Annotated in this window: 65 protein-coding genes, 4 pseudogenes and 1 riboswitch; of the genes and pseudogenes, 45 read left to right on the forward strand and 24 right to left on the reverse strand. The window is 44.2% G+C overall.

Annotation, left to right across the window (positions count from 1 at the left end):
* Nucleotides 1–494 precede the first annotated feature (494 nt).
* The 9 genes from CHB62_RS07010 to CHB62_RS14855 all read left to right on the forward strand — a co-directional run bounded on the left by CHB62_RS07010 (nt 495) and on the right by CHB62_RS14855 (nt 15128).
* On the forward strand, nt 495–806 hold the full coding sequence (locus CHB62_RS07010; protein ID WP_089366260.1) for a T9SS type A sorting domain-containing protein: 312 nt from the start codon (nt 495–497) through the stop codon (nt 804–806).
* A 46-nt stretch (nt 807–852) separates the two neighbouring features.
* Nucleotides 853–1401: an RNA polymerase sigma factor gene (locus tag CHB62_RS07015; protein ID WP_089366261.1), complete on the forward strand. Its 549-nt coding sequence runs from the start codon at nt 853–855 to the stop codon at nt 1399–1401.
* 68 nt (nt 1402–1469) lie between these two features.
* Complete coding sequence (locus CHB62_RS07020; RefSeq protein ID WP_089366262.1) at nt 1470–1865, forward strand: hypothetical protein; 396 nt, start codon at nt 1470–1472, stop codon at nt 1863–1865.
* 16 nt (nt 1866–1881) lie between these two features.
* Entirely contained in the window at nt 1882–2316 is a 435-nt protein-coding gene (locus CHB62_RS07025) for a hypothetical protein (RefSeq protein ID WP_089366263.1), read from the forward strand.
* 142 nt (nt 2317–2458) lie between these two features.
* A complete protein-coding gene (locus CHB62_RS07030) occupies nt 2459–3976 on the forward strand; it encodes a glycoside hydrolase family 10-like protein (RefSeq protein ID WP_089366264.1) in 1518 nt (505 codons plus the stop codon).
* Between the two features lie 1638 nt (nt 3977–5614).
* Entirely contained in the window at nt 5615–8038 is a 2424-nt protein-coding gene (locus tag CHB62_RS07040; RefSeq protein ID WP_394341646.1) for a TonB-dependent receptor, read from the forward strand.
* Nucleotides 8039–8047: 9 nt separating this feature from the next.
* Complete coding sequence (locus CHB62_RS07045) at nt 8048–9142, forward strand: DUF4249 domain-containing protein (RefSeq protein WP_089366266.1); 1095 nt, start codon at nt 8048–8050, stop codon at nt 9140–9142.
* Nucleotides 9143–10757: 1615 nt separating this feature from the next.
* Nucleotides 10758–14789 (forward strand): glycoside hydrolase family 2 TIM barrel-domain containing protein, encoded by a 4032-nt coding sequence (locus CHB62_RS07055; RefSeq protein WP_089366267.1) that lies wholly within the window; start codon nt 10758–10760, stop codon nt 14787–14789.
* An 87-nt stretch (nt 14790–14876) separates the two neighbouring features.
* A complete protein-coding gene (locus CHB62_RS14855) occupies nt 14877–15128 on the forward strand; it encodes a hypothetical protein (RefSeq protein ID WP_158296863.1) in 252 nt (83 codons plus the stop codon).
* Nucleotides 15129–15252: 124 nt separating this feature from the next.
* Here CHB62_RS14855 and CHB62_RS07065 read toward each other — a convergent pair whose 3' ends face one another.
* The gene (locus CHB62_RS07065; protein WP_089366269.1) at nt 15253–15705 is read right to left on the reverse strand and encodes a cupin domain-containing protein; all 453 of its coding nucleotides are present in this window, start codon (nt 15703–15705) and stop codon (nt 15253–15255) included.
* A gap of 231 nt (nt 15706–15936) precedes the next feature.
* On the opposite strand from CHB62_RS07065, the gene CHB62_RS07070 reads away from it, so the two are divergent.
* Nucleotides 15937–16305, forward strand: coding sequence for a winged helix-turn-helix transcriptional regulator (locus CHB62_RS07070; RefSeq protein WP_089366320.1), 369 nt, complete (start codon nt 15937–15939; stop codon nt 16303–16305).
* 981 nt (nt 16306–17286) lie between these two features.
* On the opposite strand, the gene CHB62_RS07080 is transcribed toward CHB62_RS07070, so the two are convergent.
* The 4 genes from CHB62_RS07080 to CHB62_RS07095 form a co-directional block, all read right to left on the reverse strand.
* The gene (locus CHB62_RS07080; RefSeq protein WP_089366321.1) at nt 17287–18618 is read right to left on the reverse strand and encodes a DNA recombination protein RmuC; all 1332 of its coding nucleotides are present in this window, start codon (nt 18616–18618) and stop codon (nt 17287–17289) included.
* 204 nt (nt 18619–18822) lie between these two features.
* Nucleotides 18823–21303, reverse strand: a complete 2481-nt coding sequence (locus CHB62_RS07085) for a bifunctional UDP-N-acetylmuramoyl-tripeptide:D-alanyl-D-alanine ligase/alanine racemase (protein WP_089366270.1) — start codon at nt 21301–21303, stop codon at nt 18823–18825.
* An 84-nt stretch (nt 21304–21387) separates the two neighbouring features.
* A complete protein-coding gene (locus CHB62_RS07090; protein WP_089366271.1) occupies nt 21388–21828 on the reverse strand; it encodes a Fur family transcriptional regulator in 441 nt (146 codons plus the stop codon).
* A gap of 2 nt (nt 21829–21830) precedes the next feature.
* On the reverse strand, nt 21831–22643 hold the full coding sequence (locus CHB62_RS07095; RefSeq protein WP_089366272.1) for a GSCFA domain-containing protein: 813 nt from the start codon (nt 22641–22643) through the stop codon (nt 21831–21833).
* A gap of 341 nt (nt 22644–22984) precedes the next feature.
* Between CHB62_RS07095 and CHB62_RS07100 the strand changes: the two genes are divergently transcribed.
* Nucleotides 22985–23419, forward strand: a complete 435-nt coding sequence (locus CHB62_RS07100; RefSeq protein ID WP_009013073.1) for an NUDIX domain-containing protein — start codon at nt 22985–22987, stop codon at nt 23417–23419.
* 127 nt (nt 23420–23546) lie between these two features.
* On the opposite strand, the gene CHB62_RS14860 is transcribed toward CHB62_RS07100, so the two are convergent.
* The 3 genes from CHB62_RS14860 to CHB62_RS07120 all read right to left on the reverse strand — a co-directional run bounded on the left by CHB62_RS14860 (nt 23547) and on the right by CHB62_RS07120 (nt 29894).
* Complete coding sequence (locus CHB62_RS14860; RefSeq protein WP_009013072.1) at nt 23547–23711, reverse strand: hypothetical protein; 165 nt, start codon at nt 23709–23711, stop codon at nt 23547–23549.
* A gap of 304 nt (nt 23712–24015) precedes the next feature.
* Complete coding sequence (locus tag CHB62_RS07105) at nt 24016–26223, reverse strand: sodium-translocating pyrophosphatase (protein WP_089366273.1); 2208 nt, start codon at nt 26221–26223, stop codon at nt 24016–24018.
* A gap of 2933 nt (nt 26224–29156) precedes the next feature.
* Nucleotides 29157–29894, reverse strand: a complete 738-nt coding sequence (locus CHB62_RS07120; RefSeq protein ID WP_089366275.1) for a nitroreductase family protein — start codon at nt 29892–29894, stop codon at nt 29157–29159.
* Between the two features lie 96 nt (nt 29895–29990).
* On the opposite strand from CHB62_RS07120, the gene CHB62_RS07125 reads away from it, so the two are divergent.
* From CHB62_RS07125 to CHB62_RS07170, 9 genes are all read left to right on the forward strand, one after another.
* Complete coding sequence (locus CHB62_RS07125; protein ID WP_089366276.1) at nt 29991–32591, forward strand: adenosylcobalamin-dependent ribonucleoside-diphosphate reductase; 2601 nt, start codon at nt 29991–29993, stop codon at nt 32589–32591.
* Between the two features lie 69 nt (nt 32592–32660).
* The gene (folB, locus tag CHB62_RS07130; protein ID WP_438268812.1) at nt 32661–33035 is read left to right on the forward strand and encodes a dihydroneopterin aldolase; all 375 of its coding nucleotides are present in this window, start codon (nt 32661–32663) and stop codon (nt 33033–33035) included.
* A 52-nt stretch (nt 33036–33087) separates the two neighbouring features.
* Entirely contained in the window at nt 33088–34365 is a 1278-nt protein-coding gene (locus tag CHB62_RS07135; RefSeq protein ID WP_089366278.1) for an N-acetylmuramoyl-L-alanine amidase family protein, read from the forward strand.
* Between the two features lie 12 nt (nt 34366–34377).
* Nucleotides 34378–35358 (forward strand): MlaD family protein, encoded by a 981-nt coding sequence (locus CHB62_RS07140; RefSeq protein ID WP_089366279.1) that lies wholly within the window; start codon nt 34378–34380, stop codon nt 35356–35358.
* Nucleotides 35359–35735: 377 nt separating this feature from the next.
* Entirely contained in the window at nt 35736–37142 is a 1407-nt protein-coding gene (dnaA, locus tag CHB62_RS07145) for a chromosomal replication initiator protein DnaA (protein ID WP_089366280.1), read from the forward strand.
* Nucleotides 37143–38385: 1243 nt separating this feature from the next.
* Nucleotides 38386–38724 (forward strand): hypothetical protein, encoded by a 339-nt coding sequence (locus CHB62_RS07155; RefSeq protein ID WP_089366281.1) that lies wholly within the window; start codon nt 38386–38388, stop codon nt 38722–38724.
* 168 nt (nt 38725–38892) lie between these two features.
* Nucleotides 38893–41352 (forward strand): DUF8426 domain-containing protein, encoded by a 2460-nt coding sequence (locus CHB62_RS07160; protein ID WP_089366282.1) that lies wholly within the window; start codon nt 38893–38895, stop codon nt 41350–41352.
* Nucleotides 41352–42674: a 5-methylcytosine restriction system specificity protein McrC gene (locus tag CHB62_RS07165; RefSeq protein ID WP_089366283.1), complete on the forward strand. Its 1323-nt coding sequence runs from the start codon at nt 41352–41354 to the stop codon at nt 42672–42674. Before CHB62_RS07160 ends, CHB62_RS07165 begins: the two co-directional genes overlap by 1 nt.
* 353 nt (nt 42675–43027) lie before the next feature.
* Nucleotides 43028–43912: a SusF/SusE family carbohydrate-binding protein gene (locus tag CHB62_RS07170; protein ID WP_089366284.1), complete on the forward strand. Its 885-nt coding sequence runs from the start codon at nt 43028–43030 to the stop codon at nt 43910–43912.
* A 109-nt stretch (nt 43913–44021) separates the two neighbouring features.
* Here the strand turns inward: CHB62_RS07170 and CHB62_RS07175 are convergent, their stop codons facing one another.
* From CHB62_RS07175 to CHB62_RS07185, 3 genes are all read right to left on the reverse strand, one after another.
* Nucleotides 44022–44906, reverse strand: coding sequence for a thiamine diphosphokinase (locus tag CHB62_RS07175; protein WP_176414851.1), 885 nt, complete (start codon nt 44904–44906; stop codon nt 44022–44024).
* 413 nt (nt 44907–45319) lie between these two features.
* Entirely contained in the window at nt 45320–45916 is a 597-nt protein-coding gene (gene pnuC / locus CHB62_RS07180; protein ID WP_089366285.1) for a nicotinamide riboside transporter PnuC, read from the reverse strand.
* A gap of 392 nt (nt 45917–46308) precedes the next feature.
* Entirely contained in the window at nt 46309–48693 is a 2385-nt protein-coding gene (locus CHB62_RS07185; protein ID WP_089366323.1) for a TonB-dependent receptor, read from the reverse strand.
* Nucleotides 48694–48718: 25 nt separating this feature from the next.
* Nucleotides 48719–48817: riboswitch (TPP riboswitch) on the reverse strand.
* 1267 nt (nt 48818–50084) lie between these two features.
* On the opposite strand from CHB62_RS07185, the gene CHB62_RS07195 reads away from it, so the two are divergent.
* The 8 genes and pseudogenes from CHB62_RS07195 (at nt 50085) to CHB62_RS07230 (ending at nt 56154) form a co-directional block, all read left to right on the forward strand.
* Nucleotides 50085–50960: a hypothetical protein gene (locus CHB62_RS07195; RefSeq protein ID WP_089366287.1), complete on the forward strand. Its 876-nt coding sequence runs from the start codon at nt 50085–50087 to the stop codon at nt 50958–50960.
* Nucleotides 50957–52216, forward strand: coding sequence for an MBL fold metallo-hydrolase (locus CHB62_RS07200; RefSeq protein WP_089366288.1), 1260 nt, complete (start codon nt 50957–50959; stop codon nt 52214–52216). Before CHB62_RS07195 ends, CHB62_RS07200 begins: the two co-directional genes overlap by 4 nt.
* Nucleotides 52217–52279: 63 nt before the next feature.
* Nucleotides 52280–52369: pseudogene (locus tag CHB62_RS15195) on the forward strand (serine/threonine protein phosphatase); the annotation flags it as partial.
* A 339-nt stretch (nt 52370–52708) separates the two neighbouring features.
* Nucleotides 52709–53494 carry a uracil-DNA glycosylase family protein gene (locus CHB62_RS07205; RefSeq protein ID WP_089366289.1) on the forward strand — a complete coding sequence of 262 codons (786 nt, stop codon included), beginning with the start codon at nt 52709–52711 and terminating at the stop codon, nt 53492–53494.
* Nucleotides 53495–53844: 350 nt separating this feature from the next.
* Nucleotides 53845–54411 carry a metallophosphatase domain-containing protein gene (locus tag CHB62_RS07210; protein WP_089366290.1) on the forward strand — a complete coding sequence of 189 codons (567 nt, stop codon included), beginning with the start codon at nt 53845–53847 and terminating at the stop codon, nt 54409–54411.
* 307 nt (nt 54412–54718) lie between these two features.
* A pseudogene (locus tag CHB62_RS07220) lies at nt 54719–54975 on the forward strand (helix-turn-helix domain-containing protein).
* 12 nt (nt 54976–54987) lie between these two features.
* Nucleotides 54988–55233, forward strand: a pseudogene (locus tag CHB62_RS07225) (helix-turn-helix domain-containing protein).
* 171 nt (nt 55234–55404) lie between these two features.
* Complete coding sequence (locus tag CHB62_RS07230) at nt 55405–56154, forward strand: ThiF family adenylyltransferase (protein WP_089366292.1); 750 nt, start codon at nt 55405–55407, stop codon at nt 56152–56154.
* Nucleotides 56155–56164: 10 nt separating this feature from the next.
* Here the strand turns inward: CHB62_RS07230 and CHB62_RS07235 are convergent, their stop codons facing one another.
* A complete protein-coding gene (locus CHB62_RS07235) occupies nt 56165–56920 on the reverse strand; it encodes a helix-turn-helix domain-containing protein (protein WP_089366293.1) in 756 nt (251 codons plus the stop codon).
* 190 nt (nt 56921–57110) lie between these two features.
* Here CHB62_RS07235 and CHB62_RS07240 point away from each other — a divergent pair, with 190 nt between their 5' ends.
* From CHB62_RS07240 to CHB62_RS07265, 7 genes are all read left to right on the forward strand, one after another.
* A complete protein-coding gene (locus tag CHB62_RS07240; protein ID WP_089366294.1) occupies nt 57111–57740 on the forward strand; it encodes a hypothetical protein in 630 nt (209 codons plus the stop codon).
* 300 nt (nt 57741–58040) lie between these two features.
* Entirely contained in the window at nt 58041–58259 is a 219-nt protein-coding gene (locus CHB62_RS14630) for a hypothetical protein (protein WP_141240409.1), read from the forward strand.
* A complete protein-coding gene (locus CHB62_RS07245; RefSeq protein ID WP_089366295.1) occupies nt 58231–59523 on the forward strand; it encodes a radical SAM/SPASM domain-containing protein in 1293 nt (430 codons plus the stop codon). Before CHB62_RS14630 ends, CHB62_RS07245 begins: the two co-directional genes overlap by 29 nt.
* A complete protein-coding gene (locus CHB62_RS07250; protein ID WP_089366296.1) occupies nt 59520–61832 on the forward strand; it encodes an outer membrane beta-barrel family protein in 2313 nt (770 codons plus the stop codon). The genes CHB62_RS07245 and CHB62_RS07250 overlap by 4 nt, the downstream gene beginning before the upstream one ends.
* A gap of 11 nt (nt 61833–61843) precedes the next feature.
* Nucleotides 61844–64048, forward strand: coding sequence for a peptidase domain-containing ABC transporter (locus CHB62_RS07255; RefSeq protein WP_089366297.1), 2205 nt, complete (start codon nt 61844–61846; stop codon nt 64046–64048).
* 17 nt (nt 64049–64065) lie between these two features.
* Nucleotides 64066–64545 carry an HlyD family secretion protein gene (locus CHB62_RS07260; RefSeq protein WP_089366298.1) on the forward strand — a complete coding sequence of 160 codons (480 nt, stop codon included), beginning with the start codon at nt 64066–64068 and terminating at the stop codon, nt 64543–64545.
* Between the two features lie 281 nt (nt 64546–64826).
* A complete protein-coding gene (locus CHB62_RS07265; protein WP_089366299.1) occupies nt 64827–65246 on the forward strand; it encodes a nucleoside 2-deoxyribosyltransferase in 420 nt (139 codons plus the stop codon).
* Between the two features lie 442 nt (nt 65247–65688).
* Here the strand turns inward: CHB62_RS07265 and CHB62_RS07270 are convergent, their stop codons facing one another.
* The 10 genes and pseudogenes from CHB62_RS07270 to CHB62_RS07315 form a co-directional block, all read right to left on the reverse strand.
* Nucleotides 65689–68244: a TonB-dependent receptor gene (locus tag CHB62_RS07270; protein WP_089366300.1), complete on the reverse strand. Its 2556-nt coding sequence runs from the start codon at nt 68242–68244 to the stop codon at nt 65689–65691.
* A 53-nt stretch (nt 68245–68297) separates the two neighbouring features.
* Complete coding sequence (locus tag CHB62_RS07275) at nt 68298–69137, reverse strand: GLPGLI family protein (protein ID WP_089366301.1); 840 nt, start codon at nt 69135–69137, stop codon at nt 68298–68300.
* A 72-nt stretch (nt 69138–69209) separates the two neighbouring features.
* A complete protein-coding gene (locus CHB62_RS07280) occupies nt 69210–69500 on the reverse strand; it encodes a type II toxin-antitoxin system YafQ family toxin (RefSeq protein WP_089366302.1) in 291 nt (96 codons plus the stop codon).
* Nucleotides 69500–69715: a hypothetical protein gene (locus CHB62_RS07285; protein ID WP_089366303.1), complete on the reverse strand. Its 216-nt coding sequence runs from the start codon at nt 69713–69715 to the stop codon at nt 69500–69502. Before CHB62_RS07285 ends, CHB62_RS07280 begins: the two co-directional genes overlap by 1 nt.
* Before the next feature lie 128 nt (nt 69716–69843).
* Entirely contained in the window at nt 69844–70965 is a 1122-nt protein-coding gene (locus tag CHB62_RS07290; RefSeq protein WP_089366304.1) for a leucine-rich repeat protein, read from the reverse strand.
* A gap of 8 nt (nt 70966–70973) precedes the next feature.
* Nucleotides 70974–71918: a leucine-rich repeat protein gene (locus CHB62_RS07295; RefSeq protein WP_141240410.1), complete on the reverse strand. Its 945-nt coding sequence runs from the start codon at nt 71916–71918 to the stop codon at nt 70974–70976.
* On the reverse strand, nt 71893–72321 hold the full coding sequence (locus CHB62_RS07300; RefSeq protein WP_089366306.1) for a hypothetical protein: 429 nt from the start codon (nt 72319–72321) through the stop codon (nt 71893–71895). The genes CHB62_RS07295 and CHB62_RS07300 overlap by 26 nt, the downstream gene beginning before the upstream one ends.
* Before the next feature lie 2 nt (nt 72322–72323).
* Nucleotides 72324–72785: a penicillin-binding transpeptidase domain-containing protein gene (locus tag CHB62_RS07305; RefSeq protein ID WP_089366307.1), complete on the reverse strand. Its 462-nt coding sequence runs from the start codon at nt 72783–72785 to the stop codon at nt 72324–72326.
* Nucleotides 72786–72872: 87 nt separating this feature from the next.
* Nucleotides 72873–73115, reverse strand: a complete 243-nt coding sequence (locus tag CHB62_RS07310; protein ID WP_089366308.1) for a hypothetical protein — start codon at nt 73113–73115, stop codon at nt 72873–72875.
* Nucleotides 73116–73605: 490 nt separating this feature from the next.
* A pseudogene (locus CHB62_RS07315) lies at nt 73606–73962 on the reverse strand (tyrosine-type recombinase/integrase); the annotation flags it as partial.
* A gap of 62 nt (nt 73963–74024) precedes the next feature.
* Here CHB62_RS07315 and CHB62_RS07320 point away from each other — a divergent pair.
* From CHB62_RS07320 to CHB62_RS07365, 10 genes are all read left to right on the forward strand, one after another.
* Nucleotides 74025–74312 (forward strand): hypothetical protein, encoded by a 288-nt coding sequence (locus CHB62_RS07320; RefSeq protein ID WP_240616296.1) that lies wholly within the window; start codon nt 74025–74027, stop codon nt 74310–74312.
* A gap of 17 nt (nt 74313–74329) precedes the next feature.
* Nucleotides 74330–75067, forward strand: a complete 738-nt coding sequence (locus CHB62_RS07325; protein WP_089366309.1) for a toxin-antitoxin system protein — start codon at nt 74330–74332, stop codon at nt 75065–75067.
* 519 nt (nt 75068–75586) lie between these two features.
* Complete coding sequence (locus CHB62_RS07330; RefSeq protein WP_089366310.1) at nt 75587–75865, forward strand: hypothetical protein; 279 nt, start codon at nt 75587–75589, stop codon at nt 75863–75865.
* Entirely contained in the window at nt 75862–76269 is a 408-nt protein-coding gene (locus tag CHB62_RS07335) for a type II toxin-antitoxin system VapC family toxin (RefSeq protein WP_089366311.1), read from the forward strand. The genes CHB62_RS07330 and CHB62_RS07335 overlap by 4 nt, the downstream gene beginning before the upstream one ends.
* 198 nt (nt 76270–76467) lie before the next feature.
* On the forward strand, nt 76468–77442 hold the full coding sequence (locus CHB62_RS07340; protein WP_089366312.1) for a glycoside hydrolase family 130 protein: 975 nt from the start codon (nt 76468–76470) through the stop codon (nt 77440–77442).
* A gap of 147 nt (nt 77443–77589) precedes the next feature.
* Nucleotides 77590–79848, forward strand: a complete 2259-nt coding sequence (locus CHB62_RS07345; protein ID WP_089366313.1) for a GH92 family glycosyl hydrolase — start codon at nt 77590–77592, stop codon at nt 79846–79848.
* Nucleotides 79849–79905: 57 nt separating this feature from the next.
* On the forward strand, nt 79906–82002 hold the full coding sequence (locus CHB62_RS07350) for a glycoside hydrolase family 20 protein (protein ID WP_089366314.1): 2097 nt from the start codon (nt 79906–79908) through the stop codon (nt 82000–82002).
* A gap of 75 nt (nt 82003–82077) precedes the next feature.
* Nucleotides 82078–84228, forward strand: a complete 2151-nt coding sequence (locus CHB62_RS07355; protein WP_089366315.1) for a GH92 family glycosyl hydrolase — start codon at nt 82078–82080, stop codon at nt 84226–84228.
* 196 nt (nt 84229–84424) lie between these two features.
* Nucleotides 84425–85516, forward strand: coding sequence for a phosphotransferase enzyme family protein (locus CHB62_RS07360; protein ID WP_089366316.1), 1092 nt, complete (start codon nt 84425–84427; stop codon nt 85514–85516).
* Nucleotides 85513–86166, forward strand: coding sequence for a carbohydrate-binding family 9-like protein (locus CHB62_RS07365; RefSeq protein WP_089366317.1), 654 nt, complete (start codon nt 85513–85515; stop codon nt 86164–86166). The genes CHB62_RS07360 and CHB62_RS07365 overlap by 4 nt, the downstream gene beginning before the upstream one ends.
* Before the next feature lie 453 nt (nt 86167–86619).
* Here the strand turns inward: CHB62_RS07365 and CHB62_RS07370 are convergent, their stop codons facing one another.
* Complete coding sequence (locus tag CHB62_RS07370; protein WP_089366318.1) at nt 86620–88359, reverse strand: fimbrillin family protein; 1740 nt, start codon at nt 88357–88359, stop codon at nt 86620–86622.
* A gap of 42 nt (nt 88360–88401) precedes the next feature.
* Nucleotides 88402–88563, reverse strand: a complete 162-nt coding sequence (locus tag CHB62_RS14865; protein ID WP_158296868.1) for a hypothetical protein — start codon at nt 88561–88563, stop codon at nt 88402–88404.
* Nucleotides 88564–89523 lie beyond the last annotated feature (960 nt).

The following is an 89523-nucleotide window of genomic DNA, read 5'->3' on the forward strand; positions in this document are numbered from 1 at the left end:
ATTATGATGTGAAAAATTATAACAGAATAATAAGTTATTAGCCTAATTAGCCCAATTGGACTAAATAGCCTAATTAGGCTAATAGGAATAAATTGTTTGTAGACGACAGATAGACATCACACCTAATTACATTTATCATATAGTTTACCCCCCCCTTATAAAACAATCTTATTAGAGGTAGGCTTACCATGTATGTGGATTAATCTCATTCTATTAACAATCTACACATTTAACGGAAGAACCACAAATAAGGCTATGCTGATAATATCATAAGGATATGCTAAAGATACAATATGCATTATGTTGATAATGCAATAAGGCAATGCTGATAATATAAATAAGGTGTCAAGGAGAACGCAGGAGAGGGTTTAGAAGGGCAAGAGAAGGATTGTGTTTGTTTATTAATAATTATTAAATCTTTCCCCTCTAAGGCAATAAAGCTCATTATCTACTTGAAATTTACTATCTTTGTGGCTGACATAAAAGCATAATCTATGATAAAAAAGATATTTACTCCTTTCCTTTTCACATTACTACTATCTGTTGGCTTCACCTCAACAGTACAGGCGCGCGCAGCGATAGACCTGATTGACTTAGATGTTCAGACAATCTCTATCTCTGTCCTCGGCAACGTCTTGCATGTCGTTGGGGCCGAAGACGAACAGCTATCAGTATATAATGTGACGGGAGTGCGCGTGATGAGCGTGAAAGTTGATGGTGGCGATAAGCATTACACACTCAATTTCCCAAAGGGTTGTTATATTGTTAAGGTGGGCAACGTAGTACGTAAGGTCTCTATCCGATAAATGGCTGATACGTCCACACACGTTCTTATCCGACATCTGAAGCGCAGTGTCCTCCCTTGATGAAGATGACGTGATTCGCTTGTTGGCGAGTCCTGAAGGAAGACGGAAGGTTTTCCCCATGATTGTTGACCAGTACGGTGAGCCGCTGTACTGGAAGATTCGTAGTATTGTACTTACTCATGACGATGCCGATGACGTGTTGCAAAACACGTTCTTAAAGGCTTGGAAGAATCTTCCTACATTCGAAGGACGGTCGAAACTGTCTACTTGGCTCTATCGTATCGCTATCAATGAGGCTCTTGATTTCCTACGTCGTCAGAAGGCTACAACGCTTGCCAGTGCTGATGCCGACCTGTCTATTGCCAATCAGCTCATGGCCGATGACTATTTTGATGGCGATAGGTCGCAGGCTTTGTTACAACAGGCTATAGCCATGCTCCCCGATGTTCAACGTACGGTGTTCACCCTTCGTTACTATGACGAGATGAAGTATTCGGAGATAAGCGAGCTCTTAGGGACGAGCGAGGGGTCGTTAAAGGCATCCTATCATGTTGCTGTACAGAAGGTTACAGACTACCTGAAACGCAATGAGTAATATTCTTTCCTTAATGATTAAACCATTTCCTCTTTCCGTAGTCTAAGTTATATCAAAGAAAAAACTTTATGGAATCAACGAATCACTTACAAACACAATATGGCAATAAACGCCCTTTCACGGTGCCTGACGGCTACTTCTCTGACCTGTCAACACGTGTGATGGAGCAGCTGCCGGCTGTGGAACAGAAGGATACTACACACCCTACGACCGTTCAACACATCGCCTTCCGTTATCTTCGTCCGTTGGCTGCTGCAGCCGTGACGGTGGGTATCGTATTGGTGGGCTTCCTCTCTTATCATGCGTTCGAGGGTCAGCAAGACGAGAGCGCATTGGCTGGACACAATGGGGCAAAGGCATCGACAGCACTATCGGCCACTTCAGAAGACGGATTCGACCAGGCTGCCGACTATTTCATGATTGACGAGTCGGATATGTATGCTTACATGGAAAACAATCAATAGAAAGGAGGATACTGATATGAGACTGAAAAGAATAATCCTTATGCTTTGTCTTATCCTCAATGCCGCCTTTATCTGTGCACAAGGACGCTTCGACCCGAACAAGGTAAGACTTGAGACGCATAAATTCATTACAAAAGAGGCTAATCTAAGTGCACAGGAAGCGTCGCGCTTCTTCCTCATCTATGATGAGATGCGTAGTAAACAACGAGTCTATTTCGACCGACTCCGCACCCTTCATAACACCAAACCGAAGTCGACACGAGAGGCAAGTGACATCATAACAAAGTCGGATATGCTCGAAATACAATTAAAGCATATAGAACAACGTTATCATGTAGAGATGCTAAAGGTGATACCCGCCGACAAACTACTCCAAATATTAGAGGCCGAACGACGCTTCCATCGACAGATGTTCAGGAAGATGGCTGGAGAAGGAAAGGGTAGACGGTAGAACCATTAAATAGGTTATAAGAAACAAGTAGATGTGATTTCAATGCCTTGACGGCCTGTGGTGGTGTGTAAGTAATGTTCCATCAGCTCTTTATGAAGCATTAGCAGACAGCAAGGCTACTCTTTATAAATGCTAAAAAGACATGAGACAGTTTAATTCTCTATTGAGATTATTGATTGCCGCAGTGGTGTTCATCGGGCTTAGCTACGCTACATCCGCACAGGCACAGCCTAAGAAACGAGAGTTCCGTGGTGCGTGGATTCAGTGTGTCAACGGTCAGTTCCAAGGACTCGGCACACAGGAGATGCAGCGTACGTTACGTTATCAGTTAGACGAACTAAAGAAGGATGGGGTCAACGCCATCATCTTTCAGGTGCGTCCGGAGTGTGATGCCCTCTATGCGAGTAAGTATGAACCGTGGAGCAAGTTCCTCTCCGGCCGACAAGGTACACCTCCTTATCCTTACTGGGACCCGTTGCAATGGATGATCGAAGAGTGTCACAAGCGTGGTATGGAGTTGCATGCATGGATCAATCCTTATCGTGCTAAGACGAAGAACACCAACCAGCTTGCTGTCAACCATGTAGCCATAACCCACCCCGACCGTGTCTTCTCTTATGATGGACAGTATATCCTCAATCCGGCCCTACCTGAGAATCGCAATTACATCTGTACGGTGGTGGATGATATCGTGAGCCGTTACGATGTCGACGGACTCCATATTGACGATTACTTCTATCCCTATCCGGCTGCAGGACAGACCATTCCCGACCAACAGAACTTCCAACTTGACAGACGAGGGTTTACGAATATCAATGATTGGAGACGTAATAATGTAGACCTCTTCGTCAAGCAGTTGGGTGAAACTATCCATCGTCGTAAGCCTTGGGTGAAGTTTGGTGTGTCGCCTTTCGGCATCTATCGCAACCAAAAGAGCGACCCACGCATTGGCAGTCGAACCAATGGTTTGCAGAACTATGACGACCTCTACGCCGATGTCCTTAAGTGGGTTAACAACGGATGGATAGACTACTGTGTGCCTCAGCTCTATTGGGAGATTGGTAATAAGGCTGCTGACTATAAGGAACTCATTGGCTGGTGGAACCGTAATGCGGCTAAGCGACCATTATATATAGGTGAGGATGTGCTGCGCACGGTGAAGTTTGCCGACCCACAGAACCCTAACTCTAATCAGCTACCAGCGAAACGTCGATTACATCAGCAGTCGGCTAACGTCAATGGTACTGTCCTTTGGTATGCGAAGTCGGTGGTCGATAACCCCGGTAACTACGGTACGCTCTTGCGCACGAACTACTGGCGCTATCCTGCTCTGCAGCCTTCTATGCCGTTCATCGATGATGATGCTCCGTCAAAACCTAAGCGGGTGAAGGCACGACATGAGGACGATGGCTATTACCTCACATGGAAGGCTCCAAGGGGAGAGGGCTGGAACGATGCTCCTTACCGATATGTTGTCTATTGTTTCCAACCGCATGAACCTATCAACCTCGACGACCCGTCGAAGATTGTCGCTATGCCTTACGAGAATAGACTGCGCCTCAACTATCAAGGTGGACAAACGAAATACGTCTTTGTTGTCACTGCCCTCGACCGTATGAGTAACGAGAGTAGCGGAAAGAAAAAGAAAGTGAAGCTGTAAGGCTTCACTTTTTTTGTGACAGGGTAGGGATAGGGTAAGGAGGATAAGGAGACAGGATAGGGTGGATAAGGGGACATGGTATGAGAAAGACATGGTAACAGATGAACAAGTTCTGGGAGTAACAGAGGGCTGAGATAGAACAGGGTATGAGAAAGACAGGGTAACAGATGAACAGGTTCGATGAGTAACAGAGGGCTGAGACAGGGACATGGTATGTTTGAGACAGGGACAAGGTATATTTGAGACATGGTAACAGAGGAATAGAGAACACAGGGCCATAGAAAGCGCTGGCCCTTCTGTCCCCTGCTGTTCAGGCCTACGAGGCATTGCCTCGTAGCTCTCCCTCCGTCCGTTTGTCGTCCCTTCTCCTTCTTTCAGCAGGCCAGTAGGGGTAACCTCACATACTAACTACCAGTTGGCCCCTCCCCCTTCCCCTCCCCCGAAGGGAAGGGGAGTGATCACCGAGATACCCCTATAGGTTAGAGGCCCCTCCCCCGTCCCCTCCCCCAAAGGGAAGGGGAGTAATCACCGAGATACCCCTATAGAGTGGATGTAAGCATCGTTATGTCCCTTATTAGTATCTACAATAGCTGTAACGCTCTGTGTTCTCTGTATGCCGGAGGCGTTCTGTGGACTCGAGCTGTGCGCCAAAAGGCTCAGTGAACTCTGTGTGCTCTGTGAGAGAAAAACCTATCCACACACACATACAATGTTCTTTTTCTCACAGAACTACACAGAAGAACAGAATACGCAAGGTTCACAGAGACATTAAGTCAACCGATAACACAGAGCGTTACAGCCAACAGAAGCCTCACCCCCAGCCCCTCTCCGAATGGAGAGGGGAGTGATCACCGAGATACCCCTACATATCCTCCAGATGTTTAGCAGCCCATTTCCTATCAGTAGCAGGCCAAAAGGGGTAACCTCACATACCCCTCCCCTCTCCATTCGGAGAGGGGCTGGGGGTGAGGCCTCTGTGTTCTCTGTATGCCGGAGGCGTTCTGTGGACTCGAGCTGTGCGCCAAAAGGCTCAGTGAACTCTGTGTGCTCTGTGAGAGAAAAACCTATCCACACACACATACAATGTTCTTTTTCTCACAGAACTACACAGAAGAACAGAATACGCAAGGTTCACAGAGACATTAAGTCAACCGAAAACACAGAGCGTTACAGCTAATGTTAGTTGAAAGACCTCTGTGTTCTCTGTATGCCGGAGGCGTTCTGTGGGTTCGAAACGTTGGTAGGAAAGTTCTGTTAAATCTGTGAGTTCTGTGAGAGAAAGAACTATCCAAGAACCGTGTTAGCAGCCCAATAGGGGTAACCTCACATATCACTCCCCTCTCCATTCGGAGAGGGGTTGGGGGTGAGGCCAGTAGGGGTTGGGGGTGAGGCCGGCTGAGGCTGGGACTGAGGCCGATTAGGGCTTGGACTGAACCCATCTCCCTTCTGTCCAAAAAAAATACCCAAACATTACCTGAAAAGGGGCTGGAAACGGAAAAAATGTTTATCTTTGTAGCCTAAACAAATTAATATCTTATGAACAAACCATTATTATTGGCTGCCATCTGGCTGTCCCCCTTGATGCTATATGCACATGACACGGCTGGGAGAAGTCATACAAACCCGACGAATAAGACGATGGTCATGACGAATAAGGAGATGGTCGTGACGACAAGCGAACCTACTGATGAGGACAAGGGGCGGCGACGTTTCACACTGAGTGGATATGTTAAGGACCGCAATGGGGAACCGCTTATCAACGCCACTGTCTATGACCTCACCACACGACAGGGTACGATGACGAACGCATACGGCCATTTCTCACTCACACTGACCGAGGGCAACCATGAAATAAGATGTAGTTACGTGGGTTATAAGACGCTGACTGATGCGGTGACGCTCACGGCCAATCGAAACTATGACATCACGCTGCAGAACGATGCAGAGCTTACTGAGGTGGTGGTAACGACCGACTTGAACTCGCCACTACTGAAGACGCAGACAGGTAAGCTCTCTCTCTCACAGAAAGACATCATGACTGAGTACGCACTGATGAGTAGTCCTGACGTTATCAAGACCTTACAGCGTACGAGTGGAGTAGCGGAAGGAATGGAGCTGACCAGCGGTCTCTATGTACATGGCGGTAATAACGATGAAAACCTCTTCTTACTCGACGGTACACCGCTCTATCATACCAATCACACCTTAGGTCTCTTCTCTTCGTTCAACGTAGATGTAGTGAAGAACGTAGACTTCTATAAGAGTGGTTTCCCTGCCCGTTATGGCGGTAGACTATCGAGTGTCACGGATGTGCGCACGGCCGATGGCGACCTCTATCACATACACGGCAGCTACCGTATCGGCCTTTTAGACGGTTCAGTCCACCTTGAAGGACCCCTCAGAAAGGGCAAGACCTCCTATAACATTGGCATACGACGCAGTTGGTTAGACCTCCTCACACGACCTGCCTTTGCGATTATTAATAGTCGGAGAGACAACGAAGACAAGGTTAGTATGGCTTATTTCTTCCATGACATGAACCTGAAACTGACCAACATCTTCAACGAACGCTCGCGAATGTCGCTGAGTGTCTACTCTGGTGAAGACCGTTTAGACGCAAAGGACGAGTGGGGCGACCACCGAGACGACAATGGATACGGTGAATACGACATATATAAGAACTCCTTCCACTGGGGTAACTTCAATGCTGCCTTAGATTGGAACTACCAGTTCTCACCGAAGCTCTTCGCTAATTTCACTGCCTTCTACACTCATAACCGTTCGTCGGTAAGTAGCTCGGACGAGTGGACGGTGAGGCGTTCTGATGGTAAGGACCAGTTGACAACGACCTCGCATGGCTACCGCTCGGCTATCGATGACATCGGCTATCGGGCCGCCTTCGACTTCCGACCCACGCCTCGTCACCACATCCTCTTCGGTCAGGAGTACACCTACCATCGCTTCCAACCACAGACATTCAACCGCTTCGACGGCTATCAAGGCGGTCGAGAAGAGAAGGGTGACACGATAGCCATCCATAGTCATAACAAGAATATCGCCCACCAAGTGACGCTCTATGCCGAGGACGAGATGACGCTCAACGAACGATGGAGCGTCAATGGTGGATTGAACGTAGACCTGTTCAGTATCAGCGGTAAGACCTTCTCAACGCTTAGCCCTCGTCTGTCGATGAAGTTCCAACCCTCCGACCGCCTGTCGTTCAAGGCCAGCTACACCCTTATGAGCCAATTTGTGCATAAGATAGCGAACTCTTTTCTCGACCTCCCAACCGACTATTGGGTGCCTACCACAGCTCGCCTCCATCCTATGCGGGCTTGGCAGTTGGCTGCCGGAGCTTATCTGAAACCGAATGCTCACTGGTTGCTGACCTTAGAGGGCTATTATAAACACTCAAGTCATATCCTTCAGTATGCCAGCTGGGCTGGATTAGAGCCGCCTGCAGCCAACTGGGACTATATGGTAATGGAGGGAGAAGGACGTTCGTATGGCGTTGAGTTGGATGCCGACTACACCATCGCCAACTTTGCCCTGCATGGTTCTTACACCCTCTCATGGGCCGAGAAGAAGTTTGATGACTTCCATAACGATTGGTACTATGATAAGTTTGACAACCGACACCGCCTTACGCTCAGTGGAAGATGGAACATTACGAAGAAGATTTCGGCCTTCGCTGCATGGACGTTCCATACGGGTAACCGCATGACTGTCCCTACTCAGTATATCGGTCTGCCAACGGTTCCGGCACAGACTGGCGGGGGCATCACCTTTACCTCGCCCGATGACAATCTCTTAAACTTTGCTTACGAGCAGCCTAACAACGTTGTCTTGCCGGCTTATCACCGTTTAGACTTAGGCATAGACTTCCGTCATACCACCAAGAAGGGGCACGAGCGCATCTGGAACATTAGTCTCTATAATGCTTATTGTCATCTGAACTCACTCTGGGTGCGTGTGAAAGTCAATAGTGAAAACAAGATTATGATAAAGAATAACGCCTTTATCCCAGTGATACCGTCCTTTAGTTACACCATAAAATTTTAAGTTCTGAACATGAGAAAGATATATCTTTTCCTTCTCCTCGCCTTGTTGATGACAGGGTGTAAGGACGATTTCAGTGTTAGCAACCTCCCCGATGCGAAGCCAAAGATGGTGGTCTATTGTATGCCTTCTACTGCCGATACCACCTATATCACCGTCTTGCGGAGTGTTCCCTTGAAGCAATATAATGCGGCACAACCGAATGTTCTTATCGACAATGCTACCATCAGCTATCAACTCAACGGACAGTCGTTGCCTGTGACGGCCGTGGGACAAGGACGATACTATGTTGTCGGACAGCAGAAGGCGGGTGATAAGGTGCACTTACAGGTAGAGGCGCAGGGCTTGGAGACGGTTGAGTCGACAACTGAGATACCTCAACCAGTCGCCATCAGCAGTACTTCTACACGTATGGTGAGGATGAAGGAAGATCCCTCATCCTACTTGCGAGACTTCCTGCAGGTGCAGGCCACCTTCACCGACCCTGCTCAGTCGCACGACTACTATGCTGTGCGTGTCAAGATAAAACGTCTGATGAGCTGTCGTATCGACTGTTTCCGTAGGGACATTGTGGGCGACTTTAACGAGGTGGCTACCTTCTTCGACTATGATAACTACTTACAGGTGCGACAGAACGAACAGTGGGATTCGGTGGCGGTCAACTACCTCTTGCAGGAGGATGACATACCTATCTATACGGCAAGTGAACCTTTACTCAACCCATTGTCGGACATTGACGATGATTTCGACTTTAGTAGTGACTTCTATCAGGACTTCTATATCTTCGATGACGCTACGATCAACGGCAGAGAATACACGCTCCACCTGAACGTTCAACCCAACACTGCGTTGATGAACCTCTCTGATGAGGCTCTGAAAGAGATGAAGGAACGCTACGGAATAGAGCAGGGTTTCATATTAGAGTTCTATCACCTCACACCCGAATACTACCGTTTCCTACAAGCGTTAAACGATGTCTCTAACAATTCCCTTGCCCAGGCAGGTCTCTCCTCAATCCGTACTACCTACAGCAATGTCCTCAATGGTATGGGTATCTGTGCTGCTTATAACCTCCCGAAGGGTACGTGGGTGAGGTTGAAGAGGTGAGTATAGGCTTGGCTCCAGCTGGCCCCTCGTCTGTCTCCGGCTGGCCCCTCCCCCTTCCCCTCCCCCGCAGGGAGGGGAGTGAAATGTGAGGTTACCCCTACTGGCTTGCTAACACGGTTCTTGGGTATTTTTTTCTCTCACAGAGGGTATTTGTTTCTTTCATGGAGGGTATTTGTTTCTCTCACAGAACTCACAGATTTAACAGAGCGTTTTTGGCGCACATTTCGAACCCACAGAAGGCCTTCGGCATACAGAATTCACAGAACGTTTCAGCTAAAGGTGGCTGTAAGGTTCTGTGAAATCGGTTGACTTAATGTCTCTGTGAAACCTTGTGTATTCTGTTCATCTGTGTAATTCTGTGAGAAAGAGAATACACCCACCCTATGAGATAACACACAAGCAACTCACTGGGGAGTATTATCTCTCACAGAGCACACAGAGTTCACGGAGCTTTTTGGCGCACATTTCGAGCCCACAGAAGGCCTCCGGCATACAGAGTACACAGAGCGTTTCAGCTATTGTAGATACTAATAAGGGACATAACGAAGCTTACATCCACTCTATAGGGGTATCTCGGTGATTACTCCCCTTCCCTTCGGGGGAGGGGACGGGGGAGGGGCCAGCTGGGGAAGGGGGAGGGGCCGATGGCTGTTAGTGTAAAGTTTTTTCGCTAATCATTCCCTCCTCCATTCAAGAAGGGGCTGTGCTTGAAGCAAGAAGAGGCCCTTCTACGTTTAAGAACATGCCTTTCAACGTTCAAGAAGGGCGTCTTCTCGATGCAAGAAGGGCATGTTCTTAAACGCTGTATGTAATAGGCTGATTCCTTGTGGGTTATGAGTTTGGCAGAGGAAGATGATTCGCTATTGTATTGTGGGTGGTTAGTAGAGTGTGATGTAATGTTTTTTGATGACTTTATAAACTCGTTGGAATTTTTGTCTCACAGAGTTCACAGAGCGAACAGAAGCCTTTCTGCTAACGTTTAGAGCCCACAAACGCCTACTAACAGGCGACAGATATCACAGACTTTACTGCTAACGTTAGCTGTAACGCTCTGTGTTATCGGTTGGTCACAAGGACCTTTTTTACGCCACTCCCAACTCCTCTCCGAATGGAAAGGGGCTGGAGAGGATGTTTCTTCTCCCTTTGGGGATGGGTATGGAGGAGAGATTCCCTCTCTTACTTTGGGTTCTCTCTCGTTGTAATTCTCTGCGTTTATCTGTAAAGAAGAGGCCTCCTTATCAACGACACAAAGCCATTTATTTGCAGACAGAGTGCTTTACAGTGTATTATTTACATAATATCCTTTCATTCATGTGGGATATTTGTTTTTTTTTATTAACTTTGCCTTCGATGGAAGAAGGGTAAGGTTTGCGTTCTGAGTCACGACCTTATAGTGTGCTGAACAGTGTCGATGTGACGTGTAAGCAGTGTTGATGTGGCGAGCAAGCAGTGTCGATGAGACGTGTAAGCAGTGTCGATGTGGCGAGTAAGCAGTGTCGATGTGGCGAGCAAGCAGTGTCGATATAGCGTGTAAGCAGTGTCGATATAGCGGGCTAAGGAGTGTCGTTACGATAGGGCGCAAGAGCAATCTGATAAAGTATAACACCTAACTATTATGCATAAACAATTTTTATTCGGTTTATTATTATCGTCATTAATGGCTGCACCTGTGCATGCTGACGACCACCCAACAGGTGGTTATCTCTTCGGACAGGCGGCAGCACCAACTGGTAATGAGTGGCAGGCTCCGGGCGAGTTAGGCTATAACAAGTTGCCAGCACGTGCGTTATTCTCCTCTTTCTCATCGGTCGATGAGGCGAGGAAGGTATTACCAGAGTATGCAAAAGACTATCTCTCGCTTGACGGAGAGTGGCGTTTTCACTTCTCAAAGAACCCTGATGAGCGTCCAAAAGACTTCTTCACAAGGGGTTACGATGATAGTCGGTGGGAACGTCTGCAGGTGCCTGTAAGTTGGAATATGGCGGGTATTCAGAAGGACGGTACGCTGAAGTACGGTGTACCTATCTATGTTAATCAGTGGGTTATATTCAAGTATAACATCGAGCCGGGCGACTGGAAGAAGGGAGTTATGCGTGAACCGCCTAAGAACTACACCACATACGAATACCGAAACGAGGTTGGCTCGTTCAGAAGGAGCTTTGACATCCCTGCTACATGGGATGGTAAGGAGGTCTATCTGAACTTTGATGGAGTCGACTCGTTCTTCTATTTGTGGATTAACGGCCGTTATGTTGGTTTCTCAAAGAACTCACGTAACACGGCACGGTTCGATATCAGCCCTTATATCAACAAGGGTAAGAACGAGATAGCAGTTGAGGTTTATCGCTCATCAGACGGTAGCTTCCTCGAAGCACAGGACATGTTCCGCCTCCCAGGTATCTTCCGTAATGTCAGCGTGACGGCTACTCCGAAGGTACATGTTGCCGACGTGAAGGCTATCCCTGCCTATACTGACGGCAAGGGAACCGTGAACCTCAACACAACACTGCAGAACCTTACAGCGAAGACAGCCAAGGACTTGCATATACGATGGAGTCTTTATAAGAACAGACTCTTTGCGGATGACAACGAGTTGGTGGCTACCTTTGAGGATGCTAAGGCTAAAACGACTTGTAACAGCAAGGGTCAGGCTGCTATCCGACAGACTTTAACGGTCGACAACGTGGCTGCCTGGACCGCAGAAGCGCCTAACGTGTATGTTGTCGTGGGTGAACTGATGCAAGGAAAGAAAGTTCTTGAGACGATAAGTTTCCAAACTGGATTCCGAACAGTGGAGATTAAGGATACACCAGCAAGTCAGGACGAGTTCGGACTGGCTGGAAGATACTATTACATCAATGGTAAGCCCGTCAAACTCAAGGGTGTTAACCGCCATGATACGAACCCATTAACGGGTAAGGTAATCTCTCGTGAGCAGATGGAACATGAGATTATGCTGATGAAACGGGCTAATATCAACCACATCCGTACCTCGCATTATCCTAATGACCCTTATTTCTACTATCTCTGTAATAAGTATGGTATCTACTTAGAGAGCGAGGCCAACATCGAAAGCCACGAATACTTCTATGGGAAGGCATCGTTGTCTCATGTGCCAGAGTTCCAAGCGGCGCATGTTGACCGTGTAATGACTATGGCGCATCAGTTGGTTAACAATCCTTCAATCGTTATCTGGAGCTTAGGCAATGAGGCTGGTCCTGGGCATAACTTCGTTGTTGCCTACGACTCTCTGAAGGCTTACGACGCTTCAAGACCAGTACAATATGAGCGCAACAACGACATTGTCGACATGGGTTCTAACCAGTATCCAAGTATTGCATGGACCCGTGATGCGGTCAAGGGAAGGATGGGCATTAAGTATCCTTTCCATATCTCAGAGTATGCTCACTCGATGGGTAACGCCGTAGGAAACCTCGTTGACTACTGGGAAGCGATGGAGTCTACGAACTTCTTCATGGGTGGTGCCATCTGGGATTGGATTGATCAGAGTATGTATAACTACACGAAAGAGGGCAAGCGATACCATGCCTACGGTGGTGACTTTGGTGATACGCCTAACGACGGACAGTTTGTTATGAACGGTATCATCTTCGGTGACGAGCAGCCTAAACCGCAGTATTATGAGGTGAAGAAGGTCTATCAGTATATTGGTACCACTTGGAAGGATGCTAAGACGGCCACGTTGGATGTGTTTAATAAGAACTACTACACAGATGACCTCAGTGGTTATGCTATGTCTTACGTGTTGACAGCCGACGGAGTAGCTGTTAAGAAGGGCGAACTTGACTTGGGTAGCGTACCCGCAAGGACACATAAAGCAATCACCATCACGGGGCTCAATGAGGGTCTCGACCCTAATAAGGAGTATCTCCTACACATTGTCTATCGTCTTAAAGAGGATATGCCTTGGGCGAAGACGGGCTATGTTCAGGCCGAGGAGCAGCTACCTGTGCAGGTTGCAGCAGCTCGTCCAGCTATCGCAACGGCTGGTAAAGTGAACATGTCGGCCGTGAAAGACAATAAGATAGTGCTCTCTGGTAAGACCTTCACAACCACTTTCGACCTCACGAAGGGTACGATCTATAACCTTCAGTACGATGGTAAGACCATTATCCCAGACGGTTGTGGACCAGAGTTGAACGCCTTCCGTGCATGGGTTAACAATGATAACTGGGCTTACGAAGGATGGTATGCGAACGGATTGAATAATCTTCAACACAAGTGTACGAGCTATACTACCCACGCTAATGCCAACGGCTCTGTCTCTGTTGTGTGCAACGTAGAGTCGCAAGCACCATATAGTTATCGACTTGAGGGCGGTAATGCCAACTGGAAGAAGCTCATCGAAAACAAAGAAAAGCCTTTCGGTAAGGACGACTTCCGCTTTACGACGCAGGTTGTCTACACTATCTTCCCTGATGGAAGTATTGAGAGTGAGAGCGCAATCACCAGCAATAAGCCTAATCTGACACTCGCTAAGCTCGGTTATACGGTACGTCTTCCAAAGGCACTCAGACTGTTGAATTACTATGGACGTGGTACGGTCGATAACTATCCAGACCGTAAGACGGGTCAGATGATTGGTATCTACGAGCAGCAGGACGTGGAGGATGAGTTTGTGGCATTCCCTAAACCACAAGACACGGGTAACCATCAGGACACTCGTTGGCTCTCGCTCGCTGGCAATGGTGGACAGGATGCACTCTATGGGGCCCTCTTCGTGGCCAAAGACAAGATGAGTTTCTCTGCACTTCCATGGTCGGATAACACCATCGCTATGGCTAACCACCCTCATGAACTGCCTCAGAGTGATTACACTTACCTACACCTCGACATGGCTATCACGGGTCTTGGTGGTAACAGCTGTGGGCAGGGTGGACCGTTACAGCGCGACCGTGTGATGGCAACGCCACATACCTTCGGTTATATGATACGTCCAATGAACTCTGTTGAGACCAATGACCTCGTTAGCAATGCGAACGTTAGTCTGAACGGCGCTACGCCACTTACCATCGTGCGTGACGCTGAGGGCAATGTGACGATCAATGCGAATGGAGCGAAGGGCGACATCTTCTATCGTCTCAATGGCAGTAAGAAGGCTGTGAAATACACTGGTCCTGTCGGCCTGCGCGAGGGTGGAACAATCTCAGCATGGACCAAGGAGAACGACTGGCTCGTGGCTTCTCAATCCTTCTCACGCATCGAGAGCATCCCACTATCGGTTGTCTTCGCATCAAGTCAGGAGAGTGGTGAGGGCGACGCAAGCCACCTCACCGATGGCGACCCAAGTACTTATTGGCACACCATGTATTCTGTTACGGTAGCGAACCACCCTCACTGGGTTGATTTCGACTGTGGTGGCGTGAAGACAATCAAGGGTTTCACCTATCTGCCACGCCAGGACAGCAATAATGGTAACATCAAGAAGTATAGCATCCAAGTAAGTAATGACGGCAAGACATGGGGCAAAGCTGTTGCAGAAGGTGAGTTTGAGAACAATAGAAAGGAAAAGACCGTCCTCCTCACCACCCCTGTCAAGGCCCGCTTCGTACGTCTGACAGCCCTCAGCGAGCAGTCTGGTCAGGACTTCGCAACGGGTGCTGAGTTCAAGGTATTGGAGAAGTAAGGTGCTTCCTATTCGTTGTAGGTTATTCCTGTAATTGTTATCTCTACTTTTGATAGGGCTATATAGAATGAAAAAGGAGTGAAAGATATGATGTTATCTTTCACTCCTTTTCGTTTTACCAAAGTCTGTCATGTTGATAAAGATGATGTTTTACGTCATCTGAACGATTGTCCTACAGACTGGGAAACGTTCTTCTCACACCAAGTGATAAGCATTGAGATGAGTGGACAGAGTTCTCTCCCAATGTTTGAGAGGGAGTATCGGTTCCCACTTTCAACGACAATCTTATCTTCCTTCAAGACCGTTAACGAAGCAGACAGAGCGTCTTCTGGGAAGTAACTACTTAACTCCTCGTAGCTTGCCCAGCCTCTCTTACCCAGCGTTTGGATAAGGCAAAGCGTGTCCGCAACGCATATCCGTGAGATAATATTACGTATCGGACACGTTGGAAACAGCGGGTCTATTACCATTTCAGTTCTTCATTCAGTATCACACCATCACCTGCTGGTGAGTCGTCCTTGCCAAAGCTGTTTGCTCTATACTGAATACAAAGCATTAACATCTCGTCATTTCCCGTATTCTTCAACGCACGTTTGCCCTCTGGAGCAACACGAACAATACTGCCTTCTGTCACTGGGAAGACCTCACCATCTACCTGATACTCACCCTGACCACGGAGGATAAAGTAAAGTTCCTCGTGTGTCTTGTGGCTGTGAAGGAAGCCGCTATCCTGCCCAGGAACAAGGGTTTGGAATGAAAGTTCACTCCCTGTTGCCTGTAATGCCTGCCCAACGAATACCTTACCTGGAATTTCGATGTCTCCGAAAGGGAGTACATAATCCTTGATCTCACTGAGTTTACCAACGTTAACTGCTGTGAAGTTCTTGCCGCTCTGAATTGTTTCAACTGTTTTCATAATCCTTTTTTGTTTTATTGTTTTGTTTGTTTTGATGTTGCAAAGGTATTGATCTTTAAGCTATTCTACAAGTAGGCACGTAAATGTTAGTCGGTTACATCGAGGTAAGTAATGCTGAAAATAAGGTGGTTGAAGGGTGGGTGTTTTACATAGTTTAACATCATTAAGATGCGAACCTTAGCTTTTAATAGTTACTTTTGTATACTAATATGTCCAAAAGAGTTTATGAGTATGAATAGAAATGAGGTCAGAGATGCCCTTTACCCAAACTGTCCTGTTCGGAATGTACTGTCGAGAGTAGGAGACAAGTGGTCGATGTTGGTGCTTTTCACGTTGGAAAACAACCGTTGCCAACGCTTTAAGGAGCTGCAACGCAATATACCAGACATCTCTCAAAAGATGTTGACGACAACACTAAAGATGCTGGAGGGCGATGGACTCATCCATCGTGAAGTGTTCCCAGAGGTGCCGCCTCGTGTCGAGTACTCACTTACAGAGAAGGGGAAAAGTCTTCTGCCGCTTATTGACAACCTCCTTTCATGGGCGAGCGAGAACATGGATGATATCATTGAGTCGAGAAGACAGTATCTATTGAAGTAGGGTCATCGTTGGTTTTAATGGTAGATAGTTTTACAGGTAGGGTTTGGTACTGTAAAATTATTTCCTCTCCTCGATTATTGCTAAGGCTTAACAGCGTGCAAGACAAGGCCCTTCAGCGTTTAAGAACATGCCCTTCTTGCCCCATGAACACGCCCTTCTTCACCCTTGAACATGCCCTTCTCCTTTCGTGTCTGTATCTGTTTGATATCATGTTAGTTGCGTCCTTGCCCCTTGCTTATGTCGCTCTCTTCTCGTAAGGGCTTTTGCGTGTATTCGTGTTAAGTATTTTCATAAGCCTAAGAGGCTCGTTGGGAATTTTATTTCTCACAGATTTTCACAGATGAACAGAAGCCTTTCTGCTAACAGGGAGAGCAGGCAGAGAAGAACTGGCCCCTCCCCCTTCCCCTCCCCCAAAGGGAGGGGAGTGATCACCGAGATACCCCTATGGCTAATCATCAACACCTAACAAGCAACAACCAACACCCGATATCAGCTATAACGCTCTGTGATATCTGTATGCCGAAGGCGTTCTGTGAGTTCGAAACAGTGCGCAAAGAGGTTCTGTTAAATCTGTGAGTTCTGTGAGAGAAAAACCTCTACGAAGTATGCAAGCAGGCCCAAAGGGGTAACCTCACATACTACTCCCCTCTCCATTCGGAGAGGGGTTGGGGGTGAGGCCTCTGTGTTCTCTGTATGCCGGAGGCGTTCTGTGGGCTCGAAATGTGCGCCAAAAGGCTCAGTGAACTCTGTGCGCTCTGTGAGAGAAAGAAATACCCACAGTGAGAGAAAGAAATACTCACAGTGAGAGAAAGAAATACTCACAGTGAGAGAAAGAACTCCCCAGACGAGTCTCCAATGTTTTTTCTCTCACAGAGTAACACAGAAATACAGAGAAAATAGTCCTCTGTGCACCTTTGTGAGTTCTGTTTATCTGTGTTGTTCTGTGAGAAAACGAAGATTAATAAATAGTGAGAAAGAAAGTTACAGCCCCTCCGGTATTTGCTTCTTCGGGTTGATACCCAATGTGCGCAAGCCCTCCAAGCGGCGCACGATATTACCCTTGCCCTCGTTAAGCTGGCCCTTTGCTCGATTGAATTCTTGCTGTAGTCGTTCGATGTTTGTACCTATCTTAACGAAAGACTCAGCAAAGTTGACAAACTTATTATACAGTTCATTCGACTCATGGAGTATGTTCTCCACGTTTTCTGTTATACGGAAGTTCTGCCACATGGCGTGTGTAAGCTGCAAGGCCATGAGCAGGTTGCTCGGACTCAGTATGATGATATGTTTCTGGTAAGCATATTGAAGGATTGTAGGATCGGTCTTCAAAGCCGCAGAATAGCCACTCTCGTAAGGAACGAACATCAGTACGTAACCGATACAATGCGGTACAAGACGCTCATAGTCCTTTTTTGCCAACTCATCGACATGTTTCTTGATAGAAGAGACATGTTCTCTCAGGTAGCGTTCACGCTTCGCAGCATCCTCCTCTTTGATGGCCGCCTGGTAAGCTGTTAGTGAAACTTTAGCGTCGATGACGGCACACTCGTTGTGAGGGAAGGCTATCACAGCATCTGGTCGGTAGTTATTACCGTCTCTGTCCCTATAGTTCTTCTGCAAGAAATACTCCGAGTCTTTCGTGAGGCCACAGTCTTCTAAGGTCTTCTCAAGAATCATCTCACCCCAATCGCCCTGCATCTTAGAGTCGCCTTTGAGGGCCTGTGTGAGCGAGGCAGCATCATTGCCGATACGTTCCGTCTGTTCGCGTAGTTCCTTCACAGCCCGCTCTTGGTCCTCACGCATTGCCTTGATGGTCATTTCCTGCTCTGTGTGAAGTCGTTTCATCGCCTCCTCAAAGGTTGTCTTAATCTCCGTCTTGTTCGCAGTATTCTCTTTGCTGTTGTTCGTAACAGTCTGATTAAAAGCCTCTAAACGCTCTTTCAATGGCGAGAGGAGGGCATCCAAGCGTTCTTTGTCGGCCGTATTCATCTTCTCCCGACTCTCATCCAACATCTTTGCGGCCATGTTGCGCACCTCTTCTTGTAGGAGTCTATTCTTCGCTTCAGTCTGTTTTTTCAGTTCGTCACGCAGCTGTTCGCCATGTCTCCGTTCTGCCTCTAATTGTTGTCGAGCCGCTTCTTTTACCGCAGCGATACGTTCGTCGACGCCCTTCCGCTCCGTTTCGAGTTGGTTACGTACCACAGCCAGTTGCTCACTGACCGTGCTCAAGTCTTGTGTTGATTTGTTCTTCATCCACAGCAGCATGATGATTGCGCCGATGAAGATACCGATAAGGAAATAAAAGATAGACATATATAATATAATAATAGGTGGCCCCTCCCCCTTCCCCTCCCCCATAGGGAGGGGCGTAAACAGCGAGTTACCCCCATAAGTGAGACATCTTTAGGTTTTATCCTATCTCATTACTTGTCTAATAAATAGGGGTATCTTGCCTATTACGCCCCTTCCTACGAGGGAGGGGAGGGGGAGGGGCCAGATAATATAGTGTTTCCTTTTTTAGTCTTGGAAATAGACACGCTTCACGCGGGTGCTGATGGTGGTCAGAACCTCGTAAGGGATGGTGTCGAGGGCATCGCTGAGGACGGTCACAGGAAGGTGGTCGCCGAAGATCTCAACAGTGTCGCCTTCTTTACAGTCAATGCCTGTGACATCAATCATCGCTACATCCATGCAGATGTTACCAACGTATTCTGCCTTCTTGCCATTCACTAAACAATAGCAGTGACGATTACCTAAATGGCGGTTCAAACCGTCAGCGTAGCCGATAGGGATGGCCGCAATCACACTATCATGGTCGATAGTTCCCTTGCGAGAATAGCCCACCGTGTCGCCAGCCGGTACGTTACGTAGCTGAAGGATGGTCGTCTTCAAGGTAGATATATTGTTGATTGTCTTATTCGTTCGAGGGTTGATACCATATAAGCCCAAGCCCAATCGACACATATCCATCTGACGTTCAGGGAAATGCTCAATGCCAGAAGAGTTGTCCATGTGGCGTATGATCTTGTGGCTGAAGGCAGCTTGCAGCTTCTTGCTCCCCTCATCGAAGAGCGCAAACTGACGTGCAGAGAACTCGTCGAAGCTATCGGCATCAGAGCCAACAAAGTGAGAGAAGACCGAACGAGGGATGATAGCGTTCTGGTGTTTCAGCCGTTTAATGAGTTCGTCCATATCCTTCTGTGGGTCAAACCCTAATCGGTGCATACCCGTATCGAGCTTGATATGAACAGGGAAGCCCGTGATACCCTCCTTCTGGGCCGCCTTCACCAACGCATCGAGGAGTCGGAAGCTATACACCTCAGGCTCAAGGTCGTAGTCGAAGAGCGTCTTGAAGGACGTCATCTCTGGGTTCATAATCATGATATTACTTGTGATACCATTCTTACGGAGTGTCACACCCTCATCAGCCACAGCCACAGCAAGATAGTCGACACGATGGTCTTGCAAAGTCTTGGCTATCTCTACGGCTCCAGCCCCATAGGCATCCGCCTTTATCATACATACCAACTTGGTTGTAGGTTTGAGGAAAGAGCGATACCAGTTGAGGTTGTCAACCACGGCATTAAGGTTCACCTCCAACACCGTCTCATGTACCTTCTTCACCAAGAGTTCTGTTAGTCGGTCGAAGCCAAACTGTCGTGCACCCTTTAATAGGATTACTTCGTCATGGAGGTTAGCGAAGATGTCGCTATGAATAAAGGCATTGACCGTAGCGAAGAAATGCTTTTCTCTCAAGTGCTTAAAGGCAGAACGCTGTGATAACAGGCCCTCGCCAATACCGATAAACTTCTCAACACCACGCTTCTCACATAGGAATGCCACCTTATTATATAGGTCTTTATCCGTGTCACCACTCTGTAGTATGTCGCTAAGCACCAATGTGCGCTTGCGACCCTTATGGTCGGGACGACGGTTCATAAAGTCGAGTGCTATGTCTAAGGAGTTGAAGTCAGAGTTATAAGAGTCGTTGATAAGCGTACAGCCATGCTGTCCCTCCTTCACCTCGAGGCGCATGGCGACAGGCTCTAATTGTGCCATTCGCTCGCTGAGGGCGGCAGGCGTAATACCAAGATGGAGTGAGACGACAGCGCAGGTGATTGAGTTTTCTATGCTGGCATCGTCGATGAACGGTAGTTTATACTGTCCTTTCGTCTCTCCCTGCCACATGTATGAGACCGTAGTCGCTATGTCCTTCTTCTCAATAGACGTCACAAAGAAAGCAGCCTGCTGCTGTTTTACAGACCAGTCCAGCTTCTTTCCCTTATAATCGTAGGGTGCTAAGCAACGTGTAATTATCTCTTCATCAGCAGGATAGACAATCGCCTCCGTGTCATGGAAGAGTTTTATCTTCTCGTTACACTTATCTTCAATAGAAGAGAAATTCTCTTGGTGGGCCGTACCAAGGGAGGTGAACACGCCAATCGTAGGCTGAATAATATCGCGCAAAGCCATCATTTCGCCCGGTTGACTTATTCCCGCCTCGAAGACACCGACCTGTGTATTCTCGTTCAAGAGCAATACAGAGAGTGGAACACCTATCTGAGAATTATAACTACGAGGTGAGCGTGTGACAATCATCTGCGGAGAGAGCAACTGATAAAGCCACTCTTTCACCATCGTCTTACCGTTAGAACCTGTGATGCCGACTATCGGTATCAAGTATTCATCACGATGACGTTCAGCCAGTCGTTGCAAGGCTTCCAACGAGCCAACGACCTTTAAGAAGTTAGAAGCAGGATAGCGTGTAGCCCAATCATCTGGTACTACTTCCACAACAAAGTTCCTCACGCCCCTTGCATAGAGTTCTGGGATATAGTTATGTCCATCGTTGCGCTCAGACTTGAGGGCAAAGAAGAGTGTTTCCTCAGGGAAACAAAGAGAACGGCTGTCGGTAAGTACAAAGCTGATGTTTGCGTCCTGGTCACCATAACGGCGTGCGCCGATGAGCGTCGTTACTTTCTCAATAGTATAATTCATTACTATTTATATTTTTTTATATCTCTTGCAAAGGTAATGAAAAGTCTTAATACAGGCCTATTCTATCGTCTGTTTTTTGTCATTTCACTTAAGATAATATCTGTGCGAACACTTAGGACAGAGTCCTTTCACCATGTAGTTGACGGATGACTGTTCGAATCCTGCAGGCAGTTCGACCTGTGGAATGGGGGTGTCACTAAGGCAGTAGGTGTGTTGGCAGCGTTCGCAATAGAAGTGTACGTGCATGTCGTCGTCGGTCTTCTCGTCCTGACTCTGGCAGAGCTCGAAGCGTACTACATCATTGCCGTCCTCCATCTGATGAACAAGATGGTGCTGCTTAAACAGTAGTAAGGTTCGGAAGATATTTGACTTATCGATTGTCTGAATCTTAGCCTCCAGTTCCTTCATTGATGCAGGATAGCTCATTGTGGATAAGGTACGTGCGATGAGTATGCGATTAGCGGTCAATCTGATGCCATGTTCCTTTAGTAGCAGTTCAGCCTGCTTGTCATTTAATTCTTCCATAATTATTCTTTCAGTTCCAAGTTGGGGTATTTTTGTTTCAGTAATCGTGCTGCTTCTTTTGTCTTCTTTAGGAAGTCTTGATAGGTTGCGGCCTCTGGATGGAATGGACGATGGGCTAAGGCTTCTTTGATGGGACGCCATTCTTTGAGAAACTGCTTGGCTGTGGCGGAGAAACAAGTTGCCACCAGCTGTTCCCATATATAAGCCACTGCCTGCTCGTTGGGGTGGAGCATGTCTGCTTTATAGAACCGATAGTCGCGCAACTCATCGTTCACTATCTCGTAGGCAGGGAAGTAATAGACCTCTCCACTGGCTTCCTTCGTCAGCTTATCGGCAGCAAGCAGCAACACTGCCTTTGATAGTTGGCTCTCGTGATAACCATATTTGGCATAGCGGATAGGGCTGACGGTGACGATAACCCTAAGTCTCGGGTTACTTGTTCGCAATAGGCTGATGGCCTCACGCAGCGCATCAGCACACTCGTCAATCGTTAGCTCGCGCTCTTCAAACTCTCGTTGAGGGCGTTTCTGGCAGTTGTCTACAATCTCGCCTGTGGCTCGCTCCACATAGACATGATTGGTCCCTAAGGTGAAGACGGCTGTGTCAAACGGCGTACCTGCCATCTTCCTTGCCGTATGTAGCACAGACACAGGGTTATACATCACGCCAAACGGGTTCACCACAGCACGGAATTTCTCTTCTTCAAAACGCTTACCAATATTATCGGCAAAGCATGATCCGACGAAAAGGATGCGTTCGCAAGGCTCCAATTCGAATGTCGGACGGGGGATGTTGACTATGGTCCTAAATTCCATAGACGCAAAGTTAACGAAAATAAATAGAGAATGTTTATCCTTAAAGATTATTTTGAATACTTTTATTTGTCTAAATATTTCCCTTTTGTAAATAATCTCTTGGATGTGTTATCATTTCATATATTATTTGTATATTTGCCTTACTATTAGGCTTGAATATCTTAGTTCATATATCGTTGTGGCTTATTTAGCCTTTACAGGTGTCGCTTTACAAATCGTGTAGTTGTCAGTTATATTGAAGCTATCGTAACAAGTGATAACACATAGACGGATTTATATGATGGATAACCTAACAGACTTATATAGAGAAAAAGGCGTTTTATAAACAAAAGAGGACTGAAATGTACACATACAAATATCCACACCCAGCAGTGACGGCCGACTGCTTGGTGTTTGCACACACTGAAAACGGCTTGGAGTTGTTGCTTATTCAGCGTAGAAACGAGCCTTGTAAAGGGAAATGGGCTTTCCCTGGTGGCTTTATGAATATAGACGAGACGACCGCTGACGCTGCTCGTCGTGAGTTGAAAGAAGAGACGGGTCTGATTGTTGAGGACCTTCACCGTGTGGGAGTCTATGATGCTGTCGACCGCGACCCACGTGAGCGAGTTATCACGGTGGCCTATTACACGATACTTGATAAGCCTGCGGAGGTCAGCGGCTTGGATGATGCTGCACAAGCAAAGTGGTTCCCCTTGACCGAACTACCCGACTTAGCGTTCGACCATAAAGATATTCTTCTGGCAGCAAAGCAGCTGATGGGCCTGACTGAATAGGGGCTCATCAAACCTTTCATGGACTTTAACGCTTGTCAGAATACTATCGATAAGCGTGATAGTGATACCATAATCGCATGGTTATGAGCCGTTTAGTGACGGTTCATAACTCCTTCTTTCTTATTCGTTAAGCCTCTTTATCCTTCTTAGGATGCCTAATTAGGTAGAGCGTACCGAACGAACTCATTATGATTAAAGCAATGAGTGGGATGGAAAGTCTGCCCTCTGTTCCTAATAACAGTAATACGAGGCCAAGGATATAAATAGACAGAAGGAATATAACTCTTCTCATGATGACTCGTTTTTAGGTTCTTTATCAATGTTGCGTACAAATATAAGGAAAGGAGACGATGCTCGCAAATATTTCAAGGAAAAGTTTTTAAGTTCTTATCATATTCTCTTTTAGGAGCTTACCAAGCCCCTTAACGGTCTGAGAACTTTGTCGGCAGTATGCTGAAAACAAAGATGTTGATCGTAGAAAAATAACATCACAACGAATTATGTTCATGAAAAGAAATATTTCTTGTCGTGAAGAAAAATATTTCTTTTCATGAAAAAAAATCTTTCCACTCGTGAAAATAAATCCGAGCAGACCGTTAGAGGCAAGCGACAGTGAGGCCCGCCATGACGATGCTGACCATGCTCATGAGTTTAATAAGGATGTTGAGCGATGGCCCAGAAGTGTCTTTGAAGGGGTCGCCAACGGTGTCTCCGACCACAGTAGCCTTATGAGCATCAGAGCCTTTACCACCGAAATTACCCTCTTCGACATACTTCTTTGCATTATCCCATGCACCACCAGCATTCGACATGAATACAGCAAGGGTGAAGCCAGCGGCCAAACCGCCTACCAACAAGCCCAATACGCCTGCCACTCCGAGCAGAAGACCCACGATGACAGGGATGATGATGGCCAAGAGCGATGGGATAATCATCTCGTGTTGAGCACTTTGTGTACTGATTTCCACACATCGACCGTAGTCTGGTGTACCTGTTCCTTCTAATATACCCTTAATCTCACGGAACTGACGACGCACCTCTGCCACCATCTTACCAGCAGCTCTACCTACTGCGCCCATCGTCAGTCCGCAGAAGAGGAAGGCCGCCATCGCACCGATGAAAGCACCGACAAGCACCTTCGGGTTCATCAGGTTTACTTGGAAGAAGTTCATGAAGTCGGGGATAGTAGCCTTTGTGGCATCGATGGTTTCGCCTGCAACGTTCGTCATCTGTGTACCGACACGTGCCATGGCAATCTTTATCTCTTCGATATAAGAGGCCAACAGCGCCAAAGCCGTCAGTGCTGCCGAACCGATGGCAAAGCCCTTACCCGTAGCAGCCGTAGTGTTACCTAAGGCGTCGAGGGCGTCAGTGCGATGGCGCACCTCCGCTCCTAACTCGCTCATCTCCGCATTTCCGCCTGCGTTATCAGCAATTGGTCCGTAGGCATCTGTCGCTAAGGTGATACCTAAAGTAGATAGCATGCCGACTGCAGCGATACCTATTCCATACAAGCCATGCTGAATAGAGAGGGCTGACATCGACATATCGAAGCCGTTGGCACAGAGATAACTCAGCATGATAGCCACTGAGATAGAGAGGACAGGGACGCAAGTAGAAATCATACCCGTACCGATACCTTTTATAATCACCGTTGCCGCACCCGTGTGACTGGCCTCAGAGATAGCCTTCGTAGGCATGTAACTCTGTGAGGTATAGTACTCCGTTGCCTGTCCGATGATAACTCCTGCAGCCAAGCCCGTGATGACCGAGAAGCTAACACCAAGCCAGTTCTCCAGTCCTAAGAGGTAGAGAATGAGGAAGCTTGCTGCTGCAATGAGTACAGCCGCCGTATTCGTACCAAGACCTAAAGCGTGGAGAAGGTCTTTCATCGTAGCTCCCTCCTTCGTTCTCACGAGGAAGATGCCAAAGAGACTAAGGAAGACACCGACCGCAGCGATGAGCATTGGCGCGATGACAGCCTTTAGTTGCATATCACCTGACGATGCTGCGAAGGCTGTTGCACCCAAGGCTGCTGTAGAGAGGATTGACCCACAATAGCTTTCGTATAGGTCGGCACCCATTCCTGCGACGTCGCCTACGTTGTCGCCCACGTTGTCGGCAATCGTAGCCGGGTTGCGTGGGTCGTCCTCAGGGATGTTTGCTTCCACCTTACCAACGAGGTCGGCCCCTACATCGGCAGCCTTCGTATAGATACCACCACCCACACGAGCAAACAACGCCTGCGTCGAAGCACCCATACCGAAGGTCAACATCGTAGTCGTGATAGTGATAAGCATCTCGCTTGTCGTCATCTTGTCAGCATAGAACCAAGTGAGGACAATGAACCAGATGGCTATGTCTAACAAGCCTAATCCAACGACAACAAGACCCATGACGGCACCCGAACGGAAGGCAATCTTGAGTCCGTCGTTGAGTCCATTACGTGCTGCATTGGCCGTTCTGGCACTGGCGTAGGTGGCAGTCTTCATCCCGAAGAAGCCTGCAAGACCAGAGAAGAAACCACCAGTAAGGAATGCGAATGGCACCCATTCATTCTGTGCATTGAAGCCGTAAGCCATGATTGCGAAGACAATCGCAAGGACAACAAAGACAATCAAAACGACTTTGTACTGCTGTTTCAGATAGGCCATAGCACCACGACGCACGTATTCAGCAATCTCAATCATGCGGGGTGTGCCCTCTTCAGACCTCATCATAGATTTGAAGAAATACCATGCCATCCCCAAGGCGCACACCGATGCGATGGGAATAAGCCAAAAGACTTGTGGAATGTGTTCCATAATTCGAAGTTTTTAGGTTGTTGTAATGATAGATTCAAAGATGTCGCAAATATATAAAAAAATATTGATTGTCAAGTGATTTGGGGTAAAAAAGATAGGAGAAAATGTCATAGTAAAACAGAATGAAGCTATAAAGGACCTCACTCCCAACTCCAATCGGCCTCACCCTCGACCCTAACCGGCCTCATTCCCGACCTCCAATCGGCCTCACCCCCGACCCCTCTCCGAATGGAGAGGGGCGTGATTACTGAGGTTACCCCTGCTTCGCTGCTTTTTTCTTGATGGGGGTATGCTGTTGATCCGAGCCCCTCTGTGGACAATCATTAACGCTTAACATTCAACACCTAACACCCACCAGAAGCCTCACCCCCAGCCCCTCTCCGAATGGAGAGGGGAGTAATCACCGAGATACCCCTGCATGTCCTCCAGATGTTCAGTGGCCCATCTCCTATCATCAGCAGGCCAAAAGGGGTAACCTCACATACTACTCCCCTCTCCATTCGGAGAGGGGTTGGGGGTGAGGCCTCTGTGATATCTGTATGCCGGAGGCGTTCTGTGGGTTCAAAACTTTGCGTAAAAAGGTTCTGTTAAATCTGTGAGTTCTGTGAGAGAAAAAACTCCCCAGCGACTTTCGCGGTTCTTATCTTATCGAGAGGGTGCGTACTATTTCTCACAGAAAAACACAGATGAACAGAACACACAAAGGCCCACAGAGACATTAAGTCAACCGATTTCACAGAACCTTACAGCCATCTTTGGCAGTAACGTTCTGTGAATTTTGTATGCCGGAGGCGTTCTGTGAGTTCGAAACTTTGCGCAAATATGTTCTGTTAAATCTGTGAGATCTGTGAGAGACAAAATTCCCCACGAATTAAACTTTGCGCAAAAATGTTCTGTTAAATCTGTGAGTTCAGTGAGAGTAAAAACTCCCCAGCGACTTTCGCGGTTCTTATCTTATCGAGAGGGTGCGTACTATTTCTCACAGAAAAACACAGATGAACAGAACACACAGGGGTCAGAAAAATAGCGGCCCCTCCCCCGGCCCCTCCCCCGAAGGGAAGGGGAGTAATCACCGAGATACCCCTATAAAAAGGATGTAGGCTTCGTCATGTCCCTTAATGGCGGTCTTGTAGGGGTAACCTCACATATCACGCCCCTCCCTGCGGGGGAGGGGTTGGGGGAGGGGCCACTCTCTTATGGGTTCAAAACTTTGCGTAAAAATGTTCTGTTAAATCTGTGAGTTCTGTGAGAGAAAAAACTCCCCAGCGAATCTCAAAAACGTTCTTTTTCTCACAGAGAACACAGATGAGCAGAACACACAGGGCTCATAGAGAGAGGTTTGCCCTCCCTCGACCCCTGCTTTTCACCCCTCCGTGTCCTGCTGTTCAGACCTCCGAGACACTGCCTCGTAGCCCCCTTCCTCTCCATGCAACAAGTCTTCCCTGTCGTGAAAAATCATTACACATCATCAAACTAACTACCACAAGACAAGCAAAAATCATCATTTACAACCAAGCATATAACTCACAAGAAATCAGCTAATTACATTTAGCATTTGAGTATATGCCCTCCTTGCTTGCAGAAGACGCCCTTCATGGGACAAGAAAGCCATGTTCTCGAACGTTGAAAGCCCTCTTCTTGCATCAAGCCAGGCCTTTATTTGAAAAGAGAGGAGAATGGTTAGCGAAATATCCTTACATTTTCTATTTACATAGTTAGTTTTCCGTCTCTCACAAACGACATTTCCATCTCTCACAAAGGACAATCTTCTCCCTCACAAAGGATAATATTCTCTCTCACAGATTTACACAGAAAAACAGAACAAACAAACTTTCACAGAGACATTAAGTCAACTGAAAACACAGAGCGTTACAGCCAACATCCATCACCCAACATCCTTCTTTTGCTAATCATCAACACCCAACAACCATCACCCAACACCCTTCTTTGGCAGTAACGCTCTGTGATATCTGTATGCCGAAGGCGTTCTGTGGGCTCGAAATGTGCACCAAAAGGCTCAGTGAACTCTGTGCGCTCTGTGAGAGAAAAAACCTTTACGAAGTATGTAAGCAGCCTAATAGGGGTAACCTCACATATCACACCCCTCCCTGCGGGGGAGGGGTTGGGGGAGGGGCCACTCTCTTATGGGTTCGAAACTGTGCGCAATAACGCACTGTTAAATCTGTGAGATCTGTGAGAGAAAAAACTCTCCAGCGAGTTGTTTGTGTGTCATCTCATAGAGTGGGTGCGTTCTATTTCTCACAGAAAAACACAGAAGAACAGAATACACAGGTTTCCACAGAGACATTAAGTCAACCGATTTCACAGAACCTTACAGCCAACGTTAGCTAATCATCAGCACCTAACACTCATCACCCAACACCCACCAAAGATAGTCATTAACACCCAACATTCACCACCTAACACCCACCAAAGCTAATCATTAACACCCAACATTCAATACCCAACACCCACCATTCACCACCTAACACCCACCACTCAAGCCCTAACTTGGCTATATATAATAAGGAGTAGTTGATTAAGAATATTGAAGGATGGCTATAATAGAATATGAAGGGAGCGTTAGTGGCTTACGTATTAGATATTAGCTGCCAGTTTGTTGAATATTTATAGGTGATATGAAGAGGGTTAACTAAGTTCGTGCGGAGTATTGGTGTAATAATAAGAAAGGGTAGGGAAGAATGCTGTAGTTGGTTGATAGTGTGCAAGATAGGGGTTTAGTAATAGCATAATATTAGTCGTCTCTCTCGAAGAGTTGGGAGAGTAATTTGGATAACTATATCGAGTAAATAGGGGTATCACGGTAATCACGCCCCTCTCCATTCGGAGAGGGGTTGGGGGTGAGGTTCTCTGTTGGGTGATGGGTGATGGGTGTTAGGTGTTGAAGGTGGGCTGTTAGTGGGTTGTTAATCCTACATAAAGCCTTGTTCTTTCAGCGTCTTTAGCAACACTTCGGAGATTGCTTCATTCGCCTCCTTAGTATATCTTAGGTCGGTGAACACCTGTGCGAGCGTCTCTTTATGGTTGATTTCCACAAAGTGTTTATTCTCTTCGAGTTGTTCCTTAGGGGTGTAGAACGTATCAATGCGGGCTGGAGTATAATCGTTGTAAGTCTCGTTATGGATGATACTATCGATAGGCAGGCGGTCGGTGAGGGGTGGGTTCTCATCGGGCCAACCGAGGGTGATGGTTGCAACAGGCATGACAAGGCGAGGCAGACCGAGCGTCTTAATAATCGACTGCGGGTTATAGATAGTCGTTCCCAAGAAACATGTGCCTAATCCCTCCTCCTCGGCAAGGTTGCAGAAGGTCTGACAGTAGAGCAGCGCATCAGTAGCCGCATTGAGGAACGAAAGGAAATTGTCGTAGCCAGGCATAGCCTTACGGTTCTCCGCCCAAAGCGTAGTACGACGGAAGTCAGCGCAGAACGTGAGAACAACAGGAGCCCCAGTCACCATCGGTTGATTAAAGTGAGCCGGTGCAAGTTGCACCTTCTTCTCCGCTTCCCGAGTAATGACAACCGAGTAGAGCTGCAGGTTACCCATTGTAGGAGTACGTTCCGCCTTCTCCAACAAAGTTCTTATTAAATCCTCAGACACCTCCTTAGAGGTATATTTCCTTATAGTCTTTCTGTTATTAAACATTTCCATTTTAGATGATTTTAATGCTACAAAGTTAAGTAAATGTTTTCTATTTTGGAAAACAATTCGTAACTTCGCAGACGAAAAAAATCTAAAACAGCGATAATGACAACCAATCAAACTTACTCTTTCGACGAGGCCTTCCAAGCTACCTTAGCTTATTTCGGTGGCGACGAACTTGCTGCTCGAGTGTGGGTCAACAAGTATGCGATGAAAGATAGCTATGGTAACATCTACGAGAAGTCGCCAGAACAGATGCACTGGCGCATAGCTAACGAGATAGCACGTATTGAGCAGAAATATAAGAATCCATTGACGGCACAAGAGGTGTTCGACCTCTTAGACCATTTCAGATATATTATCCCAGCTGGTAGTCCGATGACTGGTATTGGTAACAACCATCAGGTGGCATCGCTCTCCAACTGTTTTGTCATCGGCTTAGACGGTAATGCCGATTCATACGGTGCTATCATGCGTATCGACGAAGAGCAGGTACAACTGATGAAACGCCGTGGTGGCGTTGGTCATGACCTCTCCCACATTCGTCCGAAAGGTTCGCCAGTGAACAACTCAGCCCTGACCTCTACAGGTCTTGTCCCTTTCATGGAGCGTTATTCGAACAGTACACGTGAGGTGGCACAGGACGGTAGGCGTGGAGCCTTGATGCTTTCGGTAAGTATCAAACACCCCGATTCAGAGGCATTCATCGATGCCAAGATGGAAGAAGGTAAGGTGACAGGTGCCAATGTGTCTGTGAAGATAACCGACGAGTTCATGCAAGCCGTCGTTGAAGGTAAACCTTACGTACAGCAGTTCCCTATTGATAGCGATGAGCCAGCCGTTACCAAGGAGGTGTCGGCCAAGGAACTGTGGGAGAAGATAGTACATAACGCATGGAAGAGTGCCGAGCCAGGCGTGCTGTTCTGGGACACGATAATCCGTGAGAGCATCCCCGACTGTTATGCTGACCTTGGTTTCCAGACCGTTTCAACAAACCCATGTGGAGAGATACCCCTCTGTCCTTACGATAGTTGTAGACTCTTGTCATTGAACCTCTACTCCTACGTTATCGACCCATTCACAGACCATGCACGTTTTGACAAAGAGTTGTTTGAACGTCATGCACAGCTCGCACAGCGACTCATGGACGACATCATCGACCTTGAAATGGAGAAGATAGACCTCATCCTAACGAAGATTAAGAGCGATCCACAGCAAGATGAGGTGAAGAGTGCAGAGTATCATCTTTGGGAGAAGATAAAGAAGAAGAGTTGTCTGGGTCGACGCACAGGAGTGGGTATCACGGCCGAGGGCGATATGATAGCTGCTATGGGGCTACGTTATGGAACGCAGGAAGCAACCGATTTCTCCGTTTCCATTCATCGTGCATTAGCCCTGAATGCTTATCGCTCATCAGTGACAATGGCACAGGAGCGTGGTGCCTTCGAGATATATGATGCTAAGCGTGAGGCGAACAATCCGTTTATTCTACGATTGAAGGAGGCCGATGCGCAGCTCTACGAGGATATGAAGAGGTATGGTCGTAGGAATATAGCCTGCTTGACGATAGCCCCTACGGGTACAACCTCGCTCATGACACAGACGACATCAGGTATCGAACCAGTCTTCATGCCTGTCTATAAGCGTCGTCGTAAGGTTAATCCTAATGATACAGACGTACATGTAGACTTCGTCGACGAGGTTGGCGATTCCTTCGAAGAGTACATTGTCTACCACCGTAAGTTCCTTACATGGATGGAGGTGAACGGGATTGACACACAAAAGAGGTATAGCCAAGAAGAAATAGACGAACTTGTGAAACGCTCTCCTTATTATAAAGCAACGGCAAACGACGTCGATTGGCTGATGAAGGTGCGTATGCAAGGTGAGATACAGAAGTGGGTTGACCACTCTATATCCGTGACAGTGAACCTACCTAACCAAGTTGATGAGGCTCTGGTTAATAAGCTTTATGTCGAGGCATGGCGTAGTGGATGCAAGGGCTGCACCATCTATCGTGATGGAAGCCGTTCGGGTGTGATGATATCAGTGTCAAAGAAAGACAAGACCAAGGAGAACAAGCCTGCTGATGAGGAGAAGGCAAAGGACTTAAACTCAGCTGAAGAGCATCACGAGCACATCTGCAATCATCCACAAGTTATTGAGGTGCGCCCAAAGGAACTGGAGTGTGATGTCGTGAGGTTCCAAAACAACAAAGAGAAATGGGTGGCCTTCGTAGGTTTGTTAGAGGGTTATCCCTACGAGATCTTCACGGGCTTGCAAGATGACGAGGAAGGTATCGCCCTTCCAAAGAGCGTTACAAAGGGTAAGATCATCAAGCAGACCGCAGAAGACGGTACACATCGTTACGACTTTCAGTTTGAGAACAAGCGTGGTTATAAGACCACTGTCGAGGGCTTATCAGAGAAGTTTAATCCAGAGTATTGGAACTATGCGAAGCTGATTTCTGGTGTCTTACGCTACAGGATGCCTATCGATCATGTCATCAAGCTCGTCGGCTCGCTGCAACTAAAGAGTGAAAGCATTAACACATGGAAGAATGGTGTGGAGCGCGCATTGAAGAAGTACGTCACTGATGGGACCAGTGCTTCAGGCTTAAAATGTCCTGTTTGTGGACAGGAGACCCTTGTCTATCAAGAAGGCTGCCTTATCTGCACCAACTGTGGGGCCTCACGTTGCGGATAGCACTCAGTATGAACCCAGAGGACAAAGGCCTTCTTTTGTCCTCACTTCTCGTAAGTAATGATGAAAATAATGACAAGTTACATTCTTCTGCAGGGTCTTCAATTCCATGCTCGTATAGGAGTAGGAGCGCAGGAGCGTGTTGTAGGTAATCTTTATGTTGTCGACCTCCGTATAGGCTATCCCTTTGCTAAGGCCATGGAGAGCGATGATGTCGCCGACACGCTGAACTATGCAACGGTGTTCGACATCGTTAGAGAAGTGATGAGTCGACCCGCCCGTCTGTTAGAGTCAGCCGCTGGTTCCCTTGTTAAAGAGCTGTCAGTCGCCTTCCCAGAGATAAGTAGTATCGACTTAAAGATAGTCAAGAAAAACCCACCCATGGGTGCTGATAGTGAAGGGGCAGGCGTTGAATTACACTTAATAAATGATAAAACCAAAGATTAGAGCCATGGTTTCCCACCGAAAAGCCGTATCTTTGTTCCCTAAAGAATTAAGTATGTTTAAGAAAATATCGCTTCTCTTTGTCTTCTTGGTCATGTTTGCTGGTCTTACATGGGCTGCAGACGGGCGTTTCACACTGGTTATCGACCCCGGTCATGGTGGTCATGATGCTGGTGCGATAGGTGCTATATCCAAAGAGAAGGACATCAACTTGAATATAGCCTTGGCTTTTGGGCGTTATGTAGAGCGTAATATGCCCGACGTCAATGTGATTTATACGCGTAAGAGCGATGTGTTCATTCCTTTACATCAGCGTGCTGATATAGCCAACAAAGCAAAGGCCGACCTGTTTGTATCGGTCCACACGAATTCTGTAGCCTCTGGTCGGTATGTGAAAGGGTTCCAAGTTTACACCTTAGGTATGCACCGTGCGAAGGACAACCTTGACGTGGCTAAGCGAGAGAACAGCGTTATCTCGATGGAGAAAGGCTATCAGCAGACCTATCAGGGCTTCGACCCTAACTCGTCAGAGAGCTATATCATGTTCGAGTTCATGCAGAATGCGAACATGGAAAGGAGTGTTGAGCTGGCAAGAATGATACAGAACGCTGTCTGCTCATCGGCTGGTCGTATCGACAAGGGTGTCCATCAGGCTGGTTTCCTTGTCCTTCGTGAGAGTTATATGCCGAGTTGTCTGATAGAGTTAGGCTTTATCACTGCTGCAGACGAGGAGGAGTATCTTAATTCACCAGAGGGTATTGATGCCATGGCGAGGGGTATCTACAATGCTTTCGTACAGTATAAGAACAAGTACGACACCCGCATCGTTGTCCCTTACCGCCCTGTTGAGAATAAGAAGATAGTCATCGATCGTGTCATCCCAACGGCCCCTGTCGACAAACCTCGTACTGTTGTGCCAACGGAGCGACGTCAGACTGTCTCACAGACTGAGAAGCCCCGTCGTATGAGTAAGGTGGAAGAGGCTAAGAAGCGGATATCGGCTGCTATCAAAGACCTCCTGCCGACGTGCGACGATCGTACTACAGCCCAGGCGAGCGTACCTGTGTTTAAGATACAGGTCATGGCCTCCAACAAACAGCTACGCGCTGGTAGTCCGCTGTTCCGAGGCCGCACAGACATCAACTGTACGCAAGAGGGCAATTATTATAAGTACACGGTAGGGTCAAGTACGAATTATAATGAGATAGCGCGCATGCGCAACAATCTATTAAAAGACTTCCCACAATCGTTTATAATTGCCTATAAAGACGGCTCACGAATGGATGTCAACCAAGCGATATCAGAGTTTCTAAGGAATAAAAAGAATAAGTAAAGTAAACAAGATATGAAGAAAGTATTTACGCCACAAGTAAAGATTGCTGTAGTAGCACTACTTGCGATCGTTGTATTGTTCTTTGGGATCCAGTTCCTGAAAGGTCTGTCTCTCTTCTCGAATGATGCGCATTATAGGATTAAGTTCAATGATATTACGGGCTTATCCACGTCTACTCCTGTCTACGCTCGCGGCTTTAAGGTCGGTGTAGTGCGTGATATCGACTACAACTATGATAAGTTAGGCGAGTCTATCACCGTTGATATCGATGTAGACAAGACCATGAAGGTGCCAGAAGGTACTACTGCTGAGATTATTAGCGACATCATGGGTAATGTGAAGGTAGTCCTGAAACTTGGCGACAGCAAGAAGTTGTTGGCTGCTAATGGGTGGATAGATGGGTGCATCAACGATGGTACTTTGGGCGACATAAAGGGTATGGTGCCTGCTATTCAGAAGATGTTACCTAAGGTAGACAGCATCCTTGGAAGCGTGAACAGCCTCCTTGCCGACCCAGCCCTGCGTACTTCGCTTCATAATGTGGAAGATATAACCACCAACCTCACCACCACTTCTCGCGAACTCAACCAACTGCTTGCACAAGCCAATGGTGCTTTGCCTACTGTGGTAGGGAAGGCTGGCCGAGTGATGGACAATGCCAACGGCGTAATGCTCAATGCTAACAAGGGCATAACAGAGGCGCGTGGGGCCATCCGTGGTGCTAACACGATGATGGGCAACCTTAATAATAAGGTGAACGAACTTGACATTGCAACGACAATGGCTAAGGTGAACGCTACTATCGACAATATGAACGCCTTTACAGCCAAGCTGAATAGCAACGAGGGAACATTAGGCTTAATGCTTAATGACGCTAATCTTTATAATAATCTGAATAATACAGTGCGCACAGCAGATAGTCTTTTGACCAATGTCAAGGCTCATCCGAAACGTTATGTACACTTCTCTCTATTCGGAAGAAAGGACAAGTAATTTAAATAAGGTCTAAATAGAACGGTCGATGTTTCACACACAAGGGATGCGTGTTGAAGCCTTTTGAGTATCAGCTTCTTCCCCTCTCCCTTGTGTTTGTTTCACTACTTGGGTCGTTTTCGTGGTTAGCAGTAGTAAAGTACTTGTTCTTCAAATACTTAGAAATACACAACTACGCTTATATGCTACCTGAGATACAAGATGACGCAAAGTCCACAAATATAACGTTTTACACCTTTTTATAATTAAGAGGTATAGAGTTAGCGATAGTTCTCTTTATAAATAAATTACTATCTTTGCACTATCAAATAATAAACAAGGGGTAGTTGGTATGCCAATACCCCATAGAAAGACATAGAAACGATAGACAACCAGTTATGAACGCGAGTCCTAAAACACTTTGGGATAGTTGCCTCCAGCTCATAAAGGAGAATGTGACCGAGCAGCAATTTGACACTTGGTTCCGTCCGATTGTACTCCAATCGTACAAGCCAGCATCAAAGACTTTGTTAGTGCAGGTCCCAAGTCAGTTCGTATATGAGTATCTGGAAGGACATTACGTAGACTTGCTACGTAAGGTCCTCACACGTGTTTTCGGACAGGGAGTACAGCTTACTTACCGCGTGTTGGTTGACCAGGAAAATCACTTATCACAAGACTTAGAGCAGGACACCATCGAGGACGTGGCTTCACAACGACCTACAGCAAGGGCTAACCAGAGCCCAACAGTGCTCGACACTGTACCACAGGACCTCGACTCACAACTCGACCCTCATAAGTCATTCAGCAACTATGTGGAAGGTGACAGTAATAAGCTACCTCGTTCTATTGGCCTTTCTATCGCAGAGCACCCTAACACAACGCAGTTTAACCCTATGTTCATCTATGGTCCATCGGGCTGCGGTAAGACCCACCTTATTAATGCTATCGGATTAAAAGCTAAGCAGCTTTATCCGCAGAAACGTGTGTTATATGTCTCTGCTCGCCTCTTTCAGGTGCAGTACACCGACTCTGTTCGACAGAACACTACCAACGACTTTATCAATTTCTATCAAACGATTGATGTCTTGATAGTCGATGACATACAGGAATGGGTTACTGCTACGAAGACGCAAGACACCTTCTTCCATATCTTCAACCACCTCTTCCGCAACGGTAAACGAATTATCTTAGCAAGCGACCGACCACCTGTCGACCTCAAGGGAATGAACGACCGCCTGCTAACACGTTTCTCTTGTGGTCTGATAGCAGAGTTAGAAAAACCTAACGTACAGCTCTGTGTGGATATTCTCCATAGTAAGATAAAACGCGACGGACTCAATATACCAGAGGACGTGGTGCGCTTCATTGCCGAAACAGCTAATGGTAGCGTGCGCGATTTGCAGGGTGTTATCAACTCACTCCTTGCTTACAGCGTTGTCTATAACAGTAATATTGATATGCGACTGGCTGAGCGTGTCATCAAGCGTGCCGTGAAGATTGATGATGAACCGCTGACCATCGATGATATCTTAGATAAGGTTTGCTCGCATTATAATGTTACGATGACAGCTGTCAACTCTCGTTCGCGTAAGAAAGACATAGTGATGGCACGCCAAGTGAGCATGTATATGGCGCAGAAATACACTAAGATGCCTGCAAGCCGTATCGGTAAGCTGGTCGGAAACCGCGACCACAGCACCGTAATCCACAGTTGTTCGAAGATAGAAGACCGTCTGAAGGTTGACAAGGGCTTCCATGCTGAGCTCGCAAGTATCGAAAACTTGTTTAAGTTAAAAGCATAAGGTATTAGTTTGAAAGTCTGCTGCATGGGTGTAGCAGGCTTTTTTTGTTCCTCTTGCTGATGCTGAAATGATACTGTAAATGGGCGGTAGTTCCCCTTTATGTGAATACTTGATGGGTCTTCCTCAGCTGCTCTCTTCCCTAACTCCAGCATCGCAAAGAGGGGAGTTGTATGTGAGGTTACCCCTTTTGGGCTGCTTGCATGAGGCGTGGGGAGTTTTTTCTCTCAACCTGGGGAGTTTTATCTCTCACAGAGCTCACAGAGTTCACTGAGCCTTTTGGCGCACATTTCGAGCGCACAGAAGGCCTTCGGCATACAGAGAACACAGAGCGTTTCAGCTAAAGATGGGTGTAAGGTTCTGTGATATCGGTTGACTTAATGTCTCTGTGAAACCCTGTGTGTTCTGTTTATCTGTGTAAATCTGTGAGAAATAAAACGCACCCTCTCGATAAGATAAGACTCATGCAAGTCATTGGGGAGTTTTTCCTCTCACACTGGAGAATTTTTTCTCTCACAGAGCGCACAGAGTTCACTGAGCGTTTAGGCGCATATTTCGAGCCCACAAGATAGTGGCCCCTCCCCCAACCCCTCCCCCGTAGGGAGGGGAGTAGTATGTGAGGTTACCCCTACAAGACAGCCATTAAGGGACATAAGGAGGCCTACATCCTTTTTATAGGGGTATCTCGGTGATTACGCCCCTCCCTTCGGGGGAGGGGACGGGGGAGGGGCCAGTTTTTCTCTGCGTGCTATCCCTGTTCGCAGAAAGGCTTCTGTTCATCTGTGAAAATCTGTGAGAGATAAAATATCCAACGAGCTTCTTGCGTTCTAAACTCTGTGAGAGATGAAACACCCAACGAGCCTGTTACGCTCATGAAAAAACCTGACAAAAGCGCACGAGAAAACCCTTACGTCAATAGAGTGATATGATTAAAAACCGAAACCGCAACTAACAAGAAATCAATCACTTATAAACTCGATGCAAGAAGGGCCTTAGTTAGCAGCAAGAAGGGCCTTCGCAACACCCAAGAAGGGCATGTTCTGCGAGCAAGAAGGGCGTCCGCTTGAAGCAAGAAGGGCGTACACTGATAGGGAGTGGACGAAAAATATTTACATACAAGGACTGTTGCTACTTTGCGGATGGGCTTTAGTACTGCTGTAACTCTTGTGAGTTTATGGAGAACACCAGCGTTGGAAGCAAGGAAGAACAGGCGATAAAATGAATTTAATAAAGACAAAATAAGACAATGAAAACATTTGATTTCCATTATTCCGTTCGTGAAGTAGACGGAAAAGAGTTTGAGTTAATTGAGTGCACTACGTGGCCTCGCCTTAATGTACAAGTGTTACACACCACGCCAGAACGCTTCGAAGCAGACTTGAAGGAGGTGAAGAGCCGTTCGCTCTGTGGCTATTCTCTGCAGGACAAGACCTTTATCTTGAAGCATGCGGGCGGCGAGGGCAATGGTGAACTGACGCAAGCTAATATCGACGAAATCTATGATGGCATGCAAGCAATCATGCAAGCCGCTGTGAAATGGTGGATTCAGAATAGAAAGAAGCTCACCACCTCGGAGAAAGAATAGGCAGGGTGGTCTCTTTCCCCAGTCCCCCTCTCGCTCTTCCCATGGCCTAACGCTATGAGAGAGGACTACATTCAATCGCTTGACGCTGGGCAGTCTTCTATCTTGATGAAATTAATCTTGGATCTGAAACGATAATAAAATGAATAAACAACATACGATTGTTGAGTTATGGCAATAAAGACATTATATAAAACTGTCAATACAAACGGAGATTATAGTTGTGGTGATATAGGAATCACTACGGCTGAGTGGCTTGATATATTACGTGATGAGCGGTCGATGCCATATCATGAAGCATTGCTGTGTTTCCTACGTCAAGATGGGAATATGGCAACTTGTACAAAGGTCTCTAAAGAGTATGGGAAACCTGCCCAGTACTATAACAATAAGGTATATAACTTCTCTAAGTGGGTACAAAGGCGATTAAATAGATTTAGAGTAGTAGGGCCAGATAATAAAGAAACCTACTGGTGCATTGCAATGAAGAAAGGTCGGGAGACAAGACAAGGTTTCCTATGGCAGATGCGTGATGAACTTGTAGATGCTTTCAGAGTCTATCTTATGGAAGAACTCATCGACATCTTTGAGAAAGAAAAGTTATTTATAGAATATGGAGAATACTATAAATGGGACTTACTCGATAGGGTGGAGGGAAAAGAAGTTCTTAAAGTCTTTGACTCTCTTAGGGGAGAAAACATAGTAGACAACCCTCGTGTTGATACTGTTATTAAGTATTTGGTGGATAATGAAGCCGACAAGACAAGTGTTTGTTGTCAACATTTGATAAACGAGTCTGTTCCATTGACGACTCGATTGGCTGCTTTTAAGTCAGATATAGAAGCATTATGTTCAGGTAAATGGAAGAACAATGCAAATGATGAACGTACAGCCGCAGCCTTGCTAACATGTGTTTATCCAGAGAAATACACCTTCTATAAGGATGAAATTTATCGTAATATTTGGCGCTATTTTGGTTATACTCCTCGAAAGGTAGGGGAGAAGTATGGCCATTTTATGGAACTTATTAATGGCTTTGTAGAACATTATGGAGAAGAGATACAGCAGATTATGCTGAAAGAAATCGAACGATTCAAAAACAAACCACTCAACCTTGCGGTTCAGACTTTATTTTGGTGCATGAAAGACTATATGCAAGATAAATTGGATAAGAAGATGAATACAGATACAAATAATAGCTCAAAAAGTACTCGGTATGACGATATTGTCGGTATATGGAGACGGCGTAAGAACATCGTTTTGCACGGTGCACCGGGTACAGGTAAGACTTACGACATACCGGAGTTGGCTGTGCGGCTATGCGACCCAAGCTTTATGAGCAAGGGACGGAGTAGGGAGGAGATAGTAAAAAGATACAATCAGCTTAAGGACGATGAGCGCCTTACGTTCACTACCTTTCATCAGTCTTTAGACTATGAGGACTGGATTGAGGGCTTGCGCCCTGTGGTGAACGAGACGAGTCAAGTGACCTACGAGATAGAGAACGGTGTGTTCAAGAGGCTTTGTGAGGCTGCCGAGCGTTCTAAACTCGAGGGTAATCAGTACGGTATCAGTTCGAAGTCTGACGTTTGGAAGGTTTCGCTTAAACGGACAGGAGACAATGATGTGCGCAAAGACTGTATGGAGAACGACTATATTCGTATTGGTTGGGATGAGTATGGAGATGATGTTTCAGACGAGACAGATGGTAGTATTCGCAATGATAAGGGTAAGCTGATATTAGACGCCTACATCAATAAGATGAAAGTAGGGGATATTGTAATGTCTTGTTATTCAAGTAAAGAGATAGATGCGATAGGTGTTATCACGGGTGACTATCGGTATGATGAAAGCCTACCAGCCTATAAGCGTATCCGACCAGTACACTGGCTAATAAAAGGTAAGCGAGAGAATATCGTGGAGAGAAACGGTGGTAAGGAGATGGTAGAGTCTACTGTCTATCATTTGAACTCGATTTCTCTCGAAGATGTAGAAGCCATCCTTGAGAAGTACGGAGTGTTTATTGAGCAGAAGGAGGACGATAAGCCCTACGTTATGGTCATTGATGAGCTGAACAGAGGGAACGTCTCAAAGGTGTTTGGTGAACTGATAACGCTGCTTGAAGCAGACAAACGAAAGGGGAGTAAGAATGAGGAAAGTGTGAAACTACCTTATTCTAAGAAGTCCTTTCACGTCCCTGATAATGTGTATCTGATAGCAACCATGAACACAGCCGACCGCTCTTTAGGGTCGTTAGATTATGCTATTCGACGTCGGTTTGCCTTTATTGCGGAGCGACCCATTGGTTTAGAGGACGACAGATTCAATGCAGAATTGTTTGAGAAGGTCAGTCGGTTGTTTGTTAAGAACTTTGATGAATATAAAGCGAGTGGTTGGGATGCAACGATGCGACTCCTTCCTGCCGACACACTATGCGATGAGTATAAGCCAGAAGACGTCTGGATAGGGCATAGTTATTTCTTAATGCAAGACGAGGAGGGAGTAGACAACAGCCGTGAACGTATTCTATATGAGCTTATCCCACTCTTAGAGGAGTATGTTCGGGACGGTGTCTTGACAGCTGATGCACAGGCGGTTATCGACGAACTGTATAAGCAGGCGACAGCGTAATGAGGGTTGTGCAACTTCAAGAACAGCTGTTGGAGAACACTTGTCTTCGGCAGTCGGAGTGTGAGGCTATCCTCCCCTGTATGGATGATGGGGCCGAGGTGGTGTGTACTGTTAGGCGAGGTCGTGAGGAGAAGGAGCTTTGTCTTAGGTTAACGCGTGAGTCAGATGTAGTTCGTGCAACGGGTTCTTACTTCGTTGGAGTAGACTGGATAAAGGAAGAGGACGTGGCTGTGCAGGTCAGTCCTAAGCTGAATGATGGTTTTGAGATAGACTATGTTCGTATGCTAAACGAGGCGTTGACCGAGACAGACAACTACAAGCATCTGAAGGATTTACTGACAATTCATTTCGAGAAGCCGTCTATCCGTATCAGTCAGCAGCAAGACCTGTTGAGTATCTTCTTGATTACTGAGTATTTGAATATCCTTCATCGTATCGTGAGAAAGGGGCTGAAGAGGAGCTACTATAGGGTTGAAGAGACGTTAAATAATAAGGTTAAAGGACGCATACAGGTGGGTAGAACGATACAACGCAGTCTTGCGAAGGGTCGGATAACGGATAATGTATGTCGTTATCAGGTCTATGACATCGACTCACCAGAGAACAGAATACTCAAGAAAGCCCTTGCCTTTTGTAGAAAACAGGTGGGGGGGTATCGTAATACACTTGACACAAGCGTCTTGGAGAGGAAGATAAGACAGATAAAACCTTATTTTGAGCGGGTGAGCGATGAGATAAGTGTCAAGTCAATGAGGACGTTTAAGGGTAATCCTGTGTACAAGGAATACTACACGGCAGTTGAGTATGCACAGTTGCTGTTGAGGCGTTTCAGTTATGACATTACCCTTGCTGGTAAGAAGGAGATAGACACACCGCCGTTCTGGATAGACATGAGTAAGCTCTTCGAACTATATGTATATAGTAAGCTAAGGGCGGTGTTCACAGGACGAAAGGAGGTTCAGTATCATGTAAAAGAGCATCGTCAAGAGCTCGACTACCTCTTAAAGCCTGCGAAATGGGCCGAGCCCTACGTTGTCGATGCTAAGTATAAACCACGTTATGGGAAGGGTGGGGGCATAACCATCGACGATGCGAGGGAAGTAAGTGGTTATGCTCGGTTGAGTTGGGTCTATAGTAAGTTGGACTTGGATGCTAATGCGGTTGCTCCTATTAAGTGTTTAATCATCTATCCGGACCAAAAGCAAGAAGAGAGGTTCACCTTTACAAGGACAACTGAGCCACAATTTGAAAAGGTGTCGGGGTATGTTCGATTCTATAAGGTAGGTATCAAGTTGCCTGTGATAGCCTCGAAGAATCCTTAAAAATTGTGGTTTTGGGGCTTTTGGGTGCCCGCTTTTTTAGGGTTGAGTGCTTTATAAGGTTATTCAAAGCTTTATATTTTTTTGTATTGGAGGGTGTTGGGGAGGGTGTTAGGATAGTTGGTAATTTGTTGGGGGATAGGGCCTTATGAGCCATATAGGCCTTATAAGGCTTATAAAACGACTTATATTATAATTGACAAGAGCTTGTACTCGATTTTAGTCTCGCTTTTTCTTCGTAATATTGTACGTGAAAAAGAGAGATAAGAAACCTAAATCTTCGTAATTAAAAAAGAAGGTTTGAAGTGCCTAATAAGGCAAGATCTGAATTTAATAACCTTTTAATATAAGTCTTTATGGGATTAAAAACATTTACAAAGTCTATGTTATGTTGCGCACTCTACGTTGTTGGCGCATTAACCGCACATGCTGCTGACCGCTTGGTGATCGTTGGTGACGCTACATGGGGTGGGTGGAATCTTAGTCAGTCTACCGTTATGCAGAAGTCTGACGAGAACGCTGATGTCTTCAAGGCAACCGTTCATTTAGATGCAAATAAGGAGTTTAAGTTCCTTACCGAGCTTGCTTTTGGTAAGTTGGAGTACCGTGCTGGTGCTGGCCCTGTTACCTTGCAGTCGGGTGTTGAGGCTCCGTTGGTGAGTAGTGAAGATGAGCCTACAGACGGTAAGTTCTTTGTTTCTGAGTCAGCCAACTATGATATCGTTTGTAACTTGGCCGAGAAGACGGTTGTCGTGACCAAGGCTACGTATCAAGCAACAGCCTTGAAGCACACCGCTTTATGGATGATTGGTAGTGCAACAAAGGGCGGTTGGAGTATCGGTGAAGGTACTGTGATGAAGCAAGATGCGACTAATCCTGCTAAGTTCTCAGCACGAACAGAATTGAAGTTAGGCGAGTTGAAGTTCGGTACGAATATCTATGCTGGGTTTGATCAGATGTTCTATCTGCGCGACGTGACCGATGAAGGGAAGATAGTCTTTGGTGGTAACGATAATAAATGGAACTTCACAGAGGAGGCTACATACGATGTTACGGTTGACGTTGCAGCGATGACTGTTTCGTTTACTAAGGTTGACCCAACCGCTATCAATGCTGTGGAGACGACAAGTGAGGCTCCTGCAAGATATTACACCTTAGGTGGCATGCAGGTAGAGAAGCCCCACGCAGGTGTGTATGTAAAGCGTCAAGGCGGTAAGACAGTAAAGGTAATGATTAAATAAACTAATATATTCGGTACTACTCCACTAATTTAACTTACAAAAAGAAGGCCATATCGACATCTTTTAGGAGATGAAGATATGGCTCTTTTGGCTTGTAGAAAAAGGTTTGTTATACCTTATGCGTTCGGTAAAGGAGGTAGTCTCCATCCGCATGGACCGTAAACTCGCTCGACAAAGCTTCGTTCAGTGTTCCTTGCCACAGCTCGCTAAAGGGGTAGATGTCCCATTTTAGTCCGCTGCTCGATAACTCCTTGCAGGTAGCATTGAAGATACTGACTTGCTGACCGGGGTAGGAAGCAAAGCGCATGGAGCCCGATGCTGCTACAAAATAGCCATAGTCGGTAATCATAACAGGGTCGATAGCTAACTGCCGATAGTAGTAGAGCATGAGAGAAATATTCCCTAAGGTGTGGTCCTCACGCTTCCCAGTCGCTCCGAGATAGCAGAAACGAGGACGAGTATGGGTTGATGCGTCCATCTTCAGGTGTGAACGAGCGAAGAGAGTGGCCTTGGTAAGGTCGTTAAACTCCTGCTCCGAGATAGGATGATAGATGTGTGCATAACGTTGCTTCAGCTCTTCAGAGAGTGAGTCGCCGTCACCGACCACCGCTGTTGGTGCTATCTCATAATCAAGGAGTTCCTCCAAAGCGCCGTCACAGACTATCAGGTTCTTCGCAGTACGTAGGATGCGAAGGGGCAGAACATGGTTGGGAAAGTCGCCAGCAGCCAGGATAACGGCCGAGAAAGGGCTGTGGGAAGGGACCTCCCCTAACCCCTGAGAAGAGACCTCCCCTAACCCCTCCGAAGGAGGGGAAAGCCTAACGGAGTGCTCGCTGGGGACGTGTGGATGGTTGCTGGGGACATGTGGATGGTCGCTGGGGACGTGTGGATGTTCGCTGGGAGCGTGTGGATGGTCGCTGGGGACGTAGGGGTACTCGCTTGGTATGTGTGGGGTGCGCCCTTCCTTATTGTTGTCTTTGTTGTTGATATTCATCTGTTTTAGTTTTATCTACTATTATCCTTCTCTTTCAAGGTACTTTATTAGCTTTTTATTGATTGTTCTTAATCATCGATTCAAGCACTTGTATGCGTTTTATGGATTGTTGTAAATCATTGCTTTAAGCACTTGTATGCGTTTTATGGATTGTTGTAAATCATCGCTTTAAGCACTTGTATGCGTTTTATGGATTGTTGTAAATCATTGCTTTAAGCATTTGTATGCGTTTTATGGATTGTTCTTACTCATTGCTTTAATCCTCTCTTATACCGCTATCGAGTGTTATAAATAGATGTAATAGCGTATAACAATCTTCATTAAGACTATATCTTTTACTCCAATCAATGGTTATTATGTGGGGAGTCACAGGTGAGGTTTTGTCCCGTTAGGCTTCCCCTCCTTCGGAGGGGTTAGGGGAGGTCCCCATTAGCAGACCCTCTCGAGCGGTTGAGGGAGGCCGCCTCTCTCTTCCACTTAAAGTACCCTGCCACAGCGATAACGGCATAGAGAGCATAGAGGACAGCGGTGAAAGGGATTCCTTTATATAGGTAGAGAGCAGCCAATTCGGCATCGACAACAATCCAGATCCACCATTGTTCGATGTATTTCTTTGCCAATGCCCATAGTCCGATGAAGCTGAGTGCATTGCCGAAGCTATCTAACACGGGGACAGTAGAGTTCGTGAAACGAATGAGGAGGAGGTAGAGAACGCCCCAGAGGAGAAAGAATACAAGCAGTGAGGGGAGTGTCAACCGTCGAGGATAATGTGTGATGGGAATTTCCTCTGCACCCTTCTTCCGTCCAAACCTCCAATACAAGAAGCCATAGATGGCTGCTAACGTATAGTAGATCTGCATCCCAAAGTCGGCATACAGTCCTGCTTCATAATAGACAAACATGTAGATGACAGGCATGATAATACCCGTCAGCCAAAGCCATATACTCGCTTTGTATTCTTGATAGATGTAAATAAGGCCGACAAGGCAGCCCAGCATGTCTAATGTCATAAGTCAATAAGATAATGTGGCACGGCTAAGGGCGGCACTAAGCACCCTAATGGTGGCCCCTCCCCCAGCCCCTCCCCCGTAGGGAGGGGAGTGATCACCGAGATACCCCTACCACTTAGCGATAAGCATCTACTAATTGCTGATATGAGCCCAGGCTCTTACTTCTTGATGGCTGATACTCTACTTAGACTTTGCTTGCGGCTACTTTGCTTATAGAAAGTAGTGTTAAGCAGTCTGTGAGTCCTATCTCTTTGTTGTCGATAAGGGCCATCACTATTTTAATAGAATATTTTTAGTTACCAATCCCTGCGTAAACAGTATATTACACGCCCCTCCCCTGCAGGGAAGAGAATGGGGGAGGGGCCAGTTGAGTAGGTCGGTGTCCTGATGTCTTAGAACTTCAGAGTAACACTCCCCATCATGTTAAAGCCCGCCATCGGTATGAAACCAATCTGCGTATAACGGTTCTCATTAGGATGACCGTCGTGGTCGAGGATGGAACTATACACCCATCCGCTGGCTGCATAATGGCGATTGAAGATATTGTTGAGGTTCAGACCGAAGACTGCCTCCCTCATTCCAGCAATCAGTCGACTTGGGTGAAGGGTATAGCTAAGGTTGACGTTCGTCTGTGAATAGCAGGGCAACGACCGTGTCCTATTCTCAGTATTGTCTAAATACTGGCGACTCACGAAGTTAGTATGCCATATTGCCTCAAGCCCTTTATAGTGGAGAGTGAGCATACCATTGAGGATAGCGGAAGGAGAGAAGGCCAGGGTAGAGTGGTTATAATGTATCTTACGGAACGAAGACTCCCAGTCGACGCTTGCCATCTCATCAAAGTCTTTGATGATGTTACGGCTCAAAGCAGCATTACCCTCAACCGTCAACCATGACAGAGGACTCCATCCTGCCTCCAGCTCAGCTCCCATACGATAGCTGTCCTTAATGTTCGTTGTCAGATTCTCGCCTATATCACTCTGCGCACCCGTCTGTACAAACTGGTTGTTATAGTCCATGTAATAGAGATTAACGCCTGCTCTCCAGTTGTGACCATTGTATTGATAGCCCATCTCGATATCCATCATGCGTTCTGGCGATGGTGCAGGATAACTACCATTATTGGTGAAGTTGTTGCGTTCAGGCTCTCGGTTAGCGTATGCAATAGATGCGTAAGCCTTATGACCAGCACGGTAGTAGCTTACACCTGCCTTCGGATTGACAAAGTCATAACGCTCACTGATGTCTAAGAGCTGGTTCTTGTAGCCATTAGCCACCTTATAGAAACGGTCGTTCTGACCATCGGTCATATACTCCACATGGCGTATCTGCAGGTCCATAAACACGTTCCAATAGTCTGCAAAGTTATATTTTGCCTTGAAGAAGCCGCTGTAGTCATACTTATGAGCCTTGGAGTCATAGTACTTATAGTCCTTGCCACCCGTGCGATACAGCGCATCTGCCTCCTCATTCTTTATATAAGTAAGGTAGCCAAAGTGGCTGCCACGGAACTGCTGAAGGTTCAGTCCGCCCGTTACATCCCAACTCTCGTCCTTGTAATTACTTGTGTAGACAATGCCGTAGGTGTGCTGTGACAATCCTTTCAGGCGTACGAAATCACTCTTCTTGACGAAGTTACCATTGCTATCGGTGAACGTCAAGCCGAATTTAGCAAACTTTGTCTTAGGCTTAAGTTCGCTGTAATAACCGTAGCCGTAGGTGTAGTGCAGTGTTATGTTGTGACTCCAGTGCTCAGAAGGATGGAAAGCAAACGACAAGAGGTTATGGTTCTGATAGAAATTATCTGTCGTTTTGTTCCAGAAAGAGCCGTCACGCATGGTGTAACGTGCCGTCTCGTAGTTGCCATTCCCATCCTTAACAAAGGCCCCGTTAGCATCGGTCTGCAGGTATTCATAGAGCTGGTTGAACTTGCCCAAACCTCTCTCATACATATCCTTATAGGTGGTGATGCCCGTCTTAGAGCCGTAGGTGCCATCCATCAGACTAAGGTCATTGCTCCCCGTAACGACTCCGTTCCATGCTTGGCCAGTCTTCTCAAAGTTACCAATGTTCTTATAACTGATGCGGAAGTTATCGCCCAACCATGTTAATCCACCATAGTAAGACCCCGAACGGCCACTCGTACCGTGAACATATCCGTCTGTGGCGGTCTCATGATAGGCCCCATCGAAGATAAGATGATTAAAGAGAAGACCCGTAGAGAACTTTACACCAGTGTTATACGTATGGTAAGAACCGTAGGAACCGCTCACCTCAACACTCGGTTTCGTGCTCGGTGCACTCGTAGCCAACGACACCGAACCACCGAAAGCACCGTCGCCATTGGTAGAAGTACCGATACCACGCTGTATCTGTACGCTACTCATCAGGGAAGCGTAGGAGTTCATATTTGCCCAGAACACCGTCTGGTCCTCTGGAGAGTTGAGTGCCACACCGTCTAAGGTGATGTTGATACGGCTACCCGCAGCACCTCGGATGCGCATTGCTGCCGTACCCGTTCCGAGTCCGTTCTCGCCCCAAGCCAGTACGCCCGGCGTCTGTGAGAGGAGGAAAGGTAGCTCGCGTCCACTCTTCGAGAAGGCTTCAAGCTCTGCTTTTTTGATGTTAGATACAGCGTACGGAGCACTCTTCGGCGCACGTACACCTGCCACAACGACCTCGTCGAGATGCTGTTGTTTCAGCGTGTCTGTCACAGTCTGTGCCCTTAACGACGCCACACACGTAAGTGCAGCAGTAAACAGGATAATTCTTTTCATATCCCAGGTTGATGATTGAAGATAATAGATAAAGGGGGAATCTCCCTACGACGGCATTATCCGTATCAGGTCAATGGGTATAATCTCAGCAAGCCCAAACAGGCAAGCACCCCTTAGTTTCCATTCTGAAAACCGATGCAAAAGTAATAATATATTATCAATCTGCCAAGAGTAAACCGTATAAATATCGTGCGAGGGTGGTTTTATCTGCCCTTCTCTGGCTGTTTCTTTCCCCAAGGAGGGGTGTTGGGTGAAGGGTGTTAGGTGTTGATGATTAGCTTAGGTGGGTGTTGGGTGAAGGGTGTTAGGTGTTGATGATTAACCAAAACGGGTGTTGGGTGATGGGTGTTAGGTGTTAATGATTAGCTATAGAGGTATCGGGGTGAGTCAACGTTCCTATCAAGACACAAGCAGCGAAGTAGGGGTAACCTCGGTGATCACGCCCCTCCCTTCGGGGGAGGGGAAGGGGGAGGGGCCGCTAACCAATAGGGGTATCTCGGTGATCACGCCCCTCCCTTCGGGGGAGGGGAAGGGGGAGGGGCCGCTAACCAATATGGGTAACCTCGGTGATTACGCCCCTCCCTTCGGGGGAGGGGAAGGGGGAGGGGCCGCTAACCAATAGGGGTAACCTCGGTGATCACTCCCCTCTCCATTCGGAGAGGGGCTGGGGGTGAGGCTTCTGGTGGGTGTGGGTGTGTAAAGAAAATTCCAACCACGAAAGAAGAAAGGCCTTAGTTAGCTTGAAGAGGACGCCCTTCTCGCTCGTTGAGGACGCCCTTCTTGCTCATAGAAGAGGCTCTTCTTAAAGATAGTAAGGCCTCCTCTGCTTTGCTATTCATAACTCGCTGATTTCCTTGTGGATATAGACTTGTTTCTTGCGTAGTCTTTTCTTTGTTTTAGATAATTCGTCTCTAAATATGTAAAGATATTTCTAAACTTGTCAGACAAGTGCTGCGAACGCCGATAACGTTGTGCGAATAAATCAAAGATTATTTGTAATTCTTCGGATAAAAATACTATCTTTGCAATAGATTATTAGTGCTTTTGATTTTTAGTAAATAATTATTTAATGCTATAATAATACTATTCACAGAATATAGACAGACATGGCTGCAATGAATGACGAGGTTAAGGAGTGGGCAGAAAAGCTCCTTACATCAACGACAACTATCCCTTGAGACGATAAGCGCTTGCAGGAATGTTAGTTGACAGGGCGGTTGTAAGACTTTGATATGCGGTCCTTTAGGAAGGTATAGTCCGTCAGCAGTCTGTATTACCTCGCTTATGTAGAGGAATAAGTAGAGTTACCTATACAAATAAGTAAGATGAACAGAGGGATAGTCTACGACGAATAATGACAATAAAGTATTAACGATTAAGAGAAGGAAAATATGAGAACCATTACAGACGAACATTTACAGGCTTATCAAGAGGGAGGATGTTTACAGAAATTGTTCGATGTCATCAAGGAGGACCCAGCGCTTTCTTTTGAAATCAGAATGAACAACAAGGTTATGATATACTATCATAAGGATAGAATCTTGACGATAAGTTACTGTAAAGGGAAGCCTTCGATAGACACCTTATCAGAGAAGTATTACAAGAACGCTACGCCACCTTCAGTCTCTTTCGAGGATGGAGATTTGATACAGACACTAAGAGATAAGAGTCTGTTAAGGCAATACTTTAGAGAAGCTAAGCGGCTGGTCGGTAGTTACAAAGAGGGGGTGGAGTTTGAGGTCCAGCAGAATATCGCTTTGGGGAACCGTAGTTTTAGCAACAGATTTGTTGTTGTAGATATGGAGTGGCAGCTCCCTCAATCGGATATCAAGAAAGAAGAGCGAATAAGTAGGACGAGAATAGACCTCGTAGTGGTTGATATGAAGAGAAACGAAAGGGGTGAGAATGATATTTATCTTGGTGAATTAAAGGTGGGAATGGATGCAACAGACGGTAAGTCGGGGATAGTCGACCATATAAAAAAGACTAATAAATTAATTTGTAGTCCCAAGGCTTGTGCCGTTCTAAGGGCGGATGTGGAAGGTATCATCCGTCAGAAGGCAGCGTTAGGACTGTTAGAGGGCGATTATGCAGGGTTGAACTTGTCGGCTACACCACGTATGATGCTAATCCTTGCCTGCCGAGGAAGCAAAGAAAGGCAGGCTTTAGAGAAGCAAGTAGAGAAAGAACAAGATAAGGCAAAAGCGTCGGGAATGGCTATGCCACTGATAGTTTGGCATAATGTACAAATCATTTTAGACGTATGATGAAGATAAAAATACATAGAGGACTTGACCAGATAGGAGGTTGCATAACCGAGATATGGACAGAGTCGTCCAGAGTCTTCATTGATTTTGGGCAGAATTTGCCAGGCAATGGAAAGCCAACAACTCCTGAAGAAGACGCTCTTATGGTTGCTGATATTGTCGAGAATAATGAGAAAGAACACCAGGCAGTATTCTATACGCATGCTCACGAAGACCATGTAGGTTTGTTCCCATATATCCCATTTGACCAGTTTATTAGCGAAGGAGGTAAGGACCTTTTACTTATAAAATATAAGACTCTGCTGGAGGGATACGAGATAGCAAGAGAAAAGTGTGGTAAGCAGCGGGCGCCCGATAGGTCAGAAGAGGAACGACTTGAGGAGTGCTGTCGCAGAACAAAGACACTTATAGACAAGTTAGAGACGTTCAGAACTTGGAAGCGAACAGGACGTGGGGATTATCCTAACCCTATAATGGTAGGGAATATTAGGATAACTCCTTTCTTCTGCTGCCATAGTATATATGATGCACACATGTTTCTCATTGAAGCCGAAGGGCAACGTTTCTGGCATACAGGCGATTATCGTGGACATGGCTACATGAGTAAAGGGCAGTTTCTCATGCTGAGAAAATACGCAACAAACATTGATGTGCTGATTACAGAGGGTACGATGCTAAGTCGAGAAGACAAAGCTATTAGTGAGTATAGGGTGTCGATGGAGATGATAGATGTGATGCAAGCCTTCAAGTATGTCTTTGTTTTGGCCTCAGGTACGGATATAGAACGATTAGGAAGTATAAATCATGCGACCAAGAAGACGAAGAAACCTTTGTGTATTATGTCCTTGTTTATGAAAAGAATGATGGAGCTCTTTACTGAGCGAGAGGGCAATCTGGGGAGAGGTCTGTTCTCCTTTTCACCGCTGTTTTATACTGATAGACTGTATAGCAAACTGAGAGATAAAGGCTTTACGATGGTTGTTGGACCGTCACAGGGCGACAAGGTGAAGCCTCTTCTCAACCGACTTCCACAAGAGGAGACAATCCTCATCTACTCTTCTTGGAATGGATACTACATGAGAGAGGAGCAGGTGAGGGCGAACGCAAAGTACAAGGAGTTTCGAGAGATGTTCCATAACGTTGTGGATATACATACTTCTGGACATGTGGATAGAGATGCGATAAAGAAAGTTATCGGTATGATGCATCCAAAGGAGGTTATTTGTATTCACAAGGAAGCTGATGCGAGGTTGTAAGAGGAGGCTTGCGACGATGACGAACTATTATTACCTATTATATTAAACGACTACGACACGACGATGAGAATACTTCAAATCTCTGATACACACAACCGACATCAATTGCTGACCGGTATGCCTACGGCCGATGTTCTTGTCCATTGCGGTGACTGAGATAACCCTTCTTGCTCATAGAAGATACTCTTCTGAAAGACAGTTAGGCCTCCTTTTCTTTGCTGTCCATAACTCGCTTATCTCCTTGTGGATATAGATTTGCTTTGTGCACAGTCATTTCTTTATTTTAGATAATTCACCTCTAAATATGTAAAGATATTTCTAAACTTGTCAGACAAGTGCTGCGAACGCCAATAATGTTGTGCGAATAAATCAAAGATTACTTGTAATTCTTCGGATAAAAATACTATCTTTGCAATAGACTATTAGTGCTTTTGATTTTAGTAAATAAAAACTTAATGCTATAATAAAACTATTCACAGAATATAGACAGACATGGCTGCAATGAATGACGAGGTTAAGAAGTGGGCAGAAAAGTATGTACCTAAATTTAATGAATTGTCGAAGAAGTATCAAACCGCCTATTACACGCAATCACCCTTGAATGTTGTTGAGGGGAATGTGGATACAATGGTTATTGGAATAAACCCGAAAGGCTGTTTAGGTGGTGGTGAGAGGGTGTTTGACAGTGCTGATGATTACTTAAAAGGGAACCCTACTTGGGCAAAAAGGTTCCTTGCTGATGGTAGTATCAACCCTGATTGGAAGAAGTTTCTTGCTGGTTCTCATACGTTTCTGGGTTATGACCATTTCTATCATCCAGAGAGTATTGATAATGATCAGAGGACGGTGTGGACTAATCTCAGTCCTTTTGTTTCAGCTAATGGACATAAGGACCTTTATAAAGAACTAATGACAGAGGGCGTAAAAAGTACTTTAGAGCTGATAGAGATAGTCAAACCAAAGTATATTGTTTTGTTGGGGAAAAATGCATTTATGGCGTTGAAGGAGAATAGTGGAGCGTCTGATACAGCCATAGAATATACTCATGTGTTTAGCAATAGAGCAGCTCAAATCGGTCGTATATATAAGATACCAGCCGTTTGTGTGGTTCATCCTTCAAGACAATGGGAGGTAAGTAATAAATTTATCCCTGCTTTTATCTTTTTACATAAGATGTCAGAAATGACGAATAGAAGGAACAAGATGTTTCCACTTAATGTTGTTGCAGACAATATGCGGAGGGAAATGAGGTTGTGGCAGGATAGGGTTATTATTTAACAAGTAGGTCTGCAATATCTTAGAAGAACTATCAATATAACGTGGCATGATAGGTTTCTGTATGCTTGCAGTGCCTATCCTATGGAGGTTCTTAAGGTAGTGAGTAATGTTGACGACTTGCTAAAGAAGCCTACAATAGAGAGTTGTATAGGTCTAACAAGTGAGCTTAACAAAATAGTGCAATAGCCTGTTACACTAAATCAAGCCGAAGATAATCAGGAAGATACAATTGTGCAACAGGCTGTTGCACGATTAGAAGATGTCTTGGTGACGCTGACAACCGTGATATAAACGCTCTCTTAAAAGATAAACTATTATTACCTATTATATTAAACGACTACGACACGACGATGAGAATACTTCAAATCTCTGATACACACAACCGGCATCAACGGTTGACCAGTATGCCTGCAGCCGATGTCCTTATCCATTGCGGTGACTTCACCGATATGGGTACGGAAGAGGAAGTGCTCGACTTTCTGAATTGGTATATCTCTCTACCTTATTCGCACAAGATATTCATTGTTGGTAACCACGACCTTTGCTTGTGGGAAGCAGATGGGATAGAAGACTTGCCTGATAATGTTCACTTCCTTCAAGACCGGGGGTGTGAGATAGAGGGAGTCAAGTTCTTTGGCTTAGGATATAATCATCCAGAGTGCTTGATACCCATGGGTATAGACGTTCTTGTGACCCATGAACCACCCATCATGATATTAGACGAAAGCAACAACACGCATTGGGGGAATAGTCCTCTTCGTAGTCAGGTGATGAGAACGAAACCTAAATATCATCTGTTTGGGCATGTTCATTCTGCTTATGGGATTGAGAAACATGAGGACATAGTGTTTTCAAATGGCTCTTCGCTTGATGATTATTATGAAGTTTGCCATAGTCCTCGTTTGATTACATTGTGATGACATGCTTTTTATAGTATGCTTAATTCGTTTATCGGTATAAAGTATTATCTTTGTGGACGGGTGTCACATAGATTAAAGTTACCAAAGAAGATAATTGTTAAAATATATCTAATTGAAAATAAAGAAGTTACCTTGTTGGTAAAAGTAAATAGGTAACGATTTAGGAACGAGCGAGCTACTTGGCTTCGCTGTTTTCTGCCTAACAAAGAACGTATGTTTACCTTTATCTGCAATTCTTTTCATTATCTGCTTGGTTGATTTCCAAGAGTGAAATTATGAAGAGAAAGAGTAGTATGATAAGCACATGGTAATTTTGACAGAAACCTGCCACAAGGCATTTCATTTGGAAAACAGAGCTAGCACACTGAGTGGCTACACAATGGTGGTGTGTGTAAGCTGCTTAATATCAGCAAGCGTACCTTGCAGCACTATCGGGATACAGGCGTGCTGCCATTCTCCCAAATCGGACACAAGTGCTATAACAAGCGTGAGGATGTGGGCCGATTATTGGAAACCAAATCAGTGAAATCAAACACAGACAAATCCAAGAACAACAAATAAGACAAGAGAACGATGGAACAGGTAAGAGATTTGAACATGAAGGCTGACGATATGCAGATGGTGCTGTCTGCTGTCAGCGGAGTAAGCAAGAGAATTAAGGAAATGGCATAGACACACAAGCCACTCTTCGGAGATGAGCATTTCCTGACAGGCAAGGAAGTGTGCGAGCGGCTGTATATCAGCCCCCGCACCCTGCAGGACTATAGGGAAAGGAGGATTATCCCCTACACGCAGTTTGCAGGGAAGATACTTTATTAGGCTTCGGATTTGGAAAGGTTGTTGGAAGATAACTATAAGGAGTAGCAACATGTTATCTCCTGAATATGTTATAAAATCTAAAATAATCAATAATGTGATTGATTATTACACTTTTGTGTAGAGTATATATGCTTTATTACATCTACTTTTGCCTAAAATCATTATTTTATTATGGAAAAAAGATACAGCAGAAACAGGCTCTATGTGAGCGAAAGAGAACAAAGCATCATCAAGGATTATAAGATATTCCTTGGTGGTGCTGGTATTGGCAGCATTATCGCTGAATGCGCTTTAAGATTTGGTTTCGAACATATCACCATCGTTGATGGGGATAAGGTGGAGGAAAGCAACCTTAACAGACAGAACTATACGGAGAATGACATTGGCAGATATAAAGCAGAATGTTTGGCTGAGCGTTTGCTAAATATCAATCCCAATGCGCAGATAGATTACCATACAGAGTTCCTTAACCTTGATAACATCGAAGAGATGCTGAATGGGCATAATGTAGCCATCAATGCATTGGACTTTAAGGACAAGACCCCATTCGTCTTTGATGAAATATGCAAAGAAAGAAAAATCCCAGTATTGCACCCATACAACTTTGGTTGGGCTGGCTTTGTTACGATTGTAGACCCATGGGGGCATTCTTTATCTGAACTGACTGAAGAGCCAAAGGGATTTGAATTAAAGGTGGCTGAATATGTAACCGGACACGGGGCTTTTTGGAATCAACCTAAAGAGTGGTTAGAAAAAATTGTAACCCAATATAAAAAGGAAAACGAAATGCTCCCACCTCCACAACTGTCCATAGCATCATGGATTGCAGCAGGATTATGTACAACGGCAATGTACAATCTTGCTACGGGGAAACCTGTGAACTATTTTCCTAAGTTCTATCTCTCTTTGCTTTTGCCGTAAGTTATTATTTTCAGAAGAGTTTGTTTAAGGTAGCTCTTGAAATAGCTTCGGTGATATTCGTCACGCCTAATTTGTCAAAGGCATGGCGTTTATAGGTTTTGATAGAATCTAACGAACGGCACATTCTGTTCGCAATTTCCGTCATGGTAAGCCCTGCTGCTGACAACCGTAGCACTTCAAGTTCTTCTTCTTTGAGTGATATTCCATCACATTCTTTCCACCGATGTCCTTCGAAAGAATATTTCCAATAGTTAAGATTACCCTTTTTGTGAAACTCTACATGTCCCACTGTTTTATGTGAAGATAGTGATACGACACACATACCAATCCATATCTTGCCTTCATCTGTCAATAGAATGGGAGTAAGCTGGTGATTAATCAACTTACTTTTTGTTCCACTCTTCAGGTGAAAATGATATGACATGGAACATTGGTATTTATCAACATTGTCGAAAGTATCAAAGAACTTAAAACCACTTTTGTTCAACTCAACAAGCATTTTTAGTTCTTCCTCTGGTACATGCTCCAAGTAAAAGCTGTACCCTAATTCCTTTACTTCCTTTGCCGTATGACCACAAAGAAACAATGGGTTGTCCGACACATAAAGAAATTCCTGCCTGTAATAGTCTATCAAGTAAACACTCTGATAGGTAACACGAGCAAAAGCCTCTACGGTTTGCGCCAATGTAGAGAGTACATTGGAATCATAGTCAGGTGCGTTGCGCACGGTGTTCGATGCTATAAAGAAATCTTTTATGTCTGTCATATATGCTAAACATGTTAAGGTTCTCTGATATATTTCACTACAAAAGTACATTTTTAATGCGGAATACCGCAAAAAGAATACACAAAAGTGTAAAAAACAAAGAGAGAGATGCCAAATTACACAAAAGTGTAATAGATGATATTCGCATAGGAAGTATTTTTGCCGTATAAATCAAGAAACAAAAAGCATTATGGAAAAACAGATTGCAACATTTAAGGACTACGCTATCTTCATGGCAGACAAAACGAGTCTGTTGGAAATAGCACAGTTTGTGGTCAAGGAAAATTACTCTCATCACTTATCTTCATTTACAGAGGAAGAGATAAACAAAGATATCAAATCTGTGCTTGAAGAAGAGGAATATCTGTATGATAACAAATCTCGCATCTATATTGCAAGGGACTATTTGGGGAAAATGATTGGCTGCATCAGGAGTTTTCATTGGGATAAACACAAGACTCTTCCTATTGAAAAAATATATGGAATAAATCCACTGAATGCTATTCACCAGGAAAGTAAATATAGTTTTTGGCATATCGGACGCTTTGCCGTTGCAAAGGATTCGGGAATATCAACATTGACATTGTTCAAGCGATTAATGGCATTAGCTGTAAAGCCGATAGTTGAGGACAAGTACAGCTATATGATTGCAGAGATTGACAGCAAACTATTGAAAGTAATGAAGGTGTTGGGATTTGGTACACGTCAAATCGGAAAATCCATTGATTACCTGACATCTGAGACCGTTCCAGTATGCTCCAGTAAAAGAGGTGTTATGGGGTTCTTTTCCAAATATGGTGAACTTTGCAAGGTAGCATGATTACACTTTTGTGTAATATTTCAGACAACAAATTCAGAATTACACAAAAGTGTAACGATATAATTTAGAGATATAAATATATTTGCAACAGAAATAATCAAGTCGACAAGATTATAAAACAGACCTAACTGGTTAAAGGAGCAATGCCGGAAGCTATAGGATGGCAAATTCAGACCAAACTGAACTTTAACATAAAGGAGCGGATACTGAAAAGCTATACGAGTAAGTAAATTGTAAAAGAAATAAAAATGAAGAACAATGAGATTGCATCTTATGATTCATTTGAAATTTTAAATTTCGATGAATTGGAAAACTTGTGCGGAGGTGAAAGATTTGGTGAGCAAGCAGAAGCAGGGAAAGCAGTCGGCTTCAAATGCTGTAACGGTAGCGGTAGCGGTTCTACCAGTGTGGAAAAAATATGATATAGCAGATAGAAAATGTATCCACCTACCTTTAGATAGGTGGATACTATTTATTAAATATAAAGCAGATGAGGAGTACAAGATACAAGGAACTTGAGGTTGAGGATAAGAAATTCATTTACAATGATTTGAGCATGTCTTTGATTTCGATGAAATCTTCTTCCGAAAAACTCGATAGTAAAAAGATGAAATCTATATTAGGTGCCCCTTGTATAGAAACAAAGGTTAACAACACAGAACCCCATAGGGATATAAATAGAATTACTTTATGTGTTTCTAATAATTGCAATTTGAGATGTAAATATTGTTATGCACAAGGAGGTGATTATGGTGCCGTAAGATCTCTAATGACAATTGATACAGCAAAGAGTTTTATATCCTTTTGCAAAAGTAATTTTGATTCTATCAATAAAATTGTTTTTTTTGGAGGCGAACCTTTACTCAATGAGAAAGTTATTGATTTCGTATGTAAAGAAATAACCAATATGTACAGAGGGGAAAAACTCAAAACTCCAAAATTTTGCATTGTAACAAATGGAACTATCCTAAATCCCGTATTACTTGGGGTCATTAGGAAATATATTAGTAGTATAACCGTTAGCATAGATGGACCTGAAACTATACATAACTTTAATAGAATACGTGCGAATGGAAAAGGAAGCTACAGCTCTGTTGTCAATTTCATTGCAGAAATTAAGAAAATAAAAACTATAGAGTTATCTTATGAAGCTACTTTTACACAAAAAGCAATAAAAGAAGGCTTCGATCATATGAAATTAAAGCAGTATCTCAAAAGTTCTTTTGGAATTTCGGGTGCCATTGTTAATGATTCTCATTTAGATAAAGGTTATGCGTTATCTTATATTGATTCTATCACAAGAGAGCAAATGCGTGAAAGTGAATTTCGCTGTCTGCCCACTGAATTTTGGAACATTTTGGAGCACCTAATCAAGAAGAATAACAATCTTTTTTGCAACGTTGGCTTCAACAACATATCTGTTTCTGTAAACGGAGAAATATATGGTTGCCATCTATTAAATGAGAAGTCCAATTGCAGTTTAGGTAACATTGCGGGTGCTAATTTATACACTGATATGCAAAAGTTCAAATATGCAATTAGTCATGTCAACAAGGAAAACCAAGACTGTGTTAATTGTTGGTGCAGGAATCTATGTGGCGGCTGTACCGTAGAGTGTTTTTATGACGAGAAAAAAGGATGTTTTACTAATCGTCCCCAAAAGGAGTTTTGCGAGTTCCGTCAAGAATATATTAAGAAGATTTTGACATTACTGGTGGTTATAAGGACTGATGAACCTCTTTGGAGGCTATTGATTAACAGTTTAAACGGTAAAGAACTATGAGAAGAATACTTTTGATTTGTTTATTGTCACAGCTTGTTGTCCTATCTTACGCACAAAGCGTGATGGGCAAAGTAGTGGATACTCATCATGCTCCCATACCATTTGCCAATGTTGTGCTGCTCAACGCCAAGGATTCCACTTTCATGGCAGGGACTGTGACTAAGGAAGACGGCTCTTTTTCTTTGGAGACAGGGGGCTCTAACAATATTCTGAAAGTGTCGAGCATAGGATATGTGACAACACTGATAGCATTCAAAAGTGGTAATATCGGGGATATAATATTGGATGAAGGCAACCGAACCCTTGCTGAGGTCATCGTGAAAGGTTCTTTACCACAATATAAGGCTGTTGCCGGTGGACTGAACATTGATATTCACAACTCCTTACTGAAGGATGTGGGAACGGCAAACGATGTCGTCTCTATGCTGCCAGGCATTGAAGGTAATAACGGCAATTTCACGGTCTTTGCCAAAGGCACACCTGAAATATACATCAACAACAGGAAGGTGCATAATGCCAGCGAACTCAAGTACTTGAAATCGAATGAGATAAAAAGTATAGACATCATCACGACACCGGGGGCAAGATACAACTCGGAAGTGGGTTCGGTCATTCGTATAAGTACCATTAAGAACACAAGCAGCGGCATCGGCGTGACAGCCTTCGGCCAAGGTGAGTATGCCCGGAAATGGACCACTTACGATGACGCTGCCATCAAGTATCATACAGGTGGTCTTGAAGTGACTGGGGCCTTATCTTTTACAAATGGCTATAATGCTGCGGATGCAACGATCACAGATGACTTTAAGAGCAATGGCAACCATATTAATATATTACAAGTGTGCCCTAATGATTTCTGGTATACTATCGCCGACGGGAAGATTGGGGCAAGCTATGACATCGGTGGGAACAACTTGATTGGGCTGTCCTACAAACTCGATGGCTCTATATACGAGGGAGGACACGCCAACACGCAACAGACCATAACGAGAAACCAAGTATTGGAAGGCTATGTTGACCAGCAGATGACCATTCTTGAAAACGAAAACCCACAACACGAGGCAAATTTGTATTACCTGGGCAAAGTGGGGAAGCTTGGCATAGACCTAAATGGTACATGGGTGTGGAAGAAGTCTTCCCGCAACCAGATGTCGGCAGAAAGCAGCGAGGAATTAGAGGGCCGTCTCATCCATTCTTCAAGTACCAACAGGAACAGGATGTTGGCTGCAAAGCTCATCCTTACCTATCCCATATGGAAGGGAGAGGTAAGTGTCGGCAGTGAGGTGTCCCATACTAAAACACATGGGTTATACAACAATGTTGAGCAAATACTCACGTCATCGGATGACGAGATACGCGAGAGCAACACAGCCTTGTTTGCCGAGTACTGTGCTCCTTTTGGAAATTTCAATATCGTTGCTGGATTACGTTATGAGGATGTGAAATCCTACTACTATTCATTTGGGGAATTGCAGACAGGACAGAGCCGTGATTATAACGATCTGTTCCCCAATGTCTCCATTGGCTGGCACCACAGGCTGGCCGAGGTGCAGTTCAGCTATGGGAAGCGCATAAGCAGGCCTAGTTATCAGTCGCTTAGCTCCAATGTGCAATATGACAACCGCTACGAGTATGAGGGAGGCAACCCGCTGCTGAGACCCACAATAATACATAACGTTGACTTGCTTTTTACTTATTCATGGCTTCATCTTGCAGCCGGGTACAATTACCGGAAAGATGCACGGTTCTCATTTGCAGATTTGTATCAGGAGGACTCTGAGATTACTATCTGGAGAAATAAGAATTTCGACAAACAGCAGTCGTTCAACGCCTCCATTACACTGTCGCCGAAATTCGGATTCTACAAGCCTTCACTCCTGTTAGGCTACTGGCAGCAGTTCCTTGATGTGAAACAATATGGGGTATCAGAAGATCTGAACAAGCCCTTGTGGAAGATGGATTTCCGCAACTGGTTTGAAATAAACAATACCTGCAAGGCAATGCTCTATTTGAGGTACAGGTCAGGCTATGATGATGGATTTACCAGAAACAAGCATTCGTTTAGCGTCAACCTCCGATTGCAAAAGGATTTCCTACAGAAATCTCTGACCGTCTCACTATATGCCAACGACATATTCAAGCAGCAGCGCAACTGTTGGACGGGCTATTACAGTGTGGCTACTATGACTAAGGACTCGTACGGCTATACTAGGATCATTGGTATCTCTGTGTCTTACAATTTCAACAATACAGGAAAAGGCAAATACAAGGGAACAGGTGCCGGTAATGATGAAAAGTCAAGGTTGTAAAAGGCTTTAGCATGAAAGATAGCTTCAAGTGTATAATTCAGTCGGACAGTATGATGTGCGGCATCACCTGCTTGCAAATGGTATGTAAACATTTTGGCAGGGAAGTCTCATTGCGTACATTGTCAAAACTTTGTGTTGCGACATCAGAGGGAGTTTCGATGCTGGGTGTCAATGAAGCTGCAAATAAGCTCGGACTACGCACAATGTGTGCAAGAACCGATTTTGATACTCTGAGCAAGGCTACTCTTCCTTGCGTCCTCCATTGGAATCAGAATCACTTTGTCGTGCTCTACAAGGTGAGGAAAGGGCGTATCTTTTATGTGGCTGACCCTGGCAAGGGACTCGTGAAATATAATCTTGAGGAGTTCGGGAAACACTGGGTAAGCACTGCTTCTCAAGGAGAAGAGAAAGGTATAGCGATGTTTCTCGTGCCCACACTGGAGTTCTACTCGCATAAGGTGGACAATGAGGAAGAGGACGGCAGCCCAAGGTCTTTCCAGTTCCTCTTTGGTTACATTAAGCAATATCGCAAGTACTTCGGTCAAATTGTTTTAGGCTTGCTCGTTGGCAGCCTGCTGCAACTCATTCTGCCTTTCCTCACACAATCTATCGTGGATGTGGGCATCAAAAACCAGAACATCGGCTTTATATGGCTGATACTCCTTGGACAGCTGATGCTTACCATAAGTAGAACTGCCATCGATTTTATCCGCCGTTGGCTGTTGCTCCATATCTCATTGCGTATAAACATTTCGTTGGTGAGTGATTTCTTCATTAAGCTTTTAAAGTTGCCCATGTCGTTCTTTGATACAAAGCTGATGGGCGACCTTATGCAGCGTATGGGCGACCACAGTAGGGTAAACACGTTCCTGACACAGCAAACGCTCAGTATTGTGTTCTCGCTCTTTACCTTTGTGGTATTCAGCATCGTACTGCTATCCTATAATTGGCTTATCTTTGCCATTTTCATGCTCGGCAGCCTGCTTTATGGCGGTTGGCTTGCGCTCTTCCTCAGGCGCAGAAAGGTTCTCGATTATGAACTCTTCGAGCAACAAGCTATCAACAACAATAAAACCTATGAATTTATCACCTCTATGCAGGAGATAAAACTGCAAGACTGTGAACAGCGCAGACGCTGGGAATGGGAGGACGTGCAGGCTGATTTATTCAACGTACAGATGAAATCGCTAAAGCTCCAACAAACACAGGAGGCTGGCAGTATATTCATCAACGAACTGAAGAATATCGTAATCACCGTAGTGGCAGCAACTGCTGTTATTCACGGACAACTCACACTGGGTATGATGCTTGCCGTGCAATACATTATCGGACAGCTCAACTCGCCTGTGGAACAGCTGATGAGTTTCTTCTACTCCGTACAAGATGTAAAGATAAGCCTTGAACGTATCAACGAAATCCACCGTATGGACGATGAGAACGGAAAACAAGGATTGGAAACTTCAGTAACTGACGAAACTAAGGGTATAGACATGGAAAACATAAACTTTAAATACGACCCACATGCACTGAAAACTATCATAGATAATGTAAGCCTCACTATCCCCAAAGGCAAGGTAACAGCCATTGTCGGAGCGTCGGGTAGCGGAAAAACCACGCTCATCAAACTTATGCTGGGCTATTATCCTGTGCTGGGTGGACAAATCAATATTGGTGGAACAGATGTAAACACGCTCAATAAGAAGTGGTGGCGCAGACAATGTGGCGTGGTTATGCAGGACGGCGTGATATTCTCTGAATCGATAGCTCGCAATATAGCCGTAGACGATAAGGAGATAGACAAACAGCGATTGCAGACAGCTGCAGAGATAGCTTGTATTCACGATTATGTGATGGGGCTGCCATTAAAGTATAATACTAAGATAGGTCGTGATGGCGTTGGCTTGAGCCAAGGACAGAAACAGCGTATATTGATAGCGAGAGCCGTCTATAAGAACCCCAACTATATTTTCCTTGACGAAGCTACCAACTCGCTCGATGCCAACAACGAACGTATGATTGTGGAACATCTGGACGAGTTCTATAAAGGTAAGACGGTAGTTATAGTGGCACACCGACTAAGTACGGTGAAGAATGCCGACCAGATAGTGGTACTGGATAAAGGCAAGGTGGTCGAGATCGGCAACCACGAGGAACTCACGGCAAAGCGGGGTGCATACTATAACCTCGTGAAAAATCAGTTAGAATTAGGCAACTAACAGCAGAAAGGAATATTATGGCAGACAACAAGATAGAACTTCGCAGCGAGAAAGTAAGGCACATCATTGGCGAGATACCGTCAAGGATTGTCCGTTATGGTATCACAATCATCACCATTGTGTTATTAGTACTGTTAGTAGGTGCATATTTTATACCTTATCCCGAAACCATCAGCGCAAAGGTACAGATGACAAATGCCCACCAAGGCACAATAGACATTCCTTATAAATATGTGAATACGATAGCAAGAGGAATGACAGCGAACATCGAAGTTGAGGGCTACGATACAGAAACCTACGGAGTTGCCAATGGTGTAATAACAACTACATCGCATACACCCCGACAAACGGCAGAAGGCAGCGTGTTCACAGCACAAGTAAAGATAACGGATTGCAGGTATAAAATTATCAGCGGAATGACAGGCACCGCATCTATACTTGTAAGCAATGAAAGCGTGCTTCAGAGGATTGTCCAGAGAATAACAAACAGCATATAATTTCCTTTTTAATCGTAATCAAGCGGTGAAAGAAGAAGGGCAGATGTAGTTACTGCGTAGTACCATTGTTTCGGGTATTTTACTACACGTTAATCCTTTTTCTTTCACCGCTTTAACTCCTATTGTAGTAATGTAGTAAGATATAATCGGTGAATTCTGCCCTTTTTGAAAAGAGTATTTCTACGCAAATCGTTCCGTTCATTCCTCATTATCAGTTTGTTTATGTCAGCTTCGATTTCTCTTCATTTTCGTTGATTAGTTACCAAAGAAAGTGTTACAGAATGAAGAAGACGGTTTATTTCGCAGGTTCTATCCGCGGTGGTAGAGAGGATGCTGCAGTGTATAAGCGGATGATAGACTATATCAACATGACCGATATAGTATTTACGGAGCACATCGGTTTAGAAAGCCTAAACTTGAAGACACGTACAAAAGAGGATGATGTACATATATATGAGCGTGATACAGAGTGGATTAGGACGTCTGATGTGTTGATAGCAGACTGTACGAACCCCTCTCATGGCGTCGGTTATGAACTGGCTTACGCTGAGGCTCGTAATATCCCAGTGCACATCTTCTATGATAAAAGCAAAGCTAATGTCTCTGCAATGTTGAATGGCAACACCCGCTTCAAGCTTTATCCATACGAGAGAGAAGCAGAGATATATCCTGTTCTGGATAATATCTTAGGAAATAAGTAGGGCGGTTTAATAGAGAGAAATCAATATCTTCGGGGATTTGGAGTGATAAGGACCACCTGAGTTTAGGACTTATAAGAAACGTCACACAGAGAAAAGGAGAAGACGGAGGATTATTACATACAAAGTAATGGTAGTCACAGAGGCACCGTCGGTGCGTAGAGCAACGGAGGTTATTTGCCAGTTTTATTTGAGATTCTATGCCCAAAGCATTTATCTCAAATGATGTCAAGAATCTGTATGCTACACCTCTGTCGCTCTTTGTGCCATTGGCACCTCCCTGACATAGCGCTCTTCTCCTTCCACTCCGTGCCTCTGTGTGCCTTATTATGTAAGAGTTTTAGATTATCACTCTATATTTCGGAAGTTCCAAAAAACAATATTCGAGGTTGACAGTATTCTCCTATTCTTGTCAAGAAAGGGATAGGCACGCTTGCATCATATATCATAAAGCAAAGTGAGTAGTAAGCATCACGCATCTTGGACGGAGCTGGTAGAGGGTGTAGCCTTCGGTGAGGTTGCTATTAGAACGATAGACAAAGGTGTCTGTATTGAGGATGTTATCGAAGTTAAGAACGAATTGCACCTTCTTACTTGGCTTGAAGGTGATGCTAAGGGTCATAAAGGTATAGTCCTTTCTATCGGTAAAACCACTGTTATGTGTGTATTGTAAGGTCGTATTCAACAGTAGTCTATCAGGGAGGAAAGTCATGTCAAGAGACGTCTCATTGCTGACGTTGCGAATAGTATTTATGTAGTTACCTGCCTTTGATTGGGAGATAGTCCACCTGTAGTTATCTGTCAATCGGATATACTTGATAAGGTTAAAGGTAAGGTTAGCAGAAATAAAGAAGCTATTAAAGTGATAGTTGGTGATGACAGACTGGCGTAGTATCTTACTTGTGTTAGTAGAGTATTCAGCTGTTGTGCCAATACTCGTATCGTGCCAAGCGATTTCCTTTCTTGTGCTTATTGTTATTGAGTAGTTGTTACTATGGTTAGGAGCATATTCAGCTTGCAATAGTGTATGTGCATTCTGGTCTATTGTCGTACCATAGAGGATGTCACTCCATGAGCGACTAACTGCCCCAGAGAGATAGGCAAAGAACTGATGAGGGATATCCTTGTAGTGTATCTTCCCATGTATAGTAGCCGATTTGTTTTCGGATAGGTTCACTTTGTAGCGGTTCAATGTTCTATAGTTGCTCATCAGATAAGCAGTCATTAGGTTTCTCCAGTTCGTAGGATACATTCCATAACTCCCTCCTGCAGAAAGCGTCCAATTGTCCGTAGCTTTCCAAAGCATTGTAAAAGAAGGCGAGAAGAGCAGGGTCATGCGCTTTCCTTTCGTCGTCTCGTTAGCTATTGGTTCGTTATCCACCTTTGTGTAGTTAAGTGATAAAGGCAGATTGAACGATAGGCGGAACGTGTTTCTGACATATTGTAGGTTGGCTCCCAAGTTGCTTTTCATCTGCAAGTAGGCCATATCACCGCTCGTCGCCATCGTCACAGCTGTATCGTTTAATAGACTTTTCAGTCCCACATATTCAATATCAAACTCTGCAGAAGGAGCAATAGTCCAGTTGTGTTTTCGGATGTTTCTTATCAAAGTAAGGCTGTTGTAACTTCCCATGTTTGAGAGTCTCACATCTTGTCTTGCCTGCATATCCCCTTCAATGGCGAGTGCTTGTGGGTTTGTCTGTACAAAATTGGTTGTCTTTAGATAGAAACCTCCGCCATTGGTTGTACGTTGGATCCATTCTGTATGATTGTTCAGTCCTAAGTTCCTATTAAAAGCATGCTGCAGAAAACTGGCCTTGTTAGATACAACCCGTCCGTTGTCATCGCTCCAATTCCCAGCTAAGTCAAGTGTGTTCTTAAGATAAGTCTTATTGCCATTATCCTCAAAATGCAACTGCACTGTGGTCGCATTCGTTGTGTTACGGGCTGATATATCTTCTGATATCATACGAGTAGTTGCATCAGGGAGCAGATAAGTGGTTTGTGAATAGCTACTTTGCCGTTGGATATCGTGCCTGTAAGTTATGTTATACTTTATTTCCGCCGTCTCACTCAGTTTGTTGAGATTGCTGAAACAGATGTTATGTTGGTTGTTACGCAGGCTCTTACCGACAGGAGAAGAGCCTGGCAAGATAATAGAAGTAAGGTTGGAGGGTCTAATATTATGCTCTCCATAGTATGACTTAAGCCAGTTGACACTTGAACCGGTATTATCTGTTTCGTAATAGAAAACGTGCTGTTGTCTTTGTGCAAAGTACATAAGGGCAGCATTGACATCTCTCAGTAAACCGTTAGAATCGAAGCCTACCCCTAAGTCTATGGTCTTTAGCCATCTACCCTTTGCTTTCTTCTTTAGCTTCAAGTTGATAGCTGCCGATTCAGGTGGTATCTGATCCTGCAATGCCTTGATGTGTTCATGGTTTTCCATCACCTGTACCGTACTGACATCCTCAGCCTTAATACCATTCGTGGCGATGCTATATTTACCCGCAAACATATCCATGTTCTCAATGTAGAAATGGTTGATAGGTACACCTTGATACTTCACCATGCCACCTTCTAACGTGATACCTGGCAGCTGTTTGAGAATATCACCGATGGTTCTGTCCTGTCCTTTCATATAAGCAGAGACCAAGTAGTTCAGTGTGTCCCTACTTCCCCATAGCTTTCTTGCCTTTATCTCCACTTCTTTCAGTGTGATACTCTCGTAGGTGGTGGTGAAGTTAACGGTCTGACTCGTTGGCGTTATCCGCTTCACCTGCCGTTTAATATTGAATCCTGTCAGGCTTAAAAGAAGGTTATCATTTGTTCGTGGATAGCTGATAGCGTATCTGCCGTCTTCATTGGTCACACTACTGGCAAGAATGGAAGAGTCCTTCTCTTGTATTATAGTTAGGATACAACCCTCCATAGGTTGATGTTTATTATCAACCACACGCCCAGTAATAGTCAGAGAGTCTCCCTGACTATTCTGAGCCATACTGTTTATAGACAATAAGCCGATAAACGATAGTAAGATAAGTAGGTGTCTTATCATTCTCGTTCCAAAGGATTGTCGAATGTAAAGAGCGTTAGTTTCACAACTTGTCCATTGAAGTTAGTTGTCGTGAAGTTGTAGCCATAACTCTCAAGGTAGCCTGCAGGATCTTTCAGCAATAGTCTCTCTTGCTTTCGGGTGTTCTCACGAGAAGTCTTTACATAGTTCCTGTCAAGGAAATAGATAGGCGTTGCTGTCTTAGGTTTTTCGATGCCTGTAACCGTCCAGTGATAATCTCCCTCTTTGGTTTCAGCCTCCATAACTAATCCCGGCAGTCCTGTAAACTTCCACGGACCATAGGAAAGCGGAATCTTGGTAGTGAACCATACCTTATAATTTCTTCCACGATAAGAACAGGTTGCAGCTGTACAATCGTAGTCTAAAAGCGTTTTATGCTCGGTTGTAAGTTTCCATTGCATCTTCGGAGTAGCCTCTTGATAAAGGTAAGAGCCAGCTCCGTCCATATTGTAAATTACTGTTGTCTTTCCCTTTGGATAGCCAATATAGGTTTCACCAACATTAGCGACGAGTTTCATAGATGCTCTTGAGCCACGCTTTCCATTACGTAGAAAGGCTTTAGCCATTCTTAGGTCGGCATTATGTTCGCTCTCCACAAAACTCTGGCAAACCTTACGTCCGATGTAAGTATATACCTTTTCAAAATCAGGATTATTCTGTCCTGATAGGTCATATTTAACGGTTAGGTCATAAGAAACAATCAGCTGCGTCGTGTCAATTGCTGTATGCTTAAAAACATCTAATTCCGTCTTCTCCTGTGCATTTGCAGATACCGACAAGATTATCGCAATGAGTAGTAGATTAATCTTCAATTTCATAGTTGATTTATTTATAGTTATAGGTAAAGCAAAAAGTGAGTACAATAGTACGAAATGATTTATCACTTGGTCTTATCGTTTCGTCTTGCCAAATAAATCAGTGTGCGTTCCTGTACTCATCATGAGTAAGGTCAACTCTGTATTATTCTGCTCCCATATAAGCAACCAGTCAGGTTGTATATGGCATTCCCATTGCCCATCCCTATTACCATGTAACAAGTGAGGTCTGAATTGGGCAGGAACTCTACCGTTAGTAACCAATTCGTTGATAACCTCTTTGAGCTTATCCATTGGCAGCCCACGCTTCTTACATCGTTTGAGGTCTTTCTCAAACTGGTGTGTTGTCAAGAGCTTATATGCCATCAGATGCCCAATTTGGAAAACAATTCGTCTGCATTAGCATACTCGTTGATGCGCCCTTGTTCCTTGTCATTAAGTGCCTGTTCGTAAGCGGTGTGCTTAGTTGTGGTTTTATGTATCGTCCACCCCATACGCTTTACGAGCGACTTCAATAGCGATGTATCAGCCCTGGGTATTTCCAAGGAATAGGTGTCTGTCAGTGTACTATCTGTATTCATTACATATCCTCCTATATTTTTGTTTATATTGCAAATATAGTCTTTTCTTTTGAGAGTTGCAAGAGAATAAAAGGAAAAGCAGCAAATGATTGCTCAAATAAGAATAACGCAAGTCTTTGTTATGATGATTATTGTGAAATTAGTATGCGCGAACCATATAAAGTCTTTAGATTACTTCCTAATAACGCATGTTTACTAAATTCTGTCCCAGAAACATCCCAAAAAAGTTTTAAAGAATTGCAATTGAAGAACGCATTATCTTCAATTCTATTGATTGGTTTACGACGAGTATTAATATAAACAAGATTCTTACATTTAGAAAAAGTCTCGTTATGAATAATAATCCCTTCTACTCTCCCTAAACTTAGATTAATGAAAACAACTTGATGACAATTTTTAAATGTTTGTTTAAGTGTTATCTGTTTAATTATTCCAGTATTACTTGTAAATTCCATAGGTTCCTTTTTTGGTCTATATCCTATGCATTCACATCTTGAAGCTGTAGTAAAATATATTGGGACTCTGTCAGAATCATATATTAAGTTCTTATGAGTTGATATATCACAGTAATATAAAGCCTCACAATTTTCAAAAGTTTGTAATAGTTCTAAAGAAATGTCACTATAAATATGATTGGATACAGTTAAACTCAGAAAGACAGCATATAGACTCGAGCAGTTTGCAAAGGTCTCTTCCCCCGTTACAAAAACTTCATCTCCACAAAAATTTTTCAATTTTGAACAGCCTTTGAATGCTTTTGGATGAATTTCTACCTGATATACAAACGAATAAGTTTCTCTTTTTGTTTTTAGGATGGTATCATAACGGAAAAGAGTAACTCTACACACTTCTAAGAGATAGCTTGCAGTTTGCATTTTTCCTTTTGCTATTTCCCTTCGTCGGCATTCACGCATCTTACCTAAATATTCATACCGATCCAAAATCTCTCCCAAATTATGTTGTTCTGTTTCTGTTTTTTTAAGAACTTCAAGATTACAACAATTCTCAAATGCGCTCATTCCTATATGTTGGCAATTTTGAGAAAGTATTATTCTTTTGAGAGATATACAGCCAAAGAATGCTTCATTATAAATGTTACCAACAGGTTGTTTTACTTCTTCTAAAGCTTTACAGTCTTTAAACGTTGAATCTGGAACCACGGAGAAGTTTCCTATATCAACAACCTTTAGCTTTACACAACCCTCAAAGATTCCTTTTCCTTTATAATAAGTTATTTTCGCTATTTGCATAAATTTTATTAAAATTCAAGTGGTCCAAAATCCTTGATTACCACCTCCTCTAACTGGCTACAGTCACTGAAACAATAATCACCAATATTTGATATCGAACCAAGTTCTAAATAATATAAACTGCAACAACCTCGGAAAGCTTCGTCTTCGATAGATATACGAGACGGGAAATATATATCTTCTAGACGCTCACAATAGAAAAATGCTCGTTTCCCAATTTTGTATAGAGACTCTGGCATAACTATATATTTTATTGTATTACAATGTGCAAAGGCCTCATCTGCTATTTCTCTAGTTCCCTCTATAATAGAATAGGCATCTATATCTGCACCTTTTAATAGGATTTCTTTATTCTCACTGTAAACGACTCCATATTTATCAATAAAGTATTTCGGCTCTTCAGGAATAAGTTCGTTGGTTGTTGTTTCTTCTATTGCTTCTATCTTGGCTACTTGTGTTGGACATTTTCCTTCCGTTACCTCATACTTTTGTTGTAATTTTTGAAATTGTGAATAGAAGAAGTCACATGTTTCTTGTTCATCGAAGTAAAAAGTTTCTACTTCGTCATTGTATTCTGCTTTATTTGTCCAGTTATATGAACCCGAAATCACTACTCTATCATCTATAATACAAAATTTCTCATGCAGTAATTGCTTCGAAGTATTCCATCTAAGAATGCCACCTGCTTCTAAGAAAGAAGTGAAGTCGAGAGAAGATTCTCCCCCTTTATTTATATTGTCGTCATTCAATATGATTTCTACACTCACACCTGTTTGGAGCTTTAAGACCAAAGGGTGGAATAGCAATTCATTTGTAAACCATGCAACAGCAATTTTGATGGATTTCTTTGCACCAAAGAGTTCTATCTGTATGGCGTTCTGGATTTTATAAGAGACATGCTTTATCATTATTATTTTATAATTATAGTCAATGCGTTGCGTTCTTTTCTTCAAAATCCTTGATGATGTGTTTGATAAAGACAATTACATTGTCGTAATCAAGAAATCCTTTAGAGGTTTCTTTTCCTCTGTTTCTGTCTGGTATATTTAATTTACATCCATCTTTTGAGATTATTCCATGGCAGAAAGAATTCCTTAGATGCCTACAAAAATCTAAAATTTGGACTTTGCTCTTTGTAAAGAGTAAGGTTTGTCTATTAGATGTTTTCTCATTTCTAATTTCTTCATCATTAGCATACTTCATATTTTTCTGCATACTTTTTTTGAAAGAATTAAGAGCATTAGTACTTATTTCTTTAAAATCAGCTTCTTTTGACATATGTTTAATATGAGATTCGTAAATAAAGACAAATTTAGCTAATGTTTTTAGCTGACTTTCTAGGTTATTGTATCGCATAATTATTTTGTTATAGATATAAACTCTACTATATGTTTTACTATTTCTCCAGCCATTCCACCACTTACAGGTAATCCTTTCTTATTCAAAGAAACGATGATGCTGTATTGTGGATTGTCTGATGGATAATAGCCACAGAACTGTAAGCAGTAAACTGTGTTATCTCTATCGTCTTTTGTTGCGACAGCTCCTTGTTCACCAGCGATGCTCACTTTATTAGAGTATGCTTGATGAGCAAGACCATTTTTTACTTTCTGCACAAGTAGTTGCTGAATGATGGCAATGTTTTCTTTACTCGCTAGCTGTTCTTTTATAATGGTGGTATCCCTCTTATGAAAAGTGGGCTTTACCATCTTACCATTATTGGCTATGGCATTATAAAAGGTGAATATCTGTAAAGGGGTTATCTGCTGATTCTTTCCATTTACAAACTTGGCAAAGGAAATATCATCATTGTTGTAAATTTGGCTCTAATGTAGAATTGAAATTTTGACCATAGCTTACTATAAGTAATACCTAATAGTGTGACCAATATTATATTTCTTATGAACTTATTTTTCATTATAATTTAAGCTCATATATTTATCTAATTCCATTCTATCAGCAATAATATTACCATCTTTATCCTTAAAGTAAATGTTTGTAGGTTTACATTTGTTAGTATTACTTAAGAACTGCTGAATACTCAATGCGATAGCTGTTTCTGCTTTAATTTTGTCTTTAGGCAACTCCCATTCTACAGAAAATTCAATTTCTTTTCCTGTACTACCAATTTGGAAACCTATCTTATTCATAAGAAAAAGTTTATTGCTCACTGTTTCCCAGAAATAAGCGGTTACTATTTAGGTAAATGGAAAAAGCGTGGGAACTATTGCTGTTATCCCCTCTGTGGTCGTGGAAAGTACCTACTTCAGATAATCAACAATAGCCCACGCATTGAGGTAAATTATCCCCATTGGTAAGGGTACAATAATCCCAAGCGTGAGCCTTGCTGTCATCATCCTTGCAGTATTGAAATTTTCCACGTTTCAGAGGAAGGATAATTAAAGCAAACGCTCTTTTAAAAAGTAGAACTCTTTGTAACGCACATCTGCACACAGATGTACTGGAAATCCACTGCAAAGATAGATAAATTTTCTTATTAAATGTTTCTTTCCTGCAAAAAGTTTGTATAACAGAATGATTTTTCTATTTTAAGGGTGTTTTTTTGTTTGTTATTCAGCATGTGATGACATTTTTAGTATGGGGTGTATAAAAGAACTATTCTCTGAAAAATGTCATTGATTAGAATGTAAGACAGTCGTAGGTTTCCAAGATTTCTTCCTTACGTAATTCAAGATACCGTTTGGTAATAGCTACAGATGAATGATTGAAAAGCTCCATTAGCTTGATCAGTGCCAGTTCTGCATTGTCACTATTCATGTTATAAACTTGTCTTCCAAATGTCTTTCTCAAACTATGGCAGCTGAAATGTTTTATTTTCAGTCTGTACCTCTGTTTGAGTTCTTTGAGTATTACGTTGATACGTTGCACGGTGAAAACCGTACCTTTCTGACTAACAAGGACAGGAGCTGCAATGCCAAGAAGATTGATATGCTCGTAACAGTCTTTAATATGCAATTGTAGTTCTATGTTGAACTTGCTCTTAAATAGGCCTTGGATTTAAACAACGTCAAGATGACAATGGAGCTTTATGGAAAAGTTTGAATAGCAAAAAAAATCATTTTATCGTTATTAAAACAGACGAAGCCTATTGGAAAGAAGTGTGGATTGCGGTTGCTTCGGAGGACAAGACTATTCCGTTGCAACCTAAATTAGATTGCTTTACACGTGAACCAACCCAAAATTATCCTTATGGTTGGAGTTGGATTTCCGATAACGAAGGTAACAACTGGCATGATATAGCTCAATATCCAGCAATTGGAAAAGAAGAAGTGTTAAAGTGGATAAAGAATAAGATTAGAGAAATAGAAGATTGTTTCAAAGATTAAGATTTAGAAAAAAATAAATGGAAGAATTGAATCAACTCCTGGATTTTGGGGAATCATATCCACAATTTGTTGCTTATCATTGTTTTGGTGATAAAGCTACAGAGTGTCTGAGCAGTCTACAGCAGCCTTATAAGGATATAGTTACTTATAATATAGTTGACTTACGCCCTTTAGAATGCCTTGCTGTTTTTGTCTTTACTGACAATGCAGAAGTATATATGTCTGAAATAGACGCTTTTATTAAACAGTATAATAGTTTAGTTGGTAGCATTTTTGTTTTAGACCTACATCCTACTTCGCGGTATATAGTTTTCAAGGGCAGGTGGAAATTCTACAATATTTTTACCTCACACTATTATACTTTGCAAGATAATATTCTTCACTTTTTGATGTTTTTCCATAATTTCATGGAAACGAAGGGAATCATAAGTATGGACTTTAATGATTTTAGGACGTGTGCTCGTTTGGCAACTTATATTACTTCTGGAACAGCTCCGTCGTTAGCTCAGGCTATTTACCCAATATCTCCCATATCACATAGTGATAATATTAGAACTATAATGCTTGGGTTACAATTGCAAAGCTTAGAAGAAAATATGCTAAGGGAGGATATGAAGGTGTTAGCTTCTTTCTTTGAACAACTTCCAGAGAATGTAGAAGTCAAATGGCAAATTACTCCTAAATGTGGTCACCATCATACAGAGTATATTGTAGGTTTTGATGAGGACCCTATGCGGGATAATGATAATTCATAGTTCTCTGATATGAAAATCCTTCAATTCTCAGATATACATCATCAGTATCAACTGATAATCGGATATGTCTGCAGCCGATATTCTTGTCCATTGCGGTGACTTTATCGATATGGGTATGAAAGAGAAAGTGCTCAACTTTTTGAGTTGGTTTATCTCTTTGCCTTATCCGCACAATAAAACTCATTACAGATTAAATTTAGAGAGAATTTTCCGTCCCCTTAAATTTGTCAAAGGCGGGACACGATTCTAATAATAAATTTCCTGTCACTCCTGTCACTCTGAATGAAGATGTAACAGATTAGTTTACAAGGGTTTCTGTCTAAATGTTAAAATGACAGCAAACTTAAAATAAAAGTATTGTTAGATATAGGTCTGTTATTCTCTTATGCTGTGAGCGTAATAGTGTAATGCTCCTTTCGCCTATCAGTTGCAATAAGAATGTGAAAACCAAGATGTAGATTTGGAGTTGTCATAGGAAAATGTTATATTTGCAGAAAAATATAAACAGGAGGTATAATTATGGCAGGCACAATGACAAACATCGAGAACAATACGATACGCATGTATTGGAACGCATTGCGTTCGATGAGTAAGAACATTCGGTTGGGCTTAGCAGTGAAACTTACTAACTCTGTACTTGAGGAAGAACGCAAGGAAATGTCCGACGAAGCCTATACAGAAGAAATGCTTAATAAGTTTTTTGGGAAGTGGGAAGGAAACGAAACTGCTGAAGAATTGATGGGTATCATCAAGCAGAATTCCAGTTCAAGTGAACCAATTAGCTTTGAAGGCGTATGAAAAGTAAGAGCCAACATGGTCAGGTTTTGCTTGATAGCAATGTTCTAATTCATCTCCTACGTAAGAATGAAAGTGTACGGCAGCACATCTTGGAAATAGGGTGGCGCAACTGTTGTGTGTCTGAGATTTCTATTGTCGAGTTGCTTTATGGAGCAGAATGTAGTGCATATCCAGAAAAGAACCGTACTCTTTTGAAAGACTTGCTCAACCAACTTGAGATAATCCCTTTCTCTGTTTGTATCGAAGAGTTCTGTCGTCAGAAAGCAGTATTGCGAAGAAAGGGACAAATGATAGAAGATAATGACCTTTATATTGCCTCTACGGCACTTACGTTGGGGATTCCAGTGGCAACAGAGAATGTAAAACACCTTGCACGTATAGAAGGATTGGAAGTGCAGAACTGAGTTAAACGATAATTACGGCTATTTTAATAATAAGTTCGGTTGATTAAATAACATATTCTTAACAGTTCTTGTTAAGAAGTGTTTTTCCTATTTAACGAATAATAAAAACTTAGTGTTTGTTGAAGTAAAAAGCTAACTTTGCTTGTAATTATTGTATAAATACATATATAAGACTGAAAGCATAAAACTATAATTACAATGAAAAGTCTAAAAGATATTCTACCTTGGGAGGAGCGTCCTGAGGGATGTAAAGATGTGATGTGGCGTTATTCAAAGAACCCAATCATCGATCGTTATCATATTCCAACATCAAACAGTATCTTCAACAGTGCTGTTGTTCCTTTTGAAGACGGCTACGCAGGAGTGTTCCGTTGCGATAACAAGGCGGTACAGATGAACATCTTTGCTGGTTTCAGTAAGGACGGTATCAACTGGGAAATCAATCACGAGCCTATTAAGTTTGAGGCTGGTAACACTGAAATGATTGAGTCAGAGTATAAGTATGACCCACGTGTTACATGGATTGAGGATCGTTATTGGATTACATGGTGTAACGGTTATCACGGACCAACAATCGGTATTGCTTACACCTTCGACTTCAAGAAGTTCTATCAGTGTGAGAATGCTTTTCTTCCATTCAATCGTAATGGCGTCCTCTTCCCAGAGAAGATTAATGGAAAGTATGCGATGTTGAGCCGTCCAAGTGACAATGGTCATACACCTTTCGGTGACATCTATATCAGCTTTAGCCCTGACATGAAGTATTGGGGAGAGCATCGTTGTGTGATGAAGGTTACTCCTTTCCCAGAGAGTGCATGGCAGTGTACAAAGATTGGTGCAGGTTCAGTTCCTTTCTTGACAGACGAAGGTTGGTTGCTCTTCTATCACGGTGTAATCACTACTTGTAACGGTTTCCGTTATTCGATGGGTGCAGCTATCCTTGACAAAGACAATCCAGAGAAGGTTCTCTATCGTACTCGTCCATATCTTCTTGCACCAAATGCACCTTACGAGTTGCAGGGTGACGTGCCAAACGTTGTCTTCCCATGTGCTGCTTTGCAGGATGGCGAGCGCGTAGCGGTTTACTATGGTGCAGCTGATACCGTCGTTGGTATGGCATTCGGCTATATTAAAGAGATTGTAGAGTTCACTAAGAACAATAGTATTTTATAAGAACAGAACATCCTCTTGTAGGGACAGACACACTTGTTTGCAGGTTTGAATCACACAGAAACGGACCTATTGGTGTGTTTGTCCCAACAGGGGATATTATCATTTCGGAGCATATCACTCGAATAATAACTAACAACCCTAAACTTTATGAAGCGTAACTTCTTGTTGGGACTACTTCTTTCCTTGTCTTTTCTTTCGCTGAAGGCAATTAGTAAGGGTGGGGAAGAGCCTGTTGACCTTGTCAATCCTTTTATCGGAACATCTAATTTTGGTACCACCAATCCGGGAGCAGTATGCCCTAACGGATTGATGTCAGTCGTACCATTCAACGTAATGGGTTCCGATTTGAATAAATATGACAAGGATGCACGCTGGTGGTCAACTCCTTACGAATATCATAACGTCTTTTTCACTGGTTATTCTCACGTCAATCTGAGTGGTGTGGGCTGCCCAGAAGTAGGCTCATTGTTGCTTATGCCAACGACAGGAAAGCTGAATGTAGACTATAAGGAGTACGGAAGTACATACGAAAAGGAGGTTGCACACCCAGGTTATTATTCTAATTATCTGAAAAAGTATAATGTGAAGACAGAGGTGACAGCTACTCCTCGCAGTTCTGTTGCACGTTTCACATTCCCGAAAGGAGAAAGTCATATCTTGCTGAACCTCGGTGAAGGACTCACTAATGAGTCTGGTGCTATGGTGAAGAAGGTGAGCGATACAGAGTATGAGGGCGTAAAGCTGCAGGGTACATTCTGTTATAACCCTCAGGCTGTATTCCCAATTTACTTCGTGATGCGTGTCAGCAAGAAGCCTACAGAGGCTGGTTATTGGAAGAAACAGCGTCCGATGACAGGCGTAGAGGCTGAGTGGGATGCCGACAATGGCAAGTATAAGCTCTATAAAACCTATAACAAGGAACTCTCTGGCGATGATATCGGTGTATGGATGAACTTCAACACAGAGGCAGATGAGCAAGTAGAGGTACAGATGGGAGTGTCATTCGTAAGTATGGCAAACGCCCGTGAGAACCTTGATGCCGAACAGCGTGGAAAGAACTTCGACGCTATTCGTGCCGAGGCGCGTGCTAAGTGGAATGATGACCTCTCTCGCATCCTCGTTGAGGGTGGTACAAAGACAGAGCGAACGATCTTCTATACAGCTCTTTATCACGTCCTTATCCACCCAAATATCCTACAGGATGTCAACGGACAGTACCCTGCCATGGAGGGTGATGAGATTCGAACGGTGAAGGAGGGCAACCGTTATACGGTCTTCTCTCTGTGGGATACCTATCGCAATGTGCATCAGTTGCTTACGTTGGTATATCCAAATCGTCAGCGCGACATGATTCGTTCGATGATTGGAATGTATGAGGAGCATGGCTGGATGCCAAAGTGGGAACTCTTTAGTCGTGAAACTTACACGATGGAAGGCGACCCAGCTATCCCTGTTATCACTGATTCTTGGTTGAAAGGTCTGCGTGGTTACGATATTAATAAGGCTTACGAGGCGTTCCGCAAGTCGGCTTTGACAAAGGGAAGCGAGAACCCGCTGCGCCCAGACAATGACGAATACATGGAGAAGGGATATGTAGCTTTGCACGAGAAGTTCGATAACTCCGTTTCTCACGCACTCGAATACTACATTGCCGACAATGCCCTTTCACGTTTGGCTGCGGCATTGGGTAAGAAAGATGATGCCCGCCTGTTCCACAATCGTGCCTTGGGTTATCGCCATTATTTCAGCAAGGAGTTTGGCTTGTTGCGCCCATTGATGCCAGACGGAACCTTCTATAAGCCTTTCGATCCAAAGCAGGGAGAGAACTTCGAACCATCTCCAGGCTTCCACGAAGGTAATGCTTGGAACTATACATTCTATGTTCCGCATGACGTAATGGGACTTGCAAAGCTTATGGGAGGACAGAAAAACTTTGTAAACAAGCTCCAGAGCGTGTTCGATAAGGGTTATTACGACCCTGCTAACGAGCCTGATATTGCTTATCCTCACCTCTTCTCTTATTTCAAGGGCGACGAGTGGCGTACACAGGTGCAGACACGCAGACTCTTGAAGGAGTATTTCAAGAATGCACCAGAGGGCATCCCTGGTAATGATGATACCGGAACAATGTCGGCATGGGCAGTGTTCAATATGATTGGTTTCTATCCTGACTGTCCGGGCGACCCATCTTACACGCTCACCTCACCAGTCTTTGACAAGGTTACTATCCGTTTGGATAAGGCACAGTGGGGCAGAGATAACCTCTTGATTGAGACTGTTCGTCCAAATGATGAGGCTGTTATCATTAAGAAGATAGAATTAGGTGGTAAGCCATTGAACCGCTATCGCATTACGAATGACGAACTCTTGAAGGGCGGAGTATTAAAGTTTTATTTAAAGAAATAAGGTGGGTCATTCGAGGCTAATACCTATCGTATATCCCACCACAACGACACTATAGTCATGATTAAAAAAGTATTTATAGGCGCAGCATTCTTGCTGTTATCAGCGTCAATCACACAACCTGTCTGTGCGCAGAGCATTATCCCTCAACCCGAGAGTATCACTCGTCAGCAAGGCACTTTCACATTGGCTAAGGGGCTACAAGGCGTGACCAATCTTAAAGGAGAGGATTTCAAGATACTGAATCAGTACACCTCAGATGTAATGAGTATCCCGTTCTCATCCGTAAAGAACCCAGCTGCTGATGCACCCTTGCGCCTCATCTGTACTGGTACGGAACAGGAGGCGGCGATGGCGGCAGATAGCGTAAGCCTACAAGGGTATGAGTTAAATGTTACGCCAACAGCCATGACCATACAGGCGAGAACTCCTATGGGACTTTTCTATGGTTTACAAACACTACGACAGCTGGAGAAGGATCGCCAGATTCCTTGTGTGAAGATAACAGATACACCCCGTTTCGCTTATCGTGGTCTGATGATAGACTGCTCAAGACACTTCTGGTCGAAAGATGAAATCAAGAAGCAACTGGACGCTATGGCGTACTTCAAGCTCGACAGATTCCACTGGCACCTCACTGACGGCGGCGGATGGCGCATGGAAGTGAAGCAATATCCACGCTTAACAGAGGAGACTGCCTATAGAACAGAATCTGACTGGACGAAGTGGTGGAACGGAAAGAAGCGCCACTATATGCCTAATCCTAGCCGCCTTGTATGTTGGAAGGGAATGAATATACATGGTGGCTATTACACGCAGGACGACATTAAAGAGATTGTCGATTATGCCGCTGCACGCCATATCACCATCATACCAGAGATTGAAATGCCTGGGCATAGTGATGAGGTTGTCTATGCTTACCCTGAGTTGTCATGTACGGGTAAGCCCTATACTCAGTCAGATTTATGCGTAGGGAAAGAACAGACATATACCTTCATGGAGAATGTATTGAAAGAGGTAATGCAACTCTTCCCTTCAAAGTACATTCACATAGGAGGCGATGAGGCTGAACGCCGCACATGGAAGACCTGTCCCGATTGTCAGCGTGTGATGAAGGACTATCATCTAAAGGACGTAGCCGAGTTACAGAGTCATTTCACTCACCGCATTGAACGCTTCCTTAATGATAATGGTAGAAAGCTCCTCGGATGGGATGAAATCATGGAAGGCACCTTAGCTCCCAATGCCGCTGTCATGTCATGGCGTGGCACTGAAGCAGGATTGACTGCCGCTAAGAGTGGGCACCACGTGGTCATGGCACCGCAAGAGTTCTGCTATTTGAATATGTATCAGGACGACCCCATGACGGAACCAAAGGCGCAAGGAGGATATACGAGATTGGAGAAGACTTACAACTATGACCCTATCCCAGCGGCTTATAAGGGTACGTCTTTGGAGAAATATATCGATGGTGTACAGGGTTGTGTATGGACGGAATTCATAGAGAAACCTGACCATCTAGAGTATATGATATATCCTCGATTGCTTGCATTAGCCGAGACGGGATGGACGAAGCAACGTACAGGCTATGCCGACTTCCGTCAACGAGTAATTACGGCAACTGATGCGCTCAAGCGTGCTGGCTATAATGCTTTCGACATTCGAAAAGAGAAAGGCGCACGCCCTGAAAGTCGTTCCATCGTGCAGCATGAGGCATTGGGTAAGCCTGTCACTTACTTAGGACGCTATGCAGAGAAGTATCGTGCCGAAGGCGACAGCACACTGACGAATGGTTTGCGTGGCGACTGGGGCTATCTTGAGGGGCGTTGGCAGGGCTTCATCGACAGTACGGGTGTGGATGTAGTAGTCGATATGGGTAAGGTTACGGACATACGTGACGTTCGTGTTGACTTTATGCACCTCTATGAATCGGTTATTTATACGCCTGAAACAATCGAATTGATGGTGTCAGACGATGGTAAGAACTTCAAGACGATTGACACAGTACGACCAGGTATTAAGGCTTCAGAGGATTATCTCGTTTATCCTTACAAGTGGAAGGGAGATGTCAAAGGCCGTTATGTGCGTGTGAAAGCACTCCCTCGCGAGAAAGGCGCATGGATTTTTACAGATGAAATCATCGTCAATCAGAAGTAAACGAACACTTGATGAGCCGTTGAATGACGGCTCTGTCAAGACATATAAGACAAGAAGATTAAAACAATTCAGTATATGAAAAAAAGGTTTTTAACTTTAATGGCGTTTGCTGCAACCAGTCTTTTCGCTCTTGCGCAGGACTATACGCAGTATGTTGACCCATTTATTGGAACAGGCGGACACGGACATGTGTTCCTTGGAGCTAATGTTCCATTCGGTAACATTCAGGCTGGTCCTACACAGAAGAAGCAGGGCTGGGACTGGTGTTCTGGTTATCATTACAGCGATTCAACAGTCATCGGATTCGGACAGATGCACCTTAGCGGTACGGGTATTGGTGACTTGGGTGATGTGTCACTCCTTCCGACTACCAATCCAGCGCAGCGTGAGGTGAAGTTCTCGCATCGTGCCGAGCATGTAACCCCTGGTTACTACTCTGTAATGTTGGCTTCTGGTATTCGTGTAGAGCTTACCGCAACTCAGCGTGTAGCCTTCCATCGTTACGCTTTCCCTGCTGATGCAACAAAGGGTTACGTTATTTTGAACCTCTCACAGGGTATTGGTTGGGACAAGATGACTTCTTGCAACTTCAAGCAGGAGTCAGCTAAGACCGTCAGTGGCTATCGTATGTCACAAGGATGGGCTAAAGATCAGCGCGTTTACTTTGTGGCAGAGTTCTCACAGCCTGTTAAGTTGGAGTCAAATGAGCGTGATACAATCGGTGTCTTTGCTTTCGACAATGCCGAGCAGCCACTTCTCGTGAAGGTAGGAATCTCTGCAGTGAGTGTTGAGAACGCTCGATTGAATATGCAAAAGGAACTCCCAGGATGGGACTTCCGCAATGCTGTTGCTCAGGCAAAGGACGAGTGGAACCGTGAGTTGAGTAAGATTGCTATCAAGACACAGGACGAGAGTGCAAGAAAGATATTCTATACAGCATTGTATCACTCAATGATTGCGCCTTCTGTCTTCAATGATGTCAACGGTGAATACCGTGGTGCAGACGGTAAGACACATAAGGGTGACTTCACAGATTACACCACCTTCTCACTTTGGGATACCTATCGTGCAGCGCATCCTTTGATGACGATTATCCATCCAGAGAAGCAACGCGACATCGCACAGACGATGCTTCATATCTTTAAGGAACAGGGTAAGTTGCCTGTATGGCACCTTGTGGGTAACGAAACCGACTGTATGATTGGTAACCCAGGCGTTCCTGCCCTCGTTGATATCGCACTGAAAGGCTTTGATGTAGATAAGAATGCAGTCTTTGAGGCTGCTAAGGCGTCTGCTATGCTTGATGAGCGTGGTATGGGATTGTTGAAGAAATATGGTTATATTCCTTGTGACCTCGACCCAGAGCATGAGACAGTAGCAAAGGGATTGGAGTATGCTTTGGCTGATGCATGTATTGCAAAACTCGCCAAGGAATTGGGTAAGACAGCTGATTATAAGTACTTCTCAAAGCGCAGTCAGTCGTATCGTGACTTCTACTTCGATAAGAAGACGAAGTTTATGCGTGGTGTAACATCTGATCGTAAGTTCCGTGAACCATTCGATCCATTCAGTACTGTTCATCGTCAGGACGACTATGCTGAGGGTAATGCTTGGCAGTATGTATGGCTTGTTCCACACGATGTGCATGGTCTTGTATCTGCCTTCGGTGGTGAGAAACCATTTGTTTCAAAACTCGATTCCCTCTTCATCGTTAGTGGTGACATGGGAGCAGAGGCTTCACCAGACATTACTGGTCTGATTGGTCAGTACGCTCACGGTAACGAGCCAAGCCATCATATCCTCTATATGTACAACTATGTGGGTCAGCCTTGGAAGGCAGCGGACAAGATTCGCTATGTGCTCAAGAACTTATACCACGACGACTTCGATGGTTTGAGTGGTAACGAGGATGTGGGTCAGATGTCTGCATGGTACATTCTCTCCTCTCTTGGCATGTATCAGGTAGAGCCTGCAGGAGGCAAATATATCTTTGGTACACCGCTCTTCGATGAGGCTACGGTGAACGTTGGAGGTGGTAAGACCTTCCGCATTGTGGCACATAACAACAGCGATAAGAATATCTATATTCAGAGTGCTAAGTTGAATGGCAAGCCTTATACCCGTTCTTACATTGACTTCAAGGACATCAAACGTGGTGGAACACTTGAGTTTGTAATGGGTAGCAAGCCTTCTCAGTTTGGTGTTAAGCCTGCTGATAGACCCTAAAAGTTTTTGGAGTTAAGGAGTTAAGGAGTTGAAGGGAGTTAAGACAAATGTATTGTTGGACTATATTAATAAAAAACATTACGTTGATATTGAAGTTATCAGATTTTGACCCATATAACATTTGTCTTAACTCCCTTCAACTCCTTAACTCCTTCACTCCTAATAGTGCATCAATCTTTAATACTAATAAACAACTATGACTAATTTTAATGATGTTGTATCACAGTTCCGTATTGAGGGAACTGTTGAGAGTGTAAGTCCAATTGGTAATGGACTGATCAATGAAACACTGCGTGTAAAAACTGTAGATGCTAATACGCCTGATTATATCTTACAGCGTATTAACAACGCCATATTCACCGATGTAGACCTGTTGCAGCATAATATCGAACTTGTAACTGACCATATCCGCCACAAGTTGATGGAGAAAGGTGAAACAGATATCGAACGGAAATGTCTGCGTTTCGTACAGGCTAAGGACGGTAAGACCTACTACAAGGATGTTGACAACCGCTACTGGCGTGTGAGTGTCTTCATTCCTAATGCTGTTACTAAAGAGGAAGTAAACCCAGAGAGCGCATTCTGCTGTGGTGAAACCTTCGGTAACTTCCAGAATATGTTGGTTGATCTGAAAGAGCCATTGGGTGAAACAATCCCAGACTTCCACAACATGGAACTTCGTCTGCGCCAGTTGCGTGAGGCTGTAAGTGCTGATAAGGCTGGTAGAGTGGCTTCTGTGAAGGATATGATTGCTGAGTTAGAAAGCTATGCAGACGAGATGTGCCTTGCTGAACGCCTCTATCGTGAGGGTGCATTGCCTAAGCGTATCTGTCACTGTGACACAAAGGTCAACAATATGATGTTCGATAAGGATGGTAAGGTACTCTGTGTTATCGACCTCGATACCGTAATGCCAAGCTTTATCTTCTCTGATTATGGCGACTTCTTGCGTACTGGTGCTAACCATGTGGCTGAGGATAGCGACAATTACGATGCTGTCGGACTGAAAGAAGATGTCTTCTGCTCATTCACTGAAGGCTATCTCAGTACGGCAGGCAACTTCCTTACCCCTGTAGAGATTAGCCACTTGCCATACGCTGTAGCATTGTTCCCATACATGCAGTGCGTTCGTTTCTTGACAGATTACATTAACGGAGACGTTTATTTCAAGGTGAAATACCCAGAGCATAACCTTGTTCGCTCACGCAATCAGCTCTTGCTCTATCGTGACGTGCGTCGTCATGACCAGATGATGGCTGACTTTGTGAAGAAAACATTGAAACAATGAAACAATTAAAGGTAAAACGTTTGGAGTGTCAGCAGGTGAAAGCTGCTGACATTCCAGTCCTTTTCAAGGATAATAGCGTATCTTATAATAAGATAGATACAGTAGACTGGGCAGCAGAATTCCCTTATTGTCCACAGGTTGAGTTTGCTATTGCTCATAAAGGTGATGCCATTCTGTTGCATTATCGAGTTGAAGAAGACAGCGTGCGTGCTGAGGCTGGTACCGATTTAGGTCCAGTTTGGCAGGACTCATGCTGTGAGTTCTTCTGCAGCCCTGATGAAGAAGGCGGCTATTATAACCTTGAAAGCAACTGTATCGGTACGGTATTACTGTGCAATGGACAGGGACGAGAGAATCGTACTCATGCTCCTGCAGCCGCCTTAGAGCAGATTGATCGTTGGGCATCTTTGGGTCGTGAGCCTTTTGAGATGAGAGAGGGACGACAGGCATGGGAACTCACACTCGTTGTTCCTGTTAGTTCTTACTTCCGTCATACAATAGAGAATCTCTCAGGAAAGACGATAAGAGCCAATTTCTATAAGTGTGGTGACAAGACATCGCAGCCTCATTTCCTATCTTGGAATCCCATTGCCTTACCTTCTCCCGACTTCCATTGTCCCGCCTTTTTCGGTGAGTTAACGTTCGAATAAGCAATAAATAATAAGAAAGTGTAGTAAGTTTTAGGGTATGCAAATGTACCTCCCTATTACTTACTACACTTTTTCTGTTTTCTTGAACAGGTCCTCCTCAATCCAAGGGCGTTCGGCTTCTCTATTCGTAAGGTGGTTTGACTGCATGGGTCTCTTCGTCGAGAAGGGTGTTTGAGCATAGTGAGTAACGCTCTTTGACATTCGTGACAGAGATAAGGTCTTCAAGCAATGGGGTGTTTGAGCATAGTGAGTAACACCCTTCGACAGCCTAAATTTATTTGTCGTAATGGCTCTTATCGTATCAAGCCGAGGCTGTAATAAAGTACAGAGGGATAGCAGTGTGGGAGGAAATAGCACAGAGCTAAAAAAGCAAGTTGATAAGTTTATATCTAACTCATCAACTTGCTTTTTTTTATTCGTAAACTTGTAGACGACAGAACTCGTCAATCTTCCTTACTTGGTGTTCTTTGTCTTTACTCCTTCATTAGTACAGCTTGCATAAACAGGGCGGATGTTATACATGTTATACTTAGGGTTATGTGCGCTTCCACACGCATTGACAGTACCTGGATAGAACCAACCATTGTTCATGTAGTAAGCCGAGAAGGCGGTTGCTTGGGCATAGTTGCAAGGGTTAGCATCTGAGGTCCAATAGTAGGCTTGGCCACCTGGACGCTGAAGACGTGGTGCACCATCGTTATACTCGGTGTAAGCTCCGGCGAATGGGAGGAACACGCCCTTGTCGATATCGTCCTTAGAGAAATTCTTCAGACGTGTGTTATGGTTGTTATACTTACCTACGTAGATACCTGTAGAACGGTTTGTTATACCGATGATACGGCCATTCTTGTCGAGCACCTTGCCCTTCTTACATGCTGGAACAGTTGGGTCGAAGAGTACACCCACGACGGTGTTACAACCATCTTGATAGTAGCCTATATACTCGCCAGTCTTTGCCATGAGCTTATCGAAGTCGGCCTTTGTAGGCAGCATCCACTTACCTTGTGAAGCATAGAAGGCGAGGTCGCCATAACATCTGTTCTGTATCACTGCTTGAAGATTACCCGTATAATAAGAGTAATAGCGTGAGTAGCAGTAACTGTAGTTGTGGGCAGCAGCGATATTACCCCAACGGAAATGGTCGAAAGCAGACGTGTTGAATGCACGAGGGAGGAAGTCGGGATAGAGATTGAATGGGTCAGGGTTGGTATAGAAGTAGTCCCAAGCCTGCTTAGCCAATCTGTAGCCAGGTTCCCAGCCTTTTAAGTTGGTGCATGGTTCGTATTGTAGGTTGTACTTACCCCATTTCTTGCCGTCGATGTCAACCCATGGGCATGTCGTCAGTTCGAGTGTTTCGAAGTAGTATTTTGCTCGCTGACAGTTATAAGGTACTTTCACGGCAGAGTAATACTTCTCGCCATTGACCGTCTCAATCTCAAACTGTGGTGCAAAATGCTCGTCTGGGAAGAGTGCAACATAGAAGGTATCAACAGGCGAGTCGGCTGTAATGGTCAGTTTCCCCTTTGGACTATAGTTCATCTTACCTGTTGCAAGGTCGAACTTAGCTTCGGTGTAGACATTACTTAGCGTCACACGCTTAATCTTCTTTACTGGTTCTCCCTTGTAGCGTACGCTAAAGCCTACGAGAGAATACTGTTTCTCAAAGGATACATTAGCTAAGGCATAGACGCCAGTAGACTGGATGTTCTTTACTTTAATCCATGAGTAATCAAAGAATCTTATATTCTCAAGCGTACCGTTCTGGTGCCCCTTCCTGACTTCGCCTTGGTCCATAACGGTGTTCTCTTCTAAGCCTAAGGTGATAACTCCCATGCGGCTGTCCCTCTTCTCATATATATAAGGATAGAACATTGCCAACTCGTCGCCATCACTCCAATGTATATCGCCCACAAACTTAGAATAGAATCCATCGCTCGCAACAGATAGATAATCGTAATCAGAGCGTGGTGACGTAATGTTATAAGCAAAAAGACGGTCGCCAGCATTCCACGTAATAGGCTTTGTAAGTGATATATTCGTACGTGTCATGGGCTTTTGCACCTCTGTAATGACAAAGGATCGAGTTTCAGAACCTGTCGTAGCCGAACGCTCATCGGCTGTCTCTGTTGAACAAGAAGCAAGGATTACAGTGGTTGCACTTAGTAATAGTGTGTAAAAACTTTTAATGGTCATACTCTTTAAGTCTTTAGTTTTGTAATTTGGTTACCATGGTCTTTAATCTTCGCTCTCAAAGAAGAAGCCCTTAGCAGATGAAGTCTTTGTTCCTGGTGTGGCACCGCCTGGACCACCACCTGGTGTGCCTGGTGTAAATTCTCCACTGTTTCCACCAGGGGTTGGTGTGTTTGGTGGACATGGAGGATATTTTGAACATTTCAAAAAATGGCCTTCACACTCTACCCTTGTACACATTGTGTACGGTTTCAAATAATTTTTCATTTTAGTTCACTTTTTGGTTATTTCAATATAATTTTATGAATAGTTTTCTTGAGGTCTAAACACTTTTTTGAGCAAGAAGAATCTGATAAGTAGGCTGAGTTTATAAGTTAACTCGCAGTAATCACCTTATTATATTAAGATAATCACACTCGATTCAGATTGACTATCTGTCTTTTTATTGACTTTTATTTAACTTCGTTGTGACAAAGGTATATAAAAAGCGTATAGACAATTATACTTTTATTGATAAAAATAGCTAATAAAGATTTACGAATCTGACATTCTTAATATTGGTAAAATTCTAAGTTAAAGAGCCTTTCAAACGTAAAAAGTTATACTAAATATAATCACTAAATAGGAAAGTAAGTTAAACGAAAAGTAAAGAGGAGGACAGGAAAGATGAGAAATAGGACTTTTTTTAGGTTTTATTCGCCTATTTGGGCAAGGTGACTAACCTTTCTTACAATGATAGCGTTGGTCTTTTTCTTTGCCTTTGGGTTTCTTTAGGGTGATTGAAAGGCCATGCGCCCATACAAAAATCTGTCTTGCTCTGTGAGAGTAGGAATGTCGAGCTGCCTTAGTTGAGGATGCGAAGGAGGAGAATTACCCCCCTTTTCTCTTATTTCGGGGGAGTAGATAAAAGCATAAAAAGTATCGCATGAAGTTGTGCTAAAGACCGTTTGAATAGGACTGTAATATCTTCTATAATCAAGTTTGTAATGTTCAATAAATCAGTCTGTTATGAATAGTGTTGGAGAAAGAGGGTGTGTCAAAATTGATACATCCTCTTTTCTATTCTTCCTTTACCTTGTCTACCACATAATTCGTTATTTACTGCAGCTATGCTGCTAATTTCATATAAAATGATTTATTGGGCTTTAAATAGCCTATATAAACTTG

The organism is Prevotella jejuni (genome assembly GCF_900187995.1).
Classification (GTDB): Bacteria; Bacteroidota; Bacteroidia; order Bacteroidales; family Bacteroidaceae; genus Prevotella; species Prevotella jejuni.

Bases quoted from the DNA above. Each gene is read 5' to 3' on its own strand.
- CHB62_RS07095 (WP_089366272.1), bottom strand. From the start codon at position 22,643: ATGGAATTTAGGACCATAGTCAACATCCCCCGTCCGACATTCGAATTG.
- CHB62_RS07185 (WP_089366323.1), bottom strand. From the start codon at position 48,693: ATGAAAAGAATTATCCTGTTTACTGCTGCACTTACGTGTGTGGCGTCG.
- CHB62_RS07010 (WP_089366260.1), top strand. From the start codon at position 495: ATGATAAAAAAGATATTTACTCCTTTCCTTTTCACATTACTACTATCT.
- CHB62_RS07360 (WP_089366316.1), top strand. From the start codon at position 84,425: ATGACTAATTTTAATGATGTTGTATCACAGTTCCGTATTGAGGGAACT.
- CHB62_RS07040 (WP_394341646.1), top strand. From the start codon at position 5,615: ATGGTCATGACGAATAAGGAGATGGTCGTGACGACAAGCGAACCTACT.
- CHB62_RS07025 (WP_089366263.1), top strand. From the start codon at position 1,882: ATGAGACTGAAAAGAATAATCCTTATGCTTTGTCTTATCCTCAATGCC.
- CHB62_RS07280 (WP_089366302.1), bottom strand. From the start codon at position 69,500: ATGGCATATAAGCTCTTGACAACACACCAGTTTGAGAAAGACCTCAAA.
- CHB62_RS07250 (WP_089366296.1), top strand. From the start codon at position 59,520: ATGAGAAGAATACTTTTGATTTGTTTATTGTCACAGCTTGTTGTCCTA.
- CHB62_RS07155 (WP_089366281.1), top strand. From the start codon at position 38,386: ATGAAAACATTTGATTTCCATTATTCCGTTCGTGAAGTAGACGGAAAA.
- CHB62_RS07090 (WP_089366271.1), bottom strand. From the start codon at position 21,828: ATGGAAGAATTAAATGACAAGCAGGCTGAACTGCTACTAAAGGAACAT.
- CHB62_RS07340 (WP_089366312.1), top strand. From the start codon at position 76,468: ATGAAAAGTCTAAAAGATATTCTACCTTGGGAGGAGCGTCCTGAGGGA.
- CHB62_RS07055 (WP_089366267.1), top strand. From the start codon at position 10,758: ATGCATAAACAATTTTTATTCGGTTTATTATTATCGTCATTAATGGCT.
- CHB62_RS07370 (WP_089366318.1), bottom strand. From the start codon at position 88,359: ATGACCATTAAAAGTTTTTACACACTATTACTAAGTGCAACCACTGTA.
- CHB62_RS07270 (WP_089366300.1), bottom strand. From the start codon at position 68,244: ATGGCTCAGAATAGTCAGGGAGACTCTCTGACTATTACTGGGCGTGTG.
- CHB62_RS07355 (WP_089366315.1), top strand. From the start codon at position 82,078: ATGAAAAAAAGGTTTTTAACTTTAATGGCGTTTGCTGCAACCAGTCTT.
- CHB62_RS07285 (WP_089366303.1), bottom strand. From the start codon at position 69,715: ATGAATACAGATAGTACACTGACAGACACCTATTCCTTGGAAATACCC.
- CHB62_RS07240 (WP_089366294.1), top strand. From the start codon at position 57,111: ATGGAAAAACAGATTGCAACATTTAAGGACTACGCTATCTTCATGGCA.
- CHB62_RS07170 (WP_089366284.1), top strand. From the start codon at position 43,028: ATGGGATTAAAAACATTTACAAAGTCTATGTTATGTTGCGCACTCTAC.
- pnuC (WP_089366285.1), bottom strand. From the start codon at position 45,916: ATGACATTAGACATGCTGGGCTGCCTTGTCGGCCTTATTTACATCTAT.
- dnaA (WP_089366280.1), top strand. From the start codon at position 35,736: ATGAACGCGAGTCCTAAAACACTTTGGGATAGTTGCCTCCAGCTCATA.
- CHB62_RS07195 (WP_089366287.1), top strand. From the start codon at position 50,085: ATGAGAACCATTACAGACGAACATTTACAGGCTTATCAAGAGGGAGGA.
- CHB62_RS07160 (WP_089366282.1), top strand. From the start codon at position 38,893: ATGGCAATAAAGACATTATATAAAACTGTCAATACAAACGGAGATTAT.
- CHB62_RS07045 (WP_089366266.1), top strand. From the start codon at position 8,048: ATGAGAAAGATATATCTTTTCCTTCTCCTCGCCTTGTTGATGACAGGG.
- CHB62_RS07230 (WP_089366292.1), top strand. From the start codon at position 55,405: ATGGAAAAAAGATACAGCAGAAACAGGCTCTATGTGAGCGAAAGAGAA.
- CHB62_RS07070 (WP_089366320.1), top strand. From the start codon at position 15,937: ATGAATAGAAATGAGGTCAGAGATGCCCTTTACCCAAACTGTCCTGTT.
- CHB62_RS07235 (WP_089366293.1), bottom strand. From the start codon at position 56,920: ATGACAGACATAAAAGATTTCTTTATAGCATCGAACACCGTGCGCAAC.
- CHB62_RS07290 (WP_089366304.1), bottom strand. From the start codon at position 70,965: ATGCAAATAGCGAAAATAACTTATTATAAAGGAAAAGGAATCTTTGAG.
- CHB62_RS07330 (WP_089366310.1), top strand. From the start codon at position 75,587: ATGGCAGGCACAATGACAAACATCGAGAACAATACGATACGCATGTAT.
- CHB62_RS07200 (WP_089366288.1), top strand. From the start codon at position 50,957: ATGATGAAGATAAAAATACATAGAGGACTTGACCAGATAGGAGGTTGC.
- CHB62_RS07085 (WP_089366270.1), bottom strand. From the start codon at position 21,303: ATGAATTATACTATTGAGAAAGTAACGACGCTCATCGGCGCACGCCGT.
- CHB62_RS07245 (WP_089366295.1), top strand. From the start codon at position 58,231: ATGAGGAGTACAAGATACAAGGAACTTGAGGTTGAGGATAAGAAATTC.
- CHB62_RS07105 (WP_089366273.1), bottom strand. From the start codon at position 26,223: ATGGAACACATTCCACAAGTCTTTTGGCTTATTCCCATCGCATCGGTG.
- CHB62_RS07125 (WP_089366276.1), top strand. From the start codon at position 29,991: ATGACAACCAATCAAACTTACTCTTTCGACGAGGCCTTCCAAGCTACC.
- CHB62_RS07345 (WP_089366313.1), top strand. From the start codon at position 77,590: ATGAAGCGTAACTTCTTGTTGGGACTACTTCTTTCCTTGTCTTTTCTT.
- CHB62_RS07140 (WP_089366279.1), top strand. From the start codon at position 34,378: ATGAAGAAAGTATTTACGCCACAAGTAAAGATTGCTGTAGTAGCACTA.
- CHB62_RS07260 (WP_089366298.1), top strand. From the start codon at position 64,066: ATGGCAGACAACAAGATAGAACTTCGCAGCGAGAAAGTAAGGCACATC.
- CHB62_RS07205 (WP_089366289.1), top strand. From the start codon at position 52,709: ATGGCTGCAATGAATGACGAGGTTAAGAAGTGGGCAGAAAAGTATGTA.
- CHB62_RS07100 (WP_009013073.1), top strand. From the start codon at position 22,985: ATGTACACATACAAATATCCACACCCAGCAGTGACGGCCGACTGCTTG.
- CHB62_RS07310 (WP_089366308.1), bottom strand. From the start codon at position 73,115: ATGAATAAGATAGGTTTCCAAATTGGTAGTACAGGAAAAGAAATTGAA.
- CHB62_RS14630 (WP_141240409.1), top strand. From the start codon at position 58,041: ATGAATTGGAAAACTTGTGCGGAGGTGAAAGATTTGGTGAGCAAGCAG.
- CHB62_RS07175 (WP_176414851.1), bottom strand. From the start codon at position 44,906: ATGAATATCAACAACAAAGACAACAATAAGGAAGGGCGCACCCCACAC.
- CHB62_RS07325 (WP_089366309.1), top strand. From the start codon at position 74,330: ATGGAAGAATTGAATCAACTCCTGGATTTTGGGGAATCATATCCACAA.
- CHB62_RS14860 (WP_009013072.1), bottom strand. From the start codon at position 23,711: ATGAGAAGAGTTATATTCCTTCTGTCTATTTATATCCTTGGCCTCGTA.
- CHB62_RS07080 (WP_089366321.1), bottom strand. From the start codon at position 18,618: ATGTCTATCTTTTATTTCCTTATCGGTATCTTCATCGGCGCAATCATC.
- CHB62_RS07350 (WP_089366314.1), top strand. From the start codon at position 79,906: ATGATTAAAAAAGTATTTATAGGCGCAGCATTCTTGCTGTTATCAGCG.
- CHB62_RS07065 (WP_089366269.1), bottom strand. From the start codon at position 15,705: ATGAAAACAGTTGAAACAATTCAGAGCGGCAAGAACTTCACAGCAGTT.
- CHB62_RS07265 (WP_089366299.1), top strand. From the start codon at position 64,827: ATGAAGAAGACGGTTTATTTCGCAGGTTCTATCCGCGGTGGTAGAGAG.
- CHB62_RS07365 (WP_089366317.1), top strand. From the start codon at position 85,513: ATGAAACAATTAAAGGTAAAACGTTTGGAGTGTCAGCAGGTGAAAGCT.
- CHB62_RS07275 (WP_089366301.1), bottom strand. From the start codon at position 69,137: ATGAAATTGAAGATTAATCTACTACTCATTGCGATAATCTTGTCGGTA.
- CHB62_RS07255 (WP_089366297.1), top strand. From the start codon at position 61,844: ATGAAAGATAGCTTCAAGTGTATAATTCAGTCGGACAGTATGATGTGC.
- CHB62_RS07300 (WP_089366306.1), bottom strand. From the start codon at position 72,321: ATGCGATACAATAACCTAGAAAGTCAGCTAAAAACATTAGCTAAATTT.
- CHB62_RS07030 (WP_089366264.1), top strand. From the start codon at position 2,459: ATGAGACAGTTTAATTCTCTATTGAGATTATTGATTGCCGCAGTGGTG.
- CHB62_RS07020 (WP_089366262.1), top strand. From the start codon at position 1,470: ATGGAATCAACGAATCACTTACAAACACAATATGGCAATAAACGCCCT.
- CHB62_RS07335 (WP_089366311.1), top strand. From the start codon at position 75,862: ATGAAAAGTAAGAGCCAACATGGTCAGGTTTTGCTTGATAGCAATGTT.
- CHB62_RS07210 (WP_089366290.1), top strand. From the start codon at position 53,845: ATGAGAATACTTCAAATCTCTGATACACACAACCGGCATCAACGGTTG.
- CHB62_RS07120 (WP_089366275.1), bottom strand. From the start codon at position 29,894: ATGGAAATGTTTAATAACAGAAAGACTATAAGGAAATATACCTCTAAG.
- folB (WP_438268812.1), top strand. From the start codon at position 32,661: ATGACAAGTTACATTCTTCTGCAGGGTCTTCAATTCCATGCTCGTATA.
- CHB62_RS07165 (WP_089366283.1), top strand. From the start codon at position 41,352: ATGAGGGTTGTGCAACTTCAAGAACAGCTGTTGGAGAACACTTGTCTT.
- CHB62_RS14855 (WP_158296863.1), top strand. From the start codon at position 14,877: ATGATGTTATCTTTCACTCCTTTTCGTTTTACCAAAGTCTGTCATGTT.
- CHB62_RS07135 (WP_089366278.1), top strand. From the start codon at position 33,088: ATGTTTAAGAAAATATCGCTTCTCTTTGTCTTCTTGGTCATGTTTGCT.